Origin of the sequence: Arenibacter certesii DSM 19833 (genome assembly GCF_000429545.1) — a bacterium.
Classification (GTDB): domain Bacteria; phylum Bacteroidota; class Bacteroidia; order Flavobacteriales; family Flavobacteriaceae; genus Arenibacter; species Arenibacter certesii.
The window spans coordinates 1-115343 of sequence record NZ_AUCB01000003.1; the positions used below are offsets into that span (position 1 = coordinate 1).

Sequence of the window (115343 nt, forward strand, 5' to 3'; positions counted from 1 at the left end):
TTCTTTGCTAAGTTGGCGAAGGCGAAACTGTTGATCCTGGATGACTTTGGACTGGCTCACTTGGATAGAAAACAGCAAATGGACCTGATGGAGATCATTGAGGACCGGCATGGAAGATCATCTACCATTATTGCAAGTCAACTTCCTGTGGGAAGCTGGTACGATATTATTGGAGAAGCAAGCATCGCTGACGCGATATTGGACCGACTGGTACACACCTCTCACCGGATAGAATTAAAGGGAGAAAGTCTAAGAAAAAAACTGTAATATTGTCATTAACTTATCTTTTTGACCAAAATCCTTAGGGGGGTCAGTATGGCCAGAATAGGGGGTCAACATCACCAGAATATCCAGTATTAGGTCAAATTCAAATATAACTTAATTATTAGTTAAACCTCTGTCCATCTATAATTCTGCTTCCTTATAATAGCGGTTTTGTAGAACGAATTCAAAAAAAACCTTCTCTATAAATGTTTATAGTTTCATATGTGGTTCTTAAAAACAGTCCAGGTAATTCACCTATTACATAATCAGGAAAGTATATTTAAACGACCCATGAAATAAACGATTTGGAGGTTTTTTTAAAGTTTAATTGAACGTGGGGTTTAATAAACTTTTTAGGATTGGTAGCTTGTTGCAAATAAAGTTCGTTTGATTGATCTATTCAAAATTGACATTTTAAGGATTTTGATTAGAAAACCAGAAATTAGGATAGAGATCTTTATTCTAATAAACCAATCAAGATTTTAGAGGAAAATGGATTAGTGTCAATTAGTAATAGCTGGATAAAAAGAAAAGCTTTTCGCCCTCAAAAAGCTGGTGGATGCCGAATTCTTCTGAGTTATTAGCTGTAGTTTTTTATCTCATTACAAATTTTCGTCCGATTGTGTTTTCCTCTTGTGAATCAAGCATGATATTTAACATTTCCTCTAGCTCAATTAATTTAAACTCTACCATTTTAAATGCAATTTTCTGAAAATAAAATCCTGATATAGCATGATACATTGCTATAGTTTGAACTGGTATTAGAATCCCACTTTCGTACAGGCTTCCGTGAACAATTGCTTCATCACTTCTCTTAATGTAACTGTAAAGAAGTGTTTTGTATGAATTATGAGAGAATTTCGAAATTTTTCGGTAATTGTTTCTCTCTAGTTCAAATTTTTCTTCTCCTTCTTTCTGTTTAATATAATCTCTATAATCAGAATGGGAAATGATTTCGTCATTAAACCATTTTTCAACTTTTCTTTCAGATTTTTCAGATTTGCTATTAAAAAAAACTCCTAAATCAATAGACTCATCAATTGTTCTAAGTAAATGAGCTGTTACTCTATGTGATTGATTATTCAGTGATTGAACAATTTCAAAAGCAGAGTCTAACGCATTTATTGTTAGCATAAAAATTGCTTTTTCAGTTGACTTCTCGTTAAGTTTAAATGAAAATTTAGATATTATCAGTTTTCTTAATGCTTTAACTAGTTTTTCAGATTCATTACGAAATTGTTCTTGTGCTTCATATTCATATGGATTATCCATCGCTTCTTGAGGGTCTCTATTCCATATAAAATTTTTCATACAAGTTTAATTTTGCGTAAAATGGAAATTACAGCCATTGCTTATATACTGTATTGTTCGCAGGCTTTTCGCTCACTTTTTATAATAATCTATTTCATTTCGCATTAAATGTTCAATTTCTTGCCATAATTCGGTCATTCGTTTTCCTCTTTTTTCGTGTCCGACACTTTGTAACTGCTTTGCAATATACTCCAAGTCATTTGATAAAGACAAACCATTCAAAACTGTTTGGAATTCGTCTGTATAATCGTTTACTATAGTTTTATATTCGACAATTTTCGGTAATAATTTTTCACTCGCAACTAATTTTAGTTTATTCAACTCCGAGTTTACAATCATCATTGGTTGTAAGGAATTTCTTGTGGTTTCTAAAAGATTTTCATTGAATTTTAATAGTGCGCCATTAATACGCTCTTCGTCGCCCGTAAGCATTTCAGCCATTAATTCAGTTGAAATTCCGTAAGTCACATTTGGGTCTTTTCGCATATTCAAACTCATTTCATCCATTTGGTTCATAAAGTTAGAATACACCTCAAAACGTTTTTCAACTGCTTTATCTTCTTTTTGATATTTTCTGTTAAGTCTAAATTGGATTATTGCCCATATCCAGCCTAAAATTCCTAATCCGATTATAAAGTAGTCTTTGGTTTCCATTTTTATTGATTCACGGATTTTTTTTTCAGCTTACGCACAACTAGTTGGTATGAGCAATTTAACAAAAAACTACACATAAACATTAAATAAGGGTTGTATAGAACAACAGGACCGTGATTAAAATTCTTGCAATTACAATCATATACAGTCTATATTATATTGCCTTCCCAATACCTAGATGACAATTTTATCAAATAAGCCTGCTCAAATGGGCGCTATGCAAAACGTCGGTATATGCATTGCATCCTTTAAAAATATTCTTTATTGGCTCATCTTTGTAGCATCCAGCATATCCAACTATAAAATTTCGAAAAAGAGTCTTTGCTCTTCTGGATTATTAGATAAGCTGACAAATTCCGGACTGGAATCAAGTTCGTCATTCAGGGAGTTCCTATCCGAGAACCATATATAACTGTCCTCGAGTTCACTCAACGTAAAAGCGGTTGGTGGTCGAAACCGAAACACAAATGAAGGCCCCATCTCAATTTTATAACCTTCCTTTTGATTGAAAAGATCAAACATAAATTCCATTATCGTTGTTTCCACTATTCACGTGACTCAATCAATGCTTAAATTGGAACGTAGTTCATCTAAATAGTATTTGACCAACGCTATTTATTGTTTTTATTATTTCGTCTTTCAAATTTCCAAGAAGTGCAAATTTAATGGCCAATATATCTCCAAAACTATTAAAAATTGTATGATTAGTCCCTTGAAGTAAATTCAATAAAATTTGGTGTGCATAAATATTTTTAGTTTCAATGGTCATTGTTGGGAGTAAATAAATCTTCTTTAAAAAATCTGATACAATCTCGAATTTTTCAGGCTCTGGATTTAGATTATGTCTAAGACTAGGGAAACAGCTTTTATAGACGTTGTCTTTGTTTTTTATATAGCTTAAAAACTGTTCATAAAGAAAATCCATGCTAATGTTTAATCCTATAAATCTTTTCTTCAACATGAACTTATAAAGTTTATGCAAGTCCTTTTGAGCAAATTGGTTAATCAAAAAAGACTCCGAATTAATAACATAATTCCTATTACCATTTGATGTTTGATAATAAAAAACGTCGTTAGAAATCAAAACGTAACCATCACGTAGAAGAAATATAAGATTGTCTACAAACAAATTAAAAGACAGGCTATCTCCAGATTGTTCGAGCTTCAAAATTAAGTCCAGCTTTTCCTCAGGATATTCGACGACACAATTTGTATTTATCCACTCTTCTATCTTTTTCAAATTAGTAATTCTGCTTTTTACCTGTTCTTCAGAATAAAAATATCTTTTTACAGAATCGCCAACTACGTCTACACTTAAACGCTCTCCTTTTTCCATTTCTGCCTCAATAATTCTTCTCCTTATTTCGGTCTTTATTAAAGGACTAATAACAAATTCAATATCAAAACTATGCGCTAAATCTTCAGACAATTCGTAGAAAAAAATTATTGTGGCAAAATCAAGCACATATTTATTCACTGCCCCCAAGGCCTTAGACTCAATAATGTATGTTGGAATGCACATAAAATTATTGGGGTGGTATATTAAATAATAATAAGCATCTATAGGATTATCGTTAAATATACTCGAACAAAGTTCTGTGAAACTCTTTTGATACAAATAGTACTGTTTCAATGCATCTTCCCGTAGGCTCTTATTAATTAATCCTTTGTGGCCAGAAATGCTGATTAGCTGCTTTTCAAAATTTTCAATATTGGCGGTATCAAATTCAAACATTTCAAGCCCAAGACCAGAGGTTGGATCTTTAGCTTCCTCTAAAATTTCTTGCGTCAACTTCACATTGAAGTTGAATATATCAATAATTTCGATTTCGCTTAATACGTTAGTTATTCCTTTGTGATAGGGAATTTTATCTCCTTTTTTTTTATCTAATAAAATCCTTTCAATACTTCCATTTGCATCTTTTATTTCCTTGATAATATATTTAGACCCTACCTTATATTTAACCCAAGAGCCTAATTGAACTTTCTGAAAATAGACAAACTTTTCTGGATACAATCTTCCTGCACCAATGAAAGTAGTTCGCGATATTTTATTCTCAGAATTCGTTGTTAAATTTTTAAGGATTTCAAATGAAACATCGTTTTCAATTTGACCTTCCCTTAATATCGCACTAATTTTTAAGCCAAATTCTTCATTAATATATGTTCTAGGTATTTTATTGCTAAATTCCTCAAGCAGTTCCTTTTCATTGTTTTGCAAAAGACTTAACCCATGAATCATTATTATGTTCTCATCTTCAGGGTTCTCTTCATAGAATGTTGTAGAAATTTCTACTAAACGCTTATAATTGTTTATTCTAGATACTAGATTAAACTCCATGGACAAAAATCTTTTATTAGAGTCTTTAGAGTTTTTTCTCCAAAATTCTAGTAATTCTAAGATTTGAGAAGATGAAGATACTTGGTGGTTATTGGACAATAACCTATCATGTAGGCAACTTATATAAAAACTTAATTCACTGGATATCAAAGCCTTACTTATAAAGGTATCCATGTAATCAATAGCCTCGTCATACAAACCTATAGAGTGATAGTTTACAGCTAACTGCATTTTAGTATGCACATCCTTAAATATATCAGAGTCACGAAGCTCTGCCCATGTGTCCTTCAATTTAGCAGAATCCGGTCTCGACAAGAATCTTGCCTCAATTGATGTTTCAACCATTGTCTTTACATTAGAGTTGGCAAAATTACATACTTTAAAAACTGAGTTCAGCTCGTTTTCAATTTCGGTTTCATCAATATATTTGTTGTGCTCTTTTAGTGAGCTAACTCCGAAAAGATTTATTACGTTGACTAAGTTTAATTCGTCAATTAGTTTTAGAGTATCTAAATATTTTCTGAACGCAATTCTAGAACTGGGAAAGTCTTTATTAAAAGAGGAAATAAGTGTTTGGTATAAATAGATTTCACTTGTTTTTGAACTTTCTGGGCTATTCTCATAAACTTCAAGAAATTCAATTGCTTCGAAATATTTGGCTCCCCTAATTAATGCTTGTGTTAATAGTATTATAAATACTGGTTGCTCTTTTAAATTTCTATAGGAGTTCTTAATATCACCTAAAACTGATTCATCAGTTGCAGTCATAAACTGTACGAAATAGTAATAGAATACTTGAATATTATTATGTTGGAAAGTTTCTGTCCCGAATATGCCCTCGTAAATCATTGTAAAACAAAAAATCAAATCTGATTTTCTACCAGTCCTTTCATAAATTGATTTCGCATTTAAGAAATTAAGTGTGGGAAATTCCTCAACGATCGATTGAAGCAATAAGGCTGATTTCAGAAACCAATATTCTTTATTCTTGTAATTGAAAATTTCTGTCCCCTTGAAGTCTAACATTAATTCAATCCCAAGTGTTTTTAACTCCCCTATACTTCTAACTTTGCCTGAAGTGATTAGGTTATGCCCTAAACTTATCTTGAAACCATCTGCGGAAAGGACACTCTTTGGGATTAGCTCTATTTCCTTTAAAAAATCTTGCGAACCCAAAGTTTTAACTATCCACGCTGTATGATTAAACTCTTCTGTTTCTAAAATGTTATTTGCAAGATTTATGGCTTTCTCTTCTTCCTGAATATTCAAGTACTCTATACAAGCCCTATCGCGGATTATCCCTTTGTCATTATGTAAATTATATGCCTTTATAAAGGTTTGTGCCACATTATTTCTCTCTTTCCCCAAATCAAGTTTACATAGAGCCTTTAGATAAACTAACTTTGACATAGTAGGGTTATCAAAAGAATTCGAGTTTTGAATTCTACTTTCCAAATCAAATATACGCTTTAGCGCCGTTTCTGGCATAAAGGCTAATATTTGTTTCTCAATTTCATCGATTTGAGCTTTATATTCTTCATTAAGTTTGGCTAAACCGTCGCCCAAGCCATTCAAAAGGTTTTGAAACAAGTCTAATGCCGAATCGAGCTTTTTTGATATTTGGTTAATCTCTTCAAACTGCACCCTTTTTAACATAATTTCATTGAGTGAATCTTTACTCGAGAGATTGGATTCGAATATGTTAAAGAAAAGAGATAATTCTGCTGTTGTTGGCGAAATAATATTCTGCTGATTTGTCAATTTTTCCCCTATCATACTTTGATCAAAATCTTCAAATAGTCTGTATCTCAGCAATTCATCAATTAAAGTTGCAGACTTGTAAAATGGTATCTTATCATAAGTTTCTATAATCGGATTTTCCTTTTCGAATGATTTGATAGCGTTTTGAATAACATCATCTAAATCCTTTTCAATAATTGTTCGATTATCTCCAGTGAATTTTAAAATATTTGCTTTGCCTAGGTCTATACCTAATCCCAAAGCTATTGACCCAATCGTTTCAATTATCATGCCTACAGTTTAAATTCAGTAAAGTTAGAACTGAAGTTTAATACTTGAAAATGAAATTATTAAGAGTTATCAACCAGCACCGAAAACTCAAATTGCGCCTAACAGGGTCATCAGCAAATTGCCGCTCCATTGCATTCCTAGCAATATGCTTCATACCAAGCTAGCCTGAACTGAAATGCATATTTTGTGACGTGTTCTTTTTCAAGAGAATTTTGAAAATTTACGAGTGAAGGTTTATCATATTGCTTTAAAAGGATGCTTCCCAAACCCTCTCATATGCACTCTCTTTTGAGAACTCTTTACATAACGCCCATCGGCCAGGGTATTAGAATTATGAAAAATCTAAAATAAACATTGTCATTTTACCTGATAAATGACCCATGAAATAAACGCCATGGAGGTTTTTCGAAAGTCTAATTGAACGTGGGGTTTAGTAAACTTTAGAGGATTGGAATTTTGTTCCATTAAAAGTTGATGTTATGGCATTTTCATTTATTTGTTCGCCGGAATCCAGCACTTGCCACCACAGTTCCTTAGCATTTGGCTGTTATTAAAAAAGAAAAATATTTTAATGGTTTAGGGCTATGTTATTCCGTTAAGAATTCTTTAATAAAATCGGTCATCTCATTAAAATTGTTGCCATTCCCTCTGAAGACAATTTTCAAATCGGAATCCAATATGATGAAAGTTGGATAGGCCTCAATCCTTAAATCTGAAATTATTTTTGGTTTTTTTGCAGATTTTGGAACACCTCTTATAATACCATGATACCAGTTCATTTTGTTTACTGAAACATATTCCCGAACCGGTTCAACATCTTGCTCGAAGGCTAAGCTAACAAGGCCCAAATCTCTTCCATATTCTTTATTTAAAGCAACAAGCTCAGGCGTCAATTTTCTACATGGGATACACCACGTCCCCCAGAAATCGATTAGCAAAAGTTTTTTTCTGTAAAGCAAATTCCTAAAAGTTGAATTGTTGTCATAAATCCCTTCCAAATTGTAATTCTTGGAAATATCACCCTTTCTGAACCCTGTACTCAATTTTTCTATATTTAAATGCTTCAATTTTAAGCTTGGAGGGCTATATTGAATTGAATCTATTTTAAAATAGTCGTTTTCTAGTTGGATTGTATCAAATACTATGTATTCCTCACGTTCGAGACTGTTGAACTCAGGAAAATCATCCTTTTTTTTCTTGAATATGAAATAGGGCTCTTTAAATCCGTATTTATTAATAGCCACTTCATATTCCTTGTTAGAGGTAACGAAAGTTCCATGGTGATAATCTTTAAAGGCCGCAGCTAGAAGCAAGTCCCTTTTTAACCTTTCTTTATTATCTGGAGTAAACTTATCGGGATAAGTAAAATAGTTAGCATCTGGATACAAGGAAATTATTATTGTATCCCTATATATCTTGTTTTCAGCGAGTTTATCTACTATTATTCGCACATCTGGAAATCTATCCAAGAATTGTGGCATTGATTTCTTATCATGGGCCAATTTTTTATCAAATTCAATGAATTTATCATCACTAAAGTCCTTATTATGGTTCGCATCGACAACATAAAATTGTTTTCCATTCTTATAACCACTAAGACAATAAATGGTAGATTTAAAATCACCATAATTCCTATTAAAAAAACCACTATTGCCGCCAACTTTTTTAAGAAGCTTCTCATTTACAAGTTCTATATATCCTATAAATACACTGTCAGGAGTGACCCCTTTAAAGTCCAAAGGAATAGAATCCATAAAGCTGAAAGGCTTGACGGTAATTTTAATAGGACTTTCTTTGGCTTTAGTTGAAAGTGCTATGACAATGTCCCTTTTTTCTTTTTTACAGGAACTGTTTATAATCAATAACAAAAATAGTGACAGGGTAATTAATAAAATTTTTACAACAAGAAGTTTTATGTGTTTCATAATTTTAGAAAATTAAGAACAAAATTTTTGATAATTATCAGTAATGATAATTATATCGTTTATAGTATCAAAGGAATACAAAGATTATCATCAGACGTTTTAACCATTGATGGCCATGCTATTGACAACTTTAATAGATAATGTCACTCTCACAACTAACATTGTCATATGCATTAAACCTGGGGTTAAGTAAACCGTAAAGGTGCGGTGTTTTATTCCACCATTAAACCTTCGTTTTGATCTTAGAAAGGTTATAAGTCCAAAAATTTTATTTGGATCAATTCAATGTCTACAGTGAATCTTAAATTAGGCCAAAACTCCGAGCCAAATAGACCTTGGCAAACAATTTGTTGCGCAAGGTCTGATATGGTTCAGGTATTTGATCCAAGAAAATTTTTAATTTCATTTATATTACTTCCGGGGTATCGGGAACCGTTGTCGGTCTTTTCAATACCAACTGATACACACAAGGGATTACGACCAAATTTAAAATGGTCGCAGATAACAATCCTCCCAAAATAACCACTGCCATGGGGCTTTGTATTTCACTCCCTGGTTCGCCTCCTTTAAGGGCCAATGGTATTAATGCCAAGCCTGTTGTAAAAGCCGTCATCAAGATAGGGTTCAACCTATCCAATGCTCCTGTTTTGATGAGCTCAAAACCTTGGATACCTTCCTTTCGCAAATCCTCATATCTGGATACCAATAGGATTCCATTTCGGGTTGCGATACCGAAAAGGCTAATAAAACCTATGGTCACTGCGATACTGATAATTCCGGAAGTGAAGTAAACGATCAATATACCACCTATTAAGGCCAAAGGCAGATTGATCAAGACTACAAATGCCAGTTTTACCTCTTTAAATTCATAATACAATAACAGGAAAATGATAGCTATTGCAATGATTGCAGTGAAAATAAGTAATTGTGATGCTTTGGACTCGCTTTCAAACTGTCCGCCATATTCCACCCGGTAGCCTTCCGGCATTATTACATTATTGGCGACAACTTCCTTTATTTCATTTACGGCACTTCGCAAATCCCTGCCTTGTACATTGGCAGCGACTACAATTTTACGTTGCACATCTTCACGATTAATGGTGTTCGGACTGCTCACGGATTGAACGGTTGCCAATTCTCCCAATATTGTGTGTCCGCCATTTGGAAGGCTGACTAATGTATTGTTGATGTTCTCAATGTCATTCCTAAATGGTTTTTCGTAGCGAACAACCAGATCGAAATATTGTTGTCCTTCATAAATTTCACCCGCTTCTTCACCGGCAAAAGCAATATCTACCTGCTCCATTAAATATCCGACCGTCATTCCATACGCTGCCAAAATTTGGCGCTTAGGTTTGATGCGTATCTGCGGAACTTCGACTTGCTGGTCTACCGCTACATCTGCCAAGCCTTCAATATCTTTGATGTTCTGCTCTACGCTCTTGCCTACTTCAAATAAGCGTTGCAAATCCGGACCAAAAATCTTGATGGCGATATTGGCACGTGTACCTGATAGCATATGGTCTATACGGTGCGCGATGGGTTGCCCTAAGGTAATATTTACCCCCGGGGCAATGCTTAATTTGGTACGGACTTCTTCAAAAAATTCTTCCTTGGTTTTTCCGTCGAGAACAAAAGGCACATCAATTTCTGAAGCATTTACCCCTTGTGCATGTTCATCCAGTTCTGCTCTCCCTTGTCTTCGGGTAACGACTTCAACTTCGGGCAACTCCAATAATATCGTCTCTATCAGTTTTCCTGTTTTGTTGCTCTCTTCCAACGACATTCCCGGTGGTCCTACCACACTAATCACTAAGGAACCTTCATTGAATTCTGGAAGAAAACTTCTTCCCAATTGCGTTAAAACTAAAAGACTAACCATAAAGGCAATGACCGTTATGCCAATAACAGTTTTTGGAACTTTTGTGGCACGTTCCAATATATTTCCATAATGTTTCTGTAACCAGCGTTCCACCCGTGTGCCCTCTGCTTGTTTGGTTAAAAGCTTTTCGTTATCCAACAAATAGGAACATAATATTGGGGTTACCGTTACAGCAACGATCAATGATGTTAGAACAGATGTTACAAAAGCTATTCCCAGGGGTTGCAATAAACGACCTTCCATCCCGCTCAAAAAGAACAGCGGTATAAATGATACGATGATAATCAAGGTTGCAATAACGATAGAACTCCTAATTTCTACCGATGCCACACGCACTACGGTCAAGGTAGACTCGCGTTCGGCCTTTGGTTTTCTGATATTTTCACGCAAGCGTTTATAGACATTCTCTACATCAATAATGGCATCATCCACCAAGGCGCCAATAGCGATTGCCATCCCGCCCAAGCTCATTGTATTAATGGTATACCCCAGCCATTTTAGGATGATTATGGACACCAATAAGGAAATAGGAATGGCCAACAAGGAAATTAAGGTGGTTCTCCAATTCATTAAAAATATGAAGAGGATAATCATTACAAAAAACGCCCCTTCCAACAAGGTCTGATTCAAATTGCTGATGGAAGCATCGATAAAATTGGACTGTCTAAAGATTTGACTTTTGATGTTCACCCCTTTTGGCAAGGTTTTTTCCAGATCAGCGATTGCTTCATCCAATCTTTCTGTCAATTCCAATGTGTTGACATCAGGTTGTTTTGCAATGGTTAAAATAACGGCTGGCTTAGCATTTAATGATCCATCGCCAATCTTATCTGCAGCTCCAATCTGTACCGTGGCCACATCCTTAATTTTTAAAGTTTGACCATTGACCTGTTTTAATACCGCTTCTTTTAAATCCTCCAGAGCATACGCTCTACCACTTCCCTTTATGATATACTGGTTTCCATACTGATTGATGATTCCACCCGGTGCATTTATGTTCGCTTCCTTCACCTTCTCCACCAGTTCAGAAAGGCTCACATCATAATGCTTCAACTTTTCAGGGTTCGCAAATATTTGGTATTGCTTAAAATCGCCACCAATAACCACCACATTGGCAATGCCGCCAATAGCTTTAATCCGTGGTCGTATCGTCCAATCGGAAAGGGTCCGCAATTCCATCGGGGACAAAGCATCCGAGGTGACGCCCAAAAGCATTATTTCGCCCATAATGGATGAAATAGGAGCCATAGTCGGCGCACCGATTCCTTCAGGTAAATTCTCCCTTACCATTGGGATCCGTTCGCTCACAATTTGGCGTGCGCGATAAATATCGGTTCCCCAATCAAATTCTACCCAAACAATGGATATACCTGCTGCCGATGAAGAACGGATTCTTCGAACATTTGGCGAGCCGTTCAAGGCTGTTTCCAGCTGATAGCTTACTAATTTTTCGACTTCTTCAGACTCCATTCCATGCGCCTCGGTAAGTATCGTTACCGTAGGTGCCGTAAGATCTGGGAATACATCGACGTTCATTGTCCGGGCGTAATAAATACCCAACACGCTCAATGCAACCGCTCCCAACAGAATGAGCAATCTATTTTGAAGTGAAATTGATAATATTTTGTTTAACATTTCTCTTCTATTTTTTAATGTTCGTGACCGTGTGCAGGTGTTGAACCGGACATTGAAGCCATTTTAACCTGATATGCTCCTGTGGTAACTACCACTTCGCCAATTTCCAGACCTTGGAGTATTTCTACATTTTCCCCGTTGCGCTTACCAATTTTTACAGGTCGTCTTTCAAAACTTTCTCCCGAAAGTTGTACCATAACGGAATAACTACCATAATCTTCCAACAAAGCACTTATAGGGATCGTGGTGTTTTGGATTGCGTTGCCCATTGCAATTTGAACCTGGGTCAAGCTCCCTTCCGGCATTTCAATATCGTCATTGACCTGGGCAAATACTGAAATTAGCGGTCTGTTGTTATCTACATCTTTAGAAATGGAGAGGATCGAACCTGCAGACGATGCCACATTACGCCATAGCCCTTCCTTGGTTTGATACCAAATGCTTTGTGCGTTCTCCATGGTAAGACCATAAGAAGGCGCAATTTGTGCTTTTAATATTCTGGATCGATGCGTTCCTACCGTTACCATAGCAGCGCCTTGGTCCACATAATCCCCATTGGCAACATTTATTGCCGTGATGTAACCATCAAAAGGTGCCCGAATTTGCTTCCCTCCACCTGAGACTCCAGCCGTAAGGCCTTGATAATTGGATTGGGCGATATTGAAATTGCTTTCTACTTTTTCAAACTCTGCTTTAGGAACAATTTTCGATTCGAACAATTGCTTTTTCCGTTCATATTCTGCTTTTGCCTGTTCAAAATTGGAGCGTGCCTTGGCAATTTCTGTACTCAAATTATTGGACGCCAAACCTTGACTGCTTACATCGATTAATAACTGCCCCCGTTTCACAGGCATACCTTCCGTGAGATTGCCAACTGCAAAATTCACGACACCGTTAGATTTGGCTACCAGCGTTTTTACCGAGCTTGGAGAAGGCATCCAGACACCTGATGAATTGATGACATCATAGACTTCACCCTTGACCGCAGAAGCAGTCTGAAAGTCAATTTTCCAAGCCTGTTCTTTTAAAAACGATATGCTGCCGTCATCTTGGGCCGTACCTAAAGCTTTTATGGCTTCATCTACATTGGCATATACAGTAACATCATCAATTGTGATCTTATCTGAATATCCGGGCGTAGTTAAATCAAAAACCAACTGATAGTTCCCTGCTTCTTTGGGTTGAATGGCAGGTGAAAATATCCCAGGTGATGAAGGTGCATCCGCCGTATTCCTGATGCCCTTCCCATCTTTTATTAAGCTTACGGTTACCGCACCTTCCCTAACGGGCCGGTGTTTGTCCATTTCAGTAAAATGAGCGGCGAATCTACTTCCTTGGCCCACTATTAGTACCGGAAACTCAACAAATAGTTCTGTTTTGTCCGTCCAAATTGTATGGTCCAAGCGGGGAATTTCTTCCCCAACGTGACTTCCATCGGCATTATGTGCATGTGCATTTTCTGCCTTGTTATTACAAGACATAGCCAAAAAGGCAAGCACTATAATTATATATTTCATTTGTTATAACTATTTATAGTTTAATGATTGTGGTGTTCGGCACCATCATCATGTTTATGGGTTTCAGGTTTAATTTCCATAGAGTCCTTATCGACATGGAACTCTTCCTGCTCTATAGTTTCCTCGTGCATATGACCGCCGTCTGCATCGTGTTCATGACCGTGCTCTTCTGTACTTTCTGTCTTTGATTTTGTGTCTCTACAAGAAGTCAGGGCAACTGTTGAAACTAAAGCTACTGCGAATACTATTTTAGAAATTTTCATAATGTTTTTGTCTTAAAATTTATAATTGATGACTTAATAATTGTGCCTGGAGCAAATGCAACTCTTTTTCCATTTGCAGCATTTTATCGGATGCATTTCGGTAAAACTGGAGCTCTACGTAATAATCCATAAATGAATATTCGCCCAACATATATGCTTTAAAAAGTAATTTCTCACTTTCCAAATTGCCCATCGTAATTTGATACTCACTGTACTTGGAACGCATTAATTGGTAGCGTGTAAATAATTCTTCAAATTGCGCATTAATGGCAGTGGTAATTACTTGGGTATTGGTTTGCTGATACTCATGGTTTACCTGTGCGGCTTTTACCTTGTTCTTACTGCTCCACAATGGGATAGTAAGTCCACCAAAAAATCCTGAATTAAAATTCCCTTTAACACCCTGATGGTTGTAGCCCAGTGAAACGTTTGGAAGGACCTTGTTTTGCTCCAATTTCATTTTTTGCAAGGAAGCAGCCTCATTGGTCTTTAATTCCTGTAGGGAAGGGTCTTCGGCCAGTTTTTCCAGCCAGAGGTCGTCCTTGCTTCCAATTTCTACGGGCAAATCGATTTGCGTTGATAGTCCATCCAAAGGTTTGTCGCCATTTAAGGTTTTAAGTTTGGATACGAGAATTTGGATATCATTTTCAATCTGTTCCACCACAAATTGTTCCTGAATCCAGGCAATCTTGGCTTTATTCAGATCTAAAATACCTACCTGCTCTTTATTATAGAGCTCTTGGATCTGATCATATACCTGTTTACCTTGGGATCTTCTTTCGGATTCAATGGCTTTTTGCCTATGGAAGTAAGCCAGTTCTATTAGGAACTCCTTTGCATTCAAAAGTATTGCCTGTCTCCTCTTGGCATATGCAGTTTGGAGCTGCACCGATTTTATATCGTTCCATTTACTACGTGCAGCATATACTGTTGGGAATTCAAAGGATTGTGCTATTTGGTATTCCGAATAGGTGTCTGTTATATTATCCCCAAATGGTAAATAATATCCAGTGAGCTGGGGATCCGGCAAATTGTTAGCGCTCTTGTTTTCGAGCTGCTGACTTTCAATATAGGATTGATAGCCTATTAACTCGGTATTGTTCTGTTCTATTTCATTGAGCAATCTCTCCAAATTTTTAGTTTGAGAAAAACCACCAACAAAAAACAGGCATCCGCAAATTGCGAATACGATTTGTTTATTCATTTTCGTGAATTTTAGGTTTAATCATGCCTGTCTGTAGACAGGTCTGAAGTTTTAAAAAGGACTATTGCGCCATTCTGGCAAATATTCCTAAACGATTAACCTAAAGATGGGGGACCCCGTGTATCGAGGGATGAGAGATAATAATTAAAATAAGTGTTGGGTGGACGATAAATTGGCGGTATTGTATAACGCCCATAATCAATTAAAAACCTTTGATCGTCAGAAGCAGCATTGGCAATCTCTTTGCCAATATTGGTCTGTTCCTCAACGATGTCCCTTTTAAATATTTCAATATCAATTGACACCGTGGAGTGTACGTGCATATCCATAAAGGATCCAAATAAACCAAAAGGTGAATTTGTGTTTTCTTGGGAATGATCATCGTTATGGTCGTGCCCGCCCGTATGTGATATATCTGAATGTGAATGAGAATCCTCGTGCTGATGATGCAGATGAGGAAAGGCTTGATGCAGCATCATAAAGCTGAACAGGCCTAAAAAGAAAAATGCTTTAATGTGATTGTACTTCTGCATCTGGTGTAAATATATTAATAATTAACTATCTATGCTATAGATCTTCCAAAAGTTAGCCAATCACCAATGGTTAAAGAAAGGATTTTCACCTTTTGAAAATTAAAACTGCAGTAGTCCCCAAAAACGTTATTTTATGGGACTAGTTAAATGTCTTAGTAGAATATTGGCTTCAAGTTCCATTTGCTTTTCTCTTTAGTAGTTCCGGCAATTCACCTTTTACGGAACTCACAAAGTGTATTTAAACGACCCTTGAAATACATGACATGGAGGTTTATTGAAAGTCTAATTGAACGTGGGGTTAATTGCTACCACTTACAACCCCTTCAAACCTATTTTTAACAATTATTTATTAAATCGCAAGTCAATAATATGTTATTTTACGTATATTGTATGTAAATAAAGCTTAAAATTATGGCAACAATTAGAAAATCATTGACTATTACCACTTCTCAAGAGAAATGGATAAAGCTGCAAATTGAAAATGGTGGTTTCGCTAATGACAGCGAATATATGCGACATCTAATACGTTTAGATGAGGAACGCAATAAGGAGTTTTTAATGACCAAAGCAGCAATACAAGAAGGCTATGATAGCGGTGTGAGCTCTAAGAAGAGGTCTGTTGATGAAATTGTTGAGGCGGCCAAAAATCGCAAAAACAACAGAATTCAAAGCACGAAGAATGTCTAGTTATAATTTATCGTCGAAGGCTGATAGCGATATCGACGATATAGTAGATTATACTTTAGAGACTTGGGGCGAATCACAGACACATGATTATGTTACTGAATTATTACAGTTTTTACAGACTCTTGCCGACAGTTCCGAAATAGGGCGTAGTGCTTCTGAATATGTACCATCACTAAAAAAATATAATTTCAAAGCGCATACAATATTTTATGAACCGTCCAAAAACGGCATATTCGTCGTTCGCATTTTAGGACAGCGGCAGGACTTTAAGAAACATCTTTAAACGCTAATTTTTCATTTAGAAAAGTCTAAATAGAAGTGGGATTTAGTAAACCTTATAAAGTTGGTTTTAGAGAACTGAGCTAGGGTATTTCATAGGAACCATTATTGGCCACGGTACCTATCCTTTCCAATTTTGAAGTCGGTCGAGATATAAATAACTTTCCACAAATTTTCTATGTTTAGGACTGGTCATTTTTTCCAATAAATTTAATGCAGAAATATAACTCGTCAAATTTCCATTTGAGGAACTGAATTTTCCGTCATCAACAAAAGTCACTGAACTATCGTCTTGGACCTTTAAATTCGGATAATCTTTTTGTAATTGTTCGCCACCACCAATCCAAGTAACAATTTTATGTCCGTCCGCAATACCCGATTTCCCGATAAGTTGCGCTCCTGCACAGTTGCTCACAGTATATTTTGTTTCTTTGTTTTTTTCTCGTATAAAATTCACGAGTTTGTTATTATGGACTTGAGCGTACATATCATAAGCACTTGGGACAAATAAAGCTGTTAATTTCGGGCAGTTCTCAAAAGTATAATCGGCAACGAAATGCATTCCTTCTTCTGTCGTTATTGGGTTTTCGGTTTCTGCAATTGAAATAACATTAAAAAGTTGTTTCCCATCTTCGGTCGGTTTGGCGAACACATCAGAAGTTGCGATTACTTCGCTTTGTAAAACTCCATTATACATCAAAAGTCCCATTGTCGGCAATTCTGGGTTAAACGGTTTTAGGTGTTTTGTTAGCGTGTCGGTTTTTTGTTCAGTTTTCGTGAACTCCGGATTTTCGATTTTGGTTTTTGATTTGTCCGTGTTACAACTCATCAAAATGGTCGAAAAAATCAATGTTATAATTCCGAAATTTCTCATCTTTCTAGGTTTTTTCTATATCGTGGCAATTTGTTGTATAAGTACAAATTTAGCAGTTTAACCTTTTCTCCTTCCGAACGAAGAGACTTTTGGTCATGCTTTAACCTATATTCCCATATAATCGTCTTAATAAAACTTTACTAATTTCTAAAAATTAAGTGTCCCATGAACCGGCCGTTTTACGGAACAGTTCGAATGCCCTTCAAAAATCCAATATCGCAAGTGGAACTCGTGATGATAGGAACGGCCTCAACGAAATGCTGAAGTTTATGCGTAAAGGAGATACTGTCCTTACCTATAAAAACGATAGAGTTTTTCGTTCTCTGAAAAATATGGTAGAACTTATCAATAGGTTCAATGAGACAGGCGTACATTTCAAAAGCCTGAGCGAACCTGAATTTGATACGACTTCTGCCAACGGTAAATTTTTACTCCAAATTTTTGCGACCGTTGCAGAATTTGAGCGTAACCTTATTAGTGAGAGAACAAAAGTTGGTTTTAACAATGCCCGTAAAAGAAACGAACTTTTAGGCAGGCCTACTGATTCTAAACAGGAAACTATTGAGAAGTATCATTTCGCTAAACATTTATACGAAAACCAAAAACCTTTCAATTGATTTGGCATGCAAACGTGCTAAAATTGGAAAAATCTCTTTTTACAGGATTAAAAAGGAATTATCTAAACACTAAGACCCAATGTTTTGGAGGTCTATCATAGATGTTGTCCTTTTATGCAGCTATGCGGTCACTGGGCCTTCTAACAGTATTTTCGTCTCATTTTTCCTTTATGGCCAACTACATCGAAGGTTTAAGAATAAGTGCTAAGGAACATTACACTCGTATAGACCATGAAGGCCAATGAAGCTCAGATCATACAATTATAATGTCTTCATTTATCTCTGGTAAAACCAGAATTGCAGATTTTCATTAAAATTTCTGAACGCGATTTAGTCAGTTTAATTTCTTTTATGCCTTCGGAATATTTGATCTACGTTGACTTTGTTCAGTGGCTTGTTAAAATAGCCTATAACCAAAGGATGGTCTTCGGCTAATTTACGGTCCATTGAATTGGTAAAGGCGGAAACTATGTAGATCTCCAAATCATCAGTATGTCCCTGAATATCCTCCAGCTCTCTAAGGAAGTCCCACCCACTAAGTCCGGGCAGAACAAGGTCCAATAATATTATATTGGGCATATCTTTTAGAGTTTTCTCACAAACTTTGATCATGGCCAAAGCTTTTTCCGCAGAATTGAAGATTTCGACATGGTAATTTTCATTGGATTGTTCGATTTTATATGTCATGGCAAATTGTGATACCAAATCATCATCGATGATCCAAACAGTTTTTACTTCCATTTACTTTTCAATAAATTTAAATCTTATTAGAATTAGCACTCGCATCAAAGAAAATCTTTGGGGCAAACATAAATTTGTCTGGCTCATGAGTGTAAGGCTTCTTAACGAATGTTCAGTTAAAAGCAAAACCAGTGGCCAATCTATAGATAAAAGCGTATAGCACTACTGTAAACATGATGAAGCTAAACCAGGCAAAGGCCTTTAAGTATTGTTGAACCATCAAATTCCCAATGTTTTTAAAACCATCTGAATATATTTTTCTAATAAGTAGGACTGTTTTCATGAAATAGGTATAACAAAGGTGCTAAAGTAAAGGTATCAATCATCCTAGCCCTACTAATTCGTTAACAAGTATCGAGATCGGGTTCTTTAGTCCTTTTCCAATCCAGTAAATCATTTTTCTGATAGAGGTGATTTTCTAACATTTACTGAATTGAAATAGTATATTTAACCTATCTAGGTAGTGTGTCACCTATTACTTCTTTTAACGGTCGGATAATTTTAATTTTTCGATAATGAATATCTACATCTTTATGCATGTTGAGGGGGCGAATCTTTTGAATAAACATTAAGCTTAACCCCACGTGTTTACTCTAGAATAAAGTCATTTAGATAGAAACAATCCATTATGAGTTATAAACTTTCCTATTACTCATTTTCTGTAAATCCACTTCTATAAACATTTTATGTTTTCTGATGGCATGGTACACCTCAAATGGTAATGAGTATTTTTCCAACAATTCATTATATTCCCTTACCGCTAATCTATCACCCTGGAGGCATGCATTCAAAATGGTAACATCATCTGAGGAGCGGATAATGCTCTCGATGTCGATCCAAAGATCTATATGGTTATCCTTCCAAGCGACGGGAAGAGGTTCGGGAAATATTCTTGACACTTCCTTGGTCAATGTTTGGTCAAATCTTTTTCGCTTCGTGTATATTTCTTGGAAATGGGACTTCAGATTAGCGCTTATCACCTTGTTCGCAGCTTTACTGTAGGCCTCCTCCGATGCCTTGTTCTTCTGGATTACCTGATATAATCGGTTTGCAATCTCCGGACCAGATTTATTCTCCATATTTGAATGTATCATTTCATTTGCTTTGGTGGGGCTAACATAGGTCGCTGCAATAAGCCATCTTGCACTCATTGATGAAATTTTTGACTCAATTGAGTAACTCCGGTTTCACAACTTGCGATAACCTGACACTACTTTATTACGATAGCTTTAAAATGATAAAATACAGCTATACATGTGAATGACATGCGTTTAAAACGGTGAATGAAATTGGTCTATGCAAACGCATGTCACTCTTTTTTTGTACAAATATTGACGTAAACTATTAAAAACTCTCCACCACAGTTTGTGATTTACGAACGATATCCCTAATAATTATGTCAAATTCTGTTGCCGATTCATAAATGTGGTCCAATAGCTCTATTTTTTCTTGTTCTGTCACCATTTCATCCCTAATCAAGCCTACGAGCCCCATCAATCGGGCCAAAGGAGCCCTTACAATATGGGACTGGGTCCAAGCTATTTCCCTCAATTTTTTATTTTGTGTTTCAATGTTTTGTGCCCGTTTCTCCAATTCGCAATTGAGCTTTTCCAGTGATTTTTCATATGTCTTTCTAAACGATATATCGGTCATAGCTCCAACAACCCTAGTGGTATTGCCATTCTGATCACGAATTACGGTCCCTTTATCCCAGACATATGCGTATTCCCCTGTAGCTTTTAAAAAGCGATATTCTGACTCCCATAGATTCGTTTTATCATCTTCTATTACTTTGTAAAAAGAGTCCACTACCTGAACTTTATCGTCCGGATGCAAGTGATCTATCCAAAAATTTAAATTTTTAGAATTTACATTGATCTCATGTCCAAATAGGGATTTATAAGTATCGCTCAGGAACAAGGTATTTTCTACAATGTCCCAATCCCAAATTGCATCCGTGCTTGCCTGTACTACCCTGGTGAAACGTTCATTTACAAGTCTAATCTCCTTCTCCGCCTTTAAACGCTCGCTCACATCTTTGATATAGATAGAATGACCGTTACTAGAAGGATAAGCATTTATCTCGTACCATTTATTGGAACTGGGGAAATACTCCACAAAAGTAAATTGGCTATTGCTCTTGATGGACTTAATTATTTTCACAAAAATCTCGTGTTCGATTATTTTAGGAAACACCTTTTCTATGTGCTTTTCCAAAACTTTTTCCCTGTCTATTCCAAAAGAGTCTTCCGCCTTTTTGTTCCAATAGGTAATTACCCCATCCTTTGTCAAGGAGATGAAGGCATCGCCGATACTTTCCAAGACTGCATTTTTTTCATCGTTCGTCCTTATATAGTCTAACTGACTTGTCTTAAGTTCATGGATATCTTGAAAGCTCCCATATATTCTAATACATTGACCGCTGAGAAACTCTGGATTTCCAATAACCCGTACCCATCTTTCCTTTCCTTTTGCTGTTATAATCGGCATTTCAAGATCAAATGTCCCATCCTGGTAAAAGGCATTATGGATAACCTCCGAAAATTTATTGGTATTCTTTGGACCTTTATAAAATCCAAGAATACTTTGAAGGTTTGGTTTATAACTATTATCCACCTCATGAATTTTTTTGGTCATCTCCGACCAGTAAACGGTCCCATTCTCAAAGTTGATTTCCCATGCGCCTATTCGAGACAAATTGGAAACATCCTTAAGCAATTCCTTCATTTCTTTTTTCTCAGTAATATCTTTGGCAACTGCGTAGGTTATTCCTTTTTCATGGGTAAGGTTTGCGGTCCAGCTGAGCCATTTGGTCTGGCCACCCTTTGTAATGTATCGATTTTCATAGTAATTGAGGGGTTGCCCTAGATATAACCGTTTTAATTGCTCGGAGGTTTCCGCTCTATCTTGGGGGTGAACGAATCCGATTAGTTTTTTGGACAGCAACTTTTCTTCAGAATAACCCAAAAGTTTTGTAGCAGCTGGATTAATTTTCTTAAAAAAACCATCCTCACCAATTTTACATATGATATCAGGGGTAAATTTAAAAATTTGATCAAGCTCGATCTCTAATCGCTTACGTTTGATAGTTTCTGCAAGTTTGGTTTGCAATTGTTTGAACAGCTTGCTATAAAATATTGGACTCTGATAACATTTATTCATACCAAGAATCAGAATTCCTTTAACTTTTTCGTTATATATTAAGGGAAATCCTGTAAAGGCCTGATTACAGGAAGTATCTGAGACAGCGCTTCCTGCAAAAACCTTTTCTTTTTCTATACTTTCCCATATTATTATTTCTTGGTTTTTCCATACCGTACCGGGAAGTGCTTCACCAAAATAGCACGTTGTCAGTGTTCTGCATCCCTTAATCAGGGATTTGTTCGTTCCAAGGGCAGAATAACTGGCAGCAAGGGTCAAGTTTTTTTTATCTGAACTTGGCAACCAAATTTGTCCTATGTTATAGTTTAGCCTATCAATTAAATGGCTTACTACATTTTCCAGACAAAACTCCAATGAATGATCACTATTGAATAGATTCCCAATATGGCCCAATACCTCCTTTGGTAACTGGGAATTCTTTAGAACGGTTATGTCGCGCTCATAGAAAACCCAATGGGTAGGTTTGCCATTATCGTCCTTTACCGGATTTGCTGTCAGGTTGACCCAATACTGCTCTCCGATTTTATTTTTTCTTATAAGGTTTACATCAAAGACCTTTCCAGTATCTAGCAATTTCTCCATTCCATTTAGTACCATAGGAACCGTATTGGGGCCGTTGAGCATTGTTGTGGATTTACCAAGAACTTCATGGGAAGCATACCCTGTCATGGTCGTAAATGTTTGGTTGACATAAACGATCCTTTGTCCAGAAAGATCAAAAGGCTCCGCTTCAATGATCATTACGGCATCCTTGGAATTGGAGACTACGGACTCGATCAATCTAAAGTGCTGTTCATTTTTTTTCTGTTCTGTTACATCCTGGACAGTGCCTTCCATAATTTTCGCAAGACCGTCATTACACAGAACTAGGTGAGATATTTCATGTACCCACCGTGTGGATCCATCTGGCAATATAATCCTATAAGTAAGGTCGTACATCTGATTTTCATAAGATATGACCCCATCCCTTTTCGAGAAAAGAGAACGGTCATCAGGATGAACGGTGGTTAGAAAATTATCCCGATCAGGTTTGAAAGCTTTATTGTTTCTTCCCCAGATAGTATAGACCTCTTCTGACCAAGAAATTGAACGATCATTCAGTTCCATGCTCCAGTAGCCCAATTTGGCAATAGCGGCCGCTTTTTTTAGCTGGCGTTCTGATCTTTTCAAACCGTCTAAATATAACTCGCGCTCTGAAACATCTATACAACTGATCAAAATGCAGTCACGATCCCTAACTGTTAAGGAATAGCCTACCAGTTCCAATTGGAATAGTTCACCGGTCTTGCTCTGGTGCGTAAATACACCATATCGATTTGTTCCTTTTTTAGATTTGGCGGTTTCTATAGCATCGATGAATACCGGTGAATCAGTTTTCGGCTTAAGTCGTATAGGATCCATCCCTATTAACTCTTCCCTACTATAACCAAAGCACTTTACCATCGTATCGTTGACCTCTAAAATCTTATAGGTCCCAAGATCCAAGAGGTATTTGGGCAATGGGCTGGAATTGAATAGGAGTCTTTGGTTCTCCTGTGAAGATTTTAAATTATGACTCAAGGATATTTTATCAGTAATTTCTCTAGCGATTACAACAATACCTTGTATTTCCGGGTCGTTAGATAAATTGAACAGTAATACTTCGATCCATCTCCAACTTCCGTCCTTATGTTTAAATCTAAATGGCCTTGAGATAAAGGGTTCTCTATCAATAAATTTCGTAAAGTTATAAAACGCCTTCTCGCGCTCTTCATTATGTATAAAATCAAAATAGTTTTTACCGTATAGATCTTCCGAGGGAAAGCCCATAGCCAGACCGGAACTCGTACTTACATAGGTGAAATATCCTTTATTATCAATAATACTGAGCCAGTTGTATCCTGATTGGATCACTGAAGTCAACTTGGGCGAAATAAAATCGATCTGATCCCAAACCTTTTTTTGCGACGTAACCTCAAAAATTTCACCTTCCACGAAAACGGGGAGACCTGATTCATTCCTTATAACATTTTTAGCCGAAAGATGTAACCAGATCATCTGGCCGTTCTTATGGAACATCCGAAATTCTAGCTCCTTGCAATCGTTGTTATTTTGGCTCCATAGTTCTAGCTCAGTACTAAATTTATGACTGTCCCCCGGGTGGATGAGCTCCATCCAATTGTTTAATGATCTCAAATCCAATTCAGCGGGGATATACCCGAGAATATGTGAGAATTTAGGGGTGACATGAAAATTATCTGTTCCAATTTCCAATTTCCAAAATGAAATGCTATTCATTTCTAAGTTCTCGTCTACCGAAAAATTGCCAAATCCAGCATTTGGAGTCAATTCGTTTGGTTTATGTTGGTTCTTCTCAATTGTTATCGAGGAAGCAATGAGATCGGCCAATGTTTTTAATGATCGCAATATTTCAGGTCCAAAGTGTTTAGTTTGCGTGTCAGAAATAAAAAGAAAACCTTGATGTTGGTCTTTGGCATCAATTAAAGGGGCAATAGCAATAAATAGGGGAAGCGATCCATTTAGTTCAGTACATATGTCCTTTGTTCTTTCGTCTTGGTAAATGTTTTCAATGATTAGGATATCACTAGGTGATAGAGAAACGAAATTATTGATGAGATGTCCTATTAACAATGTTAGTTCAGGCGGATATTCTTGGGAACCATGTTGCTTCTTAGGCGCTTCTAATAGGGCAACCATAGTTGTCGGGACATCCAATAGTTTGGATGCCATGTAACATATATCCTTATAGACATTATGTGGAATTGCTGAGTAATGGTAGGATTGGGGGAACAAAACGTTTATATAAGATTTACTGGTTGATCATTTCTTTTCGCTTCTGCGCTAGCTTCGTCATTAGGGGTTATAACGGTTGACTTACTATCATGAAGACGTCAAAATTAAACCATGTGTTTTTCATGAATAAATCGGTGTTAATCAGCACAGAACATCAATCCTTGAATTAGATTTGGGTTTTCTTATTTCAAGGCAAAGATACTATATTCGCTTTAGCTCAGTATTATTTTCGATCTGAATCTTCTCTTTAAGATATTTCCTTTAAATAAATAAAACTTGGTTACGCACTGTGGTGTGAAAGTAATCGTAGTCGTTTAATTAATCAGATAATGATGTAGAAAAAGGGTTGCGGAGGTAGTTGGAAATTAATTGTCCTAAGATAGGATATTTGATGGACGTTTTTAAACCAAACGAATAAGTATGATGTTCGGTATCTTGATAGATCAATACGCGATCTTGGGCTTTTTCAGCTTTTTTTCCTTCCTATAAAATACATCCTGAAACCTGTTATGTATAGCGTGATAGGAACCATCCCCGAAAAAAAAACAATTATTCTACCTAGCAATCCAGCAATTTCTCCAGTGTGAATTGGATAAAATTGGGCGGCAATCTTATTACTGTTAGTATCAGTGTAATAATCCGTCAAAGCGGATATCTGATCTGTCTCAGTTATTTTTAATTCTTTGCTCCTTCTAAATCCTGGTTCTATAAAGCGATCTTGGATATATCTAAAGTGAAAATCCTTATTATTTTTACTAGGGAAATAAATAGCTCTTAAAGCATAAATAGAGTCAGGTTTCCTTATCAACTCGGTAAACTTAGGCTGTATATCAGAATTGTTGTTTTGTGTCCTCTTGGAACTATCTAGTAGGGTGAAGGCAGCCTTGTAATAACTATTATAAGTAAAATACGCACCAGAAAAGGCAATTAAGGCTAGTGGAATAAAAAAGCTAGCTCCCAGTACTTTATGTAGGTCATAATTAAGTTTCTTTTTCTTAGCTTTCCATTTTATTGTAAAGCCCCTTTTTAAATTGTTTCCATAGGCTTTCCACCATATATAGATCCCGGTACACAATATGGATAAAAGAAAAATAATGGTACTACTGGCCATTATATATTTGCCAATTTTTGGAATACCCAGAGTACGGTGAATATTTAATAAATCTTCAAAAAACTGTATCGAGACTGATTTTGTACCTAGATAGCTTGCGGTCCGTGGATGGTGGTAATGCGTTTCCCCGTTTTCAAAGATTAAGGATACGGTCTGTTGTTCTCTATAAGGCAGATTAATTCTTATTAAACTATCCTTATGCCTTTTCATTAAATAAGAGGCCGTTTGTAACAATGTTTCTTCAGATATGGTATCTATCTCCGAAACTGTTAATAATTTTGGGTTAAGTGCGGAAGATAATTCTGGTTGCCATACATAAAGCGACCCTGTTAGCCCTGAAATAGAAGCTAACAGGCCGCAGCTTATGCCTAACCAAAGGTGGATTTTCTTAATCGTCCTATTAAAATGTAACAATTGGTTCAATTATTTTTAAAACTTGTACTGTAAGCTCAGCTTGGCATTGGTGCCTTCTCCTGCCCCGGTAAAGGTCGTTAATGGCGACGCCCATTGCGACCTTGCAGGTAGATAATATTCATTCAGTAAATTATTAATTCCAAGGGAAACAGAAATATTAGACTGTAATTGATAGGCCATGGAAAGATTTACCAACGTGTATCCGTTGACGGGGAATTCGGTATGCCTATAAGCCCAATTATCATTGGCATCCAAGAAGGGATCAAATCGATTTCTATCGCCTAAATTTATCAGTCTCAACGAAGTATTTAATTTCTCCGTGGGCTTCCACGAAACATAGGCAGTCAATTTAGGAGCAGAAATTACATCGCCCCCTAAAAATGAAAGATTGTTTGGATCACCAATCTGATGTTTTACTCCTTCTACATAAGAGTAGGAGGCCCCAATTTGCCACCTGTTGTCCAAACTTGTAAAATCTACTGAGATTTCACCTCCATAAATTTGTTGTGGTTGTTTTGAAGGCACAAAAGTGTTGATCTCATCTACAAAAACCACCCCTGTTCCTAAATTCGATGTACTGTAGTACCCAACAGCTTCTAACTGAATATTTGAGAACTTGGACATAAAACCAAATTCATAATTATTGGTTACTGCCGGTTCTAATTGAATGTCGTTAATATTGCTCGCAACCGCAGAACGTAGAACAGAACCAAGATCAGCGATGGAGAAACCTTGAGAATAACTTATATACGGAATAAATTCTTGGTGCTCTATAAACCGTACCCCAAGATTAAAGGCTAGGTTATTAAAAGCAAGCTTTCCGCCTTCCACGGCCACGGACGGATTGTAATTTCCGTCTCCCTTGGGAGAATAGGGAAGGGTGTTGTAGTCCACGATATCCATATTCATATCATCGTATCGCAAACCACCTTTTACAACCCATTGATTGTTAAACTTAAATGTTGCCTGCGCATATGGGGCCCAGTTAATCAACTCTATATTGGGGACCCAAAGCCTGCCATCTAAAAGCCCCTGATTGGTTTTATCTTTTAGTAGGTCTAACCCATAGGTTAAAGAAACATCAATAGCATTGTAGGAGCCAAATTTAGTATTAAAAGTAGGTCTTAACCCATATTTTTCCGCATTGATGACTGATTGACCCCCATTTTCAAATTTGTCCGAATAAAAAAAGATGTTTTCGGTACTTTGGTAATATAGGTCGGTCTCAAAATTGGTAGTACCGTTAAATATATTGTTCAAATTATAGGTTAATTGTCCATTTATAAGGGTAGATCCCGTTGGTTCTTCGCCGGAGATAACACCTTTTATTCCATAACCCGCTTTTATTTGATAATCGCCTGCTTCGTTAAATACCTGTACCTCGCCAGGAACTGGAATAAATGGGGTGTCGTGGACAGATTTGTAAATATTACCACCAATGGACAGTTTCTGATTTTCGCCAAGAAGGTATTCCAATTTCCCAAAGGCACTGTAAATATCGGTATTGTCAAAACCATAGGTGGGGAGTAGTGGTACGCCATCTGCATCGTATTTGTTACCAGTCTGCTCCAAACTACCGCTAATATAATATCTGAATTTATTTAGGTTACCTTTTAGGGATTGATATACTCCCCAACCCATGGCATCTTTAGATTTTGCCAAGTTGGTAGTTCCCCAAACATTGGTGGTGCCTTCCAGCCTTTTGTTAGAGGTCGGGTTTTTGGTGATGTAATTTATAAAACCACCATTTCCACCATTTCCAAAAATGGAAGTAGCCCCTTTAATAACTTCTACCCTACTAATATCATTTGGATTTATCGATTTTATCCCCAATTGTCCATTTCTAAGTGGAGTAGATTGTGGAATACCATCTACCATTACTAGAAGTGATCTTCCGCGTAGGGTTTGGCCCCAATTTGAAAAAGTGCCTGTAGAAATAGCTAGACCAGGAACGGTAAACTCCAGAATGTCGCTAATATTGGTAGTGACTTGTGAAAACTCTTCCAATTTCACCTGCCCGACAACGGATACGGAAGCAGGAATTTCGGAGAGGTATTCTGAATGCCTACTTGCGGAAACAACCACCTCGTCTAGATTGCTGAAATCTTCCTTTAGGATGATATTTAACACCTGATCAGCATTGGATTCTAGACGAACATTTTGAATTTGACTTTCGTATCCCAGCATACGGATTTTTAATTTGTAACTACCTTTAGGAATAGCTTCCAAATGGTAAATCCCATTAAAATCAGTCATTGTACCCAGTTCAAGCTCCTCAAGATAAAGAGTAGCCCCGGTAATGGGTTGGTTAGATTCATCTGTTATTTTCCCCTGTAAATCTGCTTGCGAAAGTACAGTTAGGGACATCAATAAGGCAGCAGCCAATGTAATAAATTTCATCTATTCTTATTTAGATTCATTAAAAATAGATGCAAATATAGAGTCCAGATATTACTCCACCAAGGTTTTTTTATTTATAATTTCAGAATCTGATTTTTTAATATAGCCTTTTTTGTTTAATAGGAATCTTGCAGATTAATATATTAAAAGCACTAATAGCTATTTTATTTACGCTGATTAAATAATCTATTGAACAAGGCATTCAGTATTGCCAATATGATAGTAATTTACCCAACACCTCATATTGGCTCTATACCAAAAATAGGACAAAATGTCCCGTTCAACTATTCCAGCCTTATTTTCACTTCCTTTAATTTTTCTAGATCAAACGAGGATTTGCCCTTATGTGCCAAAAAATCATATTCTCCGAGCATATTGATATGTTGCCAGGTCATTATCGAACTACTCTTTATCGAATTCAATAGTTTATCGTACTCTTTTTCGTCTTTTAATACCGATAACTTTTGTGATATTGTCAGGTAGTTCCATAAAACTATACCCAAAATGCACTATTTTAAATGATTAGACTTTATTGAAGAAATAACTTAACCATCAACTAATGTCAAATGAAATTTTAACCCAAGAGCAGAAGAAAAATTATGGGAAATTCCCAGAGGTTTTAAACGAAAATCAGATTTCCAAATATTTTACATTGGACAATTTGGATTTAGAATTTATTCACAAACGAAGGGGCAATGCCAATAAGTTTGGAATAGCGCTTCAATTGACCTGTGTTCGGTTTTTAGGAACATTCCTCAATGATCTCTCCGAAGTTCCCAATACGGTAAAAGAATTTGTTGCTGAACAAGGGGTATGAAGCCCATCAGTGTGAAAACGTACGCTAAGGTATATAAACGACTATATATCAACATTTTAAATGTTGTAATTTCATGAGTTTGACCATAGTCGGATTATCAAGATCCAGAAGAAAAAGTAATAAACAGAATTATCAAGAACGGAAGAGATTTTTAAACAATCTGACGTGTTTGTGTCGAGTAGGAAAAGGGAGTTTCACCCTTCCCCTCTCACAGAACCGTACGTGATAGTCTCCCATCATACGGCTCTTCTAAAGTGATATACAAAAATAGCTCATCCTTTTTCAAGTTGGCAGGCTGTACATCAAATTAGCTAACCCCTTTGCTCCACTCCCATTACAGGAGCTTCATCACCCGCACCTGCATTGTATTGTTCCCGGCGGAGGCGTGGACAGATCGGGCAGGTGGGAACCAGCAAGAAGTAAAGGGAAGTACCTGTTCAATGTGAAATCGATGAGCGGCGTGTTCCGAGCTAAATATGTCGCACTGCTGCGCAAGGAAAAGGTGCCCGTTCCACAAGAAATTTACAATAAGCTCTTTGATAAAAATTGGGTAGTGTATGCGAAACAGCAGTTCCATACACCAAAATATGTGGTAGAATACCTGGGCAGGTACACGCATAAGATAGCCATCAGTAATTACCGGATCAAACAATTGGGCAAGGCGGACCGAACGGTAACCATTCAGATAAAGAACTACAAAAAAGGAGACCGAAAAGGAACTGCTCAAACTCTCCACGCACGAGTTCGTACGCCGATTTGCACTGCACGTCCTGCCCAAGGGTTTTACACGGATACGGCATTACGGCATCTTGAGCAGTAGCTGGAAAAAAGAAAAGTTGCCCGCCCTTCAAGAAATGCTGGCCACAGTGCCGGTAAAACTCAAAGAGGAGAAGCCACCATTGCTCAAAGGCAAGTGTCCCATCTGCAAAAAAGGAAAATTGGTCACCGTTTTGACCTTCGACGGGCGTGGCCCGCCCCCTTGCTGGAAAGGAATATTACATCTTAACGGCCAATACCCAAAATAACCCGCTAAGTGCGGGTCGGGAAAACTATGTGCCATAGGCAAGCATTCCGCCAATAAATGGCCGGACGGTCCTCCAAACTGGTGAAAAAATTGGATTTAGGTCACTAGAAAAATGCCGAAGTTCAATTGCCAAAACAAAACCACGGCAAGTCTGCCGAAATACGACTCCATAAAAAACGCTAAAAAGAAAGCTTTCCCCATAGAGGGAGACCGGATCCGTCAACAAGATATTCAGCCCTGGCCTATCGGCGGGCCGAATACTTTGTTATTGTGTGTAGGTGTTATTTCAGTTTACCATTCCGTATTGGTCAATTTCTTGTTTGCCATTTTCTGGAAGGGAAAAACTCAAATCCGTCCAAGCAGTCCCTTCAATACCTTTTAGTACAATTCCATTTTCTGTTTTAGAAACTGTGAATAAGAAATCCGCAAGATTGGCGTCCTTGTCCGAAGAAATTTTGTCTAATTCGGTCATTCCATATTCGTCAATTGCTTGTGGTCGGTCGTTATTTATGCTAAATGACAAGTCAAGCCACGCGCTTCCTTTTACACTTTGCATTTTAATTCCATTTTCCGTTTTCTCCACGATAACTTTGAAGTCTTTTAAATCGGTTGATTTTTTTTCTTGAGCTATTAATTTAGAACTTGCTGTTAGTAAAAATACAGCGATTAATAAATTTAGCATTGGTTTGGTAAAATTCAATTTTGCTTTCATATCTATAGTTTTAAATTTCAGTTCGGATTTTTTTTCACTTACACACAACACAGACATATGATCATTGATCATATGTCTATTATACTAAAACAACCAAAGTAATGCTTTTTAGTGAAATTTAATAGTCCCTTAAAACGGCCTTTTTATGGGGCTATATAAATACCTCTGAAGAATATCAGCTTTCAGTTCCATTTGTTCTCCTCTTTTTAATGAATCTGGTAATTCACCTATTATGGAATTAACAAAGTACATTTAAACGACCATTTTATCTACAATAATAAAAGTCACGTACTTTTTTGATGCTCAGAATAAACATAGTTTATTTTTCCCGTATCTTTAATTAGTTTACACTTTTAACCTTTAAATGCCCAAGATGGATTTTGGATATGTAAGAGTTAGTTCCAAAACACAAAAATTGGATTTACAAGTTGATGCTCTATTAAAAGCGAAGGTTCTCCGTAAGAATATTTTCTCAGATATAGTTTCAGGAGTAAAGGCCGAGAGAAAAGGTCTTGATGAATTAATACCAAGATTACGAGAGGGAGATACTTTAATTGTCTGGAAAATGGATCGCGTGGCCAGAAGTCTTACCCATCTAATAAAGCTAATGGAAGACTTTAATGATAAGGGCATCAATTTTAAAAGCCTTCAGGAGCCTTTTATAGATACAAAGTCCCCTCATGGGAAATTTATATTTGCCATATTTGCTGCCTTTGCACAATTTGAACGGGATCTTATCATTGAGCGAACTAGGGCAGGGCTCGAAAGTTCAAGACGCAAAGGAATTAGACTAGGAAGAAAACCGGGACTCGGCGAAGAAGCAATATACAAAGCAATACTTGCTGAAAATTATTACCGGAAGTACGATTTATCGGTTGAGGACATCATGAAATTAATTGAAGTGCGCTCCAAACGGACCCTGTATAAATATTTAGCTTATAGAGGACGAAGAAATTGTGCCATCTGCAGAAGTATCCTATGGGACCAAAAGCAACCAGTTGATGGTGCCTTTTGTAAAACTCACAACAAAAAGGTTTTTAAGTTTATTAATGACCGTTGTAAATTGGATACACAAATTGGAGATTTAGCAAGGGAAATGGTAAGTGATGGAAAGTTTCCTACTAAATCCGAAAAAGAGATTTTCAGATATTTAGAAATTAAAAGTATCGCTGGAGGTATCCACCCTATTTTTTTAGAATTAAAAAACGAATACAAAAGATTCAAGTAAAGGAATAATTTCAGATAATGTGGCTTGCTTAACAAAAGGTCACCTTGTTTCAGTTTTCGGGACAATTTGTCCGGAATTGATTTTTCAGTCGGTTTCTGCTCATTTTTCTGGTTCCCAGATATCGACAACATTGTTGACGATTTTCCGTAAACTTGATAATAAAACCTTATTCGTTCAAGATTTTTAACGGAAAACACTTTCCCAAGTTATTTGTTTTTCACCTCTGAAGGTCCTTTTTATATCTCTTTTACATATTCTTCTCGTTCCATTCCCCCTTGTTGTTCTTCTACCAACATTTTCCTATTTCGAAATAGGTCTATACCATTGTTTGGTTAACGGTGCGAACAACCTTATTTCTTGCAACTTGTAATAAATCTACAATTTGAGAATACAGTTTTTAATTTGATGGTTTGTCATATAATTAAGTGTTTTAAGTTGGGGTAGAAAACCCTTTTGAGAACGTAGATTTTGGATGTTTTAGAAATGGAATTCAACATTTTTTCAATAAGGACTATTCATTTTACGAGGGGATCGAACCCTCTCAAAATGATTTGGGTGTTTCCTAATTACAATAGTAGGTGCCTGCCTAAAAATTCATTTTTCATACTTATGCCGCAATTTAATCAAGCCGCCTTTGCCCTGTCAATGTAGTATTTGAAAAAATGGGGAATCCCTCCTATCGGGGGAACCCACCGCAATTTTTTAAAATCTCCACATTGACTTATCCCCACCGCTGCGCTCCAGTTGATTGTTTTGGCCGCATAATCTTAAAAACTTACTATTATGAAAGACATTCGAATCGCAACATTTAAGGATTTCGTTGGAGAGTTAACGGCCATTTACCGGAGAACCAAACTGCCCGTTTTTAAAATAACATCTTCCGAATCAGTAAGGGAGTTCATTTACCCCTTCTATGACGAGGTAATGGACAATCATGAAGAAGCGAAGGTAATCCATCTGAACCGAAAGAATCAGGTGGTTAACGTACACCATTTATCCTCAGGTACCGATAGCGGGTGCCTTATTCCGATAAAGGACATACTGAGACAAGCCATCCTAATTAAGACTTGCAGTATTATCCTGGTGCACAACCATCCCTCGGGAAATTTAAACCCTTCAGATGCTGATAAGCAGACTTCCAAGAAGTTGAAGGAGGCTTCAAGGTTAGTGGACATCCCAACCCTTGACAGTATAATAATTACAAGGGAGGGGTATTACTCCTTTGCAGATGAAGGGCTTTTATAAGCCCTTTTTTTATCAAATGATCTCAAACATATGTACGCATTTAAGTACATTTATGAAAATCTAAAACATTGTGAACTGAAAATCAATAATCAAACTGGATTTTTCGGTTTGTATTGTTCCGCCCATTTCGGAGTTAGTGCCAGGTATTTCGGTTCGATTTGTGCCACTATTAAATGCTCAGGCACACACTACGGATGTCGAGCTATTTTCCGAAAAAGCATTTCCAAACACTGTTGAAAGAGTTTGTAATGTTTGTTTGGGTTTAGTTAGAAGTAAACATAAGATTTTCAAAATATATTTATGTATAACTTAGAATATGGCGCATATACGTTATAGAGCAATAGTGAAAGTCCTCTGCGGCGATTGTCAGGCCAATGTCAATCTAAAGAGAAGGATCGAAGTCAAGTGTCCTAACTGTTCTTATAAGAAATATCAAAACGTAAACAACCTTTTGACCTTTACCAGTTTTATCACGAAGGAATTCCCCAACTGGATCTGGCTCAATATCTATGAATATAAAAAGGGGGAATTGGGGGCGCTTTTACAAAGCTTCCAAAGGGGAAAGAACGAACCTACGTCCCATAGCCTTTGAAATAGACGCAATATAATATTGCATCTATTTTAAATATTGCACATAAAAAAGCGGAACCACCATTACAGTAATTCCGCTTTTGAATCAAACTTGCGTTTGCTTCTTTCAAGGTAAAGATACTAAAATTTGGTGTTCAATTTTAATTCAACATGGTCATTTTTTAAAATAATTTCATATATATAAAAAACGCTGCCGTAAACGTTGAAAATTAAATTACTATTATCCCTTTCAAATTTGAAACTATTTAAATCAATTCCCATTCCTATTTTTGGTATTATTGGCAAATAAAATAGTTGTTGGAAAATAGAATCTTTAACGCTTTTTAAGGCATTCTTTATTTGTTCGTCATTTTCAAAGATATTTCCATGTAATTTTATTATTTTTTTCCTATTAGTATATCCAATAAACTGGTCTTCGAGATGAAACCTATATTTTTCCATTATATGTATTTTTAGTTAGCTATATTGGTTTGGAACCAAAAAAATGACAAATTTGGGGTTGAGCATTTAAAGTTATAGAAGCCATTTTTTAATTTTTAGATACTATTTATATTATCTAATTACTCTTGAGGTGCCTATTCATGCTACTTGTCCTAGTCTTGATTTGACATTATGTTTGTTTAGTGTTAGGCAATATCATATTCGAGCGAACGAATTAATTTTATATTTATTATGTTATCATAGGTAGTACAATTGATTTTTCAATCAGCATTATTGGATTATAGTCATATAAATTTCTTTTCTGAAGCAGTCAGACTTGGTAAAAACTTCTTTTGCTTTTTTGACCTTTCTTCATTCTTTTTCATCCGCAAAACTGTATAGTACGATACAGTTTCTATTTATCCTCAATCGGTTAGAGTTCATCCAGGATCCCTTTGAGTTGTTGTTTTACGATGGTGTATGTAGCCATCCCCAATTGGTTAGAGTAGTGACTTTCCCCTGGTATACACGGTATTTCTTCATCCGCAATCGGTTAGAACTCGTCCTTAATTCCTTTGAGTTGTATTTTTAAGAAGGTATATGTAGTCATCCTCAATCAGTTAGAGTGGTTTACTATTTAGAGACCCGAAGTCTGTTCGCAAAGTGTTATTGTAGTGACTTTCCCCTGTTATATAGGGCTTTTCCATCCCCAATCGGTTAGAGTTAGTCCTCAATCTCTTTGAGTTGTGGTTTTAAGAAGGTATATGTGGTTATCCTCAATCAGTTAGAGTTCGTCCAGAATCCTTTTGAGTTGGGGTTTTACTATGGTGTATTTATTCATCCGCAATCGGTTAGAGTTTTGTCCTCAATCCCTTTGGTTTGTGGTTTTAAGAAGGTGTGTGTAGTCATCCCCAATCAGTTAGAGTAGCGTATTATTTGGGGAACCGAACGCCATCCGCAAAGTGTTAGAGTAGTGACTTTCCCCTAGTATACACGGTTTTTCTTCATCCGCAAACTGTTAGAGTAGCGAACTATTGGGGGATCCGAACGCCGTCTGCACAGCATTAGAGCAGTGACTTTCCCTTGGTATACTGGGCTTTTCGTCATCCGCAATCGGTTAGAGTATCGGGTGTGTTTTAGGAACTAAGCTTCATCCCCAATCGGTTAGGATAAGGGGTAATCGTTTGGTCTAGCGTGATTGTTTTCATCCTCAATCGGTTAGTGTAGGCGTTTATTCCTTTAGAATTAGGGGTTGGAATTGGGTTTCGGGTTGTCCCCAATCGGTTAGAGTAGCTCTAATTTATTGGTCAAGGGATATTTCCATCCGCAATCGGTTAGAGTTCGTCCTCAATCCCTTTGAGTTAGGGTTTTAAGAAGGTATATATGCTCATCCCCAATCGGTTAGAGTTCGTGCATAATCCCTTTGAATTGGGGTTTTAATACGATGTATGCAGCCATCCACAATCGGTTAGAGTTCGTACTCAATTCCTTTGAGTTAGGGTTTTAAGAAGTTGTTTATAGTCATCCCCAATTAGTTAGAGTTCGTCCACAATCCCTTTGATTTGGGGTTTTAAGACGTTGTCTGCTGCCATCCGCAATCGGTTAGAGTAAGAGTGTTGTTGAAAATTAAAAAAAGTTTTTCATCAATTTCATCTTGAGAATCAAACTAGATAATAAAAATTAAATATTGTTCCAGGCTTGATCCATTTCCCGTTTTTTAAGGTCCTCAGCTATTTTTACGTATCGTCTGAATGTTGCTTCTTGTTTATGGCCAGTAATATTCCTTACCACCATTTCCTTCATCCCCAGAACAAGACTATTAGTAACAAAGGTTTTACGGGCAGTATGACTGGTTATCAGTTTCCATTTCGGTTCGGTAGTGTCAATTCTTCTTTGCCCTATCCAACGGGTTGTCGTGGTAGGAGTTGTGATTTTTGCAAATCGGCAACATTCCTTAATATGCTTGTTGAATTTTACATCTGATATAATCGGCAGCGGCTCATAAATAGTGCCATTGTATTTTTTTAGTATCTCTTTTGCAAAATTGTTCAATGGAATTTTATGGGCAATAGTCTTTGTTTTTTTTATGTTTAAAACAAGGTTGTCTTCAAAAATGTTAGAAGGTCTTAATTGACTTATATCAGAATAGCGCAATCCTGTAAAACATCCAAAACAGTAAACATCCCTGATTTTGGACAATTTTTTGTTGTGAAACTTATGGTGGTATAGGGTCATCAACTCCTCCATTGTAAGGTATATAACCTCCGTTTCTTGACCTGAAGCCTTAAATTTTTTATATTCTAAGTTGTCATGATAACCTCTCTCATATGACCAGTTCATGAAGGTTTTTAAGACGGAAATCAATTTTGCGAAATAATTGTTTAATGTGTTCTTTCTTTCAAAGCAATAATCGGTGAACTGTTCAAAAAAATCAAAATTGATCGTATCGAAGCGAACAGGATATCCGGTGAATTCGGAAAACTCCTCATAAAAATTTAAAACAGATTGATATTTTTTAAGAGTACTTTTCGCTTTAACATTTTTCCCTTTCTCAATAAACTCATCAAACGCTGGGAAGAATTCATTGGAAAGATTGATTGAGCTTAAACCATTATCAAGTTTTTCTGCGATAAACTCCTTGGAAGGTATAATGTTGTTTAAAAGGATATACCTAAATAACTTTTTGACCTCATTTTCGGTTTCATCCAATTTTTTGTTATACTCCACATGGTAGTTGTATGCCTCCGTTTTTCTAGGGCTTTTCACCCTTTGGTTTCTTTCGTCCCAATGTTCCTTTTTACAATCGATACCCGAGATAACTTTAAAATATTTAAAGCCTTGCGCTGAAATCAACATTCGTATTGGGATTAACCCTGACTTCTTTATTTTATCTTGTCTTAAATGAAATGAAACTTGCATTTATAGTTAATTAGAGTTAAACAAGTAAAAGGGGGCTACCAATAGGGCAACAATTTTGGATTTAAATGGATTATATCGAATTAAAATTTATATCTGAATACTAAATATAGTCAATTATAGCGGAGATTAAGCAATTTAAGTGAGTAGAAGTTAGCGAGTAGTCCAGGTGGGACCACGAAACCCCCTTATTTAGGGGGTTTTTTTGTTTATAGAGGTTAGGTAGAATCATGACCAATTATCGTGTTTATACAAAAATGGTCTTCAGTCTGTATAGGAAGACTCTCTTGATCACCCCATACTGAGGATCATTATTCAAAAGGAATAATTTTCACCCAATCTATATACATATAATCGATATCGAAATTACTCTTGCCTATCCACCACGGAAACCAGATGCCTATAGAAAACTCGGCGGCATGTTCTGGGATATGTTCAAAGGATTGATGGATCAGCTTATCGTCATAATACCATTCTATTCTAGGTTGTTCGGTTTCTGACCCGGAATACCAGTCAAATCGATAAAGGTGAAATTCGCCGTCAGTTTGGTCGCCAATATAAATGTCAGCGGTGTTTTGGTGGTCATCGGCAACTCCACGCCAGTTAGACAATAAGCCCCAATCTAAATCGGAATCCTCCGGTTTAAAAGGATGTTGGTTATGTCCAGGAAATTCAAAATCGATCTCGTGATTGTACTCCTCATTTTCATAATAATAGGTCCAAAAAGCAGATAAGGCTCCTAGTTGGGAACAGATCTTTGCCCTGACCTCATAGCTTCCGGAAGTAAATTTTTTCTTGGTACTTAGGGCACCGCCTATTTTAGTGTTTTGTCCATGGCCTTTAATATCTCCTTGGTAATAGTCTCCCAAAGCACGAATCACAAGATTACCATTTTGGATATATACATTTTCCGGAACAACCCCACCATGTGATTCTTTAGAGATATTTTCGCCCCATTTAAGATTAAGAATATTCCATTTGTCAGTATCTACTTCCGACTCCCTAAAATCCTCAAAAAAAACTTGGGCACCTAAAGGTGAAAAAAGTTGACTTTGTAAGAAAATCATACAAAAGATGAAAAATGGTTTGGACATTAATTTGATTAATTGACTGCAAATACACCAAGTACTAAAACCTGTGGTGTTTCTTGCTTTGCCCATTAAAAGTACATGCTTTTGTTGGAATGGAAGTACAAAGCAGTATTTCCTCTTCGTTTATTTCATTAGAAGCGTTATTTTAAAGCATCTGCAACCTAATTATAGCCAATTATACGCTATCCTTCTCTTAACTTTTACTTATATTTATTGGTAGTGAGATGGTCAGCAACTTCAAGCTCACCTCATAGGGGACGTTTATAAGCGGTTTAGCACTACACTTATATTTAAAAAATTGCATTTTACAGTGAACTAGGTGGAGGTGATAAACAAATATCCAATTAACCAATAACTACATAGACATGGTGCTCTTTTCAACAAGGAATTTAAGGTTTAGCCTATTTTTTCTATGCCTTCTATTTGTTGATGGTGTATTAAACGCTCAAACTCCTGTGGAGTCGGTTTTTCATATAAACCGAGGGAAAACTGCTGATTGGATTTCATATAAATCTCATGACGATGCCTTACAACGGATAACCAATAATGAGGTATTTCTACATCTGGAAAAGAGGCAAGAAAGGATTGACGGGCTAAAGACAAAATCGGATTGGATATCTTATCGGGATAGCATAAAAAAGTTGTTAATTGCACCTCTTTCCAAATTCGAGAAAACACCGCTTAATCCGCAAGTTACGGGAACTATAGAACGTGACGATTTTAAGGTAGAGAATATTCTTTTTGAGTCCCATCCAGGGTTTTATGTTACTGCCTCCCTGTTTCTTCCTAACCATAGACAGGACCCTGCACCTGCACTTATTTATACTTCGGGACATACTGACCTTGGCTTTAGAAGTGAAGGCTACCAACATGTTATTCTAAATTTGGTTTCTAAAGGCTTTATTGTATTGGCCTATGATCCTATTGGACAAGGAGAAAGATTACAATACCTCAATGCAAAAACAAGTAAATCTAAGATTGGAGGCCCTACACAGGAGCATTCCTATGCGGGTGCCCAAACGTTGTTATGGGGAACCTCACTATCGGATTATTTTATATGGGATGGGATAAGGGCAGTGGATTACCTTTATACTAGACCTGAGGTTGATATTTCACGCATCGGAATTACGGGAAGGTCCGGTGGAGGTACGCAAACAGCTATGATCGCCGCCTGTGACGAACGTATTTATGCAGCGGCACCCGAAGCCTTTATTACAAACTATAAGCGGCTGTTGCAATCCATTGGAATTCAAGATGCCTAGCAGAATTTGTATAATGGCATTTCGAAAGGAATTGATCACCCTGATTTCTTACATGCTCGGATGCCTAAACCAAGCCTGATTATCACTACTGTTAATGATTTTTTTAGTATTCACGGAGCACGTGAAACATTTGCTGAGGTAAAAAATTCATATTCAGCACTGGGAAAAGGAGATAATATTGAAATGGTGGAGGATATGGGGAGGCATGAATCTACCAAATTAAACAGGATGGCCATGTACAGTTTTTTTCAGAAGCACTTATCCTTGCCAGGAGATAGTACTGATGTTGAAATAGAACCCTTCCATGTAGAAGAACTTTGGTCAACAACAACTGGTCAAGTTTCCTCCTCGTTAAAAGGTAAAACGGTATATGCTCTAAACCAAATGTATGGTAGCAGGAAAAGCATTTCAGAATCTTCAGTATCGGAACATCTATCAAGATTATCGGGAATTAAATTGGACAGAAATTTAACATCGGCAGTGTTTACAGGAAAAATTGCTAAAAATAGGATAGAAGTAGAGAAGTATTTTTTGGAGAATAGTAAAGGGGATTATGTTTTACCGGTGTATGTTGCTTCAAAAAGTGATTCCAATGCTAATAAAGTACTATTATGGCTACATCCAAAAGGAAAGGAAATAATATTTGAGAGTATAATTACCAGAGAATTGATGAATCAGGGCTATACGGTAGTTTCGGCAGACCTTCCCGGAATTGGAGAACTAAATAATCTCGAGTTTGTAGGTGATGGAATTATCCAACAAGTGTCCTTTAATTATCTGTTCGGGGCTAATTTAATAGGTAAAAGCATAGTAGGTATTCAGGCAGAATCGATAGATTTACTAGTGCAGTTTATCCATGGTGATCCCCGAAATAAAAATAGGAAATTACATGCTTTAATAGAACACTCAACTAGTTCTAGCTTCCTTCATTATATATCGCTTAGAAACCCTTTTAACAAATCAGTAGTAGCTAACCGGTATGTATCTGGCCCATCAAGCATCACACAGGAATACTTTGATCCTGAGGAAGCTTTCTATAGTGTACCAGGGAGCTTACCTTATTACAATTTGCTCAGCCTAGTAGCCCTACATCCAAAAGATATATTGAAAGTGGTTAATCACCCATTATTGGATACAGAAGTAAAACAACTAATGGACTTTCTAATTCACTAATGGGGATTTTAATGTTCCGTCTTTTACGTCAATTTATAATTGGGTTTCTCCGTCCGATTTCTCATCGGCTTTTGTTTGATAAATAAGGATCTAGATATGTGGGATATGAAAAAGCCGACTCAGATTTTGAGACGGCTTGTTTGTGAAAATTATATTTCTTGGAGTTTTAAATAGTATGTTTACTCACTTTGTTGGACGCTGAAATGGTTAAATGTTATTTCCTCTCTTAATGTGATTTTACTATATTGGTCTATCCCCATCTTTTATATCTTTAGACGGATCTGTAGGTAATTGCTCGCTATTTTTGTCGCGCATTTTGTCAATAATTTCCTTAAAATGTTCTCCAGCAGCAGCTCTTCCTCCAAGTCCATAGCTTAATGCAACCGCTACTGCAATGGCCCCCAAAATAAGGCCAAATGCCAACTCAACAATCTCATTGGCAATTCCCATTGTACGTAATGCAATGGCAATGAATAAGGCCAATGATGCCGCACGTACAACACCGGCAATAAAATTATTGTTATTGGACTCTTTCATGGTGTTGTAAATAATCATTGAAATATAATTACCAATGGCTATTATGACCAGTCCAAAAAGAATTTGTCCTGTCAACGCAAGAATTTCATTTAAAATATAAGTTAATTGATCTAGCCCTAAAATGGCGACGGCGGTGATTACTCCAAAAAATACAATGAAAAAATAAATAAGATTTGCTAAAAGTGTAGATAAGGACTGATTTGCCCCAATCATATTCTGAATTTTAATTTTTTCAGCAGCTTTATCAAGGCCTAAGCTTTTGAAAAGATCGCTTAAAAACGACGCTAAATATTTTCCACCCCAAATAAAAATGATAAGGATAAGAGCAGCAATAATTATTTCGCCAATTAAGTCTGTAAATTTATAGAGGATTTCGTTTGCCGGTCCAGATATTGCATTCATTTGCAAAGCATTGAAAGCCTGGATTAAAAATGGAATAAATATAATAATGAAGACTACTTTTTGAAGGATGTTCACGAGCATGTCTGTATCCTTAAACCCCGTTTTATCTATCAAATTATCAATAAAATTGCCTCCCATAGAGATAAGGCTTGAAACAAATTTTGCCAATAAATACCCAATAAATCCAATTAGCACCGCGCCAATTAAATTTGGAATGAAAGACAAAAATTTATTCAACATATTTTTAAGGGGATCTAGAACGGCACTTACTTCCAATATTTCTAGCGTCATTAGTAGTACAATTACCATTATAAGGTAATACACTATTTTTCCCAAAAAATGGCTGGTGCTTTTGGAATGCTCTTCATCCATTACCTTATTCCCTAACTTGGTTCGATCCAGTAGTTTTGTAATCAATTTCTGAAAAAATTTAGCAATTAACCAACCAATTAGTAAAACTAAAATAGCACCTAAAAGGCTTGGTAGATAATCAGTAACCGTATCGGCGAATCGTTGTAGTTGTGTTTCCATAAAAAGATATTATGAGTTCATAAATGTATAGCCTTTAAGATACAAATAAAAAGTTAAACATCTAATTTTGAGGAGACTATTGCTTCATCAACCAAATGGGTAGTAAGGGTTAGCCCGTAATATTAAAGATAAACCTAATCACAAGGTTCATCATTTAATTTTGTCTATAACCTAAATTTTCAAAAGTACTATTATAGCAAAATAAGTACCTTGTTGAGCTAAAAAGGAGATGTGATCGAAATGAAAAAGGGATAACACTCAGCCCTTTAAGATAATGGAGGTTTATGAAATTAAACAGACTCGTAACTACTCTACGGATTGATGTTATTTTTATCGCTATACCATCTTTTTAGCCACCTTGAAATCCCTTCCAAACCGGGATAAATAATTCTTTCAGTTATATTTGCTTGATCGAGTTTATCCCTTATTTCCCACTTTAATTCAGCAGGAATAATCACCTTTTTCAAGTATTGAGGGTGGTTTTTAAGCCACTCCAATGGACTAGAATCGGGATCTAGCATAAACGAAAAAAGGGCAAATTGGTTTATAATTCGATCATCAAGAGAGGGGGGTTCAAAAAATATCATAGTATTAGTGTTCCTGCTTGAGAAGTCATACAGTTCCTCTAGGGAATTACCTATATTTTGTTTCAGTTCCATTGAGCTAAAATAGAACATATCTTTACCCAGAATAGGCGTTTTAAGCTCCTCAGGAAGATACTCTCTAAGCGCAACATAGTTTACCATCCAAATGGCACCGTCCATATTATAGGTACTCATGTCCTCCGTTAAAAAATGCAGCGCAACATTTGGAGAGTGAGTCCAGTCTATTAGTCTTGTAGGAAGTCCGTGGTGTTGCCCCAAGGAAATCCAGTTCCAAAGGTTGTTATAATCATCGATGAGCGTGTTTATTGGCGAGTACTTCTTAAAGTTTCTAATCATAGTTCCCTCTACTTTAGAAGGTATTCTTCCTAATCGCTGTAGACTTGTCTCTAATCCAAATTGGGCATTATAAACGCCCCTATACGCATATGAAGATCGATACCGATCTATTTTTTCATCTTTTTCCTTGAATAGGAATGCTTGTAGTTCTAACCAGTTATTAGGTTCAAATAACTCAAAATCTGTCATTTATATAAAAAATTTAAGTGTGGCCAAAGCTGGTATTTTTTTTGCCAACTATTTTGGAAACCAATTAATTTGCAAGTGCACTGTATGGAGTCGGGACTTATTTCGTTTACCGGTAATTCCTGAATGTTTTCTCCTGTTGGTTCCCGTTACTAAGATACAACGGAAATAGGAAAGTTTACTAATTCACCTGCGGGGTGAACAAATCTAGTAGCAAAATATGCATACAGGATTTCTATTACTTCGCATATCATGAAGTTTACCTAACCCCACATTTTTTAATTTTAGTGTATTATAAAAGTACTGGTAGCTCATAACTACTTCAAATATCGCACATTCTATATTAGGATAAGTTTCAAGGAGTTATACTTTAAACATGAAGACATGAAGAATTTCTTCACCTAGAACATATTAAAGAGGACTTTTTTAAGTTGATCTATGTAGTGTAATTAGACTTGCTATTTTTCTATTCTCTTGCTTTTCCCAGATGGGTAACCGGCGTGTTACGAGTTGTGAAATAACTCCAATTCCAATTTTAAGGAATATTGTGTTGGGTTTTTTAATAGCCATTTCACTCAGTTTTACATTTGGGATATGCTATCTATTCTTTTTAACACTAACCTCTTGAAATAATGGGAATTGACCATTCACCATACGGGAGACAGTTGTTGCTCTTATAAAACGAATTATTTATTTGGTTGGAATCACGTTTTATTGGAGTAACTGAAATTATACAAATTAAAAAAGTAGGTAGAGATATCAAATAAAATGCGCTGTTCAGCAACTGTAAAAAAGGTTTGATATAATTATGGGTATAGGTTTAAAACAACTCAACTTAATCAACTAAAAAACTTCTTTCCATTTAGAGTCAAGACTTAATCTTTTTGGGGTAGTAATATATAACCTCAATGAAGATTTCCTTAAAAGAAGAGAATAAATTTGTTTTAAAATGGAATCATATATTTATCTGATTCATCTTAAATCTTAGATCATGAATATGTCTATTGAAAAATCACAGGGTATGGGAGCTGTACTCAAAGATGGGGTCACCACTTTTAGGGTTTGGGCACCTAATGCTGATAAGGTTTTCGTAATAGGGGACTTTAATGAATGGAAACGGGATGATCTTGAGATGGAAATGGAAGAAAATGGATATTGGGCAGCGGTTACCGACCAAGCTAAAATCCGAGACGAATATAAATATCTAATTTGTAATGGTGAACAGACATTAGAGCGAAACGATCCCTACGCTTTTGAGGTTACCAATAGCAACGGAAATTCTATAATAAGAAACCTTGATTTTGACTGGGAGGGAGATCATTTTGAATTGCCGTCTTTTAATGAATTGGTCATATATGAATTACATGTAGGCACTTTTAATAGAACAGATAAGGATGCTGTAGGCACTTTTTCAGATGTCATTGATAAGTTGCCATATCTTAAGGAACTTGGGATTAATTGTATTGAATTGTTGCCAGTCGCCGAATTTGCTGGGGGGATTTCTTGGGGATATAATCCGGCACATCCCTTCGCAATAGAACAAGATTATGGGGGCCCAGAAGGGTTGGCCGAGCTGGTAAAACAGGCGCATTTATCGGGTATTGGTATTATCATGGATGTAGTCTATAATCATCTAGGCCCCTCCGATGTAGATTTATGGCAGTTTGACGGTTGGAGCGAGAACGATAAGGGCGGTATTTACTTCTATAACGACTATAGGAGTACCACTCCGTGGGGGGATACACGTCCGGATTATGGGAGACCAGAAGTGCGACAATACCTGCGAGATAATGCGTTAATGTGGATAGAAAAATACCGTTGTGATGGACTTCGGCTGGATGCTACTTCCTACATAAGGTTTGAAGGGGGCGGTCTGGGTGATGATGTTGCCATAGATGAGGGCAATTTAATGATGCGCGAAATAAACGCGGAGTTGCAAGAAAAATTTCCTAAAGTGATAATTATAGCTGAAGACCTAAAAGGGCATGATTTAGTAACAGACCCTATTGAAGACGGCGGCATTGGTTATGGTACCCAATGGGATATGAATTTTGTACATCCTGTTAGAGAGGTGCTCATAGATACTCACGACGATTCTAGGGATTTACAAAAAATTGTAGACGCTTTGCAATATCAGTATAGTGGGGATGCCTTTAAGCGTGTTATTTATACGGAATCTCATGATGAGGTAGCAAATGGAAAGGCTCGGGTGCCTGAAGAAGTACAACCAGGAGATGCCGAAAGTGGTTTTGCCAAAAAACGTGCACTATTAGGAATTGTCCTTACTCTGACGGCACCAGGCATACCAATGATTTTTCAAGGACAAGAATTTATTGAGGATGAATACTTTCAGGATACTAAGGAGCTAGATTGGAATAAACAAGAAAGGCATGGCGGTATCACAAGACTCGTTGGTGACCTTATAAAGTTGCGTACCGGAGCAATTGAAGGGGGGGCAGGATTACGCACCCAAGATATCTCCATTGTACACTTTAATCAGGAAACAAAGATTTTGGCTTATATACGCGGAACAAACCAAGAGGATCGTGTGTTGACAGTGCTGAATTTTGGAAATCAAGAGCGAGGGGATTATGGTATTGGGTTGGACGATGATACGCAGTGGAATTTGAGAATCAATAGCGTGGCGAAAGAATACGATGACGATTTATCCGATAAGCAGGTGTATGATCCCGAATTGATGGAGTTTTCTACAGATCAAAAACCATTTACCGGAAAAATAAATATTCCCGGATATGCCGCATTGATCTTTACGCCTTAGGCAAGACTCATAAATTAGAATAAGATGAATTTGAAGCAAGCTAATTGAATGATTGCAGCCGATTTAAATTTCACAAATTAATGAATGCTAAAATGGAGAAATATGGAAACAGAAAAAGATAAAATTTTCAGCGAAATAAGGGAAATACTTCAAAAGAACAGGGATGCCCAAAAAGGCTTTGCAAAGGCAGCCGAAAACGCTAAGGACCAAACGGTAAAGGAATATTTCTTGAAAAAGTCCGCCGATAGGAAAGACTTTAATGAAAGACTATTCGCCGAAATCCAAACTGGATTTCCAAATATGGATATTGAAGGCTCGTTTATGGGGAACCTACATAGGGCATGGATGGACGTTAAGACACTATTCGCTGGAGAAGACGATAGATCCATGTTAAATGAAGCTATTCGTGGCGATAAGGCAGCAATAGAGGAATATGATGATGTGCTAGACTATAAAACCTTACCTGTAGGTCTTAGCCATCTATTAAATGAACAAAGAGAGATTATTAAAACAGATGTACGGAACAAAGGATCCTTGGAGGATCTTAAAGATTCTGTAGAGTAATTAATATCACCGACTAATATCTTATTAGGTAGTACGCCTATTATTGACTTTGCATACATAATTAAAAACTATTGTGCCTTGTAAATTATTATATTTACAAGGCATTTTTATTTTCACAGTAGAAATAAGGACAGCTAATTGGCTAGCGTATCTACTAGCTCAGCTTCTCTAAATACGCCCTTCCTAGTTTTGACTTTCCCGATCATGCTATTCTTCATGTATATCCCTATGATTTTGGTCATTAGGGCGCTTCCATCTTTGCTGTATCTTTGAGAGAACAGATAGGAACAGATCTAGAAATGAATTCCATGTAATACATGATTAATCGCATAAAACAATTCTTCATAGAGACTGGCGATCTCTCCTATTTTGCAGCACGATTTTTTAAGGAGGCCCTAAAACCCCCTTTTGAATTTAAGGAGCTGTTACGCCAATGTTATCAGATGGGGAATAGATCCTTGTTCTTGGTGGGCATTACTGGTTTTATAATCGGTTTGGTGCTCACCTTGCAGTCCAGACCTACATTAATTCAGTTTGGGGCAGTTTCTTGGATGCCAAACATGGTGGGGATTTCTATAGTACGAGAGGTAGGGCCTGTTATTACTGCCTTGATCTGTGCAGGAAGAATTGCTTCGGGGATTGGGGCAGAGTTGGGATCTATGCGGGTAACAGAACAAATAGATGCAATGGAAGTCTCAGGCACTAATCCCTTTAAATATTTAGTGGTCACACGAATATTGGCCACCACTCTTATGTTACCGCTCCTAGTTGTTTTCGGAGATTTGTTAGCGTTATTTGGCTCTGCCTTACTTGAAAATATAAAAGGGGGAGTTTCTTTTCAGCTTTATTTTAATACTGTTTTTAATGCATTAAGCTTTTCAGACCTAGTACCCGCTACCATTAAATCCTTCTTTTTTGGTTTTATAATTGGATTAGTAGGCAGTTACAAAGGATATTATTGTAAAAAAGGAACGGCCGGCGTTGGTGTGGCAGCCAATACAGCAGTGGTTATGGCATCTTTACTGTTATTCCTTGTGGACTTTATCGCTGTAATTATCACAGACATTTTTTATGAATTATGATTTAGATATGAAAATCCGGGACAAGATGAAACTTTCAGAAGAGAAATCGGACTATGGAAAGTCGGTTATAGAAATTAAAGACCTACGAAAAAGTTTTGGGGATAACCATGTGTTAAATGGATTTAACTTGACTTTAAAAGAAGGTGGTAATTTGGTAATCATGGGTAAATCTGGTTCCGGTAAATCCGTAATGATTAAATGTATTGTTGGTCTAGTAGCGCCCGATAGTGGTTCGGTTAAGATATTAGGAAAGGAAATAAATAACTTGAACCGTAAGGCAATGGATGAATTACGGTTAGATATCGGATTCCTTTTTCAGGGTAGCGCGCTATACGACTCTATGACGGTTCGGGAAAATCTAGAATTTCCAATGCGTAGACATAAAAAGAAGTTGGGGGTGGGCAAGGATACCAAACCTTTGGTATTAGAGGCCTTAGAAAACGTAGGTTTGGCTCATACTATAGATTTAATGCCGTCCGAACTCTCTGGTGGTATGAAAAGAAGGGTGGCGCTGGCACGTACCTTGATCCTAAAACCTAAGGTAATTCTCTATGATGAGCCTACTAGTGGTTTAGACCCTATAACTTCCAAAGAGATCATAGAATTAATGCATAATGTACAGAAGAGATACGGCACTTCTTCCCTAATTATCACTCATGATGTGGATTGTGCCAGAGTGATATCGGATCGTATGATTCTTCTTGTTGATGGAATAAATTATGCAGAAGGGACCTATGCCGAACTATCTAAATCTACGGATCCAAAAGTGGAAGCATTTTTTAAAAATTAAGATTATGGCAAAAACAAAATTAGAGAATTTAAAGCTTGGAATATTTGTGGTCTTTGGTACCGTATTGTTAGTTGTTGCCGCATACTTAATTGGGAACAAGCAGAATATGTTTGGAAAAACTATTCCTATAAGCGCCATTTTTAAAAATGCCAACGGAGTTCAATCTGGGAACAATGTACGTTTTTCGGGTATTAACGTGGGTACCGTTAAAAAAATCGAAATGATTAACGATACGGTTATTCGTATTCACATGATTATTGAAGAAAAAATGCAGAATCATATTAGAAAAGATGCTGTAGCAACCATTGGTTCGGATGGACTGGTGGGTAGTATGCTCATCAACATTGTACCTGGAGAAGGATCGGCGTCCCATATTGGTCCGGGGGATGAATTACAGTCTTTAAGTAAGGTTGCTACCCAAGATATGCTTAACACGCTTAGTCTCACCAATGAAAATGCTGCTTTGCTTACAGAAGACTTACTAAAAGTTTCCCGATCGTTGACACAAGGCAAAGGTACTTTTGGAAGATTGCTTAATGACAGTCTAATGGCAGAGGACCTACACCAAACCATTACCAATTTAAAAAATACGAGTTGGCAGGCTAATAGGGTGATGATGGAAATGAATCAGCTTATTAAGCAAGTAGACTTGGAGAATAGTACTGCTGGGATACTTTTAAAAGATTCTATCTCCGGCGAAAAAATGCGAAATATAATAGCCCACCTAGAAAATTCGAGCCAGGAGATTCAAAAAATGTCTATAAACCTTAATTCGGTAATCTGGGAGATTAAACAGGGGAAAGGGGCCATTAATTATTTGGCTTCAGATACAACCTTGGTCCATCAATTGGAAACCACCATAGAAAACATTTCCCAAGGGGTTCAAAATTTTAACGGGGTAACCGAGGCGCTGAAGCACAATTTCTTAACTAGAAGGTATTTTAGAAAATTGGAAAGAGAACAGCGAAAAGAGGCCAAAAAGGTAGAGAATTAAAAAGTGGTCAAATCCTAATTTGGTCAATTTCAACATATACATTAAAGTGCCAATTCTAATTAAACCTAGTTTTCATTTTTAGGCTAAAATCGGTAATTGGCCCTTTTCTTATGCTTGTTTTTTCAATTTCAATTTAATTTTGATCTGTAGCGCAATTAGGATCGCTATAAAACAGACTAAGGCGATCATAAAAAGCCATTTTATTTCTGGCATAATCGCATCTATACCGCCGCCGTAAACAGCTACTTTTCTAAATCCGCTTAAGAATTGGGTTAAAGGAATGTATTGCGCTATATGGGCAATTGCATCTGGCATCGCCATGGTAGGCCATGTAAACCCACTCAATACAAAAGCTGGAGTAGAAATTACCATCAATAGCTCCGTGGCTTTTAATTGGTTGGGGATCATCACTGAAAATAACATCCCAATCATCATGGAAGCTATACTTAATAGCGCTACCAATATAAACATAGCAGGATTGTATATATCCGCATCTATATTAAAGAATGGTATAAACCGACTAACAATAAGCCACATCACGGGTATAAATAATAGAAATGGGGTCGATTTTACTGCTACGTGGTAAATAGACCATCGGTTTACATCTATAAGCTTAGAGAAATATCCATCTTCAAAATCTCTGGCAAAGACTAGGGCCATAGCTAAAAAAATAACCTGCTGCATGATACCGCCCAATAGCCCTGGGAGCATAAAACTTACATAGTTCCCTGTAGAGTTATACAGCTTATTAAAATTGATCTTAAATGGCTCGTAGGATTTGGCTGCAACTTCTGGTGCAAGTCCTTGTCGTTGTAGGCCAGATATTTCAATACCCGCATTTAAGGTCAATAGTACGGATTGTATATTTACACTGGCCGTATTGGCGTTCAATATATTCCCCATATTTAGGTCTACCCTAATTTCTGGATATCGTTTTTGAAGTAGATCCGCTTCAAAATTAGAAGGGATAGTAATTACAGCTGCATAACCCATATAAGGCATTTCCTGGGCGATATTTCCAGCAAGAGGTCTAATATCACTGACCAATAACACCTCATTATCATTAAAGGCATCTATTACCATGTCCGAAGCAGGACTATTGTCCTGATCGATGATTACAATAGGGAGGTCCAACACTTTTGCCTGCTGATATACAAACCCAAACATAAGTCCGTATAAGATAGGCGCACCAAAGAATATGGCCATAACCACATCATTGGAAAATATGCGGCGGAACTCCTCTTTTACCAAATGGATAAATTGCTTCATGTGTAGGGTTTATTTAAGAAGTACAGTTGCATTAATAAAGAACTGCTGTTCCTGTGATGTATTTTCGGGAACCAATTTTAGTTCGTAAATAGCCTCATCCAATTTATATAAGGGAGAGGTGCTGGTAATATCTGCATACCTAGGCAACTGCTTAATGGCCGTAATTTTAGAAGGACTCTCTTCATTGGTGTATGGATTCACTACGGTAAGGGTTTGCCCAATCTTATAATTATATATCTTGGATTCGCTAACGGTAAACCTATAGTAAACTGTATTGGTCTGGTAGCCATTAAAAAGGGTATACCCTGGGCTCGCCAGTTCACCTGGATTTAAAGTAATGGTCTCTATAGACATGTCTGTAGGCGCAATGATGTATTTTTCATCGGCAGCTATCAGTACTTCTTTTTTAGCACCTTCAGCTCTATCTAATTGCCCCTTGGCTTGTGCCAAAAGTTCTTGGCGCGTCCCTACAGTAACTTCTTGTTGCTTGGCTTCCATAGCTTTTAACTGTGCCCTAGCCATATCTACCTTCATTTGTGTTTCTTCAAACGCTTGGGCGGTGACCAAAGAATCTTTGTACATAGCAGTCATCCTATTTAAGGATTCCTCAGCAAATTTCAATTGCGCTTTACTGGCTTCTACCTGACTCTTTATCTGCTCCAATTGTTCTGTAGTAGCACCGTTATTGGCCATGTTCAATTGTCCTTGAGCGGCGAGGACGGCTCCATCTGCCTGAAACAGTTTTGCGCCTATTTCGGGTACGTCTATGAGTGCTAAGGTATCTCCTTGCTTTACTTTTTGTCCTTCGGTAACATATACTTCAGCTATTCGTCCCGCCAACTTACTACTTATGGAAAGGGTCTCAAACTTTACTTTTCCCCTTAGATCGGTAATTTCTTTGTTACTGTTGCAACCCATTAAAAATAAAGAGGCAAAACATCCTATGAATATTGATTTATGCATGATTTTTTTATTTGATATTGTTATCAGTAATATTAAAAAGTTAGTTGTCCCTTGGCGTATAATAACTCAATGGCTGCCTTCCGCTCATTATAATACGATTTTTGTAGATCGAACTTTGCTTTTTCTACCTCTGTAAGGGCATCCAATACTTCATTAACCGTGGTTAGTCCGTTTTTGTACTGTTTGTTGGTAAGCTCGTAGTTGGCTTCGGCTAAATCTACTTCCTGTTGGGTCATTAGGCTCGTTTCTTTGGCGGATTGTAAGGATAGTTGGGCCATGGTAATGCTTAACGCTATTAACTCCTCGGCCTCATTGATCTGTTCCCTATATTTTAGTCCTTCTATCTTGGTTTGGTCGCTTTTCAGTTTAGAAACAAACCCATCAAAAACATTCCATTTAGCCCCAACGCCAACGTACCATTTTGGCTCTAAAAGGGAGAGGTCGTCCTCTATAAATTCGTAATGTCCTTTTAAAGCAATCTTGGGAATAAAATTATTCCTTTCCATTTTAGATTTATAGGAAGTGGCCAGTTCTGCCTCCTCCAACGCATTAATTTCCTTACGTTTTTTACTTTCCATTGTTTCGTTGATAGGAAATGGCAGTAAATCTGGCTGGAGATTGTTTAAAAACGCTTGTGACGCACCCGTGTATTGTTGTAATACCGCGATAACCAGTTTTTGTTGGTTTTGGGCATCCAATTTCTTTGTCGCTAATTTTTGCTTGGCAAGATTTAGTTTTTGTCGGTCAATAGGAGTTGCCAGACCATTTTTTATGGCTGTGGAAACAAATTTATCCTGCTTTTCTAAATACTGGTCCATGCTTTTTAATACCTCTTCCGATTTTATGGCCAACCCCAGTTTATCATATAGGTCTATAGTCTTAAGAACTATTTTATCTTCCTCTATCTTGTTGGTGATTTCCAAAGATTTATACTTGTGTTTACTTGCCTTTATTGCGTTGCTTACCTGAAACCCACTAAAAAGAATCCAGTCTACATCTACAGAAGATTTTAAGATATTCTTCTTCTGAAGTGGAGGAATGTCGGTTAGGGGAATTCCCTCTGGAAAGGGAGCGTTAAAGGGAACTCCAATAGCTTCTTTAATAAGCAATTTTTGAGTACCTACTAGTAGCGATTCCATATCCTCATTAAACGTTATATCATCGTTTAAACGGGTATAGCTACCGTTGAGGTAGATTTTTGGAAGCAATGTATTTCTAGCTGTTTTAGTCTCTAAACTAGCTTGCTCCATATTTAGGTTATTCACCTTAATGGTACTGTTCTTGGCTTTCGCCTCAGTTATCAACAGCTGTAATTCTTCACTAAGATTTTGAGCATAAAGACTGTTTCCCAGGGTAAAAGTAAATACAAATAGCAGGGTAAGTAAACGTATTGCCTTGTTCATAAAAGTGAGTGGTTTATAAATTACATTACAAAATTAACATGTTTAACTAGTACTTCCTTTGATATAGGTCAAAAAACGCGGTTAAACAGCTTATTTAAAGCTCACTAAACTTTCTTTAGTTTTTTGCCCTTATCCTACTTAGGGTTTCTTGGGTTATGCCAAGATAGGACGCAATATGTCCTAGCGGTACACGGTAGTAGAGGTCCGGATATTCGTTGATCATAAAAAGATAACGTTCCTTGGCGGTTTGAAACTGAATGGCATTTAGCTTGCCCATCATATCTCCTAATAGTTTTATCACCAATTTTCTGCCGAAACGTTCCATTAGCGGGAAATTTAGAAACAATTGATCCAAATCATCTTTAGAAATAGCGTATAAGAGGCTATCCTCCAGAAGTTCTAGGTGGTATGCGCTGTTCTTTTTATGGAAAAAACTTTCCATACTGGTCATAAAATTTCCTTCGTTAAAGAACCAAGCAGTGATATCCTTACCTTCCGCATTGTTGTAATAACTGCGTGCCAACCCTTTTTCCATATAGTAAAGCGTATTGCAAACTAATCCGGCTTTGGCAACAATGGTGTTTTTTTTTAGGACTTGCTGCTTAAAACTAGATAAGATTTGGTCTAGTTCCTCCTCGGGAAAATCTTCTACAGAAAGCAAATAGTCTTTTAATTTCATTTGGTGGTATTAAAAGAGAAATGTAGCAATAAATTTTTTAAAAAGCATTGAAATAAAGGCTACATATACCCGGTTTTAGTCAAATTATAGGATGTTAGATGATATATCTCATATTTCTAAAATAGGGTGAATCTTATTTTTGCAGTCGATTAAGGATAACCAAGAATTATTGGACAAATTAAGTTTTGGAATGCCCTTCAATCTTTTAACTTTATTGATTATTAAAAGAGGAATACATGAGCAAAGCCGTTTACATCGCTACTACCGGTCCTGATAGTGGCAAATCCATCATTTCCTTGGGACTAATGCAGATGTTATTGGGAAAAACTGCGAAGGTGGGTTATTTTAGACCAATTATAGACGATTTTAAACCGGGAGGAATAGACAATCATATTAATACTATGATTAGTCATTTCGATTTGAATTTAAGCTTCAATGACTCTTATGCCTATACCCGAAGCGAGGTAATTTTAAAGAAAAATCAGGATAAGGATGATGAAATTATTAGTACCATCATCGCCAAATTCAAAGCGTTAGAAGAGCGGTTCGATTTTGTGTTGGTAGAAGGAACCAGCTATACTAGGGAAGAAGCGATAATAGAGTGGGATATAAATGTCCTTATCGCTAAAAACCTAGGAATCCCGGCTATTATTATTAGTAGTGGAGTAGGAAAAACCTTGGAAGACTTTGTGGGCACCATGCATATGGCCTACGATTCTTTTAAAGAAAAGGGTGTAGAGGTACTTTCGATTATAGCAAACAAGGTGCAGGAAGAGAACATAGACTTGGCCATTAATGGTTTAAAAAGAGACCTTCCTTCACATGTTCTTATCCATGCCATTCCTTTAAACCCAGTATTGGCAAACCCTTCCATAAAAGAAATAGTGGAGACTTTGGATGGCAAAGTGTTATTTGGAGAGGATTTCATCAACAATCAGGCAGGAGCTTTTAGTGTGGGAGCCATGCAATTGCGTAATTACCTTACTTTTTTAAAGGAAGATAGTTTGGTGATTACCCCAGGGGATAGAGCAGATATTATTTTAGGGGCTTTACAGGCCAATGTATCGGCCAATTACCCTAGCATTTCAGGAATTGTACTTACTGGAGGTGTAATTCCTGAAGATTCTATAATTAAACTAATTGAAGGTCTTTCGGAGGTGGTGCCCATAATTTCCGTAAAAGGAGGAACATTTGCGATTACCAATGAGATTGGGGCCATAAAATCGCAGATTTATGCCGAAAACAAGCAGAAAATAACGGCCTCTATTCAGGACTTTGAAAAATATTTGGATGTAGAGACTTTGGGTGAAAGATTGATTACTTTCCAAGCCGATGGGATTACTCCTAGAATGTTTCAACATCAGTTGTTGAAAAAAGCACAGCTAAACAAAAAGCATATTGTGTTGCCAGAAGGGACTGATGAGCGTATCCTTAGGGCCGCAAGTAAAATATTGGCTTCCAATGCGGCTTATATTACCCTATTGGGGAACCCAGAGCAGATTCAAGAAATAATTTTAAAAGCGGATATCGATCTGGCTTTAGGGGAATTGGCCGTTATAGATCCAAAATCCTCTCCTATGTTCGAGGATTATGCAACTACTTTATACGAATTGCGAAAACATAAGAATGTAAACCTTGCCATGGCAAAAGACCTTATGGAAGATGTGTCTTATTTTGGTACCATGATGGTTCATAAAGGTCATGCAGACGGGATGGTTTCCGGGGCAGTGCATACTACGCAGCATACCATCTTACCAGCATTGCAGTTTATTAAGACGGCTCCTGGAGTTTCTGTAGTTTCGTCTATATTTTTTATGTGCCTAGATGATAGAGTGACCATTTTTGGTGATTGTGCCATTAATCCCAATCCCACCGCAGAACAATTGGCAGAAATTGCTATTTCTTCCGCAGGTAGTAGTCAATCTTTTGGGATAGAACCAAGGGTAGCCATGCTTTCTTATTCCTCTGGAAGTTCAGGGCAAGGTGAGGACGTGGAAAGAGTAAGGAAGGCTACAAAAATTGTAAAAGAGCTTAGACCAGATCTAAAGGTAGAAGGACCTATTCAATATGATGCCGCGGTAGATATTGAAGTGGCTAAAAGCAAGCTTCCCGACTCTAAGGTGGCTGGGAAGGCAACTGTCTTTATATTCCCAGACTTAAATACAGGAAATAATACCTATAAGGCGGTACAAAGGGAAACCGGCGCATTGGCCATTGGCCCAATGTTGCAAGGCCTTAATAAACCGGTTAACGACCTTAGTAGGGGCTGTACCGTAAACGATATTTTTAACACTGTTATTATTACCGCAATACAGGCACAAGGGTTATAAGCGTTTTTAAACTGTCCTAGATAACCGAACAACTGTATAGATTTTGAAGCAATTATTACAACATGAAAGTACTTATCATTAACTCCGGAAGCTCATCAATAAAATATCAATTAATGTTGATGCCTGCTGAACAAATTGTCTGTCAGGGTATTGTTGAGCGGATTGGATCCCAAGAGGCCATTTTTACTTATAAAACTGATAAAGATGAAGTAAATAATACCCTACCGGTGATGACCCATAACGCTGGTTTAAAGCTTATAACTGAATTGCTCGTAGATCCTAAAATAGGAGTTATAAAAAATGCATCGGAAATAGATGCAGTTGGTCACAGGGTAGTTCACGGAGGGAGTACCCTTTATAAAGCAACCCTCGTTGATGAACAGGTAATAGATAAGATCAATAAACTATCGGCCTTAGCGCCCCTGCATAATCCCCATAATCTAGAGGGTATTGTTTTGGCAGAGAAGTTTTTTGGTAATGCCAAACAGATTGCAGTATTTGACACTGCTTTTCACCATACCATTCCAGAAAAAGCTAGAAAATATGCCATGCCCAATGAATTTTTTGATGAACACGGAATTCAGGTGTATGGATTTCATGGGATAAGTCATAAATACGTAACCGCTAAAGCTATAGACTACCTCAATAAACAAGAGTCAAAAATAGTCAGTATCCACTTGGGCAATGGATGTAGTATGACTGCCGTCCATAACGGTAAAAGTGTGGATCATAGTTTAGGCTTTACACCTTCTAACGGACTCATTATGGGTACCCGAAGTGGTGATATAGACCATGCCGTTATTTTTTACCTAGTAGACACCTTAGGTTATAATCTAGATGAGGTGAAAACCTTACTTACAAGAAAAAGTGGGATGTTGGGGCTAACAGGATTTACAGACCTTAGGGACATCCAAGAAGAGGCAGAAAAGGGGAATAAAAACTGTTTGTTGGCCTTAGAAATGAATGCCTATCGTATTAAAAAATATATTGGGGCCTATGCCGCATCAATGAACGGTCTAGATGCAGTGTTGTTTACCGCGGGGATTGGCGAAAATTCTAGCCTATTGAGAGAGATGGTTTGCCGTAATATGGAATTTCTTGGATTGCAACTAGATTCTGGGCTAAATGTACTTCGGAACTCGGATATTAGGGAAATTAGCACTACTACCTCTAAAGTAAAGATCCTGGTGGTGCCCACTAATGAAGAATTGGAAATAGCCAAGGAAGCCTATAATATATTGACGATTTCTACTGAGGTAGAATAGGTTCTGCTAATAAAATACTTCTTAAAAAAAGGTTGTACTGCATTACCACGGCTTTATCAATAAATAAGCTTAGTTAGCAACTAATCCTTTATCTTTTTTGTTTTAACAGTTGGTTACTTAGAAAGCGGTTTTTTTATAGCTATTATCTGACTTGGAATTAAGCTCCCATTTTTGGGGTACGCTCATTTTCAGCTTTTTGGACAATACTTAATATATGAAAAAGCTTATATTAGTATTTGAAAAAACAAAAGCATGGGTATTGTATATATACCTGTGTGTATTGTAAGTAATATTAAGAAAAATGCTAACCAACCAAGAAGCAAAGTATTTATTGGATTTAGAAAAGGTTTTATCTAATCCGAATCAAACAATAGATTTATCTAAGAGGAAAAATAGATTGGGATTGATTTCTCATCAAGATTATGATTATGAATTTTGGGTTGAAATAACAACGAATCAAAAAATTATACTAAAAACCTCCATACACCATTTAGAAAGCAATTCTTTTGTTGGTTTATTAAGGATTGATTTCAAAGGAGGTCATCACAATCCTGCAAATATACTTCCAACGTTACCCGATTATCTAATCCCATATGCAGACAAATGGTTTGACCCAACGGAATCCCATATTCATATTTATGTAGAAGGCTACAAAGCATTGGCTTGGGCAATCCCACTGAGTGATAGTGATTTTCCAGTTAAAGATATCACTCAACCGTCTGACTTATCGGACTTAATAATTAACTTTGCCCGAAGAATAAATTTAAAATCATTAATTAATATTCAACAAGCAATACTTTGAATTGGGTAAATACATATGTGGACGATTACTACAACTGGTTAAGAGAGAAAACCTTTATTCAAAAGGACTCTAATACCGACTGGTTTATTATAAACACCCCTTTTGTTGGAGCCTTTAATGACACAATAGAAATTTATGCTCAAAAAAAAGGTAATCAATTACGCTTAAGTGATAACGGAGAAACTATGTCTAATTTGGAACTTCAAGGACTACATATTCAAGGTTCAAAAAGGCGTAGATCTATTTTAGATGCCATACTCTTAAACTATGGAGTTAGAGTTGAAAGTGACGAATTGACAATAGATGCAAACATTGAAAATTTCTCTCAATCAAAGCACAATTTTCTATCTGCAATAATTGAGATCAATGACTTATATGTATTATCAAAACACAATGTAGCTTCAATCTTTAAAGAAGACGTTCGAAGTTATTTAGACTCACATGATATAATTTACACACCTGATTTTATCTCAAAAGGAGTAACAGGTTTAGAATTTAATTTCGATTTTCAAATTGCAAAAAAGAAGAAAGAAATCGTAATTAAATCATTTAATACAGTTAATAAATCGAATTTGTCAACATTTCTTTTCTCATGGGAAGATATAAAACCAGTTCGTGAGAAAATCACAAAAAAGGATGTGAGTGCTATAGCGATTATAAATAATATTGACAAAGAGGTTCGTACTGAATTTTTAGATGCACTAAAAGCCAAAAATGCCGATTATATACTTTGGTCTGAACGTGAATCTAAAAAAAGTGTGGAACTCATATCTGCATAAAATGTTACTTTCATTAACTAAGCGACCGTATGGCCTATGTTTCCTGTATCGAAAAACCGGGGGAAGCGAAACATGGAAACCATATCGCTTGAATCGGCTATGATATTACATTACTATGGAAATTATTACTATTGTTCCCTGTTGTGATGAATTAACACGGCTTTTAAGCCGTGGGTAGAAGCTTTACCAAACCTCTGGACTTTGGTCAAATTAAATTAGAAAGGATACCCGATGGCAAAATTTAGAATAGGTTGAGAGATATCCCATTCAAAACGCTTTCCTTTTGGCAGGTAGGGTTTCTGTAGTGGCGTAGCAAGATCAAACCGTAGTACAAAACTTTGTATGTCTATCCGGAGCCCTGCGCCCACGCCAATCCCCAATTCATCCATAAAATTGGAAGTAAATTTTCCTCCTGGTAGAGCGTCATTTTCATTGATTAACCAGACATTTCCAGCATCAGCAAATACAGCTCCTTTAAGGAAGGAATAGATGGGGAATCTATACTCTAAGTTGGCTTCTAGCCTTATATCCCCAGATTGATCAAAAAAGGCTCCAGAATCATCTGATTCCGGATTGTAAGTTCCGGGTCCTAAGGACCGTATTCTGAATGCCCGCACACTGTAAGGCCCGCCAGAGAAGAACTGTTTGGAAAAGGGTAAGGTGTTAGAGTTTCCATAAGGAATTCCTATTCCACCAAAAATTCTTCCAATCAGTTTTTGGGAGCTGCCAACACTTAAATGATACCTTAGGTCAATATCAGTTTTGGCATACTGTGCGTAGGCTAACCCTAAAATGGTTTTATCCTCACCAGGGTTGGCTCTTTTACCAAACAGGTTTAAAGTATTGCCGGCAAGATCTATATTGCCATTAAAGAATAGGGTATTCCGCTTTCTGCTAACTGCCACTTCATTATAGGTAAAGGAATAGGTGAGTCCGGCTATAAATTGCTGTTCAAAACTACTTCTCAAAAATGGATTGTTATCCAAGATAGTCTCAAATTCTGCGGTGGTCTTGGAAAGGTTAACATAGTTGATGCTAATAGGGTTCAGTTCGTGATAAACATACTTGTTTTCGTTCCAACCATATCCAAATATGGAGCTGAATGAGGTTAAACTATACAATTTACTCCTGTTTAAATGTTCCATTCCTAAACTAATTTTGGTTTTAGGAACCGCATATTTAAAGCGTTCGGAGATGTTAAATAATGATAGTAACCTAGGAAATATCAAATCGGTTTTAAATCCAAGTTGAGTACTACTTAGTCCGGTACTATTATTTCCATCCAATTGGGTTTCATATCCTACATTTCCTGTAACATTTAGGGTTTCACCGCCCTTAAAAAAGTTTCTGTTGCTATAGGTAAGCGATAATGTTGGCCCAGCAAAGTTGTTAGATTTGGTTACGGCCTGCAATTCTGCTCGGAGAGACCGTTTGTTCAATGGAGATAAATAGATAAAGGCATCCAATTTGGAAAAACCATCGGTTTCCATATCCGTATTGTCTTCCTTATATTGGATGTTGATATATTTATACGTCCCAATAGATGCCAGTCTATTACTAGTGAGCTTGGATTTAAGGGGGTCATAGGTTTCTCCTTCATTTAGTAAAATATACGGTGCCAATCTTTTGGGCTTAAAAAAGTCGTTGTGCTGAATATAATCTACACCAGCTATCTGCACGGTATCCATCTTTAAACTATCGGTAGCTACAGAATAATTTGGAAATACCTTAATATCGTTAATACGATAGGGGACTAATGATTTTTTAGGCACATCCTTTTTCAACCTTAAAAACAAGTCAAAACGTTTATTTTTATACTGATTGGTATCGGCTTCAAAAATTAGGAAATCGGCGTTAAAATTATAATACCCTTTTGCTTTTAGATCTTGATCAATACGTTCCCTTTCCATTTTAAAACGCTGAAGGTCGTATCGTATTCCAGGAGCAAGAGTCGTCTTTCCTAGATTTTCTATAATATCCGCTAAAATAGGCAGTGAATCGCCCTCTAATTGATAGGACGCTAGCGTATAGGGTTTTTTTACACCAACTTGGTAGACAATGGAGGCAGTCTTCGTCTTTTTATAAACGCTAGAGGTGATGTTATTTCTAAAGAATCCTCTGTTTTCTAGTCGATTATTGATTAGTTCTTCGGTTTTTTCTAAATCGATATCAGAGAGGTACACCGGTTCTTCCCCAATTTTTTTATTCAAGAACCTGTTTATGAACCCTGGTTTTTCTTTTTGCGACTTATAGTGGGCCCATAACCTGATGTATGCTCCCAAAAATTTGGTATTGGGCTCTGGTTTCAGCAAGTTTTGCAACTCTTGGTTTATTTTTCCTAGATCCCTAATAGTAGTATCTGCTTCTAATTGAATATTCCCATCGGTATACAGCAATTCGTCCTGGGGAATATATTTCTTTACACTACAAGACTGCAAGGCCCATAGGAATATGAGCGCATAAAGACACCTTATTTTTATTTTGGTATTCAAAGAGATCTTATTTTTTTTCTTTTTCCACTTCTTCTTTAACCGCTTTGGCAAAAAGTTCTTTAAATTGATTAAACTCCCTATTAAAAATAAGGCCAATACCGGTAACGATTAACTGTCCGTCTATAACACTTTCAAACTCGTTTCTTCGGAATCCTTTAATCCTAAACCTACCATTTTCAGTCAATAAATATTCTATGCTTACATTTCCAATAACGGGAGTACTTTCCGCCCCCTGTTCACTACCTTCAATATCTACTTCGCTTCCCACTTGAACAATCAATCTGTTATTAAAGAGTCGCTTACTCGCACTTACGTCTAATTGGGTCCTTTCTTGGGGAGTGTCCCCTTGGTAGTCGGTAAAACTATCCAGACCAAAATCGAGCTCCACTCCAGTGCTCCCAATCAGCTTATCTGAAAACTGGTTTAACTGTCCAGAAAGCACCTTGTTTACATTATCTCGGGCAATGGATGCCGCACCTCCAGAACTTCCATCGCTGGTAGATCCTGGAAAGAACCGATTAAGAACTAAAAGAGAGAATACCTGTTTGTTTAATTCTTCCTCCCGCTCATTTAGTTGTTGTACTCGTCCATAAACCTCTCCCCCTAGTGCTCCTTGCTCCTCTTCAGGAATATCTAGATTAAAAGATATTTCTGGTTTTAATAAAACGCCATCCACATTAAGATATACTAAGAAGGGTAATTTTTGTCGGTATTTATTAGCAATTCCTGCGCTGGCCGCTGAGGTTTGGGTAGCCATAATGGGGGCTGCTGAGGTTTCTAGCTTATAAATTGCCCTTAGCTTTACTTGGGCATTAAAAGGGTCCCCGCTCCAAATAAGTGTACTGCCTGGGGAAATATCAAATCTTCGCTTCACCAGATTGTAGAGACTGGCCTCATAATGTCCGTTGCTCACCTCATACCTTCCAGCCAAACTAGTAAGTCCGGTAGGAGTAATGCCAAAATTAAACTCACCTTCTCCTGTGACCTGAAAATTATCGCCAGAACGTTCGTCTATGACTATAGTGAAGGTAGAGTTGTCGTCTACTCTGAGTACCGCATTAAGATCAAAACCTTTCAGAACTGCTGAGGGCGCACTATTTTTATTGCTTTTGGTAATAATTGCATCCGGATTTGCTTTGTTTACAAAGAGCACTACCCCTTCTCGTTCCATTACTTCTAGTTGGGATTCCGGAACTACAAAAGTTAAATTAGACCCTTCTATAATTTTTAAGGTTCCTGATATTTTTGGAACTGCCAAGTTTCCTTTCACTTCCATATCGGCATCTAATTTCATCATTCCATAAAACAGGTCATTATCTTCCTTAGTGGCGTTGAGTGCTTGAAATTCCTTGGCTTTAATTTTTAGATCGAATGATGGATTGTCTAGTTGCTCTGTAAAAATACTCCCATCTAGGTTAAAAAGATTGTTATTAGCGTCTGCAATGTCAAAATTATTAAAATAGACCCCTTTGTTATCTATTTTAATTTCCTCATCAGCTAGAGTGAATTTCGTATTTAGGGTATTTACCAAGAAACCTGTCTCATTAAATTGGAGAGTTCCTTGATACTGAGGTTCGGCCAGCGTACCGTTCACTTTAAATTCTCCCGCGAGGGTACCAGTTGGGTCAGAAATGCTTTCGGACACCAAGGCCTGTATCGCCTTCATTTTTATCTCGTTGATTAGGAGGTTTAGGTTGAGCTGTGCACCACTTTGGGCAGCCAAATAGTCCCCATTAATGGCTAAATCTACATCTCCGCCAGACAATGAGAGATCAAAATCATAGGTGTTGCTACTTTTGGAATTGGCATTTAAGCTTAAATTTCCTAGAGCTATTTGCATGGCCGTAAGATTTTCTATTTCCATTTTTGCCACCATTCCAGTATCGCCATAGGGATCCTTAAACGTAAGGTCCCCATTTAAAATTCCGGTTAATAAAGATTCATCCGGATTTAAGAAACTGGTAAAAGTGCCCAACCTAAAATTATTAAAATTCAAGGACAGGTCTTGTTCAGATTCGGAGTGACGATTACTACTGACCGTCATTTTTTGCTGATTGCGTTGAAAGGAAAAATCTTTTAATTCTATAAATTTCTCCGCAATGGCTAGATTGTTGGTTTCTGGAATTTCCCAACTTTGCTTACTGATGATAAGTCCAGAAGGTTGTATATGAATGTTCAGTGTATCTTGGCGTGCAGTTAATTTGGAACCTACATGAGTCAACATTTCCTTTCCGTCATAGGCATCAAAATTAAGCTGTAGTTCTTTGTTCTCCAGAGTCCCATTTATAGAGGTTCTAGGAATGGCGATAGGACCAGAGTTTATTGCTTTCCACCCAAATTCAAAATCTAGATTTTGCGCTGTTCCTTTTAGGTCTAAACGTAGGCTATCTAGGGTGCTACCAGCATAATCAATAAATGGAGCCCTAAAATTTGCTGTTAAGTTTTGTTCTGCCTCGTTAAAATCTATCTGTAGGTTAACAGAATCTATTTTCTTTAATCCGCCTAAGAAAACGTCTTCTAGCAAGGGGGCTTGCTTCATCGTTAGTTTCATCTTCAGGGTGACAGGTGTTTCACTTTGTTCTATGGCAGTAGACTCTAAAAAATAATTTTTAAAGTGGCGTATCAAAGCCTGGTTAAGTGAGCTTATATCAGTATTGGAAAGAAAATCTCCTTGTACTAATTTACTGTGAATATCCGCACTAGTGCCTTTTTCGTTTATAGCGGCATTAAATATTAGGTTCTCTACCGGATAAGGCGTGTTTTCAAAAACAACCAAGGCATCTGTCAGTTGGGAACGTAAGGTGAAATCCTGCGCATTCCCTTTAAAGTTGGCCTGTAACTGAAATTTAACTTTAATATCATTCTGGGTAACTCCTAAGGAAGACAGGTCTGCTCCAACTACATTAAGGATCATATCTACCTGTGGGGAAATGCTGTCTAGAACAAGGCCTGCATGCATTTGGATGTTTAAATTATCATCCTTAAATTTTAAACTGATAGCTCCTTCTCCATTTTTTACTTCACCATTTAAGTCGATTTTAGAAAAATCATACCCTTGATATTTCAAATCGGTAAAATCGGAATCAAGTTTGGCATCCATCGTATTTAGGGAATTGCCACTACCAGAGGTTCTTAGTGTGAACGAAACGGGAGATAATTGTTCATTATTGAGAAGTTTTTGTAGTTGTAATTGTACTACTTCTACATCAGCATCAAATATGATTTTATCCCTATTGGTAAAGTTTCCAGTTAATAATATGTTTCCATCGGGGCTATCTAATTTGACTTCCCCTTCTAAATTCGTTAAAGTGCCCAACAGAGTTGCATTTAATTGCATTGAATCTGGCAGGGAAATTCCTAATTCTTCCTCATTGAGAAAGTGAGCCATATCTGGTTTAACTGTGGTGAAATTTAGATTCGGAATGTCCACATAAAGCGAATCGGTTTGCATCATATTGCTTAAGACACCTTCTAACTGTAGGGTGGTGGAATTCCCCCATTGTAGGGCCGAATTTTTTACTTGTAGTTTTTCCAGCGTGCCTTCCACAAATACCTTTCCCGAAACCTCTTTCTTTGACATATTTTGGAACTGTATGTTTTCTTTTAGAGAAGGTTGAAAAGTATATAATTCCTCCAAAGAAAGATTAAAGGAGGGCATGGCCATGGAAATTATAGATGATTCTGGGTGATTTAAAAATGAATCAATGGATCCATATTCAATTTTTACTTCTCCGTTGAGATTGCTCTTTTGGGTTGCAGCATTTAAATCGGTCAAGGAAATACCCTCGTTGTCTGCTTTTATGTTAAACCCTAGATGGTTTAGGAGGAAACCATTCTTTTCGTAAAAGGATAAGTGAGTAAGGGATATTTCTGCAGTGTCATTTGCTAATAGGGCCTTTGGTATTGCTAACTCCAACTTGTTTAGTTCCAAGGTTGAGGTGCTATAGGTTCCATTAGTGGGATTATAATCTTTGGAAATATAGGTGATAATATTGTTTTCTAAACTGATGAGGCCCGTTTCAATTTCCCAACCTGGCCATTCAAAATTTATGGGATCCTTTATTGATGTAGTATCTATTGGGAGGATCTTCTCTTCTTTTAGGTCGCTGTAATACACTTGGGAATTGGCGAGTTGAAGCTGCTGTAATGTAATTTTTTTCTTTCCCATATTAGCTTCAGGTAGGGCTAGTAAAAAAGAACCTATTTTAAATTTACCTTCTACTCTGTCGGAGATAGAAGTATAATTCGCTTCTGTATTTTCGATAGTAAATCGATCTACAATAATAACAGGCATTACGGATGCTTCCGAAGACTCCGGATTTGACCCGATTGTTTTATTCTGGGTGTAGGAAATTTGAGTGTTGGAGATAGCAGCACGTGTTATATGGAACTTCATAAGATCTAGATCCAACTCGTTCATTTTTAGATGAAGTTCACCTAATTCGAGGAAGGCATCCAAGCCATCTACTTCATCTAGATAGGCAATTTTAAAATCTTTGAGTGCAATAGGGCCTATTTCCAATTTAGGCATACTGGACGAAGTAGTATCCGAAGGGGTAGAATCCGTAGCAAAAGCATCGATTAAGAAATCAAAATTATAAGTTCCGCTCTTCTCCGTACGATTAATGTTGGCTACCACTCCGTCCCAATCTATGGAATTTACTTTTATTTTATCGCCCTTTATTAAAGGGGCCAAAGCTACAGAAGCTTCTAAGGAGTGGGAATAGAGGAGAGTATCTCCCTTTTTATCTTCCAAATAAAGCCCTTCTATATACGCATTGCCAGAAAAGGTGATAAATAGGCGTTGAATCTCTACTTTTGTAGTGGTTTTCTCGGAAATATAGGTAATTGCCTTATTAACGATAATATTTTGCCCCCACGGACTTCTAATAAAAAGGAGGAGCAAGAAAACAAGTAAGACCAAAGTAAGCAATAACCAGCCAACTATCTTTAGTGGTTTTCTTTTCTTTTTTAGGTCTTTATTTTCAATTTGAGAACTCATGTCCTATTTAACTACACAATTTCAGCAAAGCTAAGTGCAAAATGGCAGTTTAGTGAACAATGTTGACCAAAAATCAGGTTAAATGCCATTTATAATTATAATATGGTGAAGAAGATTATTGGACGAAACGGCATAATTTCACTTTCCTAAGCTTTATAATTTAAAACAATGGCCGAAGTAATAATTATGGCCAGAATAATTAACATCATAAGGTTATAAAACCTTCTCTTTTTCTTTTTTCTTTTAGCTAGTTCGGTCATAGATTGTTGTAAACTTAAGAATTTTGGACTAAATAAGACCTCTGTAATCGCTTTAGATATTAACTTAAATGGATAAGAATCGTAACTATAAATGGTTCCCAAAGGCAGCTATACAACAAAACTATTGATTGATTCCACTTTGGAGTTTACTAATTTTTGGAAGCCATGATTAGAATTTGTAATTTAGGGGATTGATCGTTTAATATAATTTATTTCAAAACTGCCGGGAACTTAGTGTGAATTCTTGGCAGTTTTTAATTTTGATGAGTATGGAGCAGGATAATAAAAGTAGTTTAGAGGGGACAAAATTTTCGGTCTTAGACCTAGTACCGGTCGCAGAAGGTGCAACGCACCAACAATCGATGGCAAAAAGCCTTGAGCTTGCACAGCATGTAGAGCAATTGGGATTTGGTCGCTTTTGGATTTCCGAACATCATAATATGGATACTTTGGTAAGTTCTGCCACACCAATCTTAATTGGATATATTGCCCAGGGAACACAAAGTATTAGGGTAGGATCTGGTGGGGTAATGCTTCCAAACCATGCCCCCTTGGTTGTTGCAGAACAGTTTGGCACATTGGAGACCTTATATCCTGGTAGGATAGACCTTGGATTGGGACGAGCCCCAGGGACAGATCAGTTGACAGCAAAAGCGTTGAGAAGAGATAGACCAGAAACAGTGCACGATTTTCCTCGTGATATTGGTGAGCTTCAGACCTTTTTTTCTTTGGATAATAAAAATGCTGCGGTAAGAGCCATTCCTGGAGAAGGCTTAGATATTCCTATTTACCTCTTGGGGTCAAGCACTTTTAGTGCTCAATTAGCAGGATTAAAAGGGCTTCCTTATGCATTTGCCAGTCATTTTGCACCTACCCATCTTCACGATGCCTTGAGTCTATACCATCAGAATTTTCAGCCTTCCAAGCAATCTGCTACGCCGTACACTATAGCTTGTGTTAACGTAATTGCAGCCGAGACGGATGAAAACGCCAAGTTTTTAGCGACCAGTCTGCAACAATTGGCCTTGGGTATTATTAGAAATACAAGAAAGCCGTTGCCGCCCCCAGTGAAAAGCATGGACGGGCTGTGGCACGAGCTAGAACAGACGCAAATTCAGAAAATGATGCACTATAGCTTTGTGGGATCAAAGGAAACAGTACAAAAACAGCTGGAATCGTTTGTAGAGGCAACTAGAGTGGATGAGGTTATGGTAGTTTCGCATATCCATAATCACAAAGATCGTCTTAGATCTTATGAAATCCTAAGTGAGATTTTTTAATGAATAGTAAAAGGGAAGCTTAATTGTTTGTTAATAGAGCAACAGGATTTTAAAATTCAGTACTTTTGTGACATTCATGAAGACTATCTTTCATAAAATAGCATCTTTTTCTCTAGCGCTTTTGGTGCTTTTCTCTACCATGTCATTCACGGTGGATATGCATTATTGTGGAAAAACGCTGGTGGATTATTCTCTCTTTAACAAAGTAGCGTCCTGTGGGATGGAAACTATGCAGCCAGTGGACATTGATAGTTGTTCTACAATTGTGGACAAGTGTTGTAAAGAAGAGAATATTACCATAGAAGGACAGGACATCCTTAAGAACTCATTTGAAAAGTTTTCATATCATCAGCTAGTATTTGTGGCGACCTACGCTTACAGCCAATATTATTTTTATGAAGGGGGAATTGAGAATATTGTGCCGTTTGTGGACTATTCTCCTCCTTTTCTCATACAGGACATCCATGTTTTGTTTGAAACTTTCCTAATTTGATTTGTTCTACTAATAAATAAAGTCCAACAGATTTTACTGTATTTGGGCCATTTGTATCGTTTGTTTCATTATATATATTCAAGGACTGTTATTCCATTTTTTACTGGAAATCAGTGCTAACCATGTCTAAACCTTTTGTGAGCCAGACATATTTATGGACCGATAAAATCAATTGGCTTTTAGAATATGTATAATTAACAAGCTTATTTAGTTACAAACAAAACCGTGTGAAGTGATCGGAAAAATTGCTTCAATATCTACAACAATAACTATTTATAAATTAAATTAAAATGAGAGTAGCAAAATTTAAAATCGGAGTTTTAGCATTAGCAGTTTTCACCCTAGGAATGATGTCTTGCAAAGATGCCAAAAAAAAATCCTCCAATGAGAAAGTGAGTGAAATTTCCCCTGAAAAATCTATAGGACGGGATTCTAATGGAGTGGAATTAATTATCGATAATTACATGGAACTCAAAGACGCTTTGGTAGGTGACAATCAAGAATTAGCAGCTAAGGCAGGAAAGAAGTTGGCAAGTACTTTATCAAGTTTTGATACAAAAACCTTAGAGGTTGCTAATGAAACCGAAGTAAAGTCAATTTTAGCATCTGCTAAGGAAAGTGCAGATCAGATTGGCAAGAGTAAAATCACCCAACAAAGAGAACACTTCGAAGGCTTAAGTGATAACCTAGTTAGTTTAGTAGCGATTACCGGAGCTCCAATGCCATTATACCAGCAGTTTTGTCCTATGTATAAGGATGATAAAGGCGGTATGTGGGTGAGTACAGTAAAGGCGGTAAAGAATCCATACTTTGGTAGTCAGATGTTGAACTGTGGCTTCGTACAGAAGGAATTAAACTAGTTAGGAACAATAATTTTGGACAAGGACGATAGGATTTGTGTAATATTCTTATCTTCAAGAAAGTTAGGTCATTTTAAAAGGAAGCATGAAGAAAAAGATTCTCGTTAAAAATATGGTTTGCAATAGGTGCATAACCCTTTTAGAACAAGAGTTCAAAAAGAGTGGCATTGTTGTGGAATCTATTGTCTTGGGCGAGATCGTTTATGGGGAAAAAGATGGAGTAGATCAGTTATTTATTGAAAAAATGCTTCGGGAAAACGGTTTTGAACTGGTAAAAGATGCTGGGGAAATGCTTACTGAACATATAAAAATAGCGCTGATTGAAGCCGTAGACCAACTTGAAGCTTCTTCGGAAGAAAACCTATCGTCCTACCTTTCCAAAAAATTAAATAAGGATTATTCGGTAATAAGCAAAATGTTCAGTAAACAGGAGGGCGTAACTATTGAGCGGTATTATATCCATCTGAAAATAGAAAAGGTTAAGGAATTGATCCAACTACAACATCTTAATTTTTCTGAAATAGCCTATAGCCTTAACTATAAAAGCAGTAGCCATTTGGCATCACAGTTTAAAACAATAACTGGAATGTCTATGAGCGATTACAAGAATTTACAGCAGTGGGGAAGGAAGCCATTAGACCAAATAGTATAAGCATTCTCCATAATTGTGAAAATGAAATCCCTAGGGATAGGCTAATTTTGAGTACATATTTAAAGACGTAAACAATGACACATACCTATAAAATTTTTGGGATGACCTGCAATGGATGCAGGAGCCATGTAGAAGAAACTCTAAAAAAGGTAGAAGGTGTTACCAGTGCTTTTGTAGACCTAGAAAAGGCGGAGGCTACTATAGAAATGAAGGAGCATATTGCGATCGATACTTTTAAAAAGGCCTTGGAGCAGGATGGTGGGAGTTATACTATTGCCATGCCTGGAGAAGAAGAACCAGAACACTTTAAAGCCCCTAAAAAAGCTCAACAAGGAACGGGAACAGGGACATTTTACTGTCCTATGCATTGTGAGGGTGATAAGACCTATGACAAAGCAGGAGATTGCCCAGTTTGTGGAATGGACTTGGTAGAAGAAGTGAAAATGGATGCCTTTGGCGCTACCCAATACACCTGTCCAATGCATCCAGAGGTAATAAAGGATGAACCTGGCGATTGTCCTATTTGCGGCATGGATCTAGTGCCTGTAAAAGCCGATATCTCTGCCGAAGAAAAGAATTATAAGAAGCTACTGAAAAAGTTTTGGATAGCAGGGATCTTTACCCTGCCAATTTTCATAATTGCCATGTCCGAAATGATTCCTAATAATCCAATGTATGACCTACTTCCAATGAAATATTGGAACTGGATACAATTTGTGCTTTCTATTCCCGTAGTATTCTACGCTACATGGATGTTTTTTGAACGTGCCTATCGTTCCATAAAAACCTGGAACCTAAATATGTTTACCCTCATCGGTATCGGTGCAGGTGTTGCGTGGTTGTTTAGTGTTTTTGGATTGCTATTTCCAGATTTTTTCCCAGAGCAGTTTAAGACGCATCACGGAACCGTACATGTGTACTTTGAAGCGGCGACTGTTATCCTAATCTTAGTATTAATGGGACAACTGTTGGAGGCCCGTGCCCATAGTAAAACTAATAACGCCGTAAAGGAATTATTGAAGTTGGCACCCAATAAAGCTGTCAGAATAGTTGCTGGGAAGGAAGAAACCATTGCTATCGATAAAATAAAAATAGGCGACTTGCTAAGGGTTAAGCCAGGAGAAAAAATACCAGTAGACGGAATAATCCATGAAGGCAACACTTCTATAGATGAATCTATGATTACCGGTGAACCTATACCAGTGGATAAAGAAGAGGGCGATTCTGTTAATTCGGGTACCATTAATGGGAAACAAACCTTTGTTATGGAAGCTCTAAAAGTAGGGTCAGACACCTTATTGGCTCAAATAATAGACATGGTAAATAAAGCTAGTAGGAGTCAGGCTCCCATACAAAAACTAGCCGATAAGATATCTGCCTATTTTGTGCCGGTTGTGGTATTGATTTCGGTGATTACATTTATAGTTTGGGCTGTAGTGGGGCCAGAACCCGCCTATGTGTACGCTTTAGTAAATGCTATTGCAGTATTGATTATCGCCTGTCCCTGTGCCCTTGGTTTGGCTACCCCGATGTCTGTTATGGTAGGTGTTGGGAAAGGGGCGCAGTCTGGAGTGCTCATTAAAAATGCAGAAGCATTAGAGCGGATGGATAAAATAGATACGCTTATTATTGATAAGACAGGAACTATTACGGAGGGGAAACCATCCGTGGAAAGTGTTAATAGCACTTCTCTCGAATATAGTGAAGATGAAATTCTCCAATTTATCTACTCTCTTAATAATCTTAGTGAGCACCCTTTGGCGGAAGCTACGGTGAAATTTGCGAAAGAAAAGAAGGTTTCTCTTTTAACCGCCACCAATTTTATGTCTGTAACCGGTAAGGGAGTTACAGGAACGGTAGAGGGTAAAAAAGTGGCTTTGGGAAATAAAAAAATGATGGAAGAAGCCCAGGTGAAGCTGTCCGATGAATTAAAGAATGAGGTTTTAGAAGAGCAGAAAATGGGCAAGACCGTACCCTTATTAGCTATTGATAATGTAGGTGTTGGTTATGTGGTAATTAGTGATAAAATAAAGAAAAGTAGCAAGGCTGCTATTACGGAATTGCAAAATAGTGGTATAGAGGTTATTATGCTAACCGGAGATAATCATGATACTGCAAAGGCAGTCGCAGAAATATTGGGTCTAGCCAATTTTAAAGCCGAAATGTTACCTCAAGATAAATTAAATGTGGTAGAGCAGCTGCAAAAAGAAGGGAAAAGGGTGGCCATGGCCGGAGACGGTATTAACGATGCTCCAGCTTTAGCAAAGTCCGATGTAGGTATTGCTATGGGTACCGGAACCGATGTTGCAATAGAAAGCGCGGGTATTACTTTGGTGAAGGGTGATTTACAAGGAATAGTAAAAGCGAGGCACCTTAGTGAAAAAGTGATGGGGAACATAAAACAGAATTTGTTCTTCGCCCTTATTTATAATACACTTGGTGTTCCTATTGCTGCGGGAGTGCTCTTCCCTGTGTTTGGATTACTGTTGTCTCCTATGATCGCTGCGTTAGCTATGAGTTTCAGTTCAGTATCGGTAATCGCGAATGCGCTAAGATTGCGCGTTGCAAAAATTTAAGTCTAAAAAAGAATTGATCCAGACATCCTCCCACGGAGACCATTAAGGTTGATGAGGTAAGGCATTAGGTTTTACATGAGTATTGGATTTTTAGGGAGAAGAAGTAATCGACAGTATTATAAGTCGCCTAGAAGTAAAAATTAATTATTTTTGAAGGAAGTACTGCTAATCTTATCAGTATTGATTTATGTTGTCGTTGAAACGGCAATTTTCACACTAAGAATTATCCACATTTAAACAATAAATAACCATGAGAAAATTGACCACCCTTTTTACTATTCTTTTATGCATTGGATTTTTGGGTATTGGTAAAGCCCAGGACAAAGAGCCTAATGTAATTCTTATCACCTTGGATGGACTCCGTTGGCAAGAGCTGTTTTCAGGAGCAGATCCGCTATTGGTGGCCAATAAGACCTACGTAGGAGATACTACCGGTCTTAAAGCTAAATACTGGAAAGACACCCCAGAGGAAAGAAGGGCTGCATTGATGCCTTTTTTCTGGGATAAGGTGCAAAAAATGGGGCAATTACATGGAAATAGAAATGCAGGTAGTAAAGTAGACCTTACTAATACCATGTGGTTCTCCTACCCAGGATATAATGAGATTTTAACTGGGGAAGCAGATGATGAAAGGATCAATAGCAACAGAAAAGAAAACAATCCCAATAAGACCATTCTAGAGCGAGTGAACAATTTACCTGCTTATAAAGGAAAAGTTGCTGCATTTGGTAGCTGGGACGTATTCCCTTTTATTGTGAATAAAACAAGGTCTGGAGTACCGGTAAATGCAGGGTTTGATATTGCAGAGGGCAATGACCTAACAGAAAGGGAAATATTTTTAAACCAACTACAGTCAGAAATTCCTAGTCCATGGGGTTCTGTGCGGCTAGACGCCTTTACCCAGCATTTTGCTTTGGAGTATATGAAAAGAAAACATTCTAAATTGGTATATATATCCTATGGGGAAACCGATGATTTTGCCCACGATGGTGATTATGATTCTTATTTAAAGTCGGCCCAGAATACGGATGGATTAATTGAGGAATTATGGAAATTTACACAGCAAGACCCATTTTATAAAGACAATACTACATTTATTATCACTACTGATCACGGACGAGGTACAGATCCATTAGATACTTGGAAAGGTCATGGCAGTAGTATAAAAGGCGCAGGAGAAGTATGGATAGTAGCCTTTGGAAAAGGAGTAAGCGCTTTGGGAGAAATTACAAAGGAAGAACAGCTATTCACCAATCAAATAGCACCTACAGTAATAAAGAGTTTGGGGGTTACCTTGGAAGGGCCTAGTTTTAAAGGAAAAACCTTGACTTTAGAAAAGAAATAGGAATGAGCAGGTTTATAAAACTGTGTTATGGCTAATTAAGCGCTAGTTAAATAACCCTATTAGTCCTGCATGTTTTGGTAACCATATCATGAAGTTCTGATAACCTAAGGTCAGTGAAATTATTCGATTTTTGCAAAGAGAAGTTATGAGTTAGTTTAAGTTTGTTTAATTAGGAAGCTGGTGCCTTGCATCGGCTTTTTTTTTGTCCTACTCCTAGTAGTTAGGTGTGTTATCTAAAGAGGATAAGAAATGCCCCAATTGCTGTTAAGATCAGGATCATTTTTCTGTAAAATTGGTCTTTTATAATTTTCACTAAGCGCACTCCTATAATAAGGCCCAAAATAATTCCTGGGACTAACTTCAGATTTATTAAAAGAGTATCGGGTGTAATGGTCTTCCAAATAAAGATGTGAAAAGGGAGTTTAAAGATATTCACAATAAAAAATAGCCAGGCTGCGGTACCAATAAATTCATTTTTAGGAAGCCTCATCGCCAAAAAGTAAATGTTGGAAAAAGCGCCAGCTAGATTCCCAATCATAGTTGTTATTCCTGCCATAGTACCTATGAAGCCTGCAAAAGCCCAATGGGTAGGCACATTCTTAGATTTTTTTCTGTCCCACCAGTACATCATTATCACAGTAGCTAAAATAATAGCGGACATGCTAATTTTAAAGGTAGTTCCAGATAAATCCTTTCCTACCGCCGTTCCTATAAATATACCCAATATCATCCAAGGTAAAAATGCGACGATATATTTCCATTGCGCATGCCGATTGTAATAAATTACAGCAAAGGTATCTCCCACTACCAATAAGGGAACAAGTATCCCAGTAGACTCCTTTGCTCCAAAAGCGAGGGCCATTAACGTAACAATGATGATAGCGATACCTTTAATACCTGCTTTAGAAATGCCAAGGACAAAAACAGCAGTAAATGCAAGTGCCCATGTTGTTGAGGTGATATCAATTGTTGTTGAGAGAATCATTTATAACATTTGGCGAACATTGAGCAAAAGTATCCTAAAAAAATTTATCTTTATCGCTTTTCAACGACCAAAACCAAATAGATGGAATTAAGTACACTTGATTATAGTTTTATAATTGTTTTCTTCTCGATTGTTTTATTTATTGGAGTTTATGTATCCAAAAAATCTGGGGCCAGTTCCTCAGAATATTTCCTTTCCGGTAGAACTATGCCATGGTGGTTATTAGGACTTTCTATGGTAGCCACTACTTTCTCTACTGATACTCCCAACTTGGTTACCGATATTGTTAGGACAAATGGGGTATCTGGAAACTGGGTATGGTGGGCATTCTTGCTTACCGGTTTGCTTACGGTATTCGTCTATGCTAAACTGTGGCGGAAGTCCAATGTAAATACGGATTTGGAATTCTATGAACTTCGATATGGTGGTAAACCAGCTGAATTTTTAAGAAAGTTTAGAGCAATTTATCTAGGAGTTATATTCAATGTGATTACCATGTCTGCCGTTACTTTGGCAGCTATAAAGATTGGTGGTATCATGTTGGGATTAGAACCATGGGTGACAGTGGTAAGCGCAGGATTGATAACTGTAACTTTTAGTGCGCTAGGAGGATTTAAAGGAGTGGTGTACACAGATTTCCTTTTATTCTTTGTAGCTATGGGAGGTGCTATTGGAGCGGCCTACTATTTAGTAAATATTCCAGAAGTAGGTGGAATAGAGGCACTTATGGCGAATGAAAATGTAGCTGATAAGCTTTCTATCTTACCCGATTTCACCAATAAACAGGCTGTTATAACCTTGTTGGTGATTCCCTTGGCAGTACAATGGTGGAGTTCTTGGTATCCCGGTGCCGAGCCAGGTGGTGGGGGCTACATCGCACAACGGATGTTGGCAGCAAAAAATGAAAATCACGCTATAGGAGCAACTTTCTTTTTTAATATTATGCACTATGCGCTAAGACCTTGGCCTTGGATTTTAGTGGCATTGGCATCTTTAGTGGTATACCCGGATGTTGCTAGTATACATGAGGCTTTCCCTAATGTAGCTGTAGATAAATTAGGGCACGATTTAGCGTATTCCGCGATGTTGACGAAGTTGCCTAGTGGACTTTTAGGTTTAGTATTGGCCTCTTTGATTGCTGCTTACATGAGTACTATTTCTACCCAGTTAAACTGGGGGTCTTCTTATATTGTATATGACTTTTACAAGCAACAGATTAACCCTAATGCTTCAGAGAAAAGATTGGTTGCCGTAGGAAGAATATCTACAGTTGTCTTGATGGTTTTTAGTGCCGTGTTGGCTTTGTTATTACAGAACGCATTGCAATTATTTGAAGTGCTCTTGGTATTTGGGGCAGGAACAGGTCTTATTTTTATTTTAAGATGGTTCTGGTGGAGAATTAACGCATGGAGCGAGATTACCGCTATGTTCGCTTCTGGTATTATTTCTATTTTACTAAAATTAACAGCCATTGGTCCCTTTTTATTTGCAGCAGGATCTGGTGTTTTTCCAGAATGGGCAGAATATCCATTTGTGGTATTATCGACCACCATTATTTGGTTGGCGGCGACATATATGACACAACCAGAATCCAAACAAGTGTTACAGGATTTTTATAGAAAAATACAGCCAGGAGGACCAGGATGGTCTAAAGTGGTAAAAGAGGCAAAAGCGGAGAACGTAGAGATAGTAAATACCAAAGAAAAATGGAGTGTTCCTGCGGGAATTTCAGCCATGCTATTGGGCTGTGTGTTGATATACTCTTGTATGTTCGCTACAGGATATTGGATTTACGGAAAGACTACTAGTGCAATGATCTTAACTGGTGTTGCAATTGTATCTGGATTGTTATTGGCAAGAGCCTGGAATAAAATGAAGGATCATATACTTTAAATTATAGTATCAAAAACTTTATAATTAAAAAGAGCACCATAACCGGTGCTCTTTTTATTTGTAAACTACTTTGTTCAGGCTATAAAGCGATAGTATTTAAACTAACAGCTTTGTAATGTTTTGGTTGTGGAAGCACTTTAATCCATTCTTATCCTGCTTAACTTAATGTTTGGTCGTATCATTAAAATTCCGTGAGATAATATCTTGACACTTGCGGAGATGTTTTTAGTATAATTACTAGCTTCAGAAAATAAGATGGTTATGGGTTTAGCATTTTTTTGTAAATTTAATGCCCATACTATTGTAAAACTGAAGTGTGTATTTGAATTGCATGCAATTGCAGATGCTTTATATGGTGGAGTTTTAGAGATAGAATGACAAGCAAATTGCTTTTATAGATAGTATTGGCGCTACTAAAGGTAAATTAAAAAAAACCCTCGGAATATGAAAAAAGTCTTAATAGTAGGGGCCTCAGGCCATGGAGGGGTGGTGTTAGACTCTATTTTAAAAATTGGCAAATATTCTGTTTTGGGTTTTTTGGACTCTTTTAAAAAAAAGGGATCTAAGCATAATGGACTTGAAATAATGGGAGGTGAAAAGGATCTTCCCCGTTTATTGGAGAAGTATGATATTTACGGAGTAGTAATAGCTATAGGCAATAATTGGACAAGAAAGAAAATGGTGAACAAGCTGATGAAGTTTGCTCCCCAAATTAAGTTTGTAACTGTAATTCACCCAAATGCTATTTTGGGGAGGAAGGTTAAGATTGGTAAGGGCACTGTAATTATGCCAGGAGCAATAGTTAGTTCTAATTCTAGAATAGGAAATTTTTGTATCCTAAATACAAATTCATCTCTTGGTCATGAAAGTACTATGGAGGATTATTCCAGTATATCATCCGGTGTATGTACAGGTGGTAATCTAAAGCTTGAAAAATTTTCGGCAATATCCTTAGGTGCAAATGTTATGGATAATATTACTATAGGCAAGAATAGTCTTGTGGGCGCCGGATCTTTGGTGATGAATAATGTTATGAGGAATACCGTAGTATATGGATCACCAGCCCGTTTTATTAGGCTTAGGAATCCTGAAGACCCTTATTTAAATGGCGATAAGCCTTCTTCTAGCTCCAGTAATTTGGTCTCTAAAAAATAGGTTTTCTACAAAAACCCTTTTAACTGCCAGTGATATTCCGCTCCCTTGTTTAGTGTTCCAATATCCAATACCATGCTTTTTATTGATAAAGGAATATGCGCTAATAGGTTATTTTCTTAGTTCTAATAGTCGGGCTACATATTTGCCAATTACATCGAATTCCAAATTTACTACTGTTCCTATTTTGTAGGAATTAAAGTTAGTGTGTTCATAAGTGTACGGAATTATGGCTACACTGAAACTGTTTTTGTCGGATCCAACAACCGTCAGGCTAGTTCCATCTATGGTAATGGATCCTTTTTCAATGGTTACATTGTTTAAGTCCGCATCATATTCAAATGTAAATATCCAGCTTCCATCTTGTTCTTGTATAGTGGTGCATACTCCAGTTTGGTCCACATGGCCCTGCACTATATGTCCGTCCAATCTTGCTCCCAATACCATGGCGCGTTCTAGGTTTACATTATCTCCTACTTTAAGTTCGCCTAGATTGGTTTTTTGTAGTGTTTCGTCTATAGCGGTTACTGTATAGTTATTGTCCTCTATTTTCACTACTGTTAAACACACTCCATTATGGGCAACACTCTGATCTATCTTCAGTTCCTGGGTAATGGTAGATTTGATAGTGATATTCAAGTTACTACCATTCTTTTCTAAATTTTTTATTTCTCCCAAAGTTTCAATAATCCCAGTAAACATGTGTCGTTTTAATTAGTTAGTTTTGTGGTGTAAATTTAACGGTTTATTTCATACTAAACGATACTACAGGATGCAGGATAAAGGAAAAATAAAATTGGGTATTTCCATAGGAGATTTAAATGGGATTGGGTGCGAGGTTGTGCTTAAAACATTTGAAGATGTCCGAATGCTCGATTTTTGTACGCCTGTTATTTTTGCGTCCAACAAAACGATGGCCCATCAAAAATCAGCCTTAAAGATAGATATCATTTATAATGGGATTAAAGAACCGGGAATGGCTTTGGACGGAAAGGTCAATGTGGTAAATGTATGGAGGGAAACTCCTAAAGTAGAATTTGGGACCCCCACTCCCGAGAGTGGTAAATATGCAATTCAATCCCTTAGAGCTGCAGTAGCAGCCTTAAAAAACAATGAGATAGATGTTTTGGTCACAGCACCTATAAACAAAAATAATATACAGGCCGAGGATTTTAAATTTCCAGGACACACGGATTATTTGGCTCAGGAATTAGAAGGAGAGAGTTTAATGTTTATGGTTTCGGACGGATTAAGGGTAGGTTTGCTTACCGACCATGTGGCGGTAAAGGACGTGGCAGCAGCAATTACCCCAAAATTGATAAGGAGTAAAATCGCTACCATTGAAAAATCCTTAGAAGTTGATTTCGGAATTAGAAGGCCTAAAATAGCCCTATTGGGAATAAATCCCCATAGCGGGGATAATGGCGTGATAGGAAAGGAAGATGATGAGATTCTTAAGCCCGTTATTAGGGAGATGACCGAAAAGGGGCATATGGTGTTCGGGCCTTATTCTGCCGATAGTTTCTTTGGTTCGGATAACTATAAACAATTTGACGCTATTTTAGCAGCCTATCATGATCAGGGTCTTATTCCTTTCAAGACCTTATCCTTTGGAAAGGGTGTTAATTATACCGCTGGCCTTGATAAAGTGCGGACTTCACCGGATCATGGAACAGCCTATGAAATTGCGGGAAAAGGTGTTGCTGACAACAGTTCTTTTAAAGAAGCGGTTTTTACAGCTATTAGTATATTTAAGAATAGGCTGGAATATAAGGAGTTAACTAGCGATGTTTTAAGGAAACAAAAGATTAAAAGATAGAAAAAGCTTCTTTATTCTAACTAGGCTATAGGGCTTGGGGCCACTACTTTAAAGGGGTTCACGGTACTTATATTTATTTCTTTTGATTTGTTGGGATTTTATAAAATAATAGTATCTTTGCACCCGCCTTTATTGTGGCGGGTACGTTAAAAACCAGTGTGAAATGATGAAGCATAAGGAGTTTAGTATTCCTTTTTCAGGGTTGAAACAGGGAAAACACGAGTTTGAGTATACCATTGAAAATAAGTTCTTTGCGTCTTTTGAGTACGATGAGTTTAATAGAGCGGATATAAAAATAACCGCTATATTAAATAAAATGAGTACTGTTATGGAGTTGGAGTTACATGCGCGGGGAGCCGTGAATGTTAATTGTGACGTCTCTAACGAGCCTTATGATCAAAAAATAAAAGCCAATATGGAGTTGGCAATTAAATTTGGTGATGAGTATAATGATGATAACGACGAGATTTTAATACTTCCGCATTCGGAATACCAAATTAACATTGCACAATATATTTATGAAATGTTGGTCTTGGCCGTCCCGCTAAAAAAAGTTCACCCAGGAGTTCTGGACGGAACTTTGGAATCGGAAGCATTGGAAAAGTTGGAAGAACTTCAACCAAAAGAATTAAAGATTAACAAGCAAGAAGTAGATCCCCGTTGGGACGCACTAAAAAAATTATTAACGGATAAATAAGTTTCATAATGGCACATCCTAAGAGAAAAATTTCCAAAACCAGAAGGGATAAGAGAAGAACGCATTACAAGGCCGTAGCTCCTACCGTTGCAAAAGACCCAACAACTGGGGAAATGCATCTATTTCATAGAGCCCACTGGCATGAAGGCAAATTATACTACCGTGGTGAGGTTCTAATCGACCAAACTGAAGAAGCTGTAGCATAAGTTGTATTCAAAATTTACGATATGAACTCCCATTTTATATAAAGTGGGAGTTTTTTTTATCAAAGATTAAAATCTAAGAAACAATATACAATTGGACTGAAAGTCGTATAAAATCATTAATTTTCAGAAATTTTCAGTTGTTTTTGAAGGTTTATCGAGAAAAATAAATTTGGATGAGTAGAAAAACGGCGGCAATTACGGCTGTAGGGTCGTATGTACCAGACTTTATATTGACCAATGAAATCCTTGAAACTTTAGTAGATACTAATGACGAATGGATTACAACCAGAACCGGCATTAAAGAAAGAAGAATTTTAAAAGAGGATGGGCTGGGAACTTCCTATCTCGCTATAAAAGCGGCAGAACAGCTATTGTCTAAACGAAATCTGGATCCACTGGAAATCGACTTAGTTATCGTGGCAACGGCCACTCCAGATATGATGGTCGCCGCTACTGCTGCATACGTAGCAACCGAAATTGGGGCTGTAAATGCGTTTGCATATGATTTGCATGCGGCTTGTTCTAGTTTCCTGTATGGGATGTCCACCGCATCTAGCTATATAGAGTCTGGGAGATATAAAAAAGTGTTGCTTATTGGAGCAGATAAAATGTCCTCTATTGTAGATTATACGGATAGAACTACCTGTATTATTTTTGGGGACGGCGCAGGTGCGGTGCTTTTTGAACCTAATACCGAAGGTCTGGGATTGCAAGACGAATATTTGCGTTCGGACGGCTTAGGTAGAAATTTCCTGAAAATGGACGCGGGAGGCTCTTTGCTTCCAGCATCAGAGGAAACCGTTAAAAACCGTCAACACTTTATTTACCAAGATGGGAAGTCAGTTTTTAAATTTGCTGTTACCAATATGGCAAATGCAGCTGCCAAGATCATGGAACGTAATGAATTGACTCATGAAGATGTAAATTGGCTAGTGCCTCATCAGGCCAATAAGAGAATTATTGATGCAACTTCCAATAGGATGGGCGTGGATGATTCCAAGGTTATGATGAATATTCAAAAATATGGTAATACTACCTCAGCAACTTTACCGCTTTTGCTCAGTGATTACGAAAACCAATTGAAAAAAGGAGACAATTTGGTGTTTGCGGCCTTTGGAGGTGGTTTTACTTGGGGTTCCATTTATTTAAAATGGGCCTATAATTCTTAAATTAGACATAACCTAAAAATTATAACGAACTATGGATATCAAAGAAATTCAAAGCTTAATCAAATTTGTGGCCAAATCTGGGGCTAGTGAAGTGAAATTGGAGATGGAAGATTTAAAAATTACCATCCGTACAGGTAGAAGCGATAGTTCTCAGGAGCATACCTATGTACAGCATATCCCTATGAATACGCCAATGAATCAACAGCCTATGCAACAACAGCCACAAGGAGATCAGCCTGCCGTTGAAGTAGCTAGAAAGGCAGAAGTATCGGAAGAAGACAAGTATGTTACGATTAAATCACCTATAATTGGAACCTTTTATAGAAAGCCATCCCCGGATAAGCCTGTGTTTGTTGAGGTTGGGAGTGTAATTAATAAAGGAGACGTGCTTTGTGTTATCGAGGCTATGAAGTTGTTTAACGATATTGAATCAGAAATTTCAGGAAAGATCGTAAAAGTACTTGTGGACGATAGTTCACCAGTAGAATTTGATCAGCCATTATTTTTGGTAGACCCCTCATAAGAAAATTTTAAATGCTAAATGCGGATGAACCCAATATAATTGGGATCATACGTATTTAAAAATTTGGAATACTAATTAAAATTTCAAGAGATGTTTAAAAAAATACTTATTGCAAATAGGGGAGAAATAGCGTTGCGTATTATTCGGACCTGTAAGGAAATGGGAATAAAAACGGTTGCGGTCTACTCCAAGGCAGATGAGGAAAGTCTTCACGTTCGTTTTGCAGACGAAGCTGTTTGTATAGGACCTGCTGCCAGTAGTGAATCGTATTTAAAAATACCCAACATTATAGCAGCTGCAGAAATTACCAATGCAGATGCCATTCATCCAGGATATGGTTTTCTTTCTGAAAATTCTAAATTCTCAAGGATCTGTGCAGAGCACGATATAAAGTTTATTGGTCCATCGGGAGAGCATATTGATAGAATGGGAGACAAGGCTACGGCCAAAGAAACCATGAAAAAAGCTGGTGTGCCTACAATTCCGGGATCGGAAGGACTTCTAAAAGATTATGAAGACGCTAAAAAAGTAGCCAAGAAAATGGGCTACCCCGTAATGATAAAAGCTACCGCTGGTGGCGGTGGAAAGGGAATGCGAGCAGTTTTTAAGGAAGAAGACCTTCAAAAGCATTTTGAAAGTGCTGTACAAGAAGCCACAGCGGCTTTTGGTAATGGGGGTATGTATATGGAAAAGCTGATAGAAGAACCAAGACATATTGAAATCCAAATTGTTGGAGATCAATATGGTAAAGCATGCCATCTTTCCGAAAGAGATTGTTCCATACAACGTAGACACCAAAAATTAACCGAAGAGACTCCCTCTCCCTTTATGACAGATAAGTTAAGGGATGCAATGGGGGAAGCAGCGGTAAAGGCGGCTGAATATATAAAATACGAAGGAGCGGGAACTATAGAGTTTTTGGTGGATAAGCACAGGAATTTCTATTTTATGGAAATGAATACCAGAATCCAGGTAGAGCACCCTATCACCGAGCAGGTAATAGACTATGACCTAATAAGGGAGCAAATTTTAGTCGCAGGAGGTGTACCAATTTCTGGTAGAAACTACTATCCTAAATTGCACTCAATAGAATGTAGGATAAATGCTGAAGATCCCTATAATAATTTTAGACCTTCTCCAGGTAAAATTACCACCCTACATACACCAGGAGGTCATGGAATTAGATTAGATACCCATGTTTATAGTGGATACACCATCCCTTCAAATTATGATTCTATGATCGCAAAGCTGATCACAACAGCACAAACTAGGGAAGAAGCCATTAATAAAATGAAACGTGCACTGGACGAATTTGTAATAGAAGGAGTTAAGACCACTATTCCTTTCCATAGGCAATTAATGGATCATCCAGATTATTTGGCAGGTAATTATACCACCAAGTTTATGGAAGATTTTGTAATGGATCCTTTGCCTGCAGAATAGAATAGGTAGGTAAAAAACGCTATATTTTTTAATAGGGCGAAGTAATCTGTTTCCCGGGACAGAATACTTCGCCTTTTTTTATCCTAAAGGGGTTAAACCCCCTTGACTTGTCTCGTTAGTCAATGGCTAAAATTTTAAACTGTATTCTTTACAGATGATCCGTGGGCTTGCCCCGGAGAAGTTTACTGCATTCGGGAAAAAAGCTAGTGCGCTTAAGGATATAGGCCGCAAAGAAATAAAACCATTGTTGAATTCTTTTTCTTATTTTACCTTCCCATAAAACAGAGTAGTTACATGAGTTTTAGTTATTGGGAATATAAAACATGGCTTTCCAACATAGATTTTACCATTGTAGGTAGTGGTATTGTTGGGCTCAATTGTGCCCTGCAATTAAAATATCGTTTTCCTAAGGCTAGGATATTGGTTTTGGAAAGAGGAATATTACCGCAGGGGGCCAGTACAAAAAATGCAGGTTTCACTTGTTTTGGTAGTATTTCTGAGGTGCTATCAGATCTTCTGGTACATACAGAGAAGGAGGTGGTAGAATTGGTTCAAAAACGCTGGGAAGGGGTTCAGTTGCTAAGAAAGAACTTGGGTGATGCGCAAATGGATTATAAAAATTACGGGGGGCATGAGGTTTTTCTACATGAACATCAAGAGTTATATGAGCGTTGTTTAGAAGGGTTGGGAAAGGCAAATGGCCTATTAAAATCGGTATTTAAATCTGATTGCTTTACATTGCAGCCTAATGTTTACCATTTTAAAAAGGTACAAAACAACTACATCAGTTCTTCTTTTGAAGCACAAATAGACACAGGGATGATGATGGATGCCCTGCTTAGAAAGGTGCAACTTGCAGGTGTTAATATCCTTAACGGTATCAAAGTAAAGTCTTATGTGGAATCTAATAGCCACCTTGTGATACATACCGATAATTTTGAATTTAAAACACAGCACTTATTTATAGCTACTAACGGTTTTGCGGCACAATTAATTAAAGAAGACGTAAGGCCAGCTAGAGCCCAAGTTATGATTACAGATCCAATAAAAAATCTTCCAATTAAGGGCACGTTCCATTTAGAGGAGGGCTATTATTACTTTAGAAATATTGGAAACAGAATTCTCCTTGGTGGGGGAAGGAATCTTGACTTTAAGGCAGAGGAAACTTCGAGTTTTGGTGAAACACCTGTTGTGCAAAATCGATTAGAAGAAATATTGCGAACCATTATTTTGCCCAATATCCCGTTTCAAATTGATCAAAGGTGGAGTGGAATAATGGGGATAGGAAGTCAGAAAAAACCAATAGTAAAACAATTATCCAATCGGGTGTACTGCGGGGTGAGAATGGGAGGTATGGGAATTGCTATTGGGAGTGGTATAGGTAAGGAATTGGCAGATCTTGTTTAGTCGGGCTGCAACATAATAGACAAATATAGGCGGTATTATCAGTCCAACAATCAATAATATTTAAGAAAGGTAAGAGTATGACTAATGTTCGCAAAGAAGAGCTCTATAAAAGCTGTAAGACATATATAGATGAACGTTTGTCCAGAATACAGGGCAGAATAGCTTCCTTGCAAGAGGCGTTAACCTCAGAATCCAAAAGTAGCGCTGGAGATAAGCACGAAACGGGTAGAGCCATGATTCAGCTAGAACGGGAGAAATTGGGAAAACAATTGGCGGAGGTGCAATTATTACAGGAACGCTTTAAAAAAGTACCGTTGCAGAACAAGTCAGACCAAGTGATTCAGGGAAGTGTAGTGTACACTACTAAGCATCATTACTATATAGGGATAAGTGCCGGCGAAATTATAGTGGCCGAGGAGCGCTTTTATGCAATTGCTCCAGATACACCTATGGGCAAAATATTGATGGGGAAATCCATTGGAGAAAAGATTTCCTTTAATGGAACTGAGTTTAAAATCAAGAAAATTGAATAAGATCAATCTAAATTTGGTTTGCCCCGGTTAGCCTTTTTTTGCGCAGATCTTTTCTTCTGTTTTAAGCGCTTTTCAATGGAAGATCGGGTGGGTTTTGTTTTTCTTCTGACTTTAGGGACCCTGAGGCCAAACTCAATAGTTTCTAGGAACTTTTTTATTACTAGCTCCTTGTTTTTATGTTGACTTCGGGATTCTTCGCTCCATAGCAGCAAGACGTTATCTTTGGTTAGTTTATGGGAAAGCTTTTTTAGAATCCGATATTTCTCATTATCGCTAAGCGCGTTGGACTCCTGAACGTTAAAGTATAATTCTACTTTAGAGGAAACCTTGTTAACATGCTGACCTCCGGCCCCGCTGCTGCGAACTGCTTTAAATTTTAATTCTTGTATAAGCTGTTCTTTGTCCAAAATGAAGTTTATTATTCTTTTAGACGTTGATTAATGGTCTCTATGGAAATATTTAAATACACTTTCTTTTTAGGCTTTTTGGCTTTGGAAGCATGAAATCGGATTTTTTCTTTCCCTGCTAAGCCTTCAATAAGGTAATAGCTGCCCATAAAATAACTTTTTTCTACAATGACAGGAATGCCCGATTTTTTAGAGATTTTAAACTCATGCGCATAAACAATTATTTTACGCTTTGTATTGGCATACGATTTTACAATTTCTATGGGAATATGGTTTGCTTCACCAAATAGGCTAGCGGTATAAATAGTTTTTGGATTATAGTAAAGTGCTTCCGTAGCTTCGTCCGCTAATATTTCTTGGTTTTTAAGCACTATTATCCTGTCTGCATAACCCAGAATATCATGGTGGTCATGGGTTGCGGTAATACAGCTAATTCCTTTCCTTTTTAAATAGCTAAACAGATTTCTTCTTAAGTCGTTCTTCCTAAAATTATCTATATGGGCAAAGGGTTCGTCCAATAATAATAACTCTGGCTCCTGTGCTAATACCCTGGCAAGTGCTACTCGTTGTTGTTGTCCTCCACTTAGTTTTTCTATTCTTACCTTAGCAAAAGCAGTCATCTCTATCATTTCTAGGAGCTCTTGGGTTCGCTCCCTTAGTTCTTCTGGATAGAAGACCGATAAAAATTGACTTACGTTCTCTTCAACTGTGGTATAGGCCATTAGTTGAAGATCTTGCGCAAGATATTTCATGTAAGGTTCTCCGGGCACCAAATGGTAATTGGGCCCTAATACCTTTTTGTCCCCCCAAAATATTTCCCCTTCATTGGGTTGAAGAAGCCCATAAATTAACTTTAGCAACGTGCTCTTTCCACATCCACTTTCCCCAACAATGGAAACATGTTCCCCTTTCTTAACCTTAAAATCAAAATCGATTAGAATAGGTTTTTTATGATATGAAAATGAAAGGGAATTTACTTGTAACATGATGTTAATGGCTATTACTGGTAATGTTGGAATAAAAAAAGTCCATTTCAATAAGAAATGGACTTAACAAAAGTATTAATTAAATTGAAACCTACCCTTTAATTTCCTTTAAAACTGATTGATTAGGAAGATTTTGGAAGCCCATATTAAATAGGGTAAATCCAAAAATATCTGCAGTTTGCTCAATCGTTTTGCTCACTGGGGTACCCGCACCATGTCCGGCATTGATTTCAACTCTAATGAGCGTTGGATTGTTTCCAGCTTGGTTTTCCTGAAGTACCGCGGCAAACTTAAAGCTATGTGCAGGCACTACCCTATCATCATGGTCTCCAGTAGTGATAAGGGTTGCAGGATAATTGGCACCTTTTTTAACGTTATGTACCGGAGAATATTTTTTTAGATATTGGAACATTTCTTGGTTATCCTCTGCTGTTCCATAATCGTAGGCCCAACCAGCACCTGCGGTGAACGTATGGTAACGTAACATATCCAATACGCCCACTGCAGGAAGCGCTACCTTCATTAATTCTGGTCTTTGGGTCATAGTGGCTCCCACCAATAACCCGCCGTTAGAACCTCCTCTAATAGCCAAATAATCACTAGAGGTATAGTTGTTGTCTATTAGATATTCAGCAGCAGCAATAAAGTCGTCAAAAACGTTTTGCTTTTGTAATTGGGTTCCTGCATCATGCCACTTTTTTCCATATTCGCCACCACCCCTTAAATTAGGTACGGCATAAATTCCACCTTGCTCCATCCATACAGCATTTACAATGCTAAAGGAAGGGGTTAGGCTGATGTTAAATCCGCCATATCCGTAAAGGATAGTTGGATTTTTACCGTTTAGTTCCAGTCCTTTTTTGTGGGTGATGATCATTGGGATTTTAGTGCCGTCCTTGGACGTGTAAAATACCTGATTGGATTCGTAATCTTCGGGGTTAAAATCTATTTCCGGTTTCCAGTACAGTTCATATTCGCCTGCATCTACATTGTATTTGTAGGACGAGGAAGGAGTGTTGTAATTGGTAAAGGAGAAATAAAATTCCTTATCTTCCTTTTTACCGCCAAAACCTCCAGCAGTACCTACACCAGGAAGTTTAACCTCACGGATTTTGTTGCCGTCATAATCGTATTGATACACTTTAGAGATAGCGTCTACCATATACTCCGTAAAGAGGAATCCACCACCGGTACTTGGTGAAAGGACGTGTTCTGTTTCTGGAATTAGATCTTTCCAGTTTTCTGGACCTGGATTTGCTGCATCCACGGTAACTATTTTTTTATTAGGTGCTCCTAAATTGGTGACCAAATATAGTTTGGACCCCACATTGTCTAGAATAGAAGTGTCAGAATCTGTATGATCTACTATAGGGTATAATTTGCTATTGGCCTTGGTAAGATCTTTAATAAACAGTTTGTTGCCAGAAGTGGAAACAGAAGCAGTGACTAATAAATATCTATTATCCTCTGTTACACTACCCCCAACGTATCGGTGCTTTTCAGTGGGTATTCCTCCAAATATCAGTTTGTCTTCTTTTTGGGATGTACCCAATTTGTGGTAATATAGCTTGTGCTGATCTGTTTTTGCCGATAGTTCGCTGCCTTCGGGCTTATCGTAGCTAGAATAAAAGAAACCTTCATTTCCTTTCCAAGAAATGCCGCTAAATTTGATGTCTACTAAGGTGTCCTCCACAATTTTTCTGGTATCTGCTTCCAGCACAATCACCTTGCGCCAATCACTACCTCCCTCCGAAATGGAATAGGCAGCTATAGCGCCATCGTCAGAAAAACTTAGGCCAGCCAATGAGGTTGTTCCGTCTTCGGAGAAGGTGTTGGGGTCCAAGAATACCTCTTCTTCGCCATTTTCATTAGTGCGATATATTACGTACTGATTCTGAAGTCCGTCGTTTTTAGAAAAGTAGGTGTAATTACCTTCCTTAAACGGAGAACCTAATTTTTCATAATTCCATAATTTTTCCAGACGATTTTTTAGGTCGGTCCTAAAAGGAATTTGATCTAGATAATCAAAGGTCGTCTTATTTTGGTCTTCTACCCAAGCCTCTGTTTCTTTACTTCTATCATCTTCTAACCATCGGTAGGGGTCGGGGACATCTGTTCCGAAATAATGGTCTACCGTATCAACTTTTTTTGTGCTTGGATAATTCAAAACAATAGGTTCTTTTTTTTGATTAGTACCACAGGCTAGGGCAAGGCTTGCCGCAAATGTGGATAATACTATTTTCTTCATTTATTATTAGTCTATATGATTTTCAAAAATACTACAAAAAATACCTTTGCGACAATAATGCCACAAAGGTATTTTTTGGTTTTGTTCCTCCCTTGGGAGTCAAGTTTAAAAAAGGTTTATCAGCCTTTTTACTATAAAGTGATCTTAAAGTTTATACCAAACTGTTTTCAACGAGATACTCTGCAATCTGTATAACATTAGTAGCGGCTCCTTTTCTGAGGTTGTCTGCAACAATCCACATGTTTAAGGTATTGGCCTGAGTTTCATCTCTTCTTATCCTTCCTACAAAAACATCGTCCTTGTCATGAGCATAAATAGGCATAGGATAAGTGTTGGTGTCTGGGTTATCCTGTACTACTATTCCTTTGGTTTCGCTTAGCATTTTTCGTACTTCGGAAAGATCAAAGTCGTTTTCGAACTCTACGTTTACAGATTCGGAATGTCCTCCGGAAGTAGGAATACGAACAGCAGTTGCCGTTACGGAAAAGCTTTGGTCGTTAAATATTTTTAAAGGCTCTTGAGCCAATTTCATTTCCTCTTTGGTGTAGCCGTTTTCTAGGAATACATCGCAGTGTGGAAGTGCATTTTTACCAATAGGATAAGGGTAGGCCATTTCTCCCTGTACCCCGGCAATTTCATTCTCTAGTTGTTGTACTGCCTTTACCCCAGTGCCTGAAACGGATTGGTAGGTAGAAACGACTACTCGTTTCATTTTATATTTCTTATGCAATGGAGAGAGTGCCAAAACCATCTGAATGGTAGAACAGTTTGGACTGGCTATTATTTTATCTTCCTTGGTCAGTTCTTGTGCATTAATTTCGGGAACGATCAGTTTTTTAGAAGGATCCATTCGCCAAGCAGAGGAATTGTCGATTACGGTAATTCCTGCTGATGCAAATTTGGGAGCCCACTCAATCGAGGTATCCCCGCCTGCCGAAAAAACGGCTATATCGGGTTTTGCCTCTAAGGCCGTTTGTAGGCCTATAAGGGTGTGCTCCTTCCCTTGGAACATTAATTTTTTACCTACAGATCTTTCTGAGGCTACCAATAACAATTCTGTTAATGGAAAGTTGCGTTCAGCTAATACTTTTAGCATCACTTCTCCAACCATTCCAGTTGCTCCAACTACAGCTACTTTCATTATTAATGTATTAAAATTGAGAAGGCAAAGGTACTGATTAATGCATTGGGAACAAGCGATTAATCTATTTTTATTAAAAATATAACAAAATGTTATAAATGTCACTGTTGTGTAAAAAAAACCGTCAGCCCATTTTTAATAAAAAGGCTGACGGTTTAGGTTGGTTGGTCAGTGGTCCTTATTTAGACCGGAACTTCAGTATTGACTGGACTATTTTTTCAATAAATCTCTGATCTGCATTAATAGCTCTTCTTGGGTTGGACCTTTTGGAGCTTCTTCTTTAGGTGCAGGTGGTGTTTTAGTTTTATTGTAAGCTTTTACAATCATGAAGAGCACAAAACCAACGATAATTAAATTAATAATTGAGTTCACCCAATTACCGTAACGGATGGCACTTTCTGGTTTGGTTACTGTCCCATCTGCGGCAATAATAGCTTCGGATAGTACGATTTGCATGTCTGAGAAGTCTACGCCTCCTGTAAAATATCCTACAACGGGCATCATAATATCTGTAACAAAGCCATTTACAACCATGCCCACAGCACCTGCCAATAATACGGCAACTGCTAAATCAATGACATTCCCTGTCATGATGAAATTTTTAAATTCTTTTAACATAAATGATAGATTAATGGTTAGTGTTTCACTAATGCAATGTAGCAAAAAAAATCAATCTTAACAAAATGCTAAAAAATATTAATTTCCTAGATAAGTTCGCTTTATCCGCTGCGAAACTCCTGTTAGGATTTCGTAAGAAATGGATTGGGAATATGCTGCCATTTTATCTGCACTATGGTTTTTGCCAAAAACAATGACCTCGTCTCCTTCCTTACAATCTATTCCTGTAATATCTATCATTATCATGTCCATACAGACATTGCCAATTATTGGCGCTAGTTGGCCATTAATCCATACGTGGCCTTTGTGATTTCCGTAGGTTCTGCCAATGCCATCTGCATGTCCTAAGGGAAGGGTGGCCGTTACCATGGAGGAATTGGAAATAAAACCTCTGTTGTAGCCTACACTTTGGTTGGGGCCAATTTTGTGAATCTGGGATATAATGGTTTTCAGGGTAGCTACCGGAATTAATTTTTCATCCTCGGAAGCCTCATTACCATAGCCATATAAACCAATTCCGCTTCTAACCATATCATATTGAGCATGGGGATAATTAATTATTCCGGAGGTATTCAATAGATGTCTTATTGGCTGATGGTCTAATTTGCCCAATAGTTTTGTGCTAATCCTTTCAAAAGCCTCTATTTGTGATTGGGTAAATTCCCTTTCATTTAAGTCTTCGGAGGCGGCTAGATGTGAAAATATAGAGGTTACTTTAATTTGATTTGCTCCTTCTAGTTGCGCTATAATGAAATCAACCTCATTTTCAGAAAAGCCTATTCTATTGAGACCCGTATTGAATTTTAAATGAATGGGATAATTAGTCTGGTTTAAGGCTTTAGCGGTCTGTAAAAAGGAGGTAAGCATTGTTGGGGAATACAAGCTAGGCTCTAAACAGCGCTCTATTAAAGTAGTATACCGAACCCGCTGGGGATGTAGAACCAGGATTGGCAATTTTATGCCCGCATCCCGTAAAGCCACTCCTTCATTAGTATACGCTACGGCCAAATAATCAGCGCCCAAGGCCTCAAGTTTTTTTGCAATGGCAACCGAGTCGCTACCATAGGCAAACGCTTTTACTACCCCCAAAAAATGAGTGCTTTCTTTAATTTTTGTTCGTATGTAATTATAATTGTGTTCTAGTGCGTGTAGATCTATTTCTAGAACGGTTTCTTCCACCATGTTCATTTATATTTTTTTAGGGGATATTATTTCCTCCGAAGTAACTTTAATAGTGTTAACTTTTTCTCTAAGCATGGCTTTGTAGTAGGCAGCTCTACTTAGGGGCTCGTACTCTTCTACCTCGCCCAATAAAACTAGGTTTTCATTGTTGTTTTTTCTGAAACTGTAGTTGGCCAAGTTTCCGGTACGGGTACAAACCGCGTGCACTTTGGTAACATATTCTGCAGTGGCCATAAGTGCCGGCATGGGACCAAAGGGATTGCCCTTGAAATCCATATCCAGTCCTGCTACCACTACGCGAATTCCCTTATTGGCCAAGTCGTTACAGACCGTGACTATTTCATCATCAAAAAATTGAGCTTCATCAATCCCCACTACATCACAACCATCGGCAAGAAGGCGTATATTTGTGGCTGCGGGTACAGGGGTAGATCGTATTTCATTTGCATCGTGGGAGATAACCATTTCTTCATGATATCTGGTGTCTATCATGGGCTTAAAAATCTCCACTTTTTGTTTTGCGAACTGAGCTCGCTTTAGACGTCGGATGAGTTCCTCGGTCTTTCCAGAGAACATAGAACCACAGATAACTTCGATCCATCCGAATTGTTCTTTAGGGTTAACAGTATTTTCGAGAAACATTTTGTAATTTTAGACGAAAGTTATTTGTTTTCCGTTAGTTTAATAGGAGGCATAAAATTATCAAAAAAATAAACCATGTGGCAGTAATGTTGAGAAAAGTTGATTAAAGGTCCATTATTTAATAGCCACACCTAGTAGAACTTTGTATAATTGTGAAATTGGAGCTCCTTTGGAGTCCAACTTATAGTAAAAATCATTAAAAATGAAAAAGAGACTTAAAGAAGAACTGAGGAAATTATCAACCGAAATTATTACCGCAAGGAGTACGGGGGATATTACTTCACTATACGAATCGGCAAGGGAATTATATGAAAAGTTAGCGGTCTTAAAATATATTGAGGAAAAATTAAACGAAGTGGAGATAGACGTTTCCAAAAGTGCTATTGGTTCAAAGTTTGAAACTATGGCCAATTCGGTACTAAGTGCAAACTCCTCCGTACCCGAAAGCAATCCACATGAAGAGGATATTATTACACCAGGGATAGAGACAATTAAGGATATGGTTTCTGAAATGCCCAATCCCACAACTATAGACGAGGTCCTTTCTCAATTTTCTTCCAACTCGGAACTGATCAACGATAAGGATCTTTTTATGCCCAAGGTAGTGGCAAACACTAAACCCGTTGCCAATGCACACGCAAACCACACCCATAGGAATATTAAGATAGATCTAAATGATAAATTAGCCTTCGTAAAGCATCTATTTAATAATAATATGGAAGATTATAATAGAGTTTTATCGCAACTCAGCACTATAGACACTGAAGAACGATCTATTTCATTTATTGTAAATATGGTAAAGCCAGATTATGATAATTGGGTGGGCAAGGAAGAATACGAAACTCGTTTTATGAATATAATCTCCCGTAAGTTTTCTTAGGGTTAGGCTAAAATTATCATATAAAATCTAAGGCACCTAATTCAATTTAATTTAAATCTGGGGGATTCCATGTTTTATTGATGTGGTGTAGGGGTGTTTTTTGATTATTTTTGCCAGCTATCAAAAATTTTAATGGGGAAATTATACATTGTACCAACACCAATAGGTAATCTAGAGGATATTACTTTTAGGGCTATAAGGGTACTAAAAGAAGTAGATCTTATTTTAGCGGAGGATACTAGAACTAGTGGTAAGCTACTACATCATTATGAAATAGGCACTAATATGCAGAGTCACCATATGCACAACGAGCATAAGATGGTAGATGGAATTATTAGGCGCTTACAGGCTGGAGAAAATATTGCTCTTATTTCCGATGCTGGAACGCCTGCTATCTCAGATCCTGGGTTTTTACTGACCCGTGCCTGTGTCCAGAACAATATCGAAGTAGACTGTCTTCCCGGAGCTACTGCATTTGTGCCTGCATTGGTTAACAGTGGTCTACCCAATGATAAATTTGTGTTTGAAGGGTTTTTGCCTGTAAAAAAAGGAAGGCAAACAAGGTTAACACTCCTTGCTGAGGAACAAAGAACCATTATTTTTTATGAGTCGCCCCATAAATTGGTGAAAACCTTAGGCCAATTGGTTACTTATTTTGGAGCGGATAGGCAAATATCAGTATCTAGGGAAATTTCCAAGATGTACGAGGAAACTATAAGAGGGACTATAAGCGATGTTTTAGAACACTATACTGCAAATCCGCCGAAAGGGGAAATTGTGATCGTTTTGGCAGGTAAAAAATAATTTGGATTTCTAGGTTACATCATTATAAAACCTTTAAGCATGCTTTCCTTTCTGCCAACCGTATTTTTCGAGATATTGCTTCCCACTTTTAATGGCATCTTCTTCCATGGTAGTACCCATGGTATCATTCCATCTATTTAAAAATCCGAACAGGGAAATAACGCCAAGTATTTCTACAATTTCACCTTCGTCCCAATATTTATATAGGTTTTGTTTAATCTTTGGACTCATCGTATTAGGAACTTGTGAGGCCGCCAGACTAAAGTCTAGCGCTGCTCTTTCTGCTTCAGAAAAAGCAACATGTGTCCGGTACTCCCATATGTTATTTAATTTTTCAGCCTCGGCACCATAACGTTCGGCGGCAAGTATAGCATGTGCCTGGCAATACCTACACCCAGTGGCATTACTACTAACCCACGCAATCATTCTCTTTAAGGCGGAATCTACCCTCCCCTTATTGGCCATTACAGCCTTATTCAGATTAATAAAAGCCTTAGAAATTTCAGGTCTGTGCTGCATAGTCAAAACGGAATTGGGACAGAACCCTAAAGTTTCGTTGAAAAATTCTGCCAAAACTTTAGTTTCGGGGTCGTGGTCTGGATCTAATGGTTTAACAAGCGGCATGGTTATAGATTTATACGTATTTTTGGCTTCTACAAGTAACAAAAAATTTATACTGATGACAAATCATATTACTACAAAATGGTTGGGCAACATGGCCTTTGAAAGCAATAACCCTTCTGGGAACAACTTAATTATCGATATTGCACCGGAAGATGGCGGAGAAGGACAAGGGTATCGCCCAAAAGCTTTAATGTTAAGTAGCCTTGCGGGTTGTTCTGGTCTTGATGTGGCCTCCTTGATGAAGAAAATGAAATTAGAAGTAGAGGAGTTTAGAATAGAAACTATTGCCGATATTACTGAGGAACACCCTAAATATTATGATAAGGTTACTATAGAATACCATTTTAAGGGAGCTAATTTGGAGGAGAAAAAATTACAGCGTGCGGTAGACCTTTCCATTGAAAAGTATTGTGGTGTAATGGAAATGTTCAGGAAATTTGCAGAATTGGAAATCAAAACCATTTTTCATAAGTAATACCGAGAACCCCTAATTCTTCCCAATGATTAAAAGATATTTATCTATTCTGAGCGTCCTTTTTGGATTGCTTCATGGTTTGGTTGCACAACATACCCAACATATTATATCACACAATAAAGAAACAATTGTTACGGACCCTTCCAAAGGTGCAAATAGCTATAAGCGAGAGGTAGTATTCCCAAGTAATGAGCGAGAAATTAGGCAGATAATGCTTAATTTAAAATTCGAATGTCCGGATGGGATGCGCTGTGCTGACTGGGATTATGTTGATCATATTAAGGTACAACCTAAAAACGATTCTATCTCTTATGAGATTGCAAGGATGTTAACTCCTTATGGAGGTCGCTTCCAAGAGGATTGGGGGTTTAGTTGGAAAGTAGATCTTACCGATTTCAGTCCTATTTTAAGGGATAGCGTAGTGGTAGATTATATCCATACAGGATATGAAGACAATAAGACTAGGGGTTGGAAAGTAACCGTAGATTTTGAAATTATCTATGGTAAACCCGTTGTGGAAGCATTGGCCCTCCATAAAATCTATGATGGAAACTTTAGTTATGGTGATAAGAATGATCCTATAGAGAATCATTTAGTGCCAGTAAACCTAACAGCTAATAATCAGTTTAATCTTGGTAAGGTTAAAGTTTTACAGACCGGTCATGGAATGGATGCTAATGGATGTGGAGAATTCTGTGATAAATACCGTGAAATTCTACTTAATGGGCAGGTAATCCACTCCCAGCAATTGTGGATGAAATGTGGAGGTAACCCGTTGTATCCACAGGCGGGTACTTGGATTTTTGATAGGGCAAATTGGTGCCCAGGATATTTATTACAGCCAGATGAGGTGACTTTTACACTAGATTCCAAAGAAGTCTATACTATAGACCTTAACATGGAGCCATATGAAACGGAAAACCCTAGCGCCAGAGAACTGTTGGTCGCCTATGTATTGGAATATGGTAAAATTAACTCCGTAAATGATGTAGCGTTGGTCGATATTATTACCCCATCCAATGAGGAAATTTACAGTAGGAAGAATGAATCCGGAGCCTTGGCAGTTATCAGAATAAAAAATAATGGAAGGGATAATTTAAAGTCCGTGATGGTTCATTATAATGTGGAGGGCGAAAAGATCAAAAAGTTTAAATGGGAGGGCGACCTTCCCTTTGGGGAAACGGCATTGTTAACCCTGCCGGAGGAGATCTATACCGATAAAGAGTCGGCTACATTTTATGTAGAATTAAAAAGGCCTAACGGTAAAAAAGATGGGTTTACAGGTGATAACGCGAAGCAGTCTGTTTATAAGCGCCCCGATATTTTGCCAGAAACCAGTGTTATCTACTTTAAGACCAATAATAAGCCAGGGCAGAATCAATATAAAGTGATGGATAGCTTTGGGAAAATAATGTTTAAGAGGGATAGTGTTGAACTCGCTCCCAATACTATTTATAGAGACACCCTACAACTGCCAAAGGGGAACTATACCTTTATGGTGGAAGATACAGCAGGGGATGGACTGGAATTTTGGTACAAGGCCAAGGATGGTAGAGGAGATGTGAGACTATTAGATACCATGGGCCGTGCTATTAAACATTTTAATTCCGATTTTGGAAGCCATATTATTTATAACTTTAGGGTAGAACCCAATACTACTTATCAATTGGACAATGCGCCGTCGGTAACCATGTTCCCCGCTAGAACCGATGGACCTGTTACCTTGGATTACTTTTCGAACGAGAAGAAAAAAGTAGAGGTAATCATAACCCAACAAGAGGACGAATCCAAGATTATGGAAACACATTCTTATGGTGAGCTGGATAAGGGGATCCTTACCTATGATCTTTCCTACTTGCCAAAAATGCGCTACTATCTAAAGGTGGTGGTAGATGGCAAAGAGATATTTAAAAATAGGATTAGGTTAAAAGAGTAGTACCTATGCGCTGGACCATTAAGCCAAAACCGGAAGAGGAGCAGATTAAAGCCCTAGCTACTGCATTGGGTGTAGACGGTCTGGTGGCACAACTGTTATTGCAGCGTGGCATCACCACTTTTGAAGAGGCCAAAAATTTCTTTAGGCCTAAGCTTTCCCAGTTGCATGATCCTTTTTTAATGAAGGATATGGAAATAGCCGTTGCCCGAATTGAAGAGGCGGTAGCTAATGGTGAGAATATTTTGGTCTATGGGGATTATGATGTGGACGGCACTACTTCCGTAGCGTTGTTGTCTTCTTATTTGGACTCCTACTATCCCAATGTAGCTACCTATATTCCAGACCGATATACAGAGGGTTATGGAGTTTCGTTCCAAGGAGTGGATTTTGCGGAAGACAACGGTTTTACTTTAATCATTACTTTAGATTGTGGGGTTAAGGCAATTGATAAAGTAGAATACGCTAAACAAAAGGGCATCGATTTTATTATCTGCGACCATCATAGACCTGGTAGCGAACTCCCCCAGGCGATAGCGGTGCTAGATCCTAAAAGGGAGGACTGTTCCTACCCATACGATGAACTTTGTGGTTGCGGGGTGGGTTTCAAACTTATTCAGGCCTTAGGATCAAGGAGAGGAGAAACAATAGAAGATCTTATTCCCTATTTAGACTTGGTCGCTACCGCCATTGGGGCGGATATAGTACCTATTACCGGAGAGAATAGAATTCTTGCCTATTGGGGACTACAAGTAATCAATCAAAATCCTAGAATAGGTTTTAAGGCGATTATCGATCAGATAAAGAAAAGTGAACTTACGATTACCGATGTTGTTTTTATCATTGCACCGCGTATTAATGCCGCCGGACGAATGGAGCATGGACAACATGCAGTAAATTTATTGCGAGAGCAGAATTTGGAAAGGGCACAACAGTTTGCCAAAGAAATAGAGGTATATAATACGGATAGAAGGAATCTAGATCAGGAAATTGCCAAGGAAGCACTGTTGCAGATTTCGGAAAATAAGGAAGAAGAGGGGTTCACCTCTGTAGTCTACAAGGAAACTTGGCATAAAGGCGTTATAGGAATCGTGGCTTCCCGACTTATAGAGACGTATTATAGGCCTACGTTGGTCTTTACAAAAAGTGGGGATAAGTTAGCAGCCTCTGCACGTTCCGTCAAAGGTTTTGATGTGTATAGGGCCTTAGAAGAGTGTGCAGATACCATTGAACAGTTTGGAGGGCATAAATATGCTGCCGGACTTACGATGTTGGAGGAGAATTATGAGGCTTTTAAGGCTAAGTTTGAAGAAGTAGTTTCTCAAAATATCGATAAAAAGCTATTGTCCCCAGAAATTATGGTGGATGCCATGATCTCACTAGATCAAATAAGCCCTAAGTTAATGCGCATTATAAAGCAATTTGCTCCGTTTGGCCCCGGTAACAGTGCGCCCGTATTTATGGCGAAAAACCTAATGGATGCGGGGTATGCCAAAGTGGTAGGACAAGATGGGGGGCATTTAAAATGTCGACTTGCAGATGCTAACGTGGGTACTAAGGGCGGAAGTATTGATGCCATCGGATTTAATTTGGGTACTAAATTAGATCTAATTAAGGAAAAGGGTTTTAGTGCCGTTTTTTCCTTGGATGAAAATGAATGGCAAGGAAATATTAGCCTTCAATTAAAGTTGAGGGATATTAAATAAGCTCTATTATTATCATTAAATATTAGGAATAAGGGACCTGGTAAACGATGTTGTCTAACTGAAAAAGAAGTTTAGATTTTAGTAGACTGCGCATCATACTTTTCCAAGGAGAGCTTGTTGTCTTGGAAAACACCATAGGTAAAATAGGTGATCCAATCCCCGAGGTTAATGTAGGTCGATTTTTCGTTCAGTTGAATTTCCAGAGGCAGATGGCGATGTCCAAATATAAAATAATCGTAATGCTGCTGTTCCAATTTACGTCTGCAATAATGTACCAGCCATTCATTTTCGTCCCCTATAAATTGTACATCCTCATCTCCGGAGATCATCTTGTTTTTTACGGACAGATATTGTGCCAATTTAACCCCCAAGTCCGGATGTAGCCAATTGTACAGCCATTTAGAAAGGGGATTGGTAAATATCTTTTTCATGCGTTTATAGCCAATGTCCCCAGGGCCTAACCCATCTCCATGACCAATTAAGCATATCTTATTGTTTAAATTAAAGATTTGCGGTTCATGGTATACAGGGATATTTAGCTCCTCCTCAAAATAGCCATTCATCCAAAGGTCGTGGTTGCCTACAAAATAGTAAATCGGGATTCCCGAATCGGTGATTTCCGCTAGTTTTCCCAAGGTCCGGGTAAAACCTTTTGGTACCACAGTTCTATATTCGAACCAAAAATCGAACATGTCGCCCAATAGGAAAATGGCTGCAGCATCCTTCTTAACCTCGTCTAACCAAGCTACAAATTTCTTTTCCCTAGGAAAACTCAATTCTGGGGTAGGGGCTCCAAGATGATGATCGCTGGAAAAATATATTTTTTTGCCTTCCGGAACTATAATGGACTTCATCTTGGGACTTTAATTATCAGAAGCGTACCATTCAGCAAAGGAAGAATCCGTCTCTTGAAGTCTAAGGGAGAATAATTTGATGTTTTCCGGTAATCTTCTTTTTATTTTCTCGGCAAAGTGGATTACCATATTTTCACTAGTAGGTTGGTAATCTGCTAAAATAACATTGTGTCCCCTATCGGTAAGTTCCTTAGCCAATTCTACGTGAGGCGTGTTTTTATTGAAGACCGTAGCGTGATCATACTTATCCACTATTTCTTCCTTTACTATTTTTTTTAGGTCTCCAAAATCGATAACCATACCTAATTTAACATGGTTGGTATCGGTAATGGGGGTTCCTATAACCGTTACGGAAAGCTTATAGCTATGTCCATGTACGTTTCTACATTTGCCATCATACCCGAACAAGGCGTGTCCCGTTTCAAAATTAAACTGCTTGGTAATACGAATTTTACTCATAACTATAGTTTGCGCTGCAAAGGTAACCCATTCCGGCAAATTAATTAGAGATAAGTATAGGCTGTGTCCATGCTACCTCATATTTCATGTTTTCTATGGGATTTTCCTGTTGTTTGTTCGATGTGATTTTGCAGCGCACAAAAAGAAGGTCTTTTGGGAATTTGTATTGTGCCTGGGAAGCATCCACGGATAAAAGTTCTTTTGTTTCTGTTTCCCCCTTAAGGCAACCTATAAAAGAAATAGTGTACTTTACCCCTGGCTCCGTTTCTACAGCGACCACTATGCTTTCGGGAGTGCGCTCTAGGGAAGTTAGAGAAACCCCTGTAGAAGCGTAAAAATCACCTTTTTCCATGGCATGGATCAAGGAGTGAGCAGATAAGGTATCAGTTTGGACCATCACCCAGCCCCTACCGGCATTGCTAAATTGGTGACCTTTTTTATGGTAGTTGTGAGAATCGTCGGTAGCCAATCCATACATCAGGGGCTTATTCTCTTTTATATAGGAAATATTGATCTGATCCCACATTTCTTCCGTGGAGATATGGGTAGAATCTCCTTGATTATGTACCATATGATGTCCGTTGTATACTTCAAAGAATTGTTCTCCTTTTAAAGCGATCATGTCCTCTAGGGTAACGCTATAAAAGAAATTGGGGTGGTTAATATGTGGCATTATTGGGATGCCTGTTTCTTGGCGTTGTTTTAATACTTCATCCAAGTTGTTCTGCATGGTTTCTGCAACGCTGTTACCACCTTGTGGATCAATTTTACGCTGTATATTGGTGGCGTTTATATGAACATGTTTATCCTCATATTTATCGGTGATTTCTTCAGAATGTATGACAAGGAATTCTCCTGGTTTTTCTAAAAGCTGACTATATTCTGAATAGGTTTTTAGCCTTACCATTATTTTTCCTGAGTCCCTTTTATAATCTACCCAATCTTTCCCATAGGTGTTTAGGTAATTATTAAAGCTATTTTGAAAAAGGGAATCGCTTCGAACCTGGATCCACTTCTCTTCCATAGCAATGGTATTATGGTCCGATAAGGCTATGAATTGATAATTGTTGGATTTATACCAGTTCAGAATAATTTCGGGAAACTCGTCCCCATCGCTCCAAAAAGAATGTGTATGAAGATTGCCCTTGTACCACTTCTTCTCATTGTTCTCTTTTTGAGCTAAGCCACTTATAGAGAAAAGAAGTAGGATTAATACTAAGGAAGATAGTACGTTTTTCATGTGGAGCTTTTTTACCTATCAAAAGATAATGAAAAAAGCTCCAAATTTCATGAAAATTGCTGAAAATGATTTTTTTACGATTGGATGATGGCTTTTATACAGATGTAAATTAGGCTATGTAGCTGAGGTGAAAATGGCACTTAAGCCTAACCTCATTCCTATCCTAAATTTAGTTATTTACCGAATTAAAGTGCTGGCTGTTTCTTTAAGAACATATACCCAACTACAGCTCCAATTATTGAGGCAATAAAAATTCCTATTTTGGCTTGTACCATATACACTTCACTAGTAAATGCTAGAGAGGTAATGAACAGAGACATGGTAAATCCGATAGAGGCTAAGAAACCTATTCCAAATAAATTTTTAATACTCATGCCATGTGGTAGCGGTGCTACTTTTAGTTTTACTAACAACAAGGTTGCGCCAACCACTCCAATTAATTTTCCTATTATAAGTCCAAGTGCCACCCCTAAAGCTACGTTGGTGCTAAATAATTGATCCGGGTCAATGGCTATGGAAACCCCAGCATTGGCTAATGCAAACACAGGGATGATGAAAAAGGTAACAAAAGGATGCATGCCGTGTTCTAAGCGTTGTAAAGGTGGAATGATTTTTCTAGTGTTATCCTTTACTTCATCTAAAATATGTATTTGCTCATTTGTTAAAGTGGGGATATTGTGGTTGGGATCAATTCTTTGAAATTTTGCTAAATACGTCTGAATCTTTTTGATGTATGTGCTTTCCTTAATTCTCATATCTGCAGGAATCGTGAAAGCGGCAAGAACTGATGCAATAGTTGCGTGTACTCCTGACAGCAAAAAGGCTGTCCAAACACCTGCAATTCCTAAAATAGCATAAAATAAGATATTTCGTATACCCATTTTATTTCCTATAAACATAATCAGTACAAAGCCTAAACCTATTGAAAGGCTTATCAATGAAATATCTGAAGTATAGAAAAATGCGATGACCATTACTGCTATTAAATCGTCTATAATAGCTAAAGCTGTTAAAAATACTTTTAACGATAATGGGATTTTGTCACCTAACAGATATAATATACCAAGGGCAAACGCAATGTCCGTAGCCATTGGAATACCCCATCCATTGCTGGCCTCACCAGAGGGGTTTAATACTATATAAATTATTGCAGGAACAATCACTCCCCCAATAGCAGCGCCAATAGGCAATAAAGCTTTTCTTGGATTGGAAAGTTCCCCTCCAACAATTTCTCTTTTCAGTTCTAAACCAAGAACAAAAAAGAAAACCGCCATTAATCCATCGTTTATCCAGTGAAGGAGACTGTAATTTAGAAAAGGTTCTCCTTCGAATTGTAACCCTAACTTTTGTTCAAAAAAACTGAAATAAAATTCAGATAAAGATGAATTTGCTAAAATTAAAGCAATTACAACACTTATAATCAGTACGATTCCGCCTGATTTTTGTTGGTTCATGAATTTTTGAATTGGGTTGGTTACTCTGTCAATAGGATAACGCTTCTCTTCTGCCATAATTTTCTGATCTTTTTGTGTAGCTTTACAAAACTACATTTTTAAAATTACCACCCGCATTTTTCCATAAATTTTTAATTACATTCATTTTTTAGTTCCACTTCGATTAGGAAAATGCTATTAAACGTAAGGGAGACATAAGAAACGCTTGATCCGTTTACATTAAATTTTGATGTAAGATGTCGTTTATGATTGCAAAACTTCATCAGAACAAGTGAATTACAAACGGCGGATACCGCAAAAATAACTTTTGTAGGACTAAATGAAATTTAGAACTTATAAATTAACTATATGAAAGTGTCTATAGAAAATGTGTCCTTTCTGTTTATATGAATTCAGTTGGAAATAATTTCTGAAACTTTATAGGAAGCCCATCTTCAAAATAAAGTTCCTTTTGGGTAAAAGGATGAACGAATTTTAACGAAAATGCATGTAAATACAAGCCTTTTCCCTTTAATATTAATTGTTTAATACCATATTCACTATCACCTAGTATTGGGTGGTTAATACTAGATAGATGTTTTCGTAATTGATGTCTTCTTCCCGTCATAGGTTTTAATTCTACTAGGTTGAGTTTTCCGTACCTTTTTGAGGATACTGATATAATTAGCCTATAATTGGATTGTGATTTTTTTTCATCAATATCAGAAGTAATTTGTCCGCTATTTTTCATTTCACCAATGGTAACGGCATAATAGGTTTTTTCTACTTCTTTTGTCTCAAACATTTTATTTAAAGCGCGAATACTGCTATTAGATTTTCCAACTAATAGAATACCTGTGGTGGCAAAATCTAATCGATGCACAGGTTGAGGTTTTGTAGCGTCAGGAAGAGTACTAGGTTGAATATTTTGAGCTAATGCATTGCCAATAGTTTTGAAATTATTCCCGCTTACCAAAACCCCAGCTGGTTTATGAATCACCGCCAAATAGTCATCTTCAAATAGTACTTTTAAAGGAAAGACCAGCTTCTTTCTTGGACTGGTTTCTTTTGGAGGGGATAAGGTTATGCAATCGCCGCTATTTATTAAAGTTGCGGTAGTAGCAATAGCGTCGTTAACGGTAACGCGGTTTTTCTTTATTGCTTTTTTTAAAGCTGATTTGGTTATAGCTGAATTGAAAATTCCGACTCCATATTCCTGTAGTCGAATAGGTGACGGTATATTGGGTACAATATGTTTTTCGGTTGGGCTGATATTAGATTGTTTTTTTTAAGTGTCGATGTAAAATACAATTATCTTTTCAGCCTTTTCTATTAGCAAACCAAATTTAGGTTGAGGTTTTATAAGAGTATGTTAGAACAGTCTACTGCTAGTACTTGTTACCTCTTATATTTACGTTTGTTATTAACCCTGTTAGCAAAAAAGATTACAAGAAGAACAAGGGCAAGTAGAGGAAAAACAAGGTCGCTATTTAGAAACGATATAATATCCATGTCACAAATTTTAGATTATAAAACGTAAAAACATACAGCTTATTGTTTTTTTACAAAAAAGGCTACAATAGCCGAGGTGATGACCCCCATGGTTAAAGCGCCAAAAAAGGCTTGTAGCATATAACTCCCTAGGCTAAAGTAGTTTTCTGCGGTTTCTCTGGTTACTTTATTTACTTCTACGGAGTAGTCAATTAAATTGTTGAAAAAATCTGGGGAGATAACAGTACTAGTGATATATGGGATGAGAGGACTAAATAGGGCGATAATTATACTTATGGTAACACCGGAACTAAAGCCTTGCTTCCAACTCATTTTTCCTTCGTAGTCGTTTTTTCTCTTATCCAAAAGAGCCAGCACAAATATGGTAATGGCAACAACTGCAAACAAGTTGGTGTAAAGGAGTTGTTTTCCTATATGGACATCGTGCAGGCCAACATAATTTTCCAAAATCATCCATGCTAAGTTGGCAAGTAGGAACCGTATGGCCCATTTAAACTCTAGGCGAATTTTATTCATTTTTTATTTTTTGAATTTTTCAAGCACGGTTGAGGTGTATTTGGACAATGCCAATCTCCCGGTTATTTCTGCTCGTTCTATTAACAGACTCTCCCAATGGCTAGTTCCTTCCCACAATACTTTTCGCCATTCCTCCAGCGCTTCAGGATTATATTTTGCTAAGTCTTCGGTTACTATTTCTATTTCCCGATCCATGGATTTTATGGTATTGAATATCTTGGAGAACAGACCTTTTTCTTGTGCCCAATAGGCATTTTTCCATTCGGTAGGTGCCAAGGAAAGCTCAGATAAGGCAGCAACCCCTATTTTACGTTGTACTGCTGGAGCAATTACTAAGGGGGCGATTCCAATAGTAAGTTCAGATAATCGTATGGATGCTGCTTCGGCTGCAAATACATAATCGCAGGCGGCAATAATACCTAGTCCGCCACCTACTGTTTTGCCTTGTATCCTTCCCACAATAACCTTCTTACAAGACCTCATTGCATTAATAATATTGGCGAACCCACTGAAAAACACCTTACCTTCCGCGGCTTTACTTACCTCTGTAAGCTGATCAAAAGAAGCTCCCGCACAGAAAGTGCCACTGCCCTCCGATTTTAATATTATTACCCTAACGTTTGGGTCTTGGGAAAGTTCGTTAAAGGTAGTGGTGAGGCGATTCATAAGTTCCAATACAAAGGAATTGCTTGCAGGATGCCCAAATTCTACTGTCGCAATACCATTATCAATTTTGGTATATAAACTACCATTTTGTCTAGTTGTGCCCATAACCTGTTTATTAAATTGTAAATTTCTTTTTTAGTCTAGTAAAAAGCTGCGTATACTGCTTACGATAATACTGCTATGAAATTTCCCGTTTTATCTCTTCCAAAATTAAACGTTTTGAAGAAGGGGACGAAACTTTCGGCGAAATTTCCAGATTAAGGCTCCCCCACGTATAAACATCCAAAGAGTAAAAGCAACCCAAATCCCATATATGCCCCAACCTAAAAACTTGCCGAGGAACAATATGGGTATAAACCCTAGAAATGAGGCTATAAGCAATACATTTCTAAGGTATTTCATTTCACCAAGTCCTTTGAACAATCCGTCAAAAATAAAGGCTACCATGTTCAGGGGCATGGAGAGTATCAGAATAAAAAATATGGAATAAAAGGTTTCCAAAACGGAAGGATCATTGGAAAAGATACGTCCTATGGGATAGTAAAATATAAAGCCTAGGACTACCAATCCCAAACTTACGATTAGGCCATATTTCATTATTTTTTTGGCTAATAACCATAACCCGTTGTAATTACTGGCCCCTAGGAGTTTTCCTCCCATAATATTGCCAGCCGCAGCGTATCCATCGATGAAAAAAGCGGAAAATAGCCATAGATTTATAGCAATGGTATGGGCGCCAATAAACCTATCTCCTAAGGCCGTTGCTTCCCTAACGGCAAGGATCATGGCGGCATTTAAGGCCAGTGCACGAATAAATAAATTTAAGCTCATTACAATCAATCGCCCTAATTCTGGATGCATGGGAAACCTAAGCGCTAAACTGATATCTGTTTTGGTAATTAAAAGAATAAAGGCCATAATAGCCATTACCCCTTGGGCAATAAGGCTGGCCCAAGCTGCACCTTCCAAGTATAGCGGAGAAATATAGCCCTCCACACCATAGACCAATATAATATCTAATACAATATTTAATACTGCTCCAGTAATGGCAATTAACATAGGGTAATAGGTGTTTTGTAGCCCTCGGAAGATACCCATTACTGCAAACACGAAGAGGGTTAGGGGAAATCCCCATACCCGTATGGAATAGTAAGAGATGCACAGCTCCAAAACTTTCCCCGTGGCATTCATTAAAACAAAGATTTCTTCTACGATGAAAATAGTAGAGAGGAGGACAATTATACTAAGAGAAATATTTAAGTAAATCGCTTGGGCAGGTAGGGACTGAATCTTATCTATCTTATTTGCACCTACATATTGGGAAATAATGGCCGAAATAGCACTTCTGGTTTGCCCTAGAATCCAGATTAGCATGGAGAGGAAAGACCCAACAATACCAGCTGCGGCAAGGGATTCTAGGCTGTATTCTGAAATATTCCCTACAATTGCGGTGTCTGTAATAGATAGTAAAGGTTCTGCAATTCCTGCAATAGTGGCGGGAATGGCAAGTTTGTTGATCGACTTGAAATTTATACTGGAACTCAAAAGGAAAAACTTTTATAGAATTAATTCATAACAAACAAAGGGGTATTTACTCTGCTTTGGAAAAAAGATATGACCCACTTCTTGGTAGCCCCTTTTTTTATAAAAGATGTTGTTCCGTTCGTTTTTACTAAAAGTATCTAACCTCACCGATACAGCACTATTATCTCGGGCAAAATTTTCGGCATAATCCATTAGGAGTTTACCATAGCCTTTCTTTTGATGTGTTGGATGTACTGCCAAACGATGGATATATAAATTATTATGGTATGGTGTGGACCATGGGATTGAAAAATATTCCTGATCCATATGGGTAGAAATTACTATGGTGCCCACTATATGGTTGTTCTCCATCAGAAGAAAAAGTTCGCCCCTTTGTATATCGTTCCCAAACGCTTCTTGGGAAGGGTAGCTTTCGTTCCATTGGTAAATACCATTGTCTGCCATGGCTTTTGCACAGGCAGCGGTAAGTTTAAGAATTGCTGGAATATCAGATTCCTTAGCCAAACGAATCATGTGAGCTTTTATTTAATGGGCAAATTTATGCTAATAACTTTAAGGAGCCATTTTTGCGGACTAAGAATTCCTAAATGATTTTGGAAGGTTGATGTAGAATAGATTAAAAATTGAATTGATTGTCAGGCGTTAAGTCGGATGGAAATATAAAATGTATCTGCGAATAGGATTAAGATTATAATAAAAGAAGAGGTTTTTAGAAATAAGGGGAATGCGCTATAGCGTATAAACTGAATTTCTAATCGCAAACAACTGTAATGGTGCTATTTGTTAAAAAGAATGAGATATATGTTAAATAGCTGAAATTGTATTTTGATAATGCAATAAAAAGTATTTCCTTTGCGTCGTTCTAGGGGGATTAGCTCAGCTGGCTAGAGCGCCTGCCTTGCACGCAGGAGGTCATCGGTTCGACTCCGATATTCTCCACTAAGAAACAAACAAAAGGCTTCCAAGAAATTGGAAGCCTTTTTGTTTTGGTATGGGTATCTATATCTTAATAGGTAATTTTAAAAACAGTTCCGTTGAGGTCTTCGGTTACATAAAGCTCTCCATTTGGACCTTGTGCTAAACCGCATGGCCTGAATTGTGCGGGGCCGCTAGGGTTGGCCAAATCTATTCCGGCAAAATTGTCGGCGAATATCTCCCAGTCTCCCGTTGGTTTTCCATCTTTAAAAGGTACAAAAGCCACTAAATAGCCTTTCTTTAGTTCTGGGGATTGCCCATGGAAGGCTATAAAAGCACCGTTTCTGTACTTTTCAGGGAACATGGTTCCGGTATAGAATAAAAGGTCGTTGGGTGCCAAATGAGCTGGAAATGCCATCATGGGGTCAATAGCATTTTCACCTGCCGTTTTCTCTCCATCACCACCGTATTCCGGAGCTAACATTTTTTGTTTTTTAAACTGATCATAATAGATATAGGGCCAACCGGCATCATCACCTTCCTGTAATTCATATAAGACTTCAGCAGGTAGTTCCGCACTGTGCTTGGCGGTGTAATGCTCAGGGTAATAATCATGGAAAGCCCCACGGCCATGTACCGCTGCAAATAAGGAATTGGTCTTATAGTTCCAATCAATTGCCACGGCATTTTTAATCCCTGTAGCATAGCGTTTTCCATCGGCAAAGGTTTGGTTTAGCTTGTTGGCATTAAATTGCCAAATGCCACCTGCTGAATCAAGGATAGCACATGGCATAATACCCTTGCCAGAACCTTGTTCGCGACAAGAATCGTTCCAAGACCCTATGGTGACATACATGTTGGATTGGTCATCTATTACAAATGGTTTGGCATTGTCAATCCCTTTGTCCGCCATGCCATCAACTATTTTTTCAGGATTATCAATATCAATGATTTCTTCGTTCTCGTTTAGTTTGTAGCGGAAAATGGCAGAATTGGAAGCGGTGTATAAATATCCGTTTTTTATTAATATTCCTGTTCCAGGAAAATCACTAAACAATTGTTGGTCATCAATGGTGCCATCTTGATTAGTATCTTTTAGAAGTACAATTCCCTTTCCATCCTTTAGGGTACCTCTGTTAACATAAATATCTCCGTTTTTGGAAACCGTCATATGTCTTAGGTTTCCTAAATCCTTGGCGACTACTTCAATGGAATATCCATCGGGAATGACGATTGCGGTTTCGTTAACTGGGAGTTGTGCCTTGTTTTTCGTATTCTGTTTGCATTGGGTGTTTAATATTCCCAAGAATGCAATAAGAGCTAATAGTAGAAAGCGTTTAATAATAATGTTTTTCATAAAATTGGTTTCAAAGGTTTTGATCGGGGCTAAAGATAGTTTTAGAATTTTATTAAATAATTTAAAATTCAAATTTCTTAAGGCATTTATTACTAATTGAGATCTGAATGCTTCTTTGTCCGTTGCGTTCTGGCGGGTGTCGATTTATTACCGTTATTTTCCTTTCCATGGCTCATGAGATTGCCTGGAGCAAATTGTCTTATGAAAATGCATAGCAATAAATACTTGTACAGTGCTGTAATTAAAGGAATTAATCATTTAGTTTCTTACAAATAGACAGTTATCAAGAGAGATAACGGTCTTTTTCAATTAGTTGAGACGCTGAACTAAAATTACAAGTCTAAGGGAATATCGTATTCCACTTCTTTACGGCGGAAAAGGAACTCTCCATTACGTACAGATGCCAATACATTTACTCTCTTGCGGATAGCTTCATACACAGAGCTTTCGTTTAAAACGATGAAGTTTGCTTGCTTTCCTACCTCTAAACCATAACTGTCTTGCATATTTAAACAACGCGCGCCATTATAGGTAATTAAATCAAAATTTGTTTTTACCTCTTTTGGAGACATAATTTGCGCTAAGTGAATTCCGTTATCTAGAATATTCATCATATTTCCATTGCCCATTGGATACCAAGGATCGTTTATTGAATCTTGTGCAAAAGCAACATTAATCCCTAAATCTAAGAACTCTTTCACCCTTGTTAGTCCGCGACGCTTTGGGTAGGTGTCCTGGCGACCTTGCAAATAGGCATTTTCAGTAGGACAAGAGATAAAATTCATCTTGCTTTTCTGGAATAAGTCCATCATTCTAAAGGCATAGGAGTTATCTGCAGAACCAAAGGAACAGGTATGACTTGCAGTGGTTCTTCTGCCATAGTCTTCCATAAGTACCAAGGCATTCAATAATTCCACAAACCGTGAATGTGGATCATCAGTTTCATCGCAGTGAACATCTATCAGTTTGTCATACTTTAAAGCGAGTTCTACTATATCATGAACGGATTTGTCGCCAAACTCACTGGCGGGTTCGTAATGTGGAATTCCTCCCACAGCATCAGCCCCCATTTTAAGAGCTTCTTCTACTAAATCACGTCCACCCTTATACATGTACATTCCTTGTTGTGGGAAGGCTACGATTTGAATATCAACGATGTCCTTTAATTCCTCTTTCATTTCCAGCATCGCTTTAAGTGCTGTGAAATTTGGATCTGTAACGTCTATATGTGTTCGGATGTGCTGTACTCCGTGGGAGACCTCATCTTTAATTCCTTTAAGGGCAAGCCTTTTTACACTTTCAGTTGTTAGGGTTTCTTTGAACTTTGGCCATAAATCAATAGCTTCAAACAGGGTGCCCGATCCTGCTCCTTCTTGTCCCAGTTCAGATAAGGTATAAACATAGTCCAAATGCAAATGAGGGTCTACATAAGGAGGTAGAACAAGTTTACCTTGGAGATCTATTTCCTCATCGCATTTTGGTAAATCTTTTCCAATCTGAGTGATTTTTCCATTCTCTACAATCATTTCGCTTGCTGCATCGTTGCGATAAAATGGTGCATTGAAAAACTTTTTTTTCATCATAGATTAATTTTTAATATTAATATATTCCATTGGGATATACCGATTTTCCCAATAAATGTTGGTCCACCCAATATGGGATGGAACTGCGATCCTCTAAATTGACTTTTAAAAATAATAAGTCTAGAAAGCTCAAAGCTATGCTATATGGAAGAGCGCTGATAGATAATTATTGTCCTATAGGAGGCATATTGAGGGCCTGTTGATTATTTGTACCTAGACCGAACAATAGGTGTTTCTGAAAAACGGAAGTAAAATTCGTCGTTTGATGTAAAAATAGGACAATGTTTGCGGTATTGGAAGAATCTATGACTTAATAATAAGAACCTTAGCCAACATTTAACTAATTCACTACGAATTTTCAGAGATCTATTGGAGGTTTACAGCTAATCTGCTGAAGATTTGTTTGGTTCAAGTGATTGAAGAGGGATGGATTGTGTCAAAGCCTGGCTAAAGTAGTGCCAATTTAAGGGTAGATTTAGATTTTTGTTCTATGGACTCGTGCTTTTTTTTTACGGGAAATCATTTGATTATACGTCTTGAGATTTGAAAAAATAGTTAAAACATAACTACTAGAATTTTTGTGATTTTCCATTATTTATCATGATCCAAATAAAAAGGAAAATAGGGGGGTGAAGTTGAAATCATAAAATAGAGAAGTCTCCAAACTGTTCATTTAATCTTTAGAAGTAGGGTCCATAATAAAGTCTCTTATATCGTCTTTGTCCTAGCAACCTTACGAAGCAAGAAGTTGCTGTAGCCTGCCATGTGGTAGATGTATACCACCTCGACTAACTATTTCATTGAGCTCTTAAAGTCCTCCATCACCTCTTTGGGATATTTCGTCAATTTTAACGCAATAGTCCATGCTCCATATTGCCACTGCTTTTAAATGCTTCGGATTCATCAACTAATTTCTTAAACCCGTAACCTGGTGCACTTGTTCTTTCTTTTTTTGTTCCCATCCGTAACAATATAGTTCATTTTCTTATCAGGAAGGTCAAAATCAAAAACCAATGTGTTCCATTGGTCTGGTCGCAATCCTTTTACTCCAAATTGTACATAGCAAACTTATGGGCATTATGGTTTATTGGGTTGATAGAGCCATTAATTAATATTCCAAAAGATATGGTGAATAGATTATTAATTCTAAAGAAATTGATACAATAGATGGAGAAACCATAATTCTAACGAATAAAAAAAGTCTGATAATTATTTGGGATAAAGTGTACTTATAATTTTATACTTATCTTACTCCTCATGAATTTTTCAACTTAATTAATTAAATGATCCTTTCGATTATCTTCGTTTTATTTTGAAGATATTAAGCGTTTATATTATTTGATGAAAATTCAATCAATTTGCTGATTTATAAACGTTTACATTGCTTTTATTACTTTTTTTAGACTATCGATTACTAAAGAAACATCTAGATTTTAGTTCCTTAAACTAATTTCTAGATATTTTTTAAAATTTTGGTTTATTTCATATTCGAATTTGTTTATATTAGTCGATTATAAATTAGTGAAATAATAAATCTTAATACTCTGGCAATTGTTAACCACAGATAGATTAACAGGTAGGAAGTAATGTAGGAACGGTGCAACCTTACTGAAGGGTTGTTGAATTACTTCCGTCTATAGCTAGTTTTTAATTATAATTAAAGGTGTTGGAGATTACACTTTAGATTGACTCAGGAAATTTTATACCAATTAATTTTATTGAGTAAATACAACCATATGAGAAAAGCACCTAGTGTATAATCTCATTTGTATTCTATTCTATAGGAATACTAGGGGAGTGAGATATTTAATAACTAAAAAGATGAATATATGAAGTGAAACTGATATAAATGAATGTCCAGAACATAAGATCGGAAAAATGATTAAAGGAAATACTCCGATTTAAATATTGTAAGTGAAGAAAATATTTTTAAAACAATTTAAACTAACCAAACTATGAACAATCTTTTTCAGAGGGTTTTGCTATATCGCAAAATCCCAATGATTGATTTAAATCTTAAACTAACCTCATTGCTGTGGTTTATTTTTATGTTGGGAGCTCAGGCTAATAGCCTCCCTGGAATAACTGATAATTTGTTGAATGCAAGGAACACAGCGAAAAGTGACAATTTTTATGCCCAATTCCAGATATCGGGAGTCATCACGGACGCTGATGGAAATCCATTGCCTGGCGCCAGTGTGGTAGAAAAAGGTACTACTAATGGTACCCAATCCGATTTTGATGGAAATTTTGTATTAGAAATAGAAAATTCCGAAGGAATTCTAGTAATATCGTATTTAGGATTTGCTACACAGGAAATAACACTTACTGGCCAATCAACTATTGCAATACAAATGGCTGAAGATGCTGCGGGCCTAGACGAGGTAGTAGTGGTTGGTTATGGAGTGCAGAAAAAAGCAAATATAACAGGAGCAATTACCACTGTTAAAGTAGAGGAGATAAACAATATCTCAAATGCAAATCTTTCTAATTCTTTGGCAGGAAGAGCTCCGGGAGTTGTTATAGCCGGTACTTCTGGGTTAACGGGTGCTAGTTCCGATATTCGTATAAGAGGAGCTTTTGGAGAACCACTCTATGTAATCGATGGAATCGTTAGGGATAAGGAGGCGTTTGATGCCTTAAATTCCAGTGAAGTTGATCAGCTGAGCTTCCTTAAAGATGCAGCTTCCGCATCTATTTATGGAAGTAGAGCAGGTAATGGAGTAGTGTTGGTTACAACAAAACAAGGTGTTAAGCAACGACCTACTTTTAGTTATCAAGGGTCTTTTACCACATCATCCCCAACGCAAGAACTATTGTCGGATCAAACTACAGCAATTGATGAGCTGATATACCAAAATCGAGTAGCAGAATATATGGGGACTCCAATTCCGAACGGCCCTGAGGAATTTGATTATTTCAAGGATCTTAGCTATAACGTGAATGATTTTATTTGGACAAAGCCACAAAGCAATAAACACTCTTTAAGCGTTAGTGGTGGAAACGAAAAAATCACATATTATTCTCTTGCGAGTTATCATGGTGAGAAAGGGTCGTATAAGAATTTGGAATACGATAAAGTGAATTTGCGGTCCAACGTCACGGCACAAATTACTGATGATATTAAATTAAATCTTAATGTATCTGCCAACCAACGTAATCACAATCGTTTTTATTGGCCGTTTTCCCCAGATGATGACTATGATGTGTCTGATTTATATCGGGTAACATTCAACTGGCCAAAGGTCTATCCTTTTTACACCACTGCCGATGGAACACCAGCTGATTATGTAACTGATTATCCAGTGCAAACCCCAATGGGGAGCTGGTTGGCATGGAGTGTTATTGATCAAGTAGTTGGAGATCGCTATATAAAGACAAGGAAAAGAGAGGTGAATTCTATCCTTTCTATAGATG

The 115343-nt window shown here is 37.4% G+C and carries 91 protein-coding genes, 1 tRNA gene and 1 pseudogene (1 of these 93 running past the window's edge); 43 read left to right on the top strand and 50 right to left on the bottom strand.

Annotated features, from left to right (window positions below; all coding sequences use genetic code 11):
• On the top strand, positions 1-267 hold a 267-nt coding region (locus G466_RS0100005), incomplete at its 5' end, for an ATP-binding protein (RefSeq protein WP_026811781.1).
• Between the two features lie 591 nt (positions 268-858).
• Here the strand turns inward: G466_RS0100005 and G466_RS0100010 are convergent.
• From G466_RS0100010 to G466_RS0100055, 9 genes are all read right to left on the bottom strand, one after another.
• Positions 859-1575: a hypothetical protein gene (locus G466_RS0100010; protein WP_026811782.1), complete on the bottom strand. Its 717-nt coding sequence runs from the start codon at positions 1573-1575 to the stop codon at positions 859-861.
• A 72-nt stretch (positions 1576-1647) separates the two neighbouring features.
• The gene (locus G466_RS0100015; protein ID WP_026811783.1) at positions 1648-2229 is read right to left on the bottom strand and encodes a hypothetical protein; all 582 of its coding nucleotides are present in this window, start codon (positions 2227-2229) and stop codon (positions 1648-1650) included.
• A 586-nt stretch (positions 2230-2815) separates the two neighbouring features.
• Positions 2816-6601 (bottom strand): PIN domain-containing protein, encoded by a 3786-nt coding sequence (locus G466_RS0100025; protein ID WP_026811785.1) that lies wholly within the window; start codon positions 6599-6601, stop codon positions 2816-2818.
• 587 nt (positions 6602-7188) lie between these two features.
• Positions 7189-8526, bottom strand: coding sequence for a TlpA family protein disulfide reductase (locus G466_RS0100030; protein ID WP_026811786.1), 1338 nt, complete (start codon positions 8524-8526; stop codon positions 7189-7191).
• Between the two features lie 406 nt (positions 8527-8932).
• Complete coding sequence (locus G466_RS0100035) at positions 8933-12043, bottom strand: efflux RND transporter permease subunit (protein ID WP_026811787.1); 3111 nt, start codon at positions 12041-12043, stop codon at positions 8933-8935.
• A gap of 14 nt (positions 12044-12057) precedes the next feature.
• Positions 12058-13560, bottom strand: a complete 1503-nt coding sequence (locus G466_RS0100040) for an efflux RND transporter periplasmic adaptor subunit (RefSeq protein ID WP_026811788.1) — start codon at positions 13558-13560, stop codon at positions 12058-12060.
• A 20-nt stretch (positions 13561-13580) separates the two neighbouring features.
• Positions 13581-13823, bottom strand: coding sequence for a hypothetical protein (locus G466_RS0100045; RefSeq protein WP_026811789.1), 243 nt, complete (start codon positions 13821-13823; stop codon positions 13581-13583).
• Between the two features lie 19 nt (positions 13824-13842).
• The gene (locus tag G466_RS0100050) at positions 13843-15027 is read right to left on the bottom strand and encodes a TolC family protein (protein WP_026811790.1); all 1185 of its coding nucleotides are present in this window, start codon (positions 15025-15027) and stop codon (positions 13843-13845) included.
• Positions 15028-15122: 95 nt separating this feature from the next.
• Positions 15123-15560 carry a hypothetical protein gene (locus G466_RS0100055; RefSeq protein ID WP_026811791.1) on the bottom strand — a complete coding sequence of 146 codons (438 nt, stop codon included), beginning with the start codon at positions 15558-15560 and terminating at the stop codon, positions 15123-15125.
• Positions 15561-15971: 411 nt separating this feature from the next.
• Here G466_RS0100055 and G466_RS21165 point away from each other — a divergent pair, with 411 nt between their 5' ends.
• Both G466_RS21165 and G466_RS24660 read left to right on the top strand, forming a co-directional pair.
• Positions 15972-16247 carry a type II toxin-antitoxin system ParD family antitoxin gene (locus G466_RS21165; RefSeq protein ID WP_034234287.1) on the top strand — a complete coding sequence of 92 codons (276 nt, stop codon included), beginning with the start codon at positions 15972-15974 and terminating at the stop codon, positions 16245-16247.
• Positions 16240-16530, top strand: a complete 291-nt coding sequence (locus G466_RS24660) for a type II toxin-antitoxin system RelE/ParE family toxin (protein WP_026811792.1) — start codon at positions 16240-16242, stop codon at positions 16528-16530. Before G466_RS21165 ends, G466_RS24660 begins: the two co-directional genes overlap by 8 nt.
• Positions 16531-16647: 117 nt before the next feature.
• Here the strand turns inward: G466_RS24660 and G466_RS0100070 are convergent, their stop codons facing one another.
• Complete coding sequence (locus G466_RS0100070) at positions 16648-17400, bottom strand: DJ-1/PfpI family protein (RefSeq protein WP_026811793.1); 753 nt, start codon at positions 17398-17400, stop codon at positions 16648-16650.
• Positions 17401-17558: 158 nt separating this feature from the next.
• Between G466_RS0100070 and G466_RS21170 the strand changes: the two genes are divergently transcribed.
• Positions 17559-18017, top strand: coding sequence for a recombinase family protein (locus G466_RS21170; protein ID WP_229797140.1), 459 nt, complete (start codon positions 17559-17561; stop codon positions 18015-18017).
• A 339-nt stretch (positions 18018-18356) separates the two neighbouring features.
• On the opposite strand, the gene G466_RS0100080 is transcribed toward G466_RS21170, so the two are convergent.
• The 7 genes from G466_RS0100080 to G466_RS0100110 form a co-directional block, all read right to left on the bottom strand.
• On the bottom strand, positions 18357-18758 hold the full coding sequence (locus G466_RS0100080) for a response regulator (RefSeq protein WP_026811794.1): 402 nt from the start codon (positions 18756-18758) through the stop codon (positions 18357-18359).
• Between the two features lie 112 nt (positions 18759-18870).
• A complete protein-coding gene (locus G466_RS24055) occupies positions 18871-19041 on the bottom strand; it encodes a DUF6747 family protein (protein ID WP_169720725.1) in 171 nt (56 codons plus the stop codon).
• A 343-nt stretch (positions 19042-19384) separates the two neighbouring features.
• Positions 19385-19909 carry a DUF2383 domain-containing protein gene (locus G466_RS0100090; RefSeq protein ID WP_026811795.1) on the bottom strand — a complete coding sequence of 175 codons (525 nt, stop codon included), beginning with the start codon at positions 19907-19909 and terminating at the stop codon, positions 19385-19387.
• A gap of 193 nt (positions 19910-20102) precedes the next feature.
• On the bottom strand, positions 20103-24650 hold the full coding sequence (locus tag G466_RS0100095; protein ID WP_084418651.1) for a PAS domain S-box protein: 4548 nt from the start codon (positions 24648-24650) through the stop codon (positions 20103-20105).
• Between the two features lie 529 nt (positions 24651-25179).
• A complete protein-coding gene (locus G466_RS0100100; protein ID WP_026811797.1) occupies positions 25180-26247 on the bottom strand; it encodes a PepSY-associated TM helix domain-containing protein in 1068 nt (355 codons plus the stop codon).
• Positions 26248-26253: 6 nt separating this feature from the next.
• Positions 26254-28638, bottom strand: a complete 2385-nt coding sequence (locus G466_RS0100105) for a TonB-dependent receptor (RefSeq protein WP_026811798.1) — start codon at positions 28636-28638, stop codon at positions 26254-26256.
• Between the two features lie 284 nt (positions 28639-28922).
• Positions 28923-29141, bottom strand: a complete 219-nt coding sequence (locus G466_RS0100110; RefSeq protein ID WP_026811799.1) for a Tn3 family transposase — start codon at positions 29139-29141, stop codon at positions 28923-28925.
• A gap of 56 nt (positions 29142-29197) precedes the next feature.
• On the opposite strand from G466_RS0100110, the gene G466_RS0100115 reads away from it, so the two are divergent.
• Entirely contained in the window at positions 29198-29455 is a 258-nt protein-coding gene (locus G466_RS0100115) for a DUF4158 domain-containing protein (RefSeq protein WP_026811800.1), read from the top strand.
• Between the two features lie 349 nt (positions 29456-29804).
• Positions 29805-30480 (top strand): annotated as a pseudogene (locus G466_RS24815) (IS91 family transposase); the annotation flags it as partial.
• A gap of 285 nt (positions 30481-30765) precedes the next feature.
• Here the strand turns inward: G466_RS24815 and G466_RS0100130 are convergent.
• Positions 30766-31191 (bottom strand): hypothetical protein, encoded by a 426-nt coding sequence (locus G466_RS0100130; protein ID WP_026811803.1) that lies wholly within the window; start codon positions 31189-31191, stop codon positions 30766-30768.
• A gap of 373 nt (positions 31192-31564) precedes the next feature.
• On the opposite strand from G466_RS0100130, the gene G466_RS21180 reads away from it, so the two are divergent.
• The 3 genes from G466_RS21180 (at position 31565) to G466_RS0100145 (ending at position 34256) form a co-directional block, all read left to right on the top strand.
• Positions 31565-32419 carry a recombinase family protein gene (locus G466_RS21180; RefSeq protein ID WP_084418663.1) on the top strand — a complete coding sequence of 285 codons (855 nt, stop codon included), beginning with the start codon at positions 31565-31567 and terminating at the stop codon, positions 32417-32419.
• A 783-nt stretch (positions 32420-33202) separates the two neighbouring features.
• Positions 33203-33664 carry a JAB domain-containing protein gene (locus G466_RS0100140; RefSeq protein WP_051315463.1) on the top strand — a complete coding sequence of 154 codons (462 nt, stop codon included), beginning with the start codon at positions 33203-33205 and terminating at the stop codon, positions 33662-33664.
• 316 nt (positions 33665-33980) lie between these two features.
• The gene (locus G466_RS0100145; RefSeq protein ID WP_026811805.1) at positions 33981-34256 is read left to right on the top strand and encodes an Rpo12/RPC10 RNA polymerase subunit family protein; all 276 of its coding nucleotides are present in this window, start codon (positions 33981-33983) and stop codon (positions 34254-34256) included.
• Between the two features lie 119 nt (positions 34257-34375).
• On the opposite strand, the gene G466_RS0100150 is transcribed toward G466_RS0100145, so the two are convergent.
• The 3 genes from G466_RS0100150 to G466_RS0100160 all read right to left on the bottom strand — a co-directional run bounded on the left by G466_RS0100150 (position 34376) and on the right by G466_RS0100160 (position 38658).
• Complete coding sequence (locus tag G466_RS0100150; RefSeq protein WP_026811806.1) at positions 34376-34696, bottom strand: hypothetical protein; 321 nt, start codon at positions 34694-34696, stop codon at positions 34376-34378.
• A gap of 1659 nt (positions 34697-36355) precedes the next feature.
• Complete coding sequence (locus tag G466_RS0100155; protein ID WP_026811807.1) at positions 36356-37594, bottom strand: tyrosine-type recombinase/integrase; 1239 nt, start codon at positions 37592-37594, stop codon at positions 36356-36358.
• A 308-nt stretch (positions 37595-37902) separates the two neighbouring features.
• Positions 37903-38658 carry a glycoside hydrolase family 16 protein gene (locus G466_RS0100160; RefSeq protein ID WP_026811808.1) on the bottom strand — a complete coding sequence of 252 codons (756 nt, stop codon included), beginning with the start codon at positions 38656-38658 and terminating at the stop codon, positions 37903-37905.
• Between the two features lie 479 nt (positions 38659-39137).
• Between G466_RS0100160 and G466_RS21185 the strand changes: the two genes are divergently transcribed.
• Together G466_RS21185 and G466_RS23000 are read left to right on the top strand one after the other, a co-directional pair.
• Positions 39138-39944 (top strand): alpha/beta hydrolase family protein, encoded by an 807-nt coding sequence (locus tag G466_RS21185; RefSeq protein WP_169720726.1) that lies wholly within the window; start codon positions 39138-39140, stop codon positions 39942-39944.
• A 60-nt stretch (positions 39945-40004) separates the two neighbouring features.
• Complete coding sequence (locus G466_RS23000; protein WP_051315465.1) at positions 40005-41117, top strand: hypothetical protein; 1113 nt, start codon at positions 40005-40007, stop codon at positions 41115-41117.
• A 240-nt stretch (positions 41118-41357) separates the two neighbouring features.
• On the opposite strand, the gene G466_RS21190 is transcribed toward G466_RS23000, so the two are convergent.
• Positions 41358-42587 carry a mechanosensitive ion channel gene (locus G466_RS21190; protein WP_051315466.1) on the bottom strand — a complete coding sequence of 410 codons (1230 nt, stop codon included), beginning with the start codon at positions 42585-42587 and terminating at the stop codon, positions 41358-41360.
• 311 nt (positions 42588-42898) lie between these two features.
• Positions 42899-43717 (bottom strand): FRG domain-containing protein, encoded by an 819-nt coding sequence (locus G466_RS0100175; protein WP_026811809.1) that lies wholly within the window; start codon positions 43715-43717, stop codon positions 42899-42901.
• A 988-nt stretch (positions 43718-44705) separates the two neighbouring features.
• Here G466_RS0100175 and G466_RS0100180 point away from each other — a divergent pair.
• From G466_RS0100180 to G466_RS0100200, 5 genes are all read left to right on the top strand, one after another.
• Complete coding sequence (locus G466_RS0100180; protein WP_026811810.1) at positions 44706-46493, top strand: alpha-amylase family glycosyl hydrolase; 1788 nt, start codon at positions 44706-44708, stop codon at positions 46491-46493.
• A gap of 102 nt (positions 46494-46595) precedes the next feature.
• Positions 46596-47057, top strand: coding sequence for a ferritin-like domain-containing protein (locus G466_RS0100185; protein ID WP_026811811.1), 462 nt, complete (start codon positions 46596-46598; stop codon positions 47055-47057).
• Between the two features lie 317 nt (positions 47058-47374).
• Positions 47375-48139 carry an MlaE family ABC transporter permease gene (locus G466_RS0100190; protein WP_026811812.1) on the top strand — a complete coding sequence of 255 codons (765 nt, stop codon included), beginning with the start codon at positions 47375-47377 and terminating at the stop codon, positions 48137-48139.
• Between the two features lie 25 nt (positions 48140-48164).
• The gene (locus G466_RS0100195; RefSeq protein ID WP_026811813.1) at positions 48165-48929 is read left to right on the top strand and encodes an ABC transporter ATP-binding protein; all 765 of its coding nucleotides are present in this window, start codon (positions 48165-48167) and stop codon (positions 48927-48929) included.
• 4 nt (positions 48930-48933) lie between these two features.
• Entirely contained in the window at positions 48934-49923 is a 990-nt protein-coding gene (locus tag G466_RS0100200) for an MlaD family protein (RefSeq protein WP_026811814.1), read from the top strand.
• A 108-nt stretch (positions 49924-50031) separates the two neighbouring features.
• On the opposite strand, the gene G466_RS0100205 is transcribed toward G466_RS0100200, so the two are convergent.
• The 4 genes from G466_RS0100205 to G466_RS0100220 form a co-directional block, all read right to left on the bottom strand.
• The gene (locus tag G466_RS0100205; RefSeq protein ID WP_026811815.1) at positions 50032-51192 is read right to left on the bottom strand and encodes an ABC transporter permease; all 1161 of its coding nucleotides are present in this window, start codon (positions 51190-51192) and stop codon (positions 50032-50034) included.
• A gap of 9 nt (positions 51193-51201) precedes the next feature.
• On the bottom strand, positions 51202-52155 hold the full coding sequence (locus tag G466_RS0100210) for an HlyD family secretion protein (RefSeq protein WP_026811816.1): 954 nt from the start codon (positions 52153-52155) through the stop codon (positions 51202-51204).
• A gap of 32 nt (positions 52156-52187) precedes the next feature.
• Entirely contained in the window at positions 52188-53558 is a 1371-nt protein-coding gene (locus G466_RS0100215; RefSeq protein ID WP_026811817.1) for a TolC family protein, read from the bottom strand.
• 115 nt (positions 53559-53673) lie between these two features.
• On the bottom strand, positions 53674-54237 hold the full coding sequence (locus G466_RS0100220; protein WP_026808769.1) for a Crp/Fnr family transcriptional regulator: 564 nt from the start codon (positions 54235-54237) through the stop codon (positions 53674-53676).
• 236 nt (positions 54238-54473) lie between these two features.
• Here G466_RS0100220 and pta point away from each other — a divergent pair, with 236 nt between their 5' ends.
• The 4 genes from pta to G466_RS0100240 all read left to right on the top strand — a co-directional run bounded on the left by pta (position 54474) and on the right by G466_RS0100240 (position 59413).
• Positions 54474-56567, top strand: a complete 2094-nt coding sequence (gene pta, locus G466_RS0100225) for a phosphate acetyltransferase (RefSeq protein ID WP_026811818.1) — start codon at positions 54474-54476, stop codon at positions 56565-56567.
• 62 nt (positions 56568-56629) lie between these two features.
• The gene (locus G466_RS0100230) at positions 56630-57832 is read left to right on the top strand and encodes an acetate/propionate family kinase (protein ID WP_026811819.1); all 1203 of its coding nucleotides are present in this window, start codon (positions 56630-56632) and stop codon (positions 57830-57832) included.
• Positions 57833-58133: 301 nt separating this feature from the next.
• Positions 58134-58634: a DUF6978 family protein gene (locus tag G466_RS0100235; RefSeq protein ID WP_026811820.1), complete on the top strand. Its 501-nt coding sequence runs from the start codon at positions 58134-58136 to the stop codon at positions 58632-58634.
• On the top strand, positions 58631-59413 hold the full coding sequence (locus tag G466_RS0100240) for a DUF1828 domain-containing protein (RefSeq protein ID WP_026811821.1): 783 nt from the start codon (positions 58631-58633) through the stop codon (positions 59411-59413). Before G466_RS0100235 ends, G466_RS0100240 begins: the two co-directional genes overlap by 4 nt.
• A gap of 215 nt (positions 59414-59628) precedes the next feature.
• Here the strand turns inward: G466_RS0100240 and tamL are convergent, their stop codons facing one another.
• Both tamL and G466_RS0100250 read right to left on the bottom strand, forming a co-directional pair.
• The gene (tamL, locus tag G466_RS0100245) at positions 59629-61905 is read right to left on the bottom strand and encodes a translocation and assembly module lipoprotein TamL (protein ID WP_051315481.1); all 2277 of its coding nucleotides are present in this window, start codon (positions 61903-61905) and stop codon (positions 59629-59631) included.
• Between the two features lie 7 nt (positions 61906-61912).
• Entirely contained in the window at positions 61913-66907 is a 4995-nt protein-coding gene (locus tag G466_RS0100250; RefSeq protein ID WP_026811823.1) for a translocation/assembly module TamB domain-containing protein, read from the bottom strand.
• Positions 66908-67436: 529 nt separating this feature from the next.
• Here G466_RS0100250 and G466_RS0100260 point away from each other — a divergent pair.
• The 6 genes from G466_RS0100260 (at position 67437) to G466_RS0100285 (ending at position 74373) form a co-directional block, all read left to right on the top strand.
• Positions 67437-68447, top strand: coding sequence for an LLM class flavin-dependent oxidoreductase (locus G466_RS0100260; protein WP_084418665.1), 1011 nt, complete (start codon positions 67437-67439; stop codon positions 68445-68447).
• A 76-nt stretch (positions 68448-68523) separates the two neighbouring features.
• Positions 68524-68940, top strand: a complete 417-nt coding sequence (locus G466_RS0100265; RefSeq protein ID WP_026811826.1) for an HYC_CC_PP family protein — start codon at positions 68524-68526, stop codon at positions 68938-68940.
• Positions 68941-69230: 290 nt separating this feature from the next.
• Positions 69231-69800: a DUF3347 domain-containing protein gene (locus tag G466_RS0100270; protein WP_026811827.1), complete on the top strand. Its 570-nt coding sequence runs from the start codon at positions 69231-69233 to the stop codon at positions 69798-69800.
• Positions 69801-69885: 85 nt separating this feature from the next.
• Positions 69886-70452, top strand: a complete 567-nt coding sequence (locus tag G466_RS0100275) for a helix-turn-helix domain-containing protein (RefSeq protein WP_026811828.1) — start codon at positions 69886-69888, stop codon at positions 70450-70452.
• Positions 70453-70526: 74 nt separating this feature from the next.
• Complete coding sequence (locus G466_RS0100280) at positions 70527-73028, top strand: heavy metal translocating P-type ATPase (protein WP_026811829.1); 2502 nt, start codon at positions 70527-70529, stop codon at positions 73026-73028.
• Positions 73029-73278: 250 nt separating this feature from the next.
• Positions 73279-74373 (top strand): alkaline phosphatase family protein, encoded by a 1095-nt coding sequence (locus tag G466_RS0100285; RefSeq protein WP_034234294.1) that lies wholly within the window; start codon positions 73279-73281, stop codon positions 74371-74373.
• A 229-nt stretch (positions 74374-74602) separates the two neighbouring features.
• On the opposite strand, the gene G466_RS0100290 is transcribed toward G466_RS0100285, so the two are convergent.
• Entirely contained in the window at positions 74603-75358 is a 756-nt protein-coding gene (locus G466_RS0100290) for a sulfite exporter TauE/SafE family protein (protein ID WP_026811831.1), read from the bottom strand.
• An 81-nt stretch (positions 75359-75439) separates the two neighbouring features.
• Here G466_RS0100290 and G466_RS0100295 point away from each other — a divergent pair, with 81 nt between their 5' ends.
• Positions 75440-77251, top strand: a complete 1812-nt coding sequence (locus G466_RS0100295) for a sodium:solute symporter family protein (protein ID WP_026811832.1) — start codon at positions 75440-75442, stop codon at positions 77249-77251.
• Positions 77252-77695: 444 nt separating this feature from the next.
• Entirely contained in the window at positions 77696-78406 is a 711-nt protein-coding gene (locus tag G466_RS0100305) for an acetyltransferase (RefSeq protein ID WP_034234296.1), read from the top strand.
• 108 nt (positions 78407-78514) lie between these two features.
• On the opposite strand, the gene G466_RS0100310 is transcribed toward G466_RS0100305, so the two are convergent.
• Complete coding sequence (locus G466_RS0100310; RefSeq protein WP_026811834.1) at positions 78515-79105, bottom strand: riboflavin synthase; 591 nt, start codon at positions 79103-79105, stop codon at positions 78515-78517.
• Positions 79106-79175: 70 nt separating this feature from the next.
• Here G466_RS0100310 and pdxA point away from each other — a divergent pair, with 70 nt between their 5' ends.
• The 8 genes from pdxA to G466_RS0100355 all read left to right on the top strand — a co-directional run bounded on the left by pdxA (position 79176) and on the right by G466_RS0100355 (position 86200).
• On the top strand, positions 79176-80222 hold the full coding sequence (gene pdxA / locus G466_RS0100315) for a 4-hydroxythreonine-4-phosphate dehydrogenase PdxA (RefSeq protein WP_026811835.1): 1047 nt from the start codon (positions 79176-79178) through the stop codon (positions 80220-80222).
• Positions 80223-80385: 163 nt separating this feature from the next.
• Positions 80386-80919, top strand: a complete 534-nt coding sequence (locus tag G466_RS0100320) for a YceD family protein (RefSeq protein ID WP_026811836.1) — start codon at positions 80386-80388, stop codon at positions 80917-80919.
• A gap of 8 nt (positions 80920-80927) precedes the next feature.
• Positions 80928-81125: a 50S ribosomal protein L32 gene (gene rpmF, locus G466_RS0100325; RefSeq protein WP_026808788.1), complete on the top strand. Its 198-nt coding sequence runs from the start codon at positions 80928-80930 to the stop codon at positions 81123-81125.
• 173 nt (positions 81126-81298) lie between these two features.
• A complete protein-coding gene (locus G466_RS0100330; RefSeq protein ID WP_026811837.1) occupies positions 81299-82294 on the top strand; it encodes a beta-ketoacyl-ACP synthase III in 996 nt (331 codons plus the stop codon).
• Positions 82295-82325: 31 nt separating this feature from the next.
• Complete coding sequence (gene accB, locus G466_RS0100335) at positions 82326-82817, top strand: acetyl-CoA carboxylase biotin carboxyl carrier protein (protein WP_026811838.1); 492 nt, start codon at positions 82326-82328, stop codon at positions 82815-82817.
• A gap of 90 nt (positions 82818-82907) precedes the next feature.
• The gene (gene accC / locus G466_RS0100340; RefSeq protein WP_026811839.1) at positions 82908-84260 is read left to right on the top strand and encodes an acetyl-CoA carboxylase biotin carboxylase subunit; all 1353 of its coding nucleotides are present in this window, start codon (positions 82908-82910) and stop codon (positions 84258-84260) included.
• Between the two features lie 294 nt (positions 84261-84554).
• Positions 84555-85667 carry an NAD(P)/FAD-dependent oxidoreductase gene (locus tag G466_RS0100350; protein ID WP_026811840.1) on the top strand — a complete coding sequence of 371 codons (1113 nt, stop codon included), beginning with the start codon at positions 84555-84557 and terminating at the stop codon, positions 85665-85667.
• A gap of 77 nt (positions 85668-85744) precedes the next feature.
• Positions 85745-86200, top strand: a complete 456-nt coding sequence (locus G466_RS0100355; RefSeq protein ID WP_026811841.1) for a 3-oxoacyl-ACP synthase — start codon at positions 85745-85747, stop codon at positions 86198-86200.
• Positions 86201-86202: 2 nt separating this feature from the next.
• Here the strand turns inward: G466_RS0100355 and arfB are convergent, their stop codons facing one another.
• The 7 genes from arfB to G466_RS0100395 all read right to left on the bottom strand — a co-directional run bounded on the left by arfB (position 86203) and on the right by G466_RS0100395 (position 93424).
• A complete protein-coding gene (arfB, locus tag G466_RS0100360; protein ID WP_026811842.1) occupies positions 86203-86607 on the bottom strand; it encodes an alternative ribosome rescue aminoacyl-tRNA hydrolase ArfB in 405 nt (134 codons plus the stop codon).
• Between the two features lie 11 nt (positions 86608-86618).
• Entirely contained in the window at positions 86619-87593 is a 975-nt protein-coding gene (locus G466_RS0100365) for an ABC transporter ATP-binding protein (RefSeq protein WP_026811843.1), read from the bottom strand.
• A 91-nt stretch (positions 87594-87684) separates the two neighbouring features.
• Positions 87685-89841, bottom strand: coding sequence for a prolyl oligopeptidase family serine peptidase (locus G466_RS0100370; protein WP_026811844.1), 2157 nt, complete (start codon positions 89839-89841; stop codon positions 87685-87687).
• A 151-nt stretch (positions 89842-89992) separates the two neighbouring features.
• Positions 89993-90982 (bottom strand): aspartate-semialdehyde dehydrogenase, encoded by a 990-nt coding sequence (locus tag G466_RS0100380; protein ID WP_026811845.1) that lies wholly within the window; start codon positions 90980-90982, stop codon positions 89993-89995.
• A 210-nt stretch (positions 90983-91192) separates the two neighbouring features.
• Positions 91193-91600 carry a large conductance mechanosensitive channel protein MscL gene (mscL, locus tag G466_RS0100385; RefSeq protein WP_026811846.1) on the bottom strand — a complete coding sequence of 136 codons (408 nt, stop codon included), beginning with the start codon at positions 91598-91600 and terminating at the stop codon, positions 91193-91195.
• Positions 91601-91678: 78 nt separating this feature from the next.
• Positions 91679-92788: an alanine racemase gene (gene alr / locus G466_RS0100390; RefSeq protein WP_026811847.1), complete on the bottom strand. Its 1110-nt coding sequence runs from the start codon at positions 92786-92788 to the stop codon at positions 91679-91681.
• Complete coding sequence (locus G466_RS0100395) at positions 92789-93424, bottom strand: thymidine kinase (protein ID WP_026811848.1); 636 nt, start codon at positions 93422-93424, stop codon at positions 92789-92791. It abuts the gene before it with no gap.
• A gap of 202 nt (positions 93425-93626) precedes the next feature.
• Between G466_RS0100395 and G466_RS0100400 the strand changes: the two genes are divergently transcribed.
• On the top strand, positions 93627-94304 hold the full coding sequence (locus G466_RS0100400; protein WP_026811849.1) for a hypothetical protein: 678 nt from the start codon (positions 93627-93629) through the stop codon (positions 94302-94304).
• Positions 94305-94436: 132 nt separating this feature from the next.
• Positions 94437-95108: a 16S rRNA (cytidine(1402)-2'-O)-methyltransferase gene (gene rsmI, locus G466_RS0100405; protein WP_026811850.1), complete on the top strand. Its 672-nt coding sequence runs from the start codon at positions 94437-94439 to the stop codon at positions 95106-95108.
• 33 nt (positions 95109-95141) lie between these two features.
• Here rsmI and G466_RS0100410 read toward each other — a convergent pair whose 3' ends face one another.
• On the bottom strand, positions 95142-95732 hold the full coding sequence (locus tag G466_RS0100410; RefSeq protein ID WP_026811851.1) for a carboxymuconolactone decarboxylase family protein: 591 nt from the start codon (positions 95730-95732) through the stop codon (positions 95142-95144).
• A gap of 49 nt (positions 95733-95781) precedes the next feature.
• Between G466_RS0100410 and G466_RS0100415 the strand changes: the two genes are divergently transcribed.
• The 3 genes from G466_RS0100415 to recJ are packed head-to-tail and all read left to right on the top strand — an operon-like array spanning position 95782 to position 99846.
• Complete coding sequence (locus G466_RS0100415) at positions 95782-96207, top strand: OsmC family protein (RefSeq protein ID WP_229797144.1); 426 nt, start codon at positions 95782-95784, stop codon at positions 96205-96207.
• Between the two features lie 25 nt (positions 96208-96232).
• Positions 96233-98143 carry a peptide-N-glycosidase F-related protein gene (locus tag G466_RS0100420; RefSeq protein WP_051315468.1) on the top strand — a complete coding sequence of 637 codons (1911 nt, stop codon included), beginning with the start codon at positions 96233-96235 and terminating at the stop codon, positions 98141-98143.
• A gap of 5 nt (positions 98144-98148) precedes the next feature.
• On the top strand, positions 98149-99846 hold the full coding sequence (gene recJ / locus G466_RS0100425; RefSeq protein WP_026811854.1) for a single-stranded-DNA-specific exonuclease RecJ: 1698 nt from the start codon (positions 98149-98151) through the stop codon (positions 99844-99846).
• 71 nt (positions 99847-99917) lie between these two features.
• Here recJ and G466_RS0100430 read toward each other — a convergent pair whose 3' ends face one another.
• The 9 genes from G466_RS0100430 to G466_RS0100475 all read right to left on the bottom strand — a co-directional run bounded on the left by G466_RS0100430 (position 99918) and on the right by G466_RS0100475 (position 108584).
• The gene (locus G466_RS0100430; protein WP_189356632.1) at positions 99918-100700 is read right to left on the bottom strand and encodes a UDP-2,3-diacylglucosamine diphosphatase; all 783 of its coding nucleotides are present in this window, start codon (positions 100698-100700) and stop codon (positions 99918-99920) included.
• Between the two features lie 9 nt (positions 100701-100709).
• The gene (gene queD, locus G466_RS0100435; RefSeq protein WP_026808808.1) at positions 100710-101159 is read right to left on the bottom strand and encodes a 6-carboxytetrahydropterin synthase QueD; all 450 of its coding nucleotides are present in this window, start codon (positions 101157-101159) and stop codon (positions 100710-100712) included.
• 40 nt (positions 101160-101199) lie between these two features.
• The gene (locus G466_RS0100440) at positions 101200-102399 is read right to left on the bottom strand and encodes a CehA/McbA family metallohydrolase domain-containing protein (protein WP_026811856.1); all 1200 of its coding nucleotides are present in this window, start codon (positions 102397-102399) and stop codon (positions 101200-101202) included.
• Between the two features lie 185 nt (positions 102400-102584).
• A complete protein-coding gene (gene nhaA / locus G466_RS0100450; protein ID WP_026811857.1) occupies positions 102585-103910 on the bottom strand; it encodes a Na+/H+ antiporter NhaA in 1326 nt (441 codons plus the stop codon).
• A 325-nt stretch (positions 103911-104235) separates the two neighbouring features.
• Entirely contained in the window at positions 104236-104832 is a 597-nt protein-coding gene (locus G466_RS0100455; RefSeq protein ID WP_308427463.1) for an RluA family pseudouridine synthase, read from the bottom strand.
• A gap of 551 nt (positions 104833-105383) precedes the next feature.
• Entirely contained in the window at positions 105384-105860 is a 477-nt protein-coding gene (locus G466_RS0100460; RefSeq protein WP_026811859.1) for a DUF4199 domain-containing protein, read from the bottom strand.
• Positions 105861-105863: 3 nt separating this feature from the next.
• Positions 105864-106631 carry an enoyl-CoA hydratase/isomerase family protein gene (locus G466_RS0100465; RefSeq protein ID WP_026811860.1) on the bottom strand — a complete coding sequence of 256 codons (768 nt, stop codon included), beginning with the start codon at positions 106629-106631 and terminating at the stop codon, positions 105864-105866.
• 105 nt (positions 106632-106736) lie between these two features.
• Positions 106737-108071 (bottom strand): MATE family efflux transporter, encoded by a 1335-nt coding sequence (locus G466_RS0100470; protein WP_026811861.1) that lies wholly within the window; start codon positions 108069-108071, stop codon positions 106737-106739.
• A 12-nt stretch (positions 108072-108083) separates the two neighbouring features.
• Positions 108084-108584 (bottom strand): GNAT family N-acetyltransferase, encoded by a 501-nt coding sequence (locus G466_RS0100475; RefSeq protein WP_026811862.1) that lies wholly within the window; start codon positions 108582-108584, stop codon positions 108084-108086.
• 352 nt (positions 108585-108936) lie between these two features.
• Here G466_RS0100475 and G466_RS0100480 point away from each other — a divergent pair.
• Positions 108937-109010, top strand: a tRNA-Ala gene (locus G466_RS0100480).
• 67 nt (positions 109011-109077) lie between these two features.
• Here G466_RS0100480 and G466_RS21195 read toward each other — a convergent pair.
• Together G466_RS21195 and G466_RS0100490 are read right to left on the bottom strand one after the other, a co-directional pair.
• Complete coding sequence (locus G466_RS21195; RefSeq protein ID WP_034234331.1) at positions 109078-110343, bottom strand: PQQ-dependent sugar dehydrogenase; 1266 nt, start codon at positions 110341-110343, stop codon at positions 109078-109080.
• A gap of 332 nt (positions 110344-110675) precedes the next feature.
• Positions 110676-111926 (bottom strand): amidohydrolase family protein, encoded by a 1251-nt coding sequence (locus G466_RS0100490; protein ID WP_229797143.1) that lies wholly within the window; start codon positions 111924-111926, stop codon positions 110676-110678.
• Positions 111927-113881: 1955 nt separating this feature from the next.
• Here G466_RS0100490 and G466_RS0100500 point away from each other — a divergent pair.
• On the top strand, positions 113882-115343 hold the 5' end (the start) of the coding sequence (locus G466_RS0100500; protein ID WP_205622012.1) for a SusC/RagA family TonB-linked outer membrane protein. It continues 1844 nt past the right edge of the window; 1462 of the gene's 3306 nt are visible here — the first part of the coding sequence; the start codon lies at positions 113882-113884; its stop codon lies off the right edge, out of view.

What these genes read in the sequence shown, in the direction of transcription:
- G466_RS0100010 (WP_026811782.1), bottom strand. Translation starts at nt 1,575, where the DNA reads ATGAAAAATTTTATATGGAATAGAGACCCTCAAGAAGCGATGGATAAT.
- G466_RS0100015 (WP_026811783.1), bottom strand. Translation starts at nt 2,229, where the DNA reads ATGGAAACCAAAGACTACTTTATAATCGGATTAGGAATTTTAGGCTGG.
- G466_RS0100025 (WP_026811785.1), bottom strand. Translation starts at nt 6,601, where the DNA reads ATGATAATTGAAACGATTGGGTCAATAGCTTTGGGATTAGGTATAGAC.
- G466_RS0100030 (WP_026811786.1), bottom strand. Translation starts at nt 8,526, where the DNA reads ATGAAACACATAAAACTTCTTGTTGTAAAAATTTTATTAATTACCCTG.
- G466_RS0100035 (WP_026811787.1), bottom strand. Translation starts at nt 12,043, where the DNA reads ATGTTAAACAAAATATTATCAATTTCACTTCAAAATAGATTGCTCATT.
- G466_RS0100040 (WP_026811788.1), bottom strand. Translation starts at nt 13,560, where the DNA reads ATGAAATATATAATTATAGTGCTTGCCTTTTTGGCTATGTCTTGTAAT.
- G466_RS0100045 (WP_026811789.1), bottom strand. Translation starts at nt 13,823, where the DNA reads ATGAAAATTTCTAAAATAGTATTCGCAGTAGCTTTAGTTTCAACAGTT.
- G466_RS0100050 (WP_026811790.1), bottom strand. Translation starts at nt 15,027, where the DNA reads ATGAATAAACAAATCGTATTCGCAATTTGCGGATGCCTGTTTTTTGTT.
- G466_RS0100055 (WP_026811791.1), bottom strand. Translation starts at nt 15,560, where the DNA reads ATGCAGAAGTACAATCACATTAAAGCATTTTTCTTTTTAGGCCTGTTC.
- G466_RS21165 (WP_034234287.1), top strand. Translation starts at nt 15,972, where the DNA reads ATGGCAACAATTAGAAAATCATTGACTATTACCACTTCTCAAGAGAAA.
- G466_RS24660 (WP_026811792.1), top strand. Translation starts at nt 16,240, where the DNA reads ATGTCTAGTTATAATTTATCGTCGAAGGCTGATAGCGATATCGACGAT.
- G466_RS0100070 (WP_026811793.1), bottom strand. Translation starts at nt 17,400, where the DNA reads ATGAGAAATTTCGGAATTATAACATTGATTTTTTCGACCATTTTGATG.
- G466_RS0100080 (WP_026811794.1), bottom strand. Translation starts at nt 18,758, where the DNA reads ATGGAAGTAAAAACTGTTTGGATCATCGATGATGATTTGGTATCACAA.
- G466_RS24055 (WP_169720725.1), bottom strand. Translation starts at nt 19,041, where the DNA reads ATGAAAACAGTCCTACTTATTAGAAAAATATATTCAGATGGTTTTAAA.
- G466_RS0100090 (WP_026811795.1), bottom strand. Translation starts at nt 19,909, where the DNA reads ATGAGTGCAAGATGGCTTATTGCAGCGACCTATGTTAGCCCCACCAAA.
- G466_RS0100095 (WP_084418651.1), bottom strand. Translation starts at nt 24,650, where the DNA reads ATGGCATCCAAACTATTGGATGTCCCGACAACTATGGTTGCCCTATTA.
- G466_RS0100105 (WP_026811798.1), bottom strand. Translation starts at nt 28,638, where the DNA reads ATGAAATTTATTACATTGGCTGCTGCCTTATTGATGTCCCTAACTGTA.
- G466_RS0100115 (WP_026811800.1), top strand. Translation starts at nt 29,198, where the DNA reads ATGTCAAATGAAATTTTAACCCAAGAGCAGAAGAAAAATTATGGGAAA.
- G466_RS0100130 (WP_026811803.1), bottom strand. Translation starts at nt 31,191, where the DNA reads ATGAAAGCAAAATTGAATTTTACCAAACCAATGCTAAATTTATTAATC.
- G466_RS21180 (WP_084418663.1), top strand. Translation starts at nt 31,565, where the DNA reads ATGGATTTTGGATATGTAAGAGTTAGTTCCAAAACACAAAAATTGGAT.
- G466_RS0100140 (WP_051315463.1), top strand. Translation starts at nt 33,203, where the DNA reads ATGAAAGACATTCGAATCGCAACATTTAAGGATTTCGTTGGAGAGTTA.
- G466_RS0100145 (WP_026811805.1), top strand. Translation starts at nt 33,981, where the DNA reads ATGGCGCATATACGTTATAGAGCAATAGTGAAAGTCCTCTGCGGCGAT.
- G466_RS0100150 (WP_026811806.1), bottom strand. Translation starts at nt 34,696, where the DNA reads ATGGAAAAATATAGGTTTCATCTCGAAGACCAGTTTATTGGATATACT.
- G466_RS0100155 (WP_026811807.1), bottom strand. Translation starts at nt 37,594, where the DNA reads ATGCAAGTTTCATTTCATTTAAGACAAGATAAAATAAAGAAGTCAGGG.
- G466_RS0100160 (WP_026811808.1), bottom strand. Translation starts at nt 38,658, where the DNA reads ATGATTTTCTTACAAAGTCAACTTTTTTCACCTTTAGGTGCCCAAGTT.
- G466_RS23000 (WP_051315465.1), top strand. Translation starts at nt 40,005, where the DNA reads ATGCCTAAACCAAGCCTGATTATCACTACTGTTAATGATTTTTTTAGT.
- G466_RS21190 (WP_051315466.1), bottom strand. Translation starts at nt 42,587, where the DNA reads ATGGAAACACAACTACAACGATTCGCCGATACGGTTACTGATTATCTA.
- G466_RS0100175 (WP_026811809.1), bottom strand. Translation starts at nt 43,717, where the DNA reads ATGACAGATTTTGAGTTATTTGAACCTAATAACTGGTTAGAACTACAA.
- G466_RS0100180 (WP_026811810.1), top strand. Translation starts at nt 44,706, where the DNA reads ATGAATATGTCTATTGAAAAATCACAGGGTATGGGAGCTGTACTCAAA.
- G466_RS0100185 (WP_026811811.1), top strand. Translation starts at nt 46,596, where the DNA reads ATGGAAACAGAAAAAGATAAAATTTTCAGCGAAATAAGGGAAATACTT.
- G466_RS0100190 (WP_026811812.1), top strand. Translation starts at nt 47,375, where the DNA reads ATGATTAATCGCATAAAACAATTCTTCATAGAGACTGGCGATCTCTCC.
- G466_RS0100195 (WP_026811813.1), top strand. Translation starts at nt 48,165, where the DNA reads ATGAAACTTTCAGAAGAGAAATCGGACTATGGAAAGTCGGTTATAGAA.
- G466_RS0100200 (WP_026811814.1), top strand. Translation starts at nt 48,934, where the DNA reads ATGGCAAAAACAAAATTAGAGAATTTAAAGCTTGGAATATTTGTGGTC.
- G466_RS0100205 (WP_026811815.1), bottom strand. Translation starts at nt 51,192, where the DNA reads ATGAAGCAATTTATCCATTTGGTAAAAGAGGAGTTCCGCCGCATATTT.
- G466_RS0100210 (WP_026811816.1), bottom strand. Translation starts at nt 52,155, where the DNA reads ATGCATAAATCAATATTCATAGGATGTTTTGCCTCTTTATTTTTAATG.
- G466_RS0100215 (WP_026811817.1), bottom strand. Translation starts at nt 53,558, where the DNA reads ATGAACAAGGCAATACGTTTACTTACCCTGCTATTTGTATTTACTTTT.
- G466_RS0100220 (WP_026808769.1), bottom strand. Translation starts at nt 54,237, where the DNA reads ATGAAATTAAAAGACTATTTGCTTTCTGTAGAAGATTTTCCCGAGGAG.
- pta (WP_026811818.1), top strand. Translation starts at nt 54,474, where the DNA reads ATGAGCAAAGCCGTTTACATCGCTACTACCGGTCCTGATAGTGGCAAA.
- G466_RS0100230 (WP_026811819.1), top strand. Translation starts at nt 56,630, where the DNA reads ATGAAAGTACTTATCATTAACTCCGGAAGCTCATCAATAAAATATCAA.
- G466_RS0100235 (WP_026811820.1), top strand. Translation starts at nt 58,134, where the DNA reads ATGCTAACCAACCAAGAAGCAAAGTATTTATTGGATTTAGAAAAGGTT.
- G466_RS0100250 (WP_026811823.1), bottom strand. Translation starts at nt 66,907, where the DNA reads ATGAGTTCTCAAATTGAAAATAAAGACCTAAAAAAGAAAAGAAAACCA.
- G466_RS0100260 (WP_084418665.1), top strand. Translation starts at nt 67,437, where the DNA reads ATGGAGCAGGATAATAAAAGTAGTTTAGAGGGGACAAAATTTTCGGTC.
- G466_RS0100265 (WP_026811826.1), top strand. Translation starts at nt 68,524, where the DNA reads ATGAAGACTATCTTTCATAAAATAGCATCTTTTTCTCTAGCGCTTTTG.
- G466_RS0100270 (WP_026811827.1), top strand. Translation starts at nt 69,231, where the DNA reads ATGAGAGTAGCAAAATTTAAAATCGGAGTTTTAGCATTAGCAGTTTTC.
- G466_RS0100275 (WP_026811828.1), top strand. Translation starts at nt 69,886, where the DNA reads ATGAAGAAAAAGATTCTCGTTAAAAATATGGTTTGCAATAGGTGCATA.
- G466_RS0100280 (WP_026811829.1), top strand. Translation starts at nt 70,527, where the DNA reads ATGACACATACCTATAAAATTTTTGGGATGACCTGCAATGGATGCAGG.
- G466_RS0100285 (WP_034234294.1), top strand. Translation starts at nt 73,279, where the DNA reads ATGAGAAAATTGACCACCCTTTTTACTATTCTTTTATGCATTGGATTT.
- G466_RS0100290 (WP_026811831.1), bottom strand. Translation starts at nt 75,358, where the DNA reads ATGATTCTCTCAACAACAATTGATATCACCTCAACAACATGGGCACTT.
- G466_RS0100295 (WP_026811832.1), top strand. Translation starts at nt 75,440, where the DNA reads ATGGAATTAAGTACACTTGATTATAGTTTTATAATTGTTTTCTTCTCG.
- G466_RS0100305 (WP_034234296.1), top strand. Translation starts at nt 77,696, where the DNA reads ATGAAAAAAGTCTTAATAGTAGGGGCCTCAGGCCATGGAGGGGTGGTG.
- G466_RS0100310 (WP_026811834.1), bottom strand. Translation starts at nt 79,105, where the DNA reads ATGTTTACTGGGATTATTGAAACTTTGGGAGAAATAAAAAATTTAGAA.
- pdxA (WP_026811835.1), top strand. Translation starts at nt 79,176, where the DNA reads ATGCAGGATAAAGGAAAAATAAAATTGGGTATTTCCATAGGAGATTTA.
- G466_RS0100320 (WP_026811836.1), top strand. Translation starts at nt 80,386, where the DNA reads ATGATGAAGCATAAGGAGTTTAGTATTCCTTTTTCAGGGTTGAAACAG.
- rpmF (WP_026808788.1), top strand. Translation starts at nt 80,928, where the DNA reads ATGGCACATCCTAAGAGAAAAATTTCCAAAACCAGAAGGGATAAGAGA.
- G466_RS0100330 (WP_026811837.1), top strand. Translation starts at nt 81,299, where the DNA reads ATGAGTAGAAAAACGGCGGCAATTACGGCTGTAGGGTCGTATGTACCA.
- accB (WP_026811838.1), top strand. Translation starts at nt 82,326, where the DNA reads ATGGATATCAAAGAAATTCAAAGCTTAATCAAATTTGTGGCCAAATCT.
- accC (WP_026811839.1), top strand. Translation starts at nt 82,908, where the DNA reads ATGTTTAAAAAAATACTTATTGCAAATAGGGGAGAAATAGCGTTGCGT.
- G466_RS0100350 (WP_026811840.1), top strand. Translation starts at nt 84,555, where the DNA reads ATGAGTTTTAGTTATTGGGAATATAAAACATGGCTTTCCAACATAGAT.
- G466_RS0100355 (WP_026811841.1), top strand. Translation starts at nt 85,745, where the DNA reads ATGACTAATGTTCGCAAAGAAGAGCTCTATAAAAGCTGTAAGACATAT.
- G466_RS0100365 (WP_026811843.1), bottom strand. Translation starts at nt 87,593, where the DNA reads ATGTTACAAGTAAATTCCCTTTCATTTTCATATCATAAAAAACCTATT.
- G466_RS0100370 (WP_026811844.1), bottom strand. Translation starts at nt 89,841, where the DNA reads ATGAAGAAAATAGTATTATCCACATTTGCGGCAAGCCTTGCCCTAGCC.
- G466_RS0100380 (WP_026811845.1), bottom strand. Translation starts at nt 90,982, where the DNA reads ATGAAAGTAGCTGTAGTTGGAGCAACTGGAATGGTTGGAGAAGTGATG.
- mscL (WP_026811846.1), bottom strand. Translation starts at nt 91,600, where the DNA reads ATGTTAAAAGAATTTAAAAATTTCATCATGACAGGGAATGTCATTGAT.
- alr (WP_026811847.1), bottom strand. Translation starts at nt 92,788, where the DNA reads ATGAACATGGTGGAAGAAACCGTTCTAGAAATAGATCTACACGCACTA.
- G466_RS0100395 (WP_026811848.1), bottom strand. Translation starts at nt 93,424, where the DNA reads ATGTTTCTCGAAAATACTGTTAACCCTAAAGAACAATTCGGATGGATC.
- G466_RS0100400 (WP_026811849.1), top strand. Translation starts at nt 93,627, where the DNA reads ATGAAAAAGAGACTTAAAGAAGAACTGAGGAAATTATCAACCGAAATT.
- rsmI (WP_026811850.1), top strand. Translation starts at nt 94,437, where the DNA reads ATGGGGAAATTATACATTGTACCAACACCAATAGGTAATCTAGAGGAT.
- G466_RS0100410 (WP_026811851.1), bottom strand. Translation starts at nt 95,732, where the DNA reads ATGCCGCTTGTTAAACCATTAGATCCAGACCACGACCCCGAAACTAAA.
- G466_RS0100420 (WP_051315468.1), top strand. Translation starts at nt 96,233, where the DNA reads ATGATTAAAAGATATTTATCTATTCTGAGCGTCCTTTTTGGATTGCTT.
- recJ (WP_026811854.1), top strand. Translation starts at nt 98,149, where the DNA reads ATGCGCTGGACCATTAAGCCAAAACCGGAAGAGGAGCAGATTAAAGCC.
- G466_RS0100430 (WP_189356632.1), bottom strand. Translation starts at nt 100,700, where the DNA reads ATGAAGTCCATTATAGTTCCGGAAGGCAAAAAAATATATTTTTCCAGC.
- queD (WP_026808808.1), bottom strand. Translation starts at nt 101,159, where the DNA reads ATGAGTAAAATTCGTATTACCAAGCAGTTTAATTTTGAAACGGGACAC.
- G466_RS0100440 (WP_026811856.1), bottom strand. Translation starts at nt 102,399, where the DNA reads ATGAAAAACGTACTATCTTCCTTAGTATTAATCCTACTTCTTTTCTCT.
- nhaA (WP_026811857.1), bottom strand. Translation starts at nt 103,910, where the DNA reads ATGGCAGAAGAGAAGCGTTATCCTATTGACAGAGTAACCAACCCAATT.
- G466_RS0100460 (WP_026811859.1), bottom strand. Translation starts at nt 105,860, where the DNA reads ATGAATAAAATTCGCCTAGAGTTTAAATGGGCCATACGGTTCCTACTT.
- G466_RS0100465 (WP_026811860.1), bottom strand. Translation starts at nt 106,631, where the DNA reads ATGGGCACAACTAGACAAAATGGTAGTTTATATACCAAAATTGATAAT.
- G466_RS0100475 (WP_026811862.1), bottom strand. Translation starts at nt 108,584, where the DNA reads ATGATTCGTTTGGCTAAGGAATCTGATATTCCAGCAATTCTTAAACTT.
- G466_RS21195 (WP_034234331.1), bottom strand. Translation starts at nt 110,343, where the DNA reads ATGAAAAACATTATTATTAAACGCTTTCTACTATTAGCTCTTATTGCA.
- G466_RS0100490 (WP_229797143.1), bottom strand. Translation starts at nt 111,926, where the DNA reads ATGATGAAAAAAAAGTTTTTCAATGCACCATTTTATCGCAACGATGCA.